This window comes from Arthrobacter sp. KNU-44, assembly GCF_051843155.1.
Lineage (GTDB): Bacteria > Actinomycetota > Actinomycetes > Actinomycetales > Micrococcaceae > Arthrobacter.
On record NZ_JBPXNG010000002.1, the window covers coordinates 2,888,688 to 2,998,480 of the forward strand.

Consider the following 109,793-nt stretch of genomic DNA (forward strand, 5'->3'; position numbering starts at 1 on the left):
CCCGGAAGGCATCGCCAACGTCCGCCGAGACTTCACCCGCGCCGACGAAGCCGACGAGGCCGAAGCCAAAGAAGCCGCCGAAGCCGACGGCCCGTCCGCAGATGCGACCGTAGAAGCACGCACCGACGAGCCCCGGGACTAATTGACTAACCGCGGGCACGAATCGGCAGTCGAACTTGCTTCACACGCTTCGAATCGGGGAATAATGGCAGAATGCGTCTTGGCGTCCTAGACATCGGTTCCAACACCGTCCATTTGCTTTTGGTGGACGCGCATCCAGGCGCACGCCCGGTCGCGTTTGCCTCCCATAAGCGACCACTTTCGCTGGTTCAGTTCCTGGACGCCGACGGTAACATCAACGACGCCGGACAACACGAGTTGATCGAATTCGTCCTCGAAGCATGGGAGTTCGCAGCCCGCCACAAGGCCGAGGACCTCCTGGCTTTTTGTACTTCGGCCATCCGCGAAGCCACCAACGGCGTCGAGGTCCTTGCCCGGGTGAAGCACGAGACCACCGTGACCCTGCAGGAACTGACCGGCAGCGAAGAAGCATCCATGACGTTCTTCGCGGTCCGGCGCTGGTACGGCTGGGGCGCCGGTCCGATCCTGGACCTGGATATCGGCGGCGGCTCTTTCGAAATGGCGTTTGGCCAGGACGAACTGCCCGAGCTCGCGGTGTCAGTGCCGCTTGGCGCCAGCCGTTTGACTAGGGACTGGCTCCACAATGACCCGCCCACGGCCAAGAGCGTCAAAGAGCTGCGAAAGTACATCCGCCAAACCCTCAAGCCGGTCGTGCGTGAGTTCAAGCAATTGGGCCGGGCCAACCTGGTGGCCGGAACGTCCAAGACCTTCCGATCGCTTGCCCGCATCGCGGGTGCGGCACCGAGCGGCGCCGGTCCGTACGTCAAACGCGAACTCCACGCCACGGACCTGGGACTCTGGGCGCAGCGGATCTCGGCCATGACCGTCGAGGACCGGCTGTACCTCCCGGGCGTCTCAGATGCGCGGGCGGCGCAGATCCTTGCGGGTGCGCTCGTCGCTGAGGCCGCATTGGAAATGTTCGAGTTTCCCAGCATGGAGATCTGCCCCTGGGCCCTGCGCGAGGGATTGATCCTGCGTCGGCTCGACCAGCTGATCTTCGACGGCCCGCTGGCCCCGGCCCCGCATGTCGGGCTCGGAGGCGCGGTCCCGGTACCACGCCTGGGCGCCAACACCGGAACGGCCGCGCCCGCGGCAGTATCTTTACCAATCCCCATCGCCGGGAGGCAGGCCAACTAACATGAGCACCGACGTCGAGCATTCCGAAGAAGACACGCCGAGGATCCCGGTGGCGCTATCCAGCGCTTCCGTCTATCCGCTCAGCGTCCATGACGCCTTTGCCGTGGCCCAGGACCTGGGGTACGACGGTGTCGAGGTGATGGTGACCAACAACGCCACCAGCCAGAACCCGGATGCCCTCATCCAGCTAAGCCATCGATACGACCAACAGATCGTCTCCATCCACGCCCCCACCCTGCTCCTGACCCAGCAGGTTTGGGGTCCGGCGTGGAACAAGATCGAGATGTCCTGCCAGATGGCGCGCGAAGTCGGCTGCAACACCGTAGTGGTCCATCCGCCGTTCCGCTGGCAGTCAAACTACGCGGAGAACTTCGCTGCCGGTGTGCGCGAGATCGCGGCGATGTACCAGGTGCACATCGCGGTAGAGAACATGTACCCGTGGCGTGTGCGCGGCAGGGAGGCGCTCGCTTACCTTCCGCACTGGGATCCGATGGGCCAGGATTACGACGACGTCACCTGGGACTTCTCGCACGCGGCCACGGCGGGTGCCAACAGCCTTGAGGCGATCCGGGCGCTCGGGAGCAAGCTGCGCCACGTCCACCTCACGGACGGTTCGGGCTCGGGCAAGGACGAACACTTGATCCCCGGCTACGGGACCCAACAGTGCGCCGAGGCGCTGCAGTATCTCGCATCCAACGGATTCGAGGGCACCGTGGTTGCCGAGATTTCAACGCGCAAGGCCAAAGCCGCCGGTGAACGCGAGGAATGGCTCGCCGAAACGCTGCGCTTTGCGCGCCAGCACCTGGGGGCGCCGCTCGTGGGAGCCTTCGAGATCTAGATTCCTTAAACGAGAAAGCACCGGCGGTCGATACGGGAAAATGGGGGGAAACCCGTTCGACCACCGGTGCTTGTGGCGGACATCCCCATGCCCGCCTCATCACTCGCACCCTCAATGAGGTAATTACTAAGTTACGGAGCGATATTGGGTGCAGCCTGCAATAATCTTGGGAACTAGCTGGGAATCGAGTGCGGCACTGGAAAGCCTTGCACTGTTCTGCGGCGGCGGGGCTGAACTGGCATCATGGAGCCATGAACAACCGAATCGCATTCCTTGGCTGTGGGTCCATGAACGAGGCCATCCTGGGTGGCCTGCTTGCCGCCGGAACGGATCCGTCGGACGTCGTCGCCACCGTACGTCGCGCGGAACGCGCCGCCGAACTGGCTGAGCGCCACCATGTCATGACCATCGCCGGAGCCGAGGAGCCAGACAACAACAAGCTGGCTACGAAGGGCGCTTCGGTTGTCATACTTGGTGTCAAGCCTGTCGGCATTGGCGATCTCGCACGTGAAATCTCGCCCTCGCTGGCTAAGAACACCATTGTGATCAGCGTTGCCGCAGCCGTGTCCATCGCCCAGCTGGAAGCAGCCCTTCCCGCAGGTCAGCCGGTCATCCGCACCATGCCCAACACTCCCGCCAGGCTCGGACGAGGCGTAGTCTCTGTTTCACCCGGGACCAACTGCACTCCCGAGCAGCTCCAGCTGGCCAAGGACATCCTCGCCGCCGCAGGCACCGTGGTGGAGATACCGGAGGAACAGGTGGATGCATTGTCCGCCATCAGCGGCTCGGGCCCTGCGTACGTGTTCTACCTTGCCGAGGCCATGGCGGCCGCCGGCGTCGAACTTGGCCTGGATCCCGAGCTCTCCCTCATGATTTCCCGCGAGACCGTGGCAGGTGCCGGTTTCATGCTCGCCGAGCCCGGAGCGGACCCCACCGCACTACGCATCGCCGTGACCAGCCCCAACGGCACCACGGAACGCGCCATCGCGGCATTCAACGACGGCGGCATACCCGCGATCATCGCCGACGGAGCCCGCGCAGCAGCGGCCCGGGCTGCGGAGATCACACAGCAGCTCGCCTAGTTCCAGGCGGCCGCACCGCGGCTACGGCCGCGCGGCGAACCGTTCCAGCAGGTCCACGTGACCGGACACAATCAGCATGTCGCGGCCGGAAACCTTCGTGTCCGGCCGGGCGTAGGTGAAGTCTTCGCCCGGGGACTTCACGCCGACAATGGTCACGCCGTACTTGGAACGGACCTTGGACTCATCCAGCGTGAAGCCCACGGTTTCCTTGGGCGGGTACATTTTCACGATGGCGAAATCGTCGTCGAACTCGATGAAGTCCAGCATGCGCCCGGAGACCAGGTGTGCCGCACGGACGCCGGCGTCGGCCTCGGGGTAGATGACGTGGTTGGCGCCGATGCGGGTGAGGATCTTGCCGTGCGAGGCCGTGATGGCTTTCACCCAGAGGTGTTCGATGCCCAGATCCACGAGGTTCACCGTGATGAGCACGGAGGACTCGATCGACGTTCCGACGCCCACCACGGCAGAGCTGAATTCCTGCGCGCCGAGCTGGCGGAGGGCATCGATGTTGGTGGCGTCCGCCTCGACGACGTGGGTCAGCACGGAAGCCCAGTTCTGGACGAGCGTGCGGTCCCGCTCGATCGCCAGGACTTCGCGTCCCTGTTTGACGAGCTGCTCGGCGGTGGCTGCACCGAATCGGCCCAAGCCGATCACCAGCACGGGCGCGTTGTGCGCCGGCCGGTTGGGGGCGCCTGTTGAATTAGCCAATGATCGGCCTCTCTTCCGGATAATGGAATAGCTGCCTGCGCTGGCGGAGGGCCAGGGCGGAGGCAAGGGTTATGGTGCCGATGCGGCCGGCGAACATGAGGGCGGCGAGGACGTAGACCCCCGACGGCGGCAGTTCCGCGCTGAGGTTCGTGCTGAGCCCCACGGTTGCAAAAGCTGAAATGGTTTCGAAGAGCACCCGGTCCAGGCTGGCGCCGCTGATGGCCAACAGCAGGAACGCTGATGCGCACACCAAGGTGGCACCGGCGACGATCACCGAGATGGCTACCCGCATGGTGCCTTCGGGGATCGTGCGGCCGTAGACCTTGACGTCGTCGTCGCCCCGGGCCTCAGCGACGATGGCGAGGAACATGACCGCGATGGTGGTCACCTTGATGCCGCCCGCCGTCGACGCCGAACCACCGCCGGCGAACATGAGCGCGTCCGACAGGAGCCTTGTGGTGGAATCCATATGACTCTGGTCAACCAGGTTGAAGCCGCCGGAGCGCGTCATCACCGAGGCGAAAATGGAATGCGTGATCTTGTCCCCAAAGCTCATGTTGGCGATGGTGTTGGTGTTGTCCCATTCCATCAAGGCCCAGAGGACTGCGCCGGCAACGAGGAGAATCAGGGAAACCTGGATGGTGAGCTTGGTGTGGAGGCTCCACTTCTTCCAATTGAGGCCGTGCCGTCGGAGCACCAACATGACCGGGAAGCCGAGGCTGCCAAGGAACACGCCAAGCATGAGCGGCACAAGAATCCACAGATCCGCCTCATACGGCACGATTCCGTCGGAATGGGGTGTGAAACCGGCATTGTTGAAGGAAGAGATCGAATAGAAGACCCCGTGCCAGACGGCCTGCCAGAAGTCCTCTCCGAGTGTCAGGAACCGGGGAATCATCGCGACGGCCAGTACGGCCTCGATGGTCACGGAGGTCGAGATGACGATCCGCAACAACGTACCCACTTCGCCGAGGCGTCCGGCGTTGTTCATGGCCTCCTGGGCAATGAGCTTGCCCCTCACGCCCAGCCGTTTGCTGACCATGAGGGCCAGGAGGGATGCGAGCGTCAGGGTTCCCAATCCACCCACGAAGATGCCTACGAGAATCACGAGCTGGCCGAAGAAGGTCCAGTGCGTCGCCGTCGACACAACCGTCAGGCCAGTCACGCACACGCTGGAAACAGCAGTGAACAAGGCTTGGTGGATCGGCGTGACCGAACCGTCGGCCGATGCCGCCGGCAGGGAAAGCAGCCCGGTGAACAAGAGAATCGCGAAGACGTACGCCGTGAGCGCCAATCGCGCCGGTGAGGAGTTGGCGATGTTGTCGATGAAGTCGCGGATACCCGTGAAAATCCACAGGCCTCCCCGCTCCGGCTGGACGGTTTGCCAGCTGGCCGGGTCTCGGGACCTCGACTGGCTCTGAGTCATGGCAGTACTGTTCGCTTCTGGTCGATTGATTCTGCTTTCCTGAGTAGTAAACCACTAATCGCCCGCCGTAACGGGGCAGGTGCGCTCCCACCGCTCGGGTAGCCTGTCATTGATGACTTCCTGGGCAGGCCTCCGTCCGTCCCCGCTGCCAACGACGGTGGCGTGGGATCCCGCCATGACCGCATACAACTTCGGTCCCTCGCATCCGATGGCCCCCGCCCGGCTGGAGCTGACTGCCAGGCTCGCAGCGGCGCTCGGACTCTTCGACCTGGAGCATGTGTCCGTCCAGGCGCCCGAGGTCGCGTCCGACGTCGAACTCCTGGCCGTGCACAGTGCCGAATATGTCGCCGCGGTGCGGCGTGCAAGCGAAGACCCGACGACGCCGGACCCGGAACGCGGACTCGGCACCGAAGATGATCCCGCTTTTGCCGGGATGCACGAAGCCAGCGCCCGGCTTGCCGGAGGGTCGTTGCTCGCGGCCGAAGCGATCCTCTCCGGGACCGCGGTCCGTGCCGTCAACTTCGGCGGCGGCATGCATCACGCCTCCCGCGAGCGCGCCAGCGGCTTCTGCATCTACAACGACGCCGCTCTCGCCGTGCAGAGGCTGCTCGACGGCGGTGTCCGGCGGGTCGCGTACATCGACGTCGATGCCCACCACGGCGACGGCACCCAAAGCATCTTCTGGAACGACCCCAGGGTCCTGACGATTTCCCTGCACGAAAGCGGCCTCTCGTTGTTCCCTGGAACGGGATTCGCCAACGAGATCGGCGGACAGGACGCCCTGGGCACGGCCGTCAACGTGGCATTGCCTGCGTGGACGGGCGACGCCGGGTGGCTGCGCGCGTTCCACGCCGTGGTGCCTCAACTCGTGCAGGCCTTCGATCCGGAAGTCATCGTGAGCCAGCATGGCTGCGACTCCCACAAACTCGATCCCCTCACGCACCTCAACCTCAGCGTGGACGGCCAACGCGAGGCGGCCACCGCCGTCGCCGGCCTCGCCGCCAGGTTCTGCGAAAACCGTTGGATCGCCACCGGGGGAGGCGGTTACGACATCACGGGGGTGGTACCACGCACGTGGAGCCACTTGATAGGCATCGTGGCCCAACATCCCGTCCAGCTGACAGCTCCGGTCCCGGAGGCTTTCCGGAGCTATGTCAGGGAAAAGTACGGGGAAACGGTTCCGGAACTCATGGGCGACGGCGTGGACACGTGGTGGCGGTCATGGGAGGTCGGGTATGACCCCGCCGACGCCGTGGACCGTACCATCATCGCCACCCGCAAGGAGATCTTCCCGCTCTACGGGCTGGATCCCTGGTTCGACTGATGGTTGTTCCGCTGGTAGGCGCAAAGCCGGGGGAACGGCACGCGCAGAGGCGAAATAGTTGATGCCTTTTGGCGTATATGTCGCTAGGGTGGGAGGCATGGTGACTGACGACGTATTTGCCGTCATTGCTGAGGCAACCCGGCGTGACATTCTGGTTTCCCTCCGCTCTGGGGATAAGGCTGTGGGGGAACTGGTGGAGGAGCTCGCAGCGAGCCAGCCCACCATTTCAAAGCATCTGAAGGTACTCCGCGAGGCGGATCTCGTCAGCATGCGCGCGCAGGGACAGAAACGCTATTACGCGTTGAACCCGAAGCCGCTCGCCGGGGTTGCCAGCTGGCTGGAGACGTTCGACGTCGGTCCCGCGAAGCCCGCGGCCGAGGCCGCCACGCCGGCCCGCAGCCCGCGCCCCCGTACGGTCGGGCATGGTGCAGCGGGCCAGTCGGGTGCCGCGCGGACCCAGCCAGACGGCGAGCCGCTTGCTTCTCCGGCGGGCACCGACGTCGAACAGTTGCCTGAAACCGTTCCCGCCACCGGAGCTGTTGCCCCCGTCGCGGGTATCGACGACACCAGGCCGCAGCAGATCGGCCGTACGGTTGGCCGTGCGGCCACCAAGGCTGCGGACCTCTTGGCGAACCTGCCGAACCTACCCAATCTGCCGAAGTTCGGGCGGAAGAAGTAGCGGCAACCCGGGGTGATCCCGGTCACGCTGCCAGTTGTCCCTGGCGGATGATTTCCTTGAAACTCCGCGCTTTTCGCGGGCCTGTGCCCTGAGTGCTGCTTGGTCGTAATCGGTTCGGATGGAGACTGCCGCGCGTCTGATGCGAGCATGGGCGGGATTGTACGCAGACCCCGCCGTTCGGCGCAGAAGTTGTAGGGAGTCACATGGATTCGAGGCTGGAAGCAGTCCGGGACACCGTCTTGGCGAGGAACCCGGGCGAGCTGGAATTTCACCAGGCCGTCACTGAGGTCTTCGAAAGCCTCGGCCCGGTACATGACAGGCACCCGGAATTCCTCGAAGGCGCCGTCCTTGAGCGCTTGTGCGAACCGGAGCGCCAAATCATCTTCCGCGTGCCGTGGACCGACGACGCCGGACGCGTTCACGTCAACCGCGGTTTCCGCGTCGAGTTCAATTCAGCCTTGGGTCCCTACAAGGGTGGACTGCGCTTCCACCCCTCGGTCTACCTGGGCATCGTCAAGTTCCTTGGTTTCGAACAGATCTTCAAGAATGCCCTGACGGGCATGCCCATCGGTGGCGGCAAGGGCGGCTCGGACTTCGATCCCCGTGGCCGGTCCGACGCCGAAATCATGCGCTTTTGCCAGTCCTTCATGACCGAGCTGTATCGCCACATCGGCGAATACACGGACGTTCCTGCCGGCGACATCGGCGTGGGAGGCCGCGAGATCGGCTACCTGTTCGGCCAATACAAGCGCATCACCAACCGTTATGAGTCGGGCGTGCTGACGGGTAAGGGAATGTCGTGGGGCGGCTCCCTCGTCCGTCCGGAAGCCACTGGTTTCGGCACAGTCATCTTTGCCCAAGAGATGCTCAAGACCCGGGGCCGGTCCTTCGATGGCCAACGTGTAGTGGTCTCCGGATCGGGCAATGTGGCCATCTACGCTATCGCCAAAGCCCAAGCCCTCGGCGCCACCGTGGTGGCCTGCTCCGATTCCGCGGGTTATGTGGTTGACGAGGCCGGCATCGACGTCGCGTTGCTCCGCCAGATCAAGGAGGTCGAACGGGGCCGCCTCACTGAATACGCGGAGCGCCGCCGGGGCACCAATTATGTGGCTGGCGGCTCGGTCTGGGACGTCAACGGCACCGTTGCCCTGCCGTGCGCGACGCAAAACGAGCTCGACGCCGACGCTGCGGCCAAGCTCGTCAGCAACGGCCTGCAGGCAGTCGCCGAAGGTGCCAACATGCCCTCCACCCGTGAAGCCATTGCCGTTTTCCAGGACGCAGGCATTCTGTTTGCCCCGGGCAAGGCAGCCAACGCTGGTGGTGTGGCGACGTCGGCGTTGGAGATGCAGCAGAACGCCAGCCGCGATTCCTGGTCCTTCGAGCACACGGAAGCTCGCCTCACGGAAATCATGGTGGGCATCCACGATCGTTGTGCCGAAACCGCGGAGGAATACGGTGCGCCCGGCAACTACGTCCTGGGTGCCAACATCGGCGGCTTCGTGAAGGTCGCCGACGCGATGCTGGCGCAGGGCCTCATCTAGGCCCAAGGCACGGGGGAGCCGCAGGTTACGCGCCCACCTGCCCATCCTGCCCGCCCCACCCCAACTAACTCGCATTTGTTGTCGTTTTGACGTCCCAAAACGACAACAAATGCGAGCTAGTTGGGCAGCCCGACCTAGTGCTGCAGCAGGCGCACGTGGTCCGGCTTGAGTTCCGAAATCTTCGTGACTCCGAGCAGGGCCATGGTGCGGGCCATATCCTTCTCCAGGATCTGGATGGTGCGGTCCACACCCGCGCGCCCGCCGGCCATGAGCCCGTAGAGGTACGCGCGGCCGATCAATGTGAAGTCGGCACCCAGGGCCAGGGCTGCCACGATGTCGGCGCCACTCATGATGCCGGTGTCCAGGATGATGGCGGCGTCGCTGTTGTCCGCCTTCAGCGCCGCGGAGACCTCCGGAACGAGGTGCAGCGGAATCGGTGCCCGGTCAAGTTGGCGCCCGCCGTGGTTGGAGATCACGACGCCGTCCGCGCCGTGGTCCACCACCTTGCGGGCATCTTCCACCGTCTGGATGCCCTTGACGACCAGCTTTCCCTTCCAGGTATCGCGCAGCCAGTCTAGGTCGTCGAAGGTCAGGGTGGGATCGAACATCGAGTTGATCAGGTCGGCCACGGTTCCCGTGTAGCGGGAGAGCGAGGCGAAAGTCAGCGGCTCGTGCGTGAGGAAGTTGAACCACCATGCGGGCCGGTACGAGGCATCCAGGACGGTCTTCACGGTGAGCGCCGGCGGAATGGTCATGCCGTTGCGGACATCCCGCAGCCGGGCACCCGCGACGGCGGTGTCCACCGTGACCATGAGGGTATCGTTTCCGGCCTTGGCAGCGCGCTCGATCAGTTCCAGGGAGCGGTCGCGATCCGTCCACAGGTACAGCTGGAACCAGTTGCGGCCGTTCGGAGCCGCCGCAGCCACGTCCTCGATGGAAGCCGTGCCCATCGTGGAGAGGGTGTACGGAATACCGGCCGCCTCGGCCGCCTGCGAGCCCGCGTACTCACCCTCCGACTGCATCATGCGCGTGAATCCCGTAGGCGCGATGCCGAACGGAAGCCGGGATTCCTTGCCCAGGATCCCGGTCCTGAGGTCGATACTGGAGACGTCGCGCAGGATCCCCGGGCGGAACTCGATGTCCTGGAAAGCCTGGCGGGCCCGGCGAAGCGTGATCTCCGCTTCCGCTGCACCGTCCGTGTAGTCGAACGGGGCCTGGGGAGTGCGCCGCTTGGCCATGTCCCGCAGTTCCCAAATGGTTGATGCGCGGCGCAGCTTCGCCGCGCTGCTGAACTCGGGCTTCTTGAACTTCATGAGGGGCGCAAGGTCCGAGTATTTGGGAACCCGGCGCTTCAGTGCTGCGGGGCGCCCGACGGCGGTGGGGACGTTCGCTGGCACCTCAAGGGAAGGGGCGTTGCCGGGCTGGACGGTATGCGTCATGATGCTGTCTCCAGTGAGTTCGTGTGGTTAGACCACACTCTATGCCATGTGGTCCAACCACATCAACTACTATTTATCCATGCGAACGCACGAGCTCGTCCTGAGTTGGATCGAAAAGCAATTGTCCGACGGGCATTTGGTGCTTGGTGGGCGGCTTCCCGCCGAGCGGGCGCTGGCCGAACAGCTGGAAGTCTCAAGGACCTCGGTCCGCGAAGCCATCCGGATCCTCGAAGCCATGGGCTTGGTGCGGGCAGGTGTCGGCTCCGGCAAGGACGCCGGGACGGTGGTCATCGCGGAACCGGCTACGGCCCTCGGCGCCGCGCTCCGCCTCCATGTGGCCACGCAGCATTTGCCCGTCGCCGACATCGTGGAAACGCGGGTCCTGCTCGAATCGTGGGCCGTGTCCCGTGCCAAGGCCGACGCCCCCGAATTCGGGGAGGCAGCGAGGCTGCTGGACGAAATGGACGCAAGCCCCGCCGTCGACGACTTCCTCGCGCTGGACGTCGCCTTCCACCTGGCGCTGGCGGAAGCCGCGGGAAATGCCGTGGTGAGCACCATCATGGGCTCGCTCCGCGAAGCGATTGAGGGGTACGCCGCGGCGCTCACGGCGAACCTGCCGGATTGGGAAAGCACCGCCGGTCGCCTGCGGTCCGAGCACCGCGCCATTTTGGCGGCAGTGAACGACGGCGACGGCGGCCGGGCAGCGACGCTGGTTGCCGCGCACATCGAGGGGTACTACCGGGAAGCCGGGCTGGGGCAAGCCCCCGCTGAGCCTAGGCCTTGACGGGTCCGGTGCTGCCCCTGAGCTCAATCCGGGGCGGAAAGTAGTTCGTGGGGGATGCGGCGTCGTTGGTCTGGATCTGCTCCCGCATGCGGCGCCACGCAAGGTCTCCGAGATCGGAGATCGGCACGGCGGCGGTGGTGAGTGGAGGCATGGTGTACCGAGCGAAGGGCATGTCGTCGAAGCCGGTGAGCGACAAGTCTTCCGGCACGCGGATTCCGCGCTGGCTTAGTCCACTCAGGAGGCCCATCGCGGCGACGTCGTTGAAGACGAGGATGCCGGTGGCCCCGCACGAGGCGACGGCATCGCTTGACTCAAATCCGGCGTCGAACGTGTTGCCTCCAGGAATGAACTGCAACTCGACGTTCGGAAATTCTGCGGTGAACTTCTCGAGCCCGCGGAGGCGCTGCACGTTGGACGCACTGCGGTCCGGTCCGGTCAGGTAGGCCAGTTTGCGGTGGCCGAGCTCAACCAGATGGGCGGCAAGTTCCTGGATGCCTTGGCCGTAATCCACCACGAGGCTGGGGGTCGGCACCGACTCGGTGGTCCGGTTGATGAGGACGAGCGGATAGAGCGAGGGGGCGAGTTCTTCCAGATCGGCGTCGCTCATGCGGGGCGCACAAAGAACGACGCCGTCGCATCGCCTCCGGGCTTCCCCGGCGAGGATTGCTTCTTCGCTGGAGACCTCGGACGAGTCGGCGATCAACACCCGGTAACCGTCGCGGGCGGCCGCGATGCTCAGCCCGCGAAGAATGGCCTGGAACGTGGGGTTGGACAAGTCCGGCACCACGATTCCGATGGTGTCCGTCTTTCCCAGGGCCAGGCTGCGGCCCACCGGGTTTGGCTTGTATTTGAGCTCGGAGGCGGCTGCGCGCACGCGAGCGGCAATGTCGGCGTCCACGGTGGTGTTTCCGTTCATGACGCGGGAAACCGTGGCATGCGAAACACCGGCCATGGATGCCACATCTGCGATGCCCACCCGCCGGGTGTTCCTTCTGCCTGGCATGGTTTCCTTCCTGGATCCGGGGCCGCTCTGTTCCAACGCGGCGGCGACATGTGTTCTGAGGTGAAGTTTATATTGCGTGGGGAAACGGTTTCCCTTGATGTCGTTGCATTTCAATTTGCGGGCATCCGGAGCCTGAGGTTATGGTTTGGCTATGACTAAGCGTTGGTATGCGTATTTTTCGTTGGCTCTGGAGGGGCCCGCGTCTAACTGACACGCATCCAACTTTCCTTCAGAGCCAACAGGGCAGAGATGATTCTCTGCCCTTCGCCATTTCCAGGCGGGCTCTGAGCAGGGTCCGCTCCTTTCCGGAACAGGACCCCTTTCATGACCAGCATCGCCGCAGAGCCCACCACACGTAACGTCGACGCCCAGAATTCGCGCGCGCAGTCGACGTCGAACCTGCGAGTCAGCCGCTTCGAGCCGCTCCCCACGCCGCAGGAAATCAGCGCGGAACTGCCGCTCGACGCCAAGTCCGCCGCCGTCGTCGAGCGTGGACGCGACGGAGTCCGCGCCATCATGGACGGCGTGGACGATCGCCTCCTGGTGATCGTGGGCCCGTGCTCCATCCACGATCCGAAGGCCGGCCTGGAATACGCACGCCGGCTGGTCAGCCAGGCGGAGAAGCACAAGGAAGACCTTTTGATCGTCATGCGGGCGTACTTCGAGAAGCCGCGGACCACGGTGGGCTGGAAGGGCCTCATCAACGATCCCCACCTGGACGGCAGCCACGACATCGCGGCCGGACTCCGTGCGGCGCGTGGATTCCTTCAGCAAGTGACGGCCCTCGGCTTGCCGACGGCCACCGAGTTCCTGGAACCCATCAGCCCGCAATACATGGCCGATCTCGTGGCGTGGGGCGCCATCGGTGCGCGGACCACCGAGAGCCAGATCCACCGTCAGCTCGCCTCCGGACTGTCCATGCCGATCGGCTTCAAGAACGGGACCGACGGCGACCTCCAGGTAGCGATCGATGCCTGCGGTGCTTCTGCAGCGCCCCAGGCATTCCTGGGGATCGACGGCGATGGCCGCGCCGCCCTGGTGGCGACTGCGGGCAACCCGGACACGCATGTGATCCTGCGCGGTGGCCGCAAGGGTCCGAACTACGCCGCCGAGCAAGTCGCTGTTGCGTCGGAGAAGCTCTCGGCGAAGGGGCTGAATCCGCGCCTGATCGTTGACGCGAGCCACGCCAACAGCGGCAAGAGCCACCATCGGCAGGCCGAAGTCGCCTTGGAAATCGGTGCGCAGTTGGAAGACGACGTGGCTTCGCCGATCGCCGGCGTCATGCTGGAGAGCTTCCTTGTCGGAGGGGCGCAGAACCTGGATGTGGAGCGGCAGTCTGCTGGCGAACAAGAGCTGGTATACGGCCAGAGCGTCACGGACGCCTGCATGGAATGGGACGTCACCGTGTCCGTCCTGGACCACTTGGCGGCCTCGGCCCGCAAGCGTCGGGTGGCTGCTTCCAACTAAGTGAAACCTAGTCTCCAGTTGGCCGAAAGACTTTCACTTTGGTACCAGCAGCCTCTAGAGTATCTAGCACATGGTTGTTTGATGGCTCAGCATCGGCACACCAGGTAATGAATGCTGGGGTTCGCCGCTAACCGCTGAGAGCAAAGGAATATGGAGAAATGTCCGCAGAGACTAACTTCTCGAACGCGCGTTTCATGACAGTGGCTGAAGTTGCCGAAGTCCTCCGGGTTTCCAAAATGACCGTGTACCGTCTGGTCCACTCGGGAGAATTGCCGGCCGTCCGTTTTGGACGATCATTCCGGGTCCCCGAAGAAGCCGTGAGCCAGTACCTCAAGGGCGCGGTCGTCGACGGACACTCGGAGACGGCTTGAGCCCTGCCTGGTTCCCGAAGGGGCCGGCGGTCATCGGGTGCCCCCGATAAGCGGTACCCTGTTAAGGAACGTTTTACGTCATTGTAAGAATCTGTCAGTTGTAAAGTCTGTTGCTCAGTTCAAGGACCTCACCCAGCAGACAGAATCTCAATCTAGTTTGGTAAGGAACTTACGTGGGTTCAGTTATTAAGAAGCGCCGCAAGCGTATGGCCAAGAAGAAGCACCGCAAACTGCTTCGTAAGACCCGCCACCAGCGTCGCAATAAGAAGTAGAGATACTTCCTACAGCGTGAATGCCCGTTGCCTCTCAAGGCGGCGGGCATTTTTGCGTCCATCCCCCGGAGACGCTCGCTCAGGTATGTGGGTCGTTTCGACGACGCTCGCTCAGGTATGTGGGTCGTTTCGACGACGCTCGCTCAGGTATGTGGGTCGTTTCGACGACGCTCGCTCAGGTGTGTGGCCACATGGCGATTCTTACCTCATATGTGAGCGAGGGTTGCTGGAGAGGCGGCTATATGTGAGCGAGGGTTGCTGGGTTAGGCCCTCGGGCTGCGGAACTTGGAGAAGCCCCGCCACAAACCGTAGACGGCGCCACCGACGGTCGCGGCTTTGAGGCCGAGCGTGGCTGCCCGGCGGCCGGAACGGAAGTCGTAAACGGGCCAGTTGTTCTCCCGCGCATGGCGGCGAAGCCCGGCGTCGGGATTGATGCACACCGGGTGGCCCACCAAAGTGAGCAGCGGGATGTCGTTATGTGAATCGCTGTACGCCCAACAGCGCTTCAAGTCGAGGCCTTCTTCGTCCGCTATGCGCTGCACAGCCACCGCTTTGGCCGGTCCGTGGAGGATCTCGCCCACGAGCCGGCCCGTGTACGCGCCATCTTCGACTTCGCCGACGGTACCCAGGGCCCCGGTCAGGCCGAGCCGCGTGGAAATGACAGTCGCAACTTCGATGGGCGTGGCGGTCACGAGCCAGACCTTCCGGCCAACACGCAGGTGCTGTTCTGCCAGGGCCTTGGTGCCGGGCCAGATCCGCGACTCGATCATCTCGTCGTAGACCTCTTCGCCCAGCTCCTTGATATCGGACACCTTGATACCGGCCGCGAGGATCAGCGCGGAATCCCGGACGGAATGGACGTCCTCCATTTTTTCGCCCCGCATCACGAACTTGAACTGCTTCCAGGCAAAACCCGCGGCTTGGGAGAGTGTGAAGGCCTTGCGTTCATACATCTTCCGGGCGACGTGGAAGAGGCTGGCACCCTTCATGAGGGTGTTGTCGACGTCGAAGAATGCGGCTTCGCCGTGTTGCTGCGTTGCAGCCGGCTCGGTGGCCACAACGGCGTTCTTCTCGACGGGCATGCCTCGAGTCTAGTCAATCGTCCGGCCCCCTGCCGTTCGCCACCGCCGTGCCGACGCTGAAGCGATACCGTTGAACCATGCCAAATCCCGACGTCGTACTCCTCACCAAAGCTGACTGCCACCTATGCGCCGCGGCGCGTGACGCCGTCGAACGCGTGACCTCAAGCCTTGGCCTCACGTGGACGGAAAGGTCGATCGACACTGACCCGGTACTGCGTGAGCGCTACGCGGAGGAGATCCCGGTGGTATTCGTGGACGGAATCCAGCGGGATTTCTGGAAAATCGACGAGGCACGATTGGCGCGGGTCCTGAAGAAGGCCATCGCCGCCTGAACATGCGTGCAGAGCTTTGTTGGCAATAGAGTGGGAAAACAAGCGACGCAATGGAGAAGAACGTGACTGCGCTGGAACCGTCCGCCGAAGCTGTACCCGGGGACAAGGACTCTGCCGCGAAGCAGATACCGCCCGCGGCTGTGGCCCGGATGACGCTTTACCTGCGCGCTCTGAACTCCCTCCTGGGAGAAGGCGTGGAACGGGTTTCCTCCGAGGCTTTGGCTGAGGCGTCGGGAGTCAGTTCGTCTACGTTGCGCAAAGACCTCTCCTACGTCGGCTCCTATGGAACGCGTGGCGTGGGATACGAGGTCCAGTACCTGAGCCGGCACATCGCGGCGGCGCTCGGCCTGACACACGACTGGAAAGTGGCCATTGTGGGCGCCGGAAACCTTGGCAAAGCCTTGGCCAGGTACGGCGGATTCGAGTCGCGTGGGTTCGACGTGGTGGCGATCCTCGATGCCGATCCCATGATCATCGGGAACGAAGTCGGCTGGCTGCGGGTCAGCGACGCCGCCAATCTTGAAACGGTCCTTCAGCGGACCGGCACCAACATGGTTGTCCTGGCCCTTCCCGCAGCGGTGGCGCAGGGTGTCTGCGACCGCGTCATCAGCGCCGGTATCCGCAGCATCCTCAGCTTTGCTCCAGTGCTGCTCCAGGTTCCGCCCTACGTGAATCTGCGGAAGGTGGACATGGCCACTGAGCTTCAGATCCTGGCGTATCACGCACAACGGGCGCAGACCCCGGGCCAAGCCATTTAGGCCGGACCGGGTCTGCGCCCGTTGTTGGTTTTGTTCTTGGCTATAGGCCCTGTGGCCGTTTGCCGTATGGCCTAGCGGCCGTAAGGCGCCTGACCGTAGGGGTTCGCGAACGGCTGGGCTTTCCGGAAGTACGGCGCCGAGGCCGGCAAGTACAGCAGCACGATCGCGGCGATGCCCAGAAGGATGGTGATGGTGCCCATGCCGATCTGGGTCAGGCCCAGCAGGGAAATTGCGGCAAAGACCGTGCCCAGGATGCGGGCCCAGTTCTTCCCCTTGCGGACATTGAATGCAACGAGCGCGTAGAGTCCGGCAAAGATCACCGAGAAAATAACCAGGACGGTGATCAGAATGTTGATAAAGCTGCTGGTGTCTATGCCTGAAGCGCTGGTTCCCTGGGCCGACAGGGCCTGATCCAACATGCTCTTGCCCGCCGGTGAGTTCAGCGTGGCGATTGTGAAAGGAATGCCGATCAAGGTCAGCAAACCTGCGGCAATCATGAGCCAGAAGGAGATGTTGACCAGTTGCGGGACTCCGGACGTCGCAGCGGGCTGCTGGCTCGGCCAGGCGACCGGTCCGCCCTGGCCGTACTGCGGGACGGAAGGCTGGCCGTACTGCGGCTGCTGTGGTGCCTGCTGGCCGTACTGCGGCTGCTGAGGAGCCTGCTGCCCGTACTGAGGCGCGGAAGGCTGGCCGTAAGAGGGCTGCTGACCCTGCTGCGGAGCCTGCTGCCCGTACTGCGGCACGGAAGGCTGGCCGTACTGGGGAGCTTGCTGGCCGTATTGCGGCTGCTGACCCTGCTGAGGTGACTGCTGGCCGTATTTCGGCTCCTCAGGGGTGGGATTCTCGCCGGGAGTGGACGGCGGGTACGGAGGGGTGCTCATGGCATTCCTTTGCGTGTCGACTGCGGATACGGCTGCCGGGTGCAACGTGCCCTGCCCCCAGCTCGGCTTAATTCCACCGTACCCCGACGGCACAGTGCTGTTGATGATTCAGGGGAAGAATTCTCGCCGAACAAGCTGCGGCCGATCCCCCGTGTATGGAGCGAGGACAAACGGAAGGCCGCGGGGTCCTCCCGGGACCGGCCGCGGCCTTCAGCTATGGGCGCTGCGTTGTTGTTATACGAAGTGCTTCCTGGACTCCGGAAGCCACATCAAGACTGCAGCCGCGACGGCTACCGCCGATCCGATGAAGTTGAGGTTAAGGGTAACCACCTGGACCAGAAGGGAAATTACCGCGAACGCTCCGAGGATGGTCAGGACAAGTCGCGCCCAGCGGGAGCCCTCTTTGAGCCGAACGGCAATGAAGATGTAGAGGGCTGCGAACACCAGGCTGAAAATCAGGCCCACAATGCCAGGGCCCACCATCATCTCGCCGAAGAGGCCGCGCATCGTGAAGATGTTCAGGAAGCTGGCAACAATACCCAAGGCGGCAGCCGCGACCCACAACCAGTAGGAGATGGTCAGCTGCTGCGGCACTCCGGTGGTGTCCCGAAAGCGCTGCGCGATGTTGTTGAAGTCGAGTCCAAAAGTGTTCCGCGCCGGGGCCGCGTAGCCGAGTCCTGCCGGCGGGGCGGTGTTCGGACCCGCTGGCATGCCGTAGGCGGGAGCGGGCTGCTGGTATCCGGGAGCGGGCTGCTGGTAGGAGGGGGGCGCTTGGTAAGAAGGAGGTGCTTGGTATCCCTGCGGAGGCTGGTAACCCGCAGGAGGGACATTGCCGGGCTGCGGTGGCTGGGCTCCGGGCTGCTGAGGCTGAGGAGCTTCGTTTGGGTTACTCATGGCATCACTTTAGACCTGAGGTTTAAGGATTCATAGGAAATTCTTGGCTAATTTGCCGCTAAGTATCGGCTTCTCCCCGAACAATAGGCGGGTGACACCGCAAGCAAAAAATGGCGCCTCCGGGGCTGCACACGTGATCGTGTGCGGCCCCGAAGGCGCCATTCAGTCCGAGAATCCGGAGGATCGGGAACCCGCTGGATTAGGCGGCAGGTGCGATGAAAGCCAGTTCGAGGTTGATGACAACCTTGTCGCTGACCAGCACGCCGCCGGCCTCGAGCACTGCGTTCCAGGTCAGGCCGAAGTCCTTGCGGCTGATGGTGGTCTCACCGGAGACGCCTGCGCGGGTGTTGCCGAACGGGTCAACAGCCACGCCGTTGAACTCGGTCTCGATGGTGACCTCTTTGGAGACGCCCTTGATGGTCAGGTCGCCCACGAGGTCGAAGCTGTCGCCGTTGGCCTTGACGTGGCGGGAGACAAAAGTGATTTCCGGGAACTTCTCCACATCGAAGAAGTCCTCACCCTTGACGTGGCCGTCGCGGTTGGCGTCGCCCGAGTCGAAGCTGGCGGTCTGGATGGTTGCTGCGACCTTGGAGTCGCTCAGGCCGCTGCCGAGTTCCAGGGTGGCCTCGGCCTCGGTGAATTGGCCGCGGACCTTGCTGATGCCTGCGTGGCGGACGGTGAAGCCGATCTCGCTGTGGGAGTTGTCGAGGGTCCAGACGCCGGTGGTGACGTTTGCGGGAAGAGTCATGGGGGTTCTCCTTGGGAAGGTGTGATCGTAGCTTCATCGGTCGTTCGGCCGTACTTAGTTGAAGTGTCAACCGAACCTTGTGTCAAGTATAAACATGCAAATGCATCTTTTATTCCACCTTCGGGGAACATTCTGAAGAAACTTTCAGTTCTACGAAACGTAGAAGATTTCAGATCGCCCGCCTTCTTTGAGAAACTGGTAAACATGCCCCAAGCAACTGTCCATCTGCTCCGCCATGGCGAGGTCTACAATCCCGACGGCATTCTGTACGGAAGGCTGCCCGAATTCCACCTCTCCGAACGCGGCCGCGAGATGGCCAAGATGCTCGCGGACCACTTCGCTGCCCGCGTCGCCCAGGGGGCGAACATCGTCTACCTTGTCTCCTCGCCGTTGACCCGCGCACAGGAAACCGCCCTCCCCACTTCCCAGGCGCTGGACCTCCAGATCCACACGGAACCGCGGATCATCGAGGCGGAGAACCATTTCGAAGGGCTCAAGGCCAACATCTCCGAATTCATCAAGCCCAAGCATTGGTTCGAGTACCGCAATCCGCTGCGGCCGTCCTGGGGCGAGTCTTACCAGGACCAGGTTGCCCGTATGCGTGCCGCCGTCGAGGACGCCCGGCTGAAAGCGATCGAACTCGGCGGCAATGGCGCTGAAGCCATCCTCGTCAGCCACCAGCTCCCCATCTACGCCACGCGCCTCAGCGCGGAAGGCCGGCGCCTGTGGCACGATCCGCGCAAGCGCGAGTGCACGCTGACGTCGCTGACTTCCCTGATGTTCGACGACGGGAAGGTCGCGCGGGTGGAGTACAGCGAACCCGCTGCCGTGCTGCTGCCCGGTGCCGCGAAGACGCCGGGAGCATGACAATGAACGGGAACACCACGAGCCGCAGGACCAGCGGCCAGAAGATCAATGCCGCCTTGACGTCACGCCGCAGCTTCCTCGCTGTCGGGGGAGTGGCACTCTCTGCACTGACTATGGGCCTGTCCGCCTGTGCCCAGGAAGACGCCCTGGCCCAGCAAGCGAAAGCCGGCGACAACAAGAACTACGTTGCCGGGGATGGCTCGGTGACTGAATTCGCCAAAGCGGACCGCAAGGCCGCCGTGGGGATCAAGGGCACTTTGTTCGACGGAACTGCCGTGACCCCACAGGACCTGCTTGGCAAGGTAACCGTCCTCAACTTCTGGTTCGCCGCGTGTGCGCCGTGCCGGGTTGAAGCGCCGATCCTTGAGGAACTGCACCAGGAGTTCAAGAGCAAAGGTGTCCAGTTCTACGGTGTGAACCTTCGGGACGAGAAGGCCACGGCCGATGCGTTCGACCAGACGTTCAAGCTCACGTACCCCAGCTTCGACGACAAAGACGGCGCCGTGCTGCTGTCTGTCTCCGGTATTGTGCCTCCCGGTGCGGTGCCCACCACGCTCGTGCTGGACAAAGAAGGCAAGGTTGCTGCCCGCGTCCTGGGCGAGATCGAGAAGAGCACTCTCAAGGCACTCATCACCACTGCGGTTGCCGAGTAGGTGGCCCGGACAGCGTGAACAGCCCTTTCGCCGAGACCATCCTGAGCGGTTCCTTGCTTCTGGCCATCCCCGTGGCTTTGCTGGCCGGACTCGTGTCCTTCCTGTCGCCGTGCGTCCTTCCCCTCGTTCCCGGCTACCTTGGCTACGTGACCGGGCTGACCGGCGTCGACCTCCAGAAGCAAAGGCGCGGGCGCATGCTCGCGGGAATCGGCTTGTTCGTCCTCGGATTCTCCTCGATTTTCGTCCTGCTCGGCGGCGCTTTCGGCCAATTGGGGACCCTCATCACAGGCCCGCAGAACGCGTGGATCACCCAATTGCTGGGCATTCTGGTGATCATCATGGGCGTCGTCTTCCTGGGCGGCTTCGGTTGGTTGCAGCGCGACGCCAAAATCCATGCCAAGCCGCCAGCTGGGCTGTGGGGTGCGCCGTTGCTGGGCATCACGTTCGGCCTCGGTTGGGCGCCCTGTATTGGTCCTACCTATTCCGCCGTCCAGTTGCTGAGCCTTTCCGGGGGGTCGTCCGCCGCGAAGGGGGCCCTCCTGGCGTTTGTCTATAGTCTTGGCCTGGGCATTCCCTTCCTTTTGATAGCACTCGCAGTCCGCCGGGGGATGGGTGTGATGTCCTTCTTCCGCCAGCATCGCCTCGCGATCCAGCGGATGGGCGGGGGCATCCTGATCCTGCTGGGAATCCTGATGGCCACGGGAGTGTGGGGTGCCTGGGTTACCGGGCTGCAGTACTGGTTCCAAACCGATGTGAAGTTGCCGATCTGATGAGCGAGCCCGTGCAAGGTAAAAAGAAGTCCAACAAGTCCGCCAGCAAGCCTGAGGCGGCAGACAAGGCGATCGACAAAGCCAAGGCCGAGGCCGCACTGCCGGTCCTGGGGATCGTAGGCATGCTGCGCTGGGCCTGGACCCAGCTGACCAGCATGCGTACTGCGCTTTTCCTGCTGCTGCTCCTGGCCGTCGCGGCGGTTCCCGGCTCGCTGTTCCCGCAGCGTCCGGCGAACCCTTCGATCGTGACGCAGTACATCAGCGACCACCCGGACTACGGCAAGCTCCTGGACTCCGTGCAGCTCTACGACGTGTATTCCTCTGCCTGGTTCTCGGCGATCTACATTCTTCTGTTCATCTCCCTGATCGGCTGTGTCACGCCACGGGCCATCGCCCACTACAAGGCGATGCGCTCCCAGCCGCCGCGGACCCCGAAGCGTCTCTCCCGCCTCCCCGAGTACGGCACGCTTGTGCTGCCTGCCGACGCCGGGATCCCGGCGTCGAAGGCTATCTCGGACGCCGCTGCGGTACTGAAGAAGCGCGGCTACCGCGTGGAGGTTCGCGACGTCGACGCCGCCATGCCTTCATTGGGTGCCGAGCGGGGATTCCTCAAGGAAGTGGGCAACCTTGTGTTCCACGCTTCGCTGATCGGAGTGTTGGTTTCGGTGGCGGTCGGCGGGCTGTTCGGCTATAGCGGCCAGCGCATCCTGGTGGAAGGCGATACCTTCGTGAACACCTTGGTGGGCTATGACCAATTCAGCCCCGGCACCAACTTCCAGAGCAGCTGGCTGCAGCCGTACTCAATCCAGCTGAACAAGTTCGACGTGCAGTTCGACCGGGAATCGCCGGCGCACTTCGGCCAGCCCATCGACTTCACGGCCGACGTCACCACCAAGGACACCCCGGACGCGCCCGCCAAGAAGCAGGTCCTCAAGGTCAACGATCCCGTGACGCTTGGCGATACCAGCATTTACCTGACAGGCAACGGCTATGCTCCTGTGGTCACGGTCCGGGACGGCGCCGGCAACATCGCCATGCAGGGACCTGTCGTGGCCAAGCTGCAAGGTGACAATTACTACTCCTCGGTGGTCATCAAGGTTCCCGATGCCAAGCCCGATCAGCTCGGCTTCGCAGGGTTCTTCCTTCCCACTGCGATGGTGACGGACAAGGGCCTCGCCTACAGCGGCGATCCCTCACTCATCAACCCGCAGTTGAACCTCAACTCGTACTACGGCGACCTCGGCCTGAACAAGGGCACCCCGCAGAACGTTTTCGAGCTCGACGTCGCCAAGCTGACTCCGCTCAACGGCCGCGGCATGGCGGACAAGGCCATCGCGATCGCCCCCGGAGGCACCTACAAGCTTCCTAACGGCAAGGGCAGCATCACCTTTGACGGCGTCAAGAAGTACGTCGGCGTCGACATCCACCACAATCCGGGCCAGGCCACCGCGCTCGTGTTCGCCCTGCTGGCGGTCGCCGGACTGATTCTCTCCCTCTACCTGAACCGCCGCCGCGTCTGGGTCCGCACCGGAACCCACGACGACGGGCGCACAATGGTGGAGTACGGTCTCCTTGCCCGCGGCGAGGACCACAGGCTGGCCGGCGAAGCTGCCGCGATCCGCGAACTGCTGCAACGAGAATGGCTGCTCCACACAGGGCAGTCCACCGACACCGTTTCTTCCTCAACCTCGAAGGACCAGTAATGTTCCCCATCAACGAAACCATGGGCCAGTACAGCGAGCTTTTCATGCTGCTCGCGGCCGGCACCTACACGGTGGCGTTCATCGCTTTCGCGTGGGACCTCGCCAAGAGCAGCAAAATGCTGAAGGCAGTTGACCTGAAGGCGGCCTCTTCGGGGGCAGCCGAGGTCAAGGTTCCGGTGGCTGCCGGCCGTGCCGGCGGAAACGACGTCGGGGGACCTGCCGGCCGGACTGAGCGCCCGACGTCGGCGATCACCTCCGTCAACGAGACCGCCGGCGGTGACATGAAGTACGCCGCCGAGCGCCGCATTCCCGCCCGCGTGGCAGTGGCGGTCGCGATCATCGGCGTCGCAATCCATGGCGCCGGGGTCATCACCCGTGCGATCGGCGCTGGCCGGGTGCCGTGGGGCAACATGTACGAGTTCCTGACCACCGGTGCTTTCCTGGTGGTTGCGGTCTTCCTGCTCTCGTTGATCCGCCGCGACCTGCGCTTCCTGGGCACCTTCGTGCTGGGCCTCGCCGTGATCATGATGGTGGCCGCGTCCGTGACGTACTGGACCCCGGTGGGCCACTTGGTCCCGGCACTGCAGAGCTACTGGCTGGTCATCCACGTCTCCATCGCAGTGATGTCCGCGTCCCTGTTCACCCTGACGTTCGCCATGTCAGCCCTGCAGTTGCTGCAATCGCACCGGCAGAAGACCCTGGCTGCCGGCGGCGTGGACAAACTGGGCTTCATGCGGCTCGTACCGAACGCGTTGAGCCTGGAAAACCTGTCCTACCGCATCAACACTGTGGGATTCGTGGGCTGGACCTTCACCCTCATGTTCGGCGCCATCTGGGCCGAGAAAGCGTGGGGCCGCTTCTGGGGCTGGGACACCAAGGAAGTCTGGACCTTCGTGATCTGGGTGGTCTATGCCGGCTACCTGCACGCGCGCGCCACCCGCGGCTGGACGGGAACCCGTGCGGCCTGGTTGTCGATTGCAGGCTACCTGTGCGTGATCTTCAACTTCACTGTGGTCAACGTGTTCTTCAATGGCCTGCACTCTTACTCGGGGCTTTCGCAGTAGGACTTCTCCGGCGGGGCGCCTTGGCGTCCTGACCCTTTTTGAATTAACGACGACGGCGACACTCCGCACTTGCGGGAGTGTCGCCGTCGTTCGCGTTTCAAAAGAGGTCAGGAAGGGTGGCCTCTCGGGTATCAGCTGGGCCGTCAGCTGTTGACGTCGCCGCTGTCGTCGGCCTTGGATTCGCCCTTGAGCTTGCGTTCCTTGGCTTCGAGGTCGGCCTTGAGCTTCTTCAGCCGTTCGGCTTCGGCCTGGTTGCGACGGCGGACCTCCAGGTTGCGGAGAAAGTCGGGGTCGTCGTCGGGGGCTGTGGGATGGCTCGCCGGCTGCGGGGTAGGCCGGATGTTGTAGGGACGGCCGATAAGGAACCAGAGAACCGCGCCGAGAACCGGCAGCAGGATCATCACCACAATCCATGCGGGTTTGGAAATTCCCCGGGTAGAGCGGCGGTCGGTGCGGATGACGTCCACCAGCCCATAGACGAACACGAGCAGGACGGCCACAACTGCAACAACGCGGAGCATACCGTCAAGTCTAGTCGCCGTCGGGTCCGGTGATAGCTGTGCGATCAGGGTGCAATCAGGCTGTGAGGCTAAACTTGATCCGTGGCTTTCCTCAAATACTCCCTGATCCGCCTTGCGATCTTCGTACCGCTCTTCGTCATCTTCGCCCTCCTGCAGACGGGTTTGTTCCTGGCGGCGATTTTCGCGGGCCTCATCGCGTTCGCCATCAGCTACCTGTTCTTCCAGAAGCAGCGCGACGCCGCCACTGCCGCCATGCGCGAACGTTTCTCCGGGCGGGCCAAGCCCATCCGCTCTGCCTTGGAGATTGAAGACGCCTCGATCGAGGACAGGCTGGTCGATGAAAACCCCGCGGTAAAGGTCGAGAACGACCGCCGCCCCAAGGAATCCTAGAAGCCCAAAGCCCAGATGTGAGCGGGGGTTTGGGAAAACCGGCGCATAAGTGAGCGAGGGTCTGGGGGTAAGGACGCTAGCTCACATATATGGGACTTCCGGCCGACGCCCGCTCACCTTTAGGGCACTTCCGGCCGACGCTCGCTCACATGATGTGAGCGGGGGTTTGGGGAAACCGGGCAATATGTGAGCGAGGGTTAGAAGCCGTGGCTCAGGATGAGGCCCAGTGAGAACAGCACGCTGTAGCCAAGGTTGATCAGTCCTGTCTGCTTGAGTACCGGGATGAGGCTCTTGCGCTTCCTACCGTTGACCATGAGCCAGGCCGGCATGAGGCACGCGGGGATCAGCAGCAGCACGATCAGCATCAAGGGCTTGGTGGGTGCCAGCACCACAACCAACAGGATCGCGACTGCCAGCATCAGGACGTAGCTCTCGCGGGCGTGGCGGTCGCCGAGTCGCACCGCCAGCGTCCGCTTGCCCGCCGCCGTATCCGTGGGGATATCCCGCACGTTGTTGGCCATCAGCAAGGCACACGCAATTAATCCCGTGCCGATGGCGCCGATGACGGCCGGAAGGCTCACTTGACCGGCCTGCGTGTAGGTGGTGCCGAGCGTTGCCACCAGGCCGAAGAAGACAAACACGAACAAGTCGCCAAAGCCCATGTAGCCGTACGGGTTCTTGCCGCCGGTGTACCCCCACGCAGCGAGGACGCAGCCGATTCCCACCAGGATCAGCCACCAGCTCTGCGTGATGAGCACCAGTACCAGGCCGAAAATCATGGCCAGGCCGAACGCGCCGAAGGCAGCCCACTTGACGTGTACCGGGCGTGCTGCACCGGAACCGACCAGCCGGAGCGGACCCACGCGGTCCTCATCGGTGCCACGGATACCGTCAGAGTAATCGTTGGCGTAGTTGACCCCGATCTGAAGGAGCAGCGCCACGAGTGCGGCGAGGATGGCATTCAAGAGCCGGAAAGATTGCAGCTCGTAGGCGGCCGCTGTGCCGATCAGCACCGGTGCGATCGCCGCCGGCAGGGTGCGCAGGCGGGCGCCTTGAATCCATTGTGCAGCTGTTGCCACGTTCAGTACCTCGTGTTGTTTCGCGTTGGGGAAAGGCAAATGACGGTCAGGGAGGACGTGTCTATTCTCCCTGATGCACGTCGGTGAGAAGCTCGATCATCGCCAGCCGGTCCGGCTTGCCATTGGGGAGCATGATGAGGCCATCCGTGGTCAGCACCGTTTTGGGAGCGAGGGTCCCTAGCGATTCCTGGCAGCGTGCCTTGTAGTCCGCGATGCTTTCCGGGGAGCTGTCCTCGACGGCAACGTAGGCTGCCACCGCCTGGCCCCACTCGCGGGAAGGCACCCCGGCCACGAAAGCCGCCGTGACGCCGTCGAACTTTTCAAGCTCCGCCTGGATGAACGCGGCGGAGGCTTTCACGCCGCCGGTGATGATGACGTCGTCGGCGCGCCCCAGCACCGTGAGGGTCCCGTCGTCGGCGAGCTCGCCGAGATCGTTGGTGCGGTACCAGCGGGTGCCGTCCTCCTCGAAGAACGCCTCGGCGTTCGCCTCGGGCGCGTCCAGGTAACCGGAAGCCACAGTGTCGCCGCCGAGGAGGACCCGGCCGTCGTCGTCGAGCATGACCTGGACGCCCTCAAGCGGCCTTCCGTCGTACACGCAACCGCCGCACGTCTCGGCGGAGCCATAGGTGGTCACGACCTTCAGTCCGGCCTCCCTGGCGGCGTCCAGCAGTGGGACGGGTGCAGGCGCGCCGCCTAGGAGGATGCCGTTGAAACGGCGAAGTACTGCGAGGGTCTGCGGCGATGGTGAGTCCAGGAGCCTCTGCAGCTGCGTCGGCACCAAGGAGGTGAAGCGGATCGTGTCGGTCAGCTCTTCGGCGGCGGCGGTGAAGGCCTCCGGAGTGAAGCCGTTCGAAAGGTCCATTACCCACGGACGCGTGCCTGCGAAGAGCGAGCGGACCAGCACCTGGACCCCGGCAACGTATTGCAGCGGCAGGGCCAGGAGCCATTGGCCCTCGCCCCGGAGCGCGATGGCGGTGGCCATGGAAGAAGCGGCGAGCTCATCGACCGTGAGCACCGTGGCCTTGGGTGTGCCGGTGGAACCGGAAGTGCGGACCACTACCGCGGCGTCCTCGAAACCGGGCGTCTCAACGGGGACCGCCACCGGGGTGCCGTCCTCCGGGACGACGATTTCGACGGCGGGGCCCTCATCGTGGAGGGCGGCGGCCAGGGCTTTGAGAACGGGATCGATGTTCACGGGCGAGTCCTAGAAGTAGTACGGAAAGTTGGACCAGTCCGGATCGCGCTTCTCAAGGAAGGCTTCTTTGCCCTCGACTGCTTCGTCCGTCATGTAGGCCAGGCGCGTGGCTTCCCCGGCGAAGACCTGTTGGCCGGCCAGGCCGTCGTCGGCCAGGTTGAAGGCGAACTTGAGCATGCGGATGGCCTGTGGGGATTGGCGCGCGATATCCGCTGCATACTCCAGGGCGACCTCCTCGAGGCGCTCATGGTCCACGGCTTCGTTGACGGCCCCCATGCGGACCATGTCCTCCGCGGAATACTCGCGGGCCAGGAAGAAGATCTCGCGGGCGGCTTTCTGCCCGATCTGGCGGGCGAGCAGCGCCGAGCCGTAACCGGCGTCGAAACTTCCCACGGTGGCGTCGGTCTGCTTGAACTTGCCGTGCTCGCGCGAGGCGATGGTGAGGTCCGAGACAACGTGCAGCGAATGCCCGCCGCCAGCGGCCCAGCCGTTCACGACGGCGATGACCACCTTGGGCATGGTCCGCATGAGCCGCTGGACTTCCAGGATGTGCAGGCGGCCAGCCCGGGCGGGGTCGATGCTCTCCTGCGTCTCGCCGTCGGCGTATCGGTAGCCATCGCGCCCGCGGATCCGCTGGTCCCCGCCGGAACAGAAGGAATGGCCGCCGTCCTTGGGGGAGGGGCCGTTTCCGGTGAGGAGCACTGTGGCGACATCCGGAGTCATCCGTGCGTGGTCCATGGCACGGTAGAGCTCGTCAACAGTGCCGGGCCGGAAGGCGTTGCGGACCTCCGGGCGGTTGAAGGCAATCCGGACCGTTGGAAGGTCCCTCGCCACTTTTCCGTCTGCGTCCCGCTCGACCTGCCTGTGGTACGTCATGTCCTGGAAATCGTCGAAACCGGACACGTTACGCCAGCGCGACGGGTCAAAGACGTCGGATACCTTGGCAGGGAAGTCGTTGCTCACCCTCAGAGTCTAGTAATCCCCTCAGCTGATGCAGAACTCGTTGCCTTCAGGATCCGCCATGGTGTGCCATTCGTGCGGCCCTTGCTTGGCCGTCCACAGGTATTTTGCGCCCCGGGCTTCGAGGGCGGCGCGGACCTCGTCCTTGTCCTGTCCGTTGAGGCGCACGTCCCAGTGAACCCGGTTCTTGACGGTTTTGTCCTCTGGAACGGTCTGGAACAGGAAGCGGCGGCGGGTGTCTTTGTCCTGGTCTTCTGCCGGGCCAATGGCCGCGCCTTCCTTCCACACGAGCTTGCCGTTGTGCGTGGTGGTTTCAGACTCCGTGGCGAAGCCTTGATCCACCATGGACCGGATGAACGCCTCGTCCTGGGGCTCCACGATCCATTCGAGCGTCTCGGCCCACCAATCGGCCAGGACGTGCGGATTCTTGCAGTCGACTACTACCTGAAAGTTCAGTGCCATGGACTGAACCTACGACGACGGCGCGTGGCCGGGGAAGTGCCTGGCGGTCAGTTCCGGTCCGGGTTTCCCAACTAACTCGCATTTGTTGTCGTTTTGAGGGCTCAAAACGACAACAAATGCGAGCTAGTTGGGTGGGGCGGGTTGGGGCGAGTTAGGTTGGTTAGCCGCCGAGGAGTTGCGGCGGGATCGCGTAGATCAGCACGACGGCCAACAGGTTCTTGGCGGCGTGAACGAAGTAGGAGAACATCACGTTCTTGCCCGTCCAGACGTAGACGGCCACCAGGACAACGCCCATTCCGAGGTACGGCGCCAGGGCGGGAAGCACCAGGCCCTCACGTCCCACCACGTGGATGGCAGCGAAACAAAGCACTGACAGCACGCAACAAAGCCAAATATTGACGCGACGGGACAGCTTGCCGATCAGGAGGTGCCGGAACAGGTACTCCTCCACGAAGGGACCCAACACCACCAGCAAAGGGACCACGAACCAGGCCGGCAGTTGCAGGACCAGGGACTGCAGGCCCAGTTGGTTCTGCGACTCCCTGGCCGAGCCGGTAACTGTCACCAGAATGGCGGTGATCACCAGCATTGCCACGATGGACAGCGGAATCATCGCAAGCGTGAACCACGGACGGGTCGCCAGGATCAGGAGGTCGCGGGCTACGACGCGCCACGCGGCCGCAACCGCGAACAGGCCCACCGAAGCGTAGAAAGCGAGGTTGATGGCGAAGACGGCGGTTGCGGGGTCGGGGAAGACCTGCTGCATGAAAGTCGTCACCGGGGCCGTGGCGAGGCTCAGAACAGCCGCTAATGACACGTAGAGTCCGAAAGCTGCAGCGTCCAAGCCCGTGAAACGGTATAGCCTGCCGGCTGGCGGAATGGTGCCCATATGTCCAGCGTAACGCCCCGGTTTGTTGCCCGCGTCACGCTCCGCCGAAATCACCGGGTAGGATGGTTTTGCCGGATTTACCTTCGATGCTTCCGCGTTTTCGCTACTGATTCGACTCGCCAACAGGTTGAAAGCTCGAATTGTTGGTGCCAATGCGCATGAAGCCAGGACCGGCATATCCTCAACCCACAAGGAACAGCTGTGCCTCAAAACACCACAACCGACCTTCAGCGTGAGCCGGGAACCCTGGCTGCGCCCAGTACCTCGACAACTTCCGAAAACCTCAGCGCCGAGGGCTACCAGAAGACCCTGAGCCGCCGCCACGTCACGATGATCGCGATGGGCGGCGCGATCGGCGTCGGCCTCTTCATGGGTGCGGGTGGACGCCTGGCCTCAACCGGCCCGGCCCTCATTTTCTCCTACGCCATTGCCGGCGTCATTGCCTACCTGCTGATGCGGGCCCTTGGCGAACTGATCATGTACCGCCAGACCTCCGGCTCCTTTGTCAGCTACGCCGGTGAAATGTTCGGCAAAAAGGGCGCCTTCCTCTCCGGTTGGATGTACTTCATCAACTGGGCCATGACGGGCATCGCCGAACTCATTGCCATCGGCCTGTACTTCCAGTTCTTCTTCCCGAACGTTCCCGTTGAGTTGTCCGCCATCGCCGCGCTGGTGCTGCTGGTGGCCGTGAACCTGTTCAGCGTCAAGGCCTTCGGCGAGTTCGAATTCTGGGCTTCCTGCCTTAAGGTCGCCGCAATCCTGATCTTCCTGGCCGTGGGCACCTTCATGGTGGTCACCAACGCACAGGTCGGCACCGGTCACGCTTCTGTGGGGAACCTCTTCGCAGCCGACGGCGGCATGTTCCCTAAGGGCGGCCTGGTGATGATCCTGGTCCTCAACGCCGTGATCTTCGCTTACAACGCCATCGAACTGGTCGGCATTACCGCTGGCGAGATGCAGAACCCGGAACGCGAAGTGCCCAAGGCGATCCGCGCCGTCGTGATCCGCATTGTTGTTTTCTACGTCGGTTCCGTCATGCTGCTGGCGATGCTGCTGCCTTCGGACCAGTATCACGCGGGAACCTCCCCGTTCGTCACGGTCTTCGGCCAGATGGGCTTGCCGTGGATGGGCGACGTCATGAACATGGTGGTCATCACCGCCGCACTGTCCTCATGCAATTCGGGCCTGTACTCGATCGGCCGCATCTTCCGCACCATGGCCAACAACGGACATGCCCCCAAGTGGCTGACCAAGATGTCCACCCGCCACGTGCCGTACGCGGCCATCCTGGCAATCGGCGCCGTCTACCTCGTGGGCATCCTGCTCAACATCTGGTTGGGCGGTTCGCACGCCTTCGACCTCGCGCTGAACACGGCCTCGATCGGCGTCATCTTCACGTGGGGTTCGATCTTCGCCAGCCAGATCGCGCTGCGCAAGAAGAAGGGCAACGTTTCCAGCCTGCCGATGCCCGGTTCCCCGTGGACCAGCTGGGTTGGCCTGGTCGCCCTCTTGGCCATCACCGTGCTGATCGGCATGGACACCATGACGGACAAGGCCACGGGCGAAGTGTTCCTCCTGGGCCTCTGGACCCTGGCCACCATTCCGTTCTTCGCCTTGGTGCTGTGGCTGGGATGGCAGAAGGTCAAGAACAACGAGCCGAAGAGCGAACTGTTTAGCTAGCCTTCAGTAGCCCGACGACGGCGGGCGTCTCCTCTCAAGGGGGCGCCCGCCGGCTCCCAACCGCCCGCCATCCGTTGCTCCGTAACTGCCGTTTTGAGCGCTCAGAACGGCAGTTGCGGAGCAATCGATTTAACCGGCTCAGTCCCTCAGATGCTTCGCGAAGTGGTCCTCGATCCGCCGCCAGGCTTCAGGGGCCGCAGCCGGATCGGGTTTGATGCCCATCACCCGCATCAACGGCCGCAGGGGCCGGGGCCCCACCGGAACGTCGTTCATGAAGGCGTGGCCCGCCGTCGGGAATTCCTTGACGTCGTGCTCGATCCCGAGGTTCGTCAGGGCGGCCTCCAACTTCGCGGCCGCTCCCGGCATCGTCCGGTCCTTGCCTCCGTAGTTGGCCACCACCGGGCATGCCCCCTCCAAAGCCTGCTCCAGATGCCGCGGCAACTGGCCGTAGTTCACGGAGGCGGCGTTGAAGTCGTCGTGGGCCGCTAACAGGGCGAATGCTCCGCCCATGCAGAAACCGATGACCCCCACTATTCCGGTGCACCGGGCATCATTGCGGAGCCAGGTCCGCGCAGTGGACACATCCGTGAATGCCCGGCCCGTGCCCGACATCAGGGAGCGCATGGTCGCCACGAGGCAGCGCCTCGCGCCGCCGTCGCTGTAGAGGTCGACGGCGAGCGTCAAGTAACCGGCCGAGGCGAGCCGGTCTGCGTGCCGCCGCATCACGTCGTCGAGCCCAAAGGCCTCATGGATGAGTACGACGCCGGGAAACGGCCCTTCGCCGTCGGGCTCGGCAAGGTACCCCTTCAGGCTCCGCGAGCCTCCTGCCGCCATGCTGTCCGCGCTCAAGTCGATGTGCACCATGGGTGCAATCCTGCCAGACCCCGCAAGTGTCTTGTCGGCTGTTTTTGTCAGCGGTCGCGGTTAGGCTCGATGCATGGACCACAGCACCACTCTCAGCCAGCACATCAACGCCTCCCGGGAGAAAGTCTGGGCCGTCATCAGCGATATTCCGGGCTCGGCCAAGACGCTCTCGGGCGTCAAAGCCATTCAGATGCTCAGCGAGGGACCCTACGGAGAGGGCACGCGGTGGAAGGAAACCCGCGCCATGATGGGCAGGGAGGAAACCGTCGAAATGAACGTTTCCCAGAGCGATCCGCCGCGCGCCACCACGGTCAAAGCGCGGCAGGGCGGTGCGGACTACACAACGCGCTTCACCCTCGAAGAGCGCGACGGCGGGACCGAACTGGTGTTGTTCTTCGGTGCCGAGGTCCTCAAGCCGACTTTCTTCAGCAAACTCATGATGGCTGCGTTCGGAAAGCTCGGGATGAGTGTCACGCGGAAAGCGCTCGCGAAGGATCTCGCCGAGATCGCGGCGAAAGCGGAGGCCCTCTGATGGCGGCGGTCGCCAAAGTGACGGCGCCCCGCATTTCCCCGATCAGGCTTGACGAACTCCGCGACGATCCCGCCCCTGACTTCCAGCGCGGGGAACGGTACGACGGCGTCCGCCTCACCCGTGCCGTTGCTGACGGAGCAGAGCTGAGCGGAGCGGACTTCATCGAGTGTGAATTCAACGGAGTCTCCTTCAACGAAGCACAGCTGCGCGGCGCGACCTTCCGGGATTGCATCCTGAATGAGCCCTACGCGCCGGTGTTTACCGCTGTGCGCAGCTCGTGGCGGGAAGTGGAGATCAGCAACCCGCGCTGGGGTTCAGCGGAGATGTACGAGGGCGCCTGGCACTCAGTAAAGATCGACGGCGGCAAGCTGGACTTCCTGAACCTGCGTGGATCCAAGCTCACGGACGTGGTGATCACGGGCTGCATCATCAACGAGCTCGACCTCGGGGCTTGTACCGCGACCCGGGTGGTGCTCAAGGATTGCACCATCGGGACACTGGACGTCAGCGGGGCCAAGCTCAAGGACGTGGACCTGCGTGGCTCGGACTTCCGGATGATCAACGGACTTGGTGGACTGTCCGGCGTGGTCATCGATGATTATCAGCTCAGCCTGCTGGCACCCCTTTTGGCGGGACACCTGGGTATCCGGGTGATCTGAGTGAAGGTTGACCGCGGCGCAGCGCCGTGTAATCTTTATAGAACGAACGGTCGGTAAATTATTCGCCGGCCCCGCTCCCTTCGCGAAGGATGTTCTCATGGTCGAGGCTTTTCTTGTTGGCGGTGCCCGCACCCCTGTAGGCCGTTATGGCGGCGCGCTTTCCGCGGTCCGGCCGGATGACCTGGCAGCCCTCGTGGTCCGCGAAGCGGTGGCCCGTGCCGGCGTCGACCCCGACGCGATCGACGAGGTCATCCTGGGCAACGCCAACGGCGCCGGCGAGGAAAACCGCAATGTCGCCCGCATGGCCACCCTTCTCGCGGGACTGCCCCTCCACATCCCGGGCATCACGGTCAACCGCCTGTGCGCCTCGGGGATGAGCGCCATCATCATGGCCAGCCACATGATCAAGGCCGGCGCGGCGGACATCGTGGTGGCCGGCGGCGTCGAATCGATGAGCCGGGCCCCCTGGGTGCAAGAGAAGCCCACCACGGCCTTCGCCAAGCCTGGCCAGATCTTCGACACGTCCATCGGCTGGCGCTTCGCCAACCCCCTCTTCAGCAAGGGCGAGCTGTCCCGCGGCGGGAAGATGACGTATTCCATGCCGGAAACTGCCGAGGAAGTGGCCCGGGTGGACGGCATCTCCCGCGAGGACGCCGATGCCTTCGCCGTCCGCTCGCACGAACGCGCGCTTGCCGCCATCGCCGGCGGTCGCTTCAAGGAAGAGATCGTGCCGGTCACTGTGAAGACCCGCAAGGGCGAAACCGTGGTGGACACCGACGAAGGCCCGCGCGAAGGAACCACCCTGGAGGTCCTCGCCCGGCTCCGTCCGGTGGTCGCCGGTGGCTCGGTTGTCACGGCGGGCAACTCTTCCTCGCTCAACGACGGCGCGTCCGCCATCATCGTTGCGTCCGAGGCTGCCATCGAAAAGTTCGGCCTCACCCCGCGGGCCCGGATTATCGACGGCGGCTCGGCCGGCTGTGAACCCGAAATCATGGGTATCGGCCCGGTTCCGGCCTCCCAGAAGATCCTGGCCCGTTCCGGACTCACGGTCGGCGACCTTGGCGCCGTCGAACTCAATGAGGCCTTCGCGACGCAATCGCTCGCGAGCATGCGGCGTCTGGGCCTGGATCCTGAGATCGTGAACCTCGACGGCGGTGCCATCTCCCTGGGGCACCCGCTCGGTTCCAGCGGCTCGCGTATCGCCATCACCTTGCTGGGTCGCATGGAACGCGAGCTGGGCAGCGCCGACCGTAAGATCGGCCTCGCGACGATGTGCATCGGCGTCGGGCAGGGCGCCGCCATTCTCCTGGAAGGTATGTAATGGCGTTGAACCCCGAGGAATTCGGAACCCTGCTCATCGAGGAACGTGAAGACCGCGTCACCGTGCTCCTGAATCGGCCCGAGGTCCGCAACGCGATCGACCAGCAGATGGTGGACGAACTCCATCAGGTGTGCGATTACCTTGAACGCGAGCCGAAGATCCTGATCATTGCCGGCGTCGAAGGCGTCTTTGCGTCAGGTGCTGATATCGGCCAGTTGAGGGAACGCCGCCGCGACGACGCCTTGCGCGGCATCAACTCCACCATTTTCGTGCGGATCGCAAAGCTGCCCATGCCCGTCATCGCGGCGCTGGACGGCTATTGCCTGGGCGGAGGGGCCGAACTCGCTTATGCAGCGGACTTCCGCATCGGCACGCCCAGCCTGCGCATCGGCAACCCGGAAACCGGACTGGGCATCATGGCCGCAGCCGGTGCCACGTGGCGCCTCAAGGAACTCGTGGGGGAGCCGATCGCCAAGGAAATCCTCCTTGCCGGGGCAGTCCTCCGCGCCGAGGAAGCCCTTCGCATCAATCTGATCACCCAGATCCACGAAGCTCCCGTGCTGATGGAAGCGGCCCACAACCTTGCTGACCGGATCGGCCGGCAGGATCCCCTGGCCGTGCGGATCACCAAGTCCGTGTTTCACGCTCCGGCCGAGGCACACCCCGTGATCGACACCCTGGCCCAAGGCATGCTTTTCGAATCGCAAGCCAAGTTCGACCGCATGAAGGCGTTCCTGGACAAGAAGAGCGCCAAGCAATCCAGCGACAACCCGGACAGGACCTGAAAATGACAGCAACGCCAGCCATCCCGCATGTTGTCGGTGTCCTCGGCGGTGGCCGTATGGGCGCCGGCATCGCCCACGCCTTTTTGATCAAGGGCGCCACCGTGATTGTCGTCGAGCGCGATCACGAGTCCGCCGCCGGCGCGCAGGGTCGCGTTGCTGAGGCTGTGGCCAAGTCCGCTGCCCGAGGCACACTGACGGAGACCGCCGAAGAGGCCTTGTCCCGGTTCAGCACCTCCACCGACTACGACTCTTTCGTCCATTGCGGACTCGTGGTCGAAGCCGTGCCCGAAGATTACGAACTCAAGATTGCGGCCCTCAAAGCGGTGGAGGAGCACCTTTCTGCTGACGCCTTCCTGGCCTCCAACACCTCGTCGCTCTCCGTGACTGGCCTCGCGTCGCAGCTTCGGAGGCCTGCCAATTTCGTGGGCCTGCACTTCTTCAACCCTGTCCCGGCTTCAACGCTCATCGAGGTGGTCCTGGCGAAGGAGACTTCGTCGGAGCTCGCCGCAACGGCGAAAAGCTGGACCGAGGCACTCGGCAAGACCGCCGTCGTCGTCAACGATGCGCCTGGCTTTGCCTCGTCGCGGCTGGGCGTTGCGATCGCACTTGAGGCGATGCGCATGGTGGAAGAAGGCGTAGCTTCCGCAGAGGACATCGACGCGGCCATGGTGCTCGGCTACAAGCACCCCACGGGACCGCTCAAGACCACGGACATTGTGGGCCTGGACGTGCGGCTGGGCATCGCCGAGTACCTGCACTCGACGCTGGGGGAGCGCTTCGCCCCGCCTCAGATCCTGCGCGACAAGGTCGCCCGCGGCGAACTGGGACGCAAGACCGGCAAGGGTTTCTTCGACTGGACTGACTAGCTTTTCCGGGCCACCCAACTAGCTCGCAGTTGTTGTCGTTTTCAGGCCTCATAACGACAACAACTGCGAGCTACTTGGGGGCCCAACTGTTACTTGGGCGTCCAACCTCGGTCCAAAAGCACGGCACGGACTTTCGCGACGGCGGACCGTGCATCGTTTGCCATGTGGCGTTTGGAGATCCTCACCAAGTGCCAGCCCGCACGGGAGAAATCCTCTTCGCGCGCGATGTCCCGGACTATCTGGGCCGGCTCGGAATGCGGCTCGCCGTCGTATTCGACCGCCACACGGTGTTCCGGATAGGCGAGATCCGGTTGACGTTCGACGCCGGAACCTAGCTCAGTGGCTACGTTCAGTTGGGGTTCCGGCAGTCCGCCGTTTTCAAGGGCCAGCCGGAGCCGCGTTTCGGGGGCCGAGTCCGAGCCGATCCGTGCCTGCTCGAGAGCCAAACGTGCCTTCCGGATCCCCGGAGTGCCTTTGTGCCGGTCCAGCATGTCGGCCAATTGTTCCAAAGTTGCGTACGGCTCTGTCCGGCCTTCAAACTCCGGCCGAGGGTTCCGCAACAGGTGGTCAACCACAACGGTCAGTTCATCTACGCTCATCTTCCTGGACACATCGAGCCAGGTCCGGGTGCGCGTGGTGACCAGAAGACCGTCAAGACTGGTGATTTCGTCGTCGAAGAACTGCCCCACGTGCCCTACCACTCCGGTTCGTCGAGGAATGGCCACGGTGTCCGGACGTGAGATGTGGATGCGCGGATCATCGCTACCGGGGAGGAAACCAGGGAATGACCACAGGGCGAAAGCCGTGGCGTGCGACGCAGCCGAGAACTCGGTCACCGCCGTGAAGGGCCGGACGAAACTGACCTCCTTTGTTTGTCCTTGGGCTAAGGCCTGGTCCGGAATCCGGATGCCCCGGCTCGGCGCGGGCAGCGATCGGTGCCGCAACCGCCGGAGGCTCACGCCGGCGTCGACCGCTTCTTGAAAGGTGAACGGGGCGCATGCCAGCAGCGCAGGCAAGGGTTGCGGGGTCTTCATCGCCCTATCGTTGCAAATCCTGGAACGCCATTTTGAGTTATCCACAGGCAGCCGTCCCGGAACCCCAACTAACTCGCAGTTGTTGTCGTTTTCAGCCGCCAAAACGACAACAAATGCGAGCTAGTTGGGTCGGTTAGGCTGGCTTGGTGACTCTCATTGCACCCGTGACCCTGGACGGTCGCTTCGTAACCTTGGAACCACTCAGCCCCGAACACCACGACGGCTTGGTGGATGCCGCTAAAGACGGCGAGTTATGGAAACTCTGGTACACCTCGGTCCCGACGCCGGAGGGCATGGCCGCTGAGATCGACCGCCGGCTCGGGCTGCAGGAGCAAGGATCCATGTTGCCGTTCGTGACCCGGTTGAAGGCGAACGGCAAGTTGATCGGCATGACCACCTACATGAACATCGACGCCGCCACCCCGCGCGTCGAGATCGGCTCTACGTGGAACGCCGCCTCGGCACACAGCAGCGGGAGCAACCCGGACTCCAAGCTGCTGCTCCTGCGCCATGCTTTCGAGACCCTTGGCTGCCCTGCCGTCGAATTCCGCACACACTGGCTCAACCACCAGTCCCGGGAGGCCATCGCCCGTCTGGGCGCCAAGCAGGACGGCGTGCTTCGGAACCACTCGCGGACTTCGGACGGAGTGCTCCGCGACACCGTGGTGTTCTCGATCCTCGAACACGAGTGGCCCGCTGTCCGCACCGGTCTCGAGTTCAGGCTCGCGAAGCGGCCCTGAGCGCGAGCGCCGAACGGGCACACGGCGCCGCGCGTTCGCGCCTGGGGCCAGCTACTTCTTGAGCGCGCTGTTGACAGCAGTGCGGTAGCCCTGGGAGTAGCCGGCGTCGTTGGGGTGGAAGTTGTCCAACGCGACCTCTGGCGGATCCAGGGGCGATGGCTGGGTGTAGTGGATCCACGGATTGTTGGAACCGATGCCGTGCCCGGTGAACCGTTCCGTCACACTTACGTAGCCCACACCTGCTGTGGAGGCGGCGCCGGCGATGGTCGCATTCAATTGGTCAGCCATTCCGTTCAGGGTGGTGGCCAACTGTTTCTGCGCGGGAGGCATTGTTGGGCCGACGGTGAACAAGCGCGGGTAGCCGGTCAGCACAATGTCGGCGTGGGGTGCCTTTTGCCGGATGGACTGGACCATGGCCACGATGTTTCCGGGCAGCGCCGGCAGGGCGTTCGCCACATTCTGCACGGCCGATGCGCAGGCCAGGGCATCGGCACTGGTGCACGCCACCGCCACGGCTCCCGTGCCGACGTCGTTGCCGCCAACAGTCACCGAGACTTCGGTAGCGGACCCCAGTGCGATCGCAACAGGGTCGGCGGGGGACAGATTGTCCAGGCCTGCCTTGACGGCAATCGACGTGGCGCCGAAGCAGCCCAGATTCAGCCCGCCCAAAAGGGCGGCGTAACTGTCCAAGCTCTGATGGCAGCCCGGCAACGAGCCCGGAGCCGGGCTGCTGCCGCCCGTGCCGGCGGCATAGGAATCGCCCAAGGCCACATAGACATCGGCCGGTTTCGCTGTGGTCGGATTCGCCTGGGCCGGTCCCGTTCCGAGTGCTGCCAGGAGTCCGACGACGGCGACGGCGCCCACCAGGCGGCCATACCGGCGTCGCGAATTAGCTGCTTGCATGATTGATATCCCCTCGTGTCGATCTGCAGTGCCGCTTGGCGGCGCGGGCTACCCCAGCCCGGCAGTCTTGCGGCCAGACTACGCGAGCTGCGTGCCCATGACTACGAAAAGAGGCCTGGTTTTTCCATTCGGTGTAGGTGTAGCAGCCCTGCCATGCGCGGCTACACTCTTGAAGGCAGCAAGTGCCGAAGATCCATTCCCCCGGAAGTAGTCCTGATGGTCGAACAACTGATGGCGTTTGCGCTGACCTGCGTCGTCGTGGTCCTCGTTCCCGGCCCTGATTTTGCGCTTGTGCTGAAAAACGCACCGCGCGGACCCGGATCAGCGGCTACGACAGCGATCGGAATCATGGTCGGCAACACGATCCTTGCCCTTCTCGCAGTGCTCGGCGTCACGGCGCTCCTAGGTGCGTCGGAAGTCCTTGGCAACGCCATCAGAATCGCCGGTGCGGTGTACTTTCTCTATCTGGGAGCCCGCGCCCTGCTGGAGGCTTTCGGCCGCCCCCGCACTCAAGCTACGGCAGCACCGGAACCCGGGTTTGGATTCCGAGGGAATTCGCCATTCCTGCAGGGAATGGTGAGCAATCTGCTCAACCCCAAGGTCGCAGTCTTCTATCTGTCCCTTTTCCCTCAATTCAATCTTGCACCGCTTCCCCCTCTGGGCCAGCACGCGTTGATGGCGGGCATCTTCCTCCTCACTGCGCTGGTTTGGTACGTCCTGCTGGTTCATGCGCTCAAGAGAATCTCCTCGGCTCTGGCCCGTCCCCGCGTGAAGCGGATCATCACCGGCGGATCCGGGACTGTCCTGATCGGCGTCGGCGGGACAATCCTGACGAAATCCATGGCCTCCAGCTAACGGGTTGCCTGGCCCCCAGCGCGGCACCCCCAACTGACTCGCATTTGTTGTCGTTATGAGGGCTCAAAACGACAACAAATGCGAGTCAGTTGGGTGGGCTACGGCGGGACTAGTTGGGTTGGTGGGCAGGAAGAGTAAGCGCTCCGCGGACCGAGGTCCAAGACTTGAGGACCTCGAGCACGTCCGGGTCGCGTTCAGTCAGGACGGCCTGTGCGTAGGATTCTTCAAGCAGCGCATCAACGGAAACGCGAGTGCCGGTGGAGGCGCTGAGCATGGCCGCTTCCACCATCGCCAGGCTCATGATGTTCTGGTGGACCTGGCCCATGGGAGTGCTCCCGGTGCGCAGGGCCACCACGAAGTCACGCAGCGAACCGGCGATCTCGTGGCCTGGGTCCTCGCCGCCTGAGCCCGAATCAGCGAGAAACGAGGACACAGGTTCGCTGTCGCCGTCCCACAGGATGGTGCCGCGTTCGCCGCTGATCCGCCATGCCGCGTTCCAGGAAGTCTCCTGGCCCGGGCTGCACCAGCTTCCAGTGAACACGAAGCGTTCCCCGCCGGCCATTTCGAAGATGGCGGTGGCCCCCGCATCGCCGCGATACCAGCTCCAGGACGGGTTGTATTCCTCGCAGAACACCGAGACAGGATCCGCGTCGAGCAGGAACCGGGCCATGTCGAACTGATGGATGGCCATGTCCAGCAGCAGCGGGTGGTCCATGGCATCCCGGAATCCGCCGAAATGCGGCGCCTTGAAGAACTCGGCCGAGACAATGCCCACGCTGCCGAGCTCCGAGGCGAGCCGTTTGGCCTCGAAAAGATGCCTGTTGTACCGGCGCGACTGGCTGACCATGAACAACTGGCCAGCAAGCTCCGACGCCGCGGCCAGCGACAGCCCTTGGACCACGGTGGAAGCCACGGGCTTCTCGCCGAGCACCGGGAGCCCCGCCGCCAGCGCCTCGGAGGTCACCGGATGGTGAGCTACCGGAACGGTGACGTTGATGACCGCTTGGGCGCCGACGTCGGCCGCCAACTGCGCGGTCCCGGTGCCCACCGGCAGATCGGGAATCCTGATAGCCGCCGCGCCGGCGCGGGCGGCGTCCAGGTCCAGGTCGACGATGCCAGCGAGCTCCACGAGCGGCGACTCCTGCACGGTCCTAAGCCACGCACGGCCCATGCCCCCGGCGCCGACGACGACGACGCGAAGGGGAGTGCCGTCGTCGGGAATGGTGGCGAAAGGGGTACTCATGCGTTGGCCCCCTGGTAGCTCTTGCCGTTGAAGAAGTCGTTGGTCTCATAGCGCAGCAGTTCGGGGTAGGCCCGCTCGGGCCGCTCGGTGACTGCCCATTCGACGGCGTTGGAGATGACTCGGCGGACATCCTTGTGGTGGTAGACCGGGTAGTCCTGGTCGCCTGGGCTGAAGAAGAAGATCTTGCCGTGGCCGCGGCGGAAGGTGCATCCGGAGCGGAAGACTTCGCCGCCGCTGAAGGAACTGATGAACACGAGCTCCTCGGGGGTTGGGATGTCGAAGAATTCGCCGTACATCTCCTGCTGATCGATCACGATGGGGTGAGGCACGCCCTTCGCGATGGGGTGGGTGGGGTCCACGGTCCAGACCAGTTCGCGGTCCTGCTCACTGCGCCAGCGCAACGTGCACGAGGTGCCCATGAGCTTGGTGAAGATCTTGGACCAGTGCCCGGAGTGCAGCACGATCAAGCCCATCCCGGACAGGACGTGGCGGTGCACGCGCTCGACGATCTCGTCGTCGACATCACCGTGGGACATGTGCCCCCACCACGTGAGTACGTCCGTGTTGGCAAGGACTTCCTCGGTGAGCCCGTGCTCGGGCTCGTCCAGGGTGGCGGTGCGGACGCTGGCCTTGGCGCCGAGGTTCTCCTCGATACCGGCCTTCACGGCTCCGTGCATGCCCTCGGGGTAGAGGCGGGCCACCAGTTCGTCGCGCTTTTCGTGCCGGTTTTCGCTCCAGACGGTGACGCGGATCGGTTCAGACATGGGTCTCTCCTAGGTGATGAATTTGCTTGAGCGGTTAGGGGTCCTGCTACTTGACCGCGCCGCCGGTCGTACCGGCTGCGATGTACTTCTGCGCCGCGACCAGCAGGATGATGGCGGGAATGGAGGCGAGCACCGCCGTGGCCATGACCGAGCTCCAGTCGTTCACGTAGGCGCCGATGTACTGGAAGATTCCCAGGGTCACGGGCCGCACAGCCTCGGTGGTGGTCAGGGTCAGGGCGAAAAGGAAGTCGCTCCAGGTGAACAGGAAGGTGAAGAGCCCCGCGGTGATGAGCGAGTTCCTGCTCAACGGCACCACGATGGACCAAAAGGCCCGCAAATGCCCGGCGCCGTCCACCCGTGCCGCCTCGATGACCGACGCCGGCATGCCGTTCATGAACGCCCTGATGATGAGGATCGCGAACGGAATGCCATGGGCGGAATCCGCCAGGATCAGGCCCGGGATCGAGTTGAGCAGGCCGAGATCGTTGTAGGCCGTGTACAGCGCGTTGGCCACCACGATCCCCGGGATCATCTGGCTGATCAGGATCGCGAAGAGGACCACGCCGGCGCCCTTGACCTTGAAATAGGCCAAGGCATAGGCCGCCGGCGCCGCGATGGCGAGGCTGAGTACCACGCTGCCGAGCGAGATCACCAGGCTGGTGGCCAGGTTCCCGCCCTGCTCACTGATGGCCGTGGCGTAGCCCGTGAAGTCCGGCTTGAGCGGCAGCCACGAGGTTTCCAACGTGGTGCCGTTGGGCTGCAGCGAAGCGTTGATCATCCAGTAGACGGGGAACAGCATGATCGCCAGGAAGAAGATGGCCAGGACGGTGTAGCCCCACTGTTTGCGCCCGGGGCCGTTAGCGGCGCGCACGGGTCCGGTGCCTTTGCGGACACCCGCTTTGCGGGCGCTCGCTTTGCGCGCGCTCGCCGGAGCCGAACGGCGGGTGGTGATTTTCGTCGTCGTCATGGTTTCCTCACTCATCGACGGACCGCCGGCTGGCACGCAAGTACAGGACCGCGAAGACCAGGGAAATGACCACCAAGACGTTGCCCAGCGCGGCTCCCTCGCCGAATTTGAACTCGTGGAAGGACAGATCGTAGGACTGGGTGGCGATGGTCTGGGTCGAATTCGCGGGGCCGCCGTTGGTCAGGCCCAGGATGATGTCCAGCACCTTGAGGGTGTAGACGACGCCGAGCACCAGGACCACGCTCACCACGGGACGCAGCATCGGCCACGTGATGTGCCGGAACGCCTTCCAACCGGTGGCGCCATCCAAGGAACCGGCCTCGTAGAGCTCATCCGGGATTTCCTGGAGGCCGCCATAGAGGATGGTCAGATTGAACGGGATGCCGATCCAGATGTTCACTCCCACCACGGCGATCAGCGCCAGCGAGGTGCTGGTGAGCCATGGAACGCCTGTGTTCACGATGTGCAATTCGCCGAGGAACCGGTTCAAGGCTCCGCTGTCTTTGTCCAGGATCCATCGCCATACGGCGCTGGACACGATGAGCGGCAGCAACCAAGGGAGCAGGAGCAGCGAACGCAGGATTCCGTTGAGCGGGAACTTGCGCTGGAAGAAGATCGCCAGCGCCAGGCCGATCACGAACTGGCCCAGGATGGATCCCAGGGTGAACAGGGCGGTGTTCACCAAAGACGTTGAAAACAACGACGACGACAGCACCTTCGCGTAGTTCGCCAACCCCACCCAGGGGGCCTCGCCCGTGAAGAACGTGGCTGTGGTGTAGTCCTGGAAGCTCATCACGATGTTTTTGACCACCGGGTAGCCGAAGAACATCGCCATGTAGGTCACGGCAGGAACCAGGAACAGCCATTGGAAGAGGCGCTCGCGGCGTTTGCGGCCGCGCCTGCGGGGTGACGGGCTTGCTTCCCGGGCCAGGGTGCTGTCCGATCCAGGTTTGGCGTGCGACTTGGCCTGCGACAAATCAGTTGTGAGGGACATGTCCAGCTGCTTACTGGCCTTGGGCTTGCTTGAGGGCGTCGGCCGGGGAGGCCTTCCCTGTCAGCGCGGTCTGGATGGCGGTGTAGATCTTGGTCGCTTGTGCAGGCCATCCTTCTCCCAGTTCGCCGGTGCGGGCCCGGGCGGTTTTGATGAGATCGGTGAAAGTGGCGAGCTTCGGGTTGTCGGTGGCGAACTTCGCGGCCAGCGAGGTCTTGGACGGGATGGTGTTGCGCACCTTGGCCATGGCCAGCTGGTTTTCGTCGCTGTTCATGCAGGCCACTACTTCCGCGGCCTTGGCCTGGTGGGCCTTGTTACCTGTCTGCGGAACGGTCCACACTTCGCCACCAAGTGGGGCAACGGCTGTCTGGCTGGCGTCACGGACCGGAATCTTCACGACGCCGTACTGCAGCGTGGTCTTCTTGTCGAGCGCCGGGATCTGCCAGGGGCCATTGACCATCATGGCTGCCTTGCCTGCCATGAACTGGTCCTTGACGTCTGCTTGCGTCCAGTTCAGCGCGGAGGACGACACGGATCCGTCCTTGACGAGGTCGGTCCAGAGCTGGAGGGCCTGGGCGGTCTCGGGGGTGTCGATGTTCTTCTCGTCGCCACCGTTGGACCACATGACAGGAAGGAACTGCCATGTGCCCTCATAGGTGGGGTTGGCATTGAAGGCCAGGCCATACTGCTCGCCCGAGGTGAGCTTGGTGGCCGCAGCCTTCAGCTCGTCCCAGGTGGTGGGCGGGGTGACTCCGGCCTTGGCCAGGATGTCCTTGTTGTAGAAGAGCGCGATCGTGTTCACGGTGGGGGCGAGCCCGTACACCTTGTCCTTGTACGTGCCTGCGCTGAGCACGCCGGGCGCGAAATCGGCGGTGCTGATGTTGAAATCGGACAAAGGAGCCAGCGCTCCGGTAGCCGCAATTTGCTGCAGGTCCGGATTGTCGAGCATGAGCACATCCGGCAGGGTCTTGGAAGAGGACTGCTGGAGCACCTTGGAGATCAACGACTTGCCCGGCACGGTTTCGCGTTTGATCGTTACGCCGGCCTTGGTGCCGCAGGCGGTCAGGGCGTCGCCGATGAAGGACTTGTCCGGCTCGTTGTTGTAGTAGTCCATCACGGAGATTTCCTTCACGGCATCCGTGGAGGAGGCGGACGCAGTGGTACCGCAGCCCGAGATGGCGAGCGGGAGGCCGACGAGAGCTGCCACGGCCAGGGCGAGCGGGCGGCGTGTCCTGATAACTGACTTCATTGTCTATTCCTTTGTTGGTGGGGAAGGGGATGGTGCGATTGTTTGCGGAATCGAATCATCGATGCGTATCGACGATGCTGAAACGACAGGATAAGGAGCTGGAACAAAAAGAGTTGGCGCGGCGAATCAGGGGTGGCGATTCACTGGGGACGGAGCGTGCTCGAACGGTGCGTGATGACCGTGGGCACCAACTCCAAGGATTCGTGTGGTCCGTGGGAGTCGGCTTCGAGGAGTTGGCACATGATTTTGACTGCGCGTCGGGATACTTCTGCGGGCTGCAGATCGATGGTGGAAAGCGGTATGGGTTGGAGCTCGGCAAGGAGGGGGGTGGCGCTTCCGATGACGGAAACGTCCAACCCCAGGGTCAGGCCACGGCTGCCTAAGATGCGGCGCAGAATGTCCTGGATGGTGCGGTCGGGGGCGATGAAGGCTGGCTTGCCGGTGGTGCTGGCGAGGGCCGAGTCCACCGATTTGGAGATGGTGGCGCGGTCGGTCCCGCCGGGAAGATGGAGCACGGTTACGCCGAGGGCTTTGGCCGCGACATCCGTGCCGTGCAGGAACCGGTCGACGTAGTTCACATGCCGGTCCATCACTGCGGGCTGCCAGTCAAGGACGGAAATTACGGAGTGGCCGGCGGCCGCGAGATCCCGGACGCAATGCTCACCGGCCATTTCGAAGTCGGCGTCGATGCAGACCAGGCCCGACGGATCTCGGGGGATGCCGATCAGCACCACAGGGACGTTCAGGCTGCGGGCCACGGGGAGGCGCTCGTCCTCGTCCTCAACCTGCATGAGGATCAGGCCGTCGCAGATCTGCTGACCGACCACGCGGCGCAGTCCGGCGGCGCCTTCATCGTCGGTGACCAAGAGAATGTCGTGGTCGTATTGCCGGGCCGTGCTGGCAATGACCGAGACGAATTCCATGATCGATCCCATTTCCAGCTCCGGGATGAACGGAATGACCAAGCCGATGACCCGGGTTTTGCGGCTTGCCAAAGCTCTGGCGCCCGCATTCGGCTGGTACGTCAACTGGTCAATGGCGGCCTCGACCTTTTTCCGGGTCTTCTCGGAAATGGGCCGCTTGCCGCTGAGCACATAGGAAACCGTGCTTTGTGCTACGCCGGCGGCCTGTGCGACATCCTTGCTCGTGGGCACTTCCAGGCCTCCTTGCCGGGGTCAGTGGTCTTGGGCTGATGCGTGGTTCTGTATTCGTCGATACGCATCGTCGATGCGTATCGAGAAAAAGTATGACATAAGTCACGTTGGACGCGCAAGACCCAACCGTCGCTCACCTATGACCGTCTTTCCGCGGACCCTCGCTCACCTATCTCGTCGTGTGGTTAGCTGTCCGGTATGGATGGGATCTCAACCGCAGCCAAGCAGCGGGGCGTCCATTGGGACGGCGCGGTGAACGCCTGGCATATCGCCGGAGGCGTGTATCGGATGGGCCGACGGGAATGGCTCACCGAGGCTGGTTGGCAGCAAATGTACGACGCCGGCATCCGCACCGTTATCGATCTGCGGACCCTTCGCGAGCAGCAGCCCAGGGAAGTCGATCCCGAGGTTTCAGCGGAGGCGACCGCACGATTCGACATCGTCCATTGCCCCACCGAAGACCCGGAGGACAAAGAGTTCACCGAGCGCTTTGGGCCATACCTGAAAGACCCTGCCCACTACGCCGACTATCTGCGGCTCTTCCCGGGCAGGCTTGCAGCGGTTTTCAAAGCCATCGCCGCGGCACCCGGCGGGGTGGTGGTGCACTGCGCGGCCGGGCGCGACCGCAGCGGGATCATCGCCGTGATGCTGCAGAACCTGGCAGGAGCGAGCGACGAGGAAATCGTGCGGGGTTACCAGCAGGGAATGCGTGGAATCAACGAGCGCCACCGTCACCACCGTGCCCCGCACGCCCATGATCCCTTTCTTGAGGAAGATGCCCTTGAAGCGATGCTGGCATCACGCAGCGTGAGCCTGTTGGAATTCGCGCATTCCTTGGACACGGTTGCCTTCCTGGGAGCGAACGGCGTCTCCGAGGCTGAAGTCGCCGCCGTTCGCGAGAAACTTAACGCGCCGGCGCGGTAGAAGCAGTGCCCAAGAAGCATCTAGTGTGCAGATCGGGGCTCTCATGTATTCTGGGGATATTACCGAACGGCCGGTCAGTAATTTTCGGCCGTTCAATCCATTTCGTGCCCGTGCCTTGGAAGGACCCGTCGACGATGACCAGTACCGCAGTCGCTCCGGAAGCCACAACCGTTGAAACCGTGCCCAGTTTCGTCAAGGGCGAGTGGTGGACCCCCAGCGCCGACGCCTCCGCGGGCGTGCCCGTCCGCGACGCCAGTACAGGCGAGATCCTTGCAACGGTCAACACCGACGGACTGGACCTTGCCGGCGTCGTGAACTACGGCCGCACGGTGGGCCAGCGCGAGCTCGGCAAGCTCACCTTCCACCAGCGCGCCCTCAAGCTCAAGGAACTGGCCCAGTACCTCAACGGCCGCCGGGAAGAGTTCTACACGTCTTCCTTCAAGACCGGCGCCACCAAGATCGACTCAATGGTGGACATCGACGGCGGCATCGGCGTGCTCTTCACCTTCGGTTCCAAGGGCCGCCGCGAACTGCCGAACTCGCAGGTTGTAGTGGACGGTCCCATGGAAATCCTGTCCAAGGACGGCTCCTTCGCCGGCGAGCACATCTACACCCGCATTCCGGGCGTCGCGGCGCAGATCAACGCCTTCAACTTCCCCGTGTGGGGCATGCTCGAGAAGTTCGCTCCTGCATTCCTCGCCGGCGTCCCCACCATCGTCAAGCCCGCCACCCCCACCGGTTACGTTGCCGCCGTCGTGGTCAAGGCGATCGTCGAGTCGGGCATCCTGCCGGAAGGCTCGCTGCAGCTCATCTCGGGATCCGCCCGCACCCTGCTGGACCACCTCGACTACCGCGACCTTCTCGCCTTCACCGGCTCTGCCTCCACCGCCAACTCGCTGAAGTCCCACGTCAACGTGGTCCAGGGCGGCGTCCGGTTCACGTCCGAAACCGACTCGCTCAACGCAGCCATCCTCGGCCCCGACGCGGTGCCCGGCACCCCCGAGTTCGACGCCTTCATCAAGTCGGTCGTCACCGAAATGACGGTCAAGGCCGGCCAGAAGTGCACCTCGATCCGCCGCACCATCGTGCCCCAGGCCCTGGTGTCCGACGTCGTCTCCGCCATCGGCGCGCGCGTGGACGAGCGCGTCGTGGTCGGCGACCCCCGCGCTGAGGGCGTCACGATGGGCGCCCTCGCGTCCCTCGAGCAGCTCGCCGACGTTCGCGCCGCAGTGCAGTCGATGCTCGACGCCGGCGGCGAGCTTGCGTACGGGACGCTCGATTCGCCGTCGGTCACCTCGCTCGACGGCACCGTGGGTGTCGTAGAAGGCGGCGCGTTCATGTCGCCGGTCGTCCTGAGCTGGGCTGACGTGGACTCGGAAGCAGTCCACTCGCTCGAGGCCTTCGGTCCGGTGTCGTCCGTGATCGGCTATGCGGACCTCGACGACGCCGTCCGCCTCGCCGCCCGCGGTGGCGGCTCCCTGGTGGCCTCCGTGTGCACCAACGATCCTGCTGTTGCCCGCGAATTGGTGACCGGAATCGCAGCGCACCATGGACGTGTCCTGATGCTCAACCGCGAGGACGCCCGCTCGTCAACCGGGCATGGTTCGCCAGTGCCGCACTTGGTCCACGGGGGACCGGGCCGCGCCGGCGGTGGCGAGGAACTCGGTGGTATCCGCTCAGTCATGCACCACATGCAGCGCACCGCCATCCAGGGCTCGCCCAACATGCTCACTGCCGTGACCGGCGTCTGGCATACAGGGGCGGACCGCAACTTCACGGTGGAGACGGAAGGAACCCACCCGTTCCGGAAGTCGCTGGCTACTCTGCGGATCGGCGACGCCGTGAGGTCCGAACTGCGGCAGGTCAACCTGGACGACATCACGGCCTTCGCCAATTCCACCGGCGACACCTTCTACGCCCACACCAACCAGGAAGCCGCCGAAGCCAACCCGTTCTTCCCCGGAATCGTGGCGCACGGGTACCTGCTGCTCAGCTGGGCCGCCGGACTGTTCGTGGAACCCGCACCGGGCCCCGTCCTCGCCAACTACGGCCTGGAGAACCTGCGCTTCATCACGCCCGTGGCCGCAGGGGATTCGATCCGGGTCACGCTCACCGCCAAAAAGATCACGCCCCGCGAGACCGACGAATACGGCGAAGTAGCCTGGGACGCCGTGCTGACCAACCAGAACGACGAAATCGTGGCCACCTACGATGTCCTGACCCTCGTGGAGAAGTAACGCCCGCTCACGTATGTGCTCGTTTGGCCGGACGCTCGCTCACGTATGTGGGTGTTTGGCCGGACGCTCGCTCACGTATGTGGGTGTTTGGCCGGACGCTCGCTCACGTATGTGGGTGTTTGGCCGGACGCTCGCTCACGTATGTGGGTGTTTCGAAAGTTGTCAAGCTGTGTGGAGTCACTGGGCTAGTTTTTGGGGTGTTTTGGTCTGGGGGAGGTTGATCCCGGCGTATGTGGCGGGGGCCGGTGTGGTGGGTCGGCGGCGGAATCTTCCCGGGTGTCGTTCGTAGTAGTCCTGGTGGACTTTGTCTCGCTTGGTCCAGAGTTCTTTCCACGACCCGTCGTGGACCTGTGATGGTGAGAACAGTGCGATGCCGGAGTGTTTGTGATCGGTGCTGTACCAGTGCACGTAGCAGGTGAGGTACTCCCTGGCGGCCTCGAGATCGTTAAAGATCCGGGGGTAGCCGGGCCGGTATTTCATCGTGCGAAAGCCTGACTCCGAGAAGGGATTGTCGTTGGAGACGTACGGGCGGTTATGGCTGAGTTCCACGCCGTGGGCGGTGAGGGTGTCACGGAGCAGGGTTGATCTCATGGCCGGGCCTGAATCGGCATGCACGATGCGCGGGGCGCCGTGCCGGGCGATGGCTGTCTTGAACATCTGCGCGGCGAGGTGGTCGGACTCGCGTTCCTCCACCCGCCAGCCGACGATTTCCCGGGAGAAGATGTCCATGATGGAGTACACCTTGAAAACCTTGCCCTGCCACTTGGCATAGATGTCGGTGATGTCCCAGGACCAGACCTGGCAGGGTCCGGTGGCCTTGACCACCGGCTTTTCAGAGGAACCACGCGTGCCCCAACGCTTGCGCGGGATGGTTGGGCGGGCCTGCTGGTCCTCGTAGTCTGCCGCGATCCGCCACCACGAGCGGTTGGAGGCGAGCAGCTCGCCGTTGTCCCAGGCTGTGGCGAAGGCATGGTCAACGGAGTTGCCCTTCTCCCAGCTGGCCAGGATGAGCCCCAGGATCCGGTCCTGATGCGCGGAGCTGATCCGGGATTCGTAGGCCCGGTCGCTCTGGTGGATCGGGTGCTGCACCGCCGGACGGGGATTGGACCGGTAATGCCAGGTCCCGCGCGAGAGGCCCGCCAGCTTGAGCGCTGTCCGCTGGGAGCCGATGATCACATGCAGTTCCAGGACCAGAGTGTTCTCGGCCGCTATGAATCGTTGTGAGCGCTCGTCGGGGTTGTATCGGGCTCTGGCACGCTCAACTCGTGCAAGAGCCCGATAGCTTTTCCCAGCGCGGAATTCGTGTCCTCCAGCTCCTGCACCCGCTTCTGGAGTTTTTCGACTTCGGCACGGTGGGCAGCCATTTCCTTCGCGCGTGCTTTTTCAAACGCGGAGAGTTCACGATTCGTCGGGACCATGCCTCCATGCTCCCGCGGAATCAGGCCACGGTCGATATCGCCCTGGACCATCATCTTGCGCCACCGGCGGAACGTCCATTCCGAAACGGACGTCGAGGCCATCCATTCCTTCCTCGACCCGTGCGGCTGCAAATAGTACTCATGCATGAACTCACGGATCTCTTCACGCGTAAAACCCTTGTTATCAACGGCCATCGCCGGCTCCTTCAATCAACAGGTAATGAATGACTCACAACCAGCTTGACGATGAGGGTTTGGCCGGACGCTCGCTCACGTATGTGCTGCGTACGCGGAACGCTCCCCAGCAATGGGGAGCGTTCGTTGTATGAGGAGTTCTACTGTCCGGGGGCGCGGTATGTCGGGGACTTCGTGGCAGCTTCGTCGAGATCCTCAACCGTCATGAGCGGCTTCAAATGCAGGCGCACTGCGCCTGTCGCATTGATCATGAGTGAGAGAGCGGCGGCGCTAGCCGCATCCGGGATTTCAAAGACCCCGACGACGTCGGTCTCGCCGAAAGCGTAGTAGAAACATTCGAGCGATCCGTCGACGGATTTGAGTGCATCGACCACAGCATCGCGGCGCTTGGTGCCGCCCTCGCGCAACAGCCCCTTGATTCCGTCGCCTACGTAGTTTGCTTCGAACAGATATTTGGTCATTGTCTTCCCGTCCCGTGATGTCCAGGACTCGGGCCTCCTCAGGTGCTCCCATCACCCGTTGAGGGAAGGTCCCGGAGTTGTTCCCCTGCGAGGGGCTGTGCTGCACATGGTAGGCCGAGGTCGTCGCCCTGACAACGGTTTAGGCTAACGCACGCTCACAAGGTCTTTCCGATCCCGCCCGGCGTAAGATTTTTTGCGTAGGAGGTGGCGAAATGAACCTAGCACTCAGAACAGCCACAACCGTCTTGCCCGTCGACGACGTGGACCGAGCCCGCAGCTTCTACGCAGAGAAACTCGGCCTCCCTCATCGCGGCATGACTTGGGATGGTAATGATTTGTTCGGCATCGACGGCGGTCCCATGCTGCAGCTGATGCCCATCAAGGACGGCATGCACTCTTCGCACACTGCCCTTTCCTTTGAAGTCAGCGACATCGAGCGGGCAGTCGACGAAATGGAGGCGAACGGCGTCGAATTCCGGGATTACGACCTCCCGGATCTTAAAACAGAACACCACATTTGTACCACCGACGCCGATCGTTGCGCCTGGTTCATGGACACGGAAAACAACATCCTCTGCGTCCATGAAAGCTTGGGGATCCAAGCCGAATACCAGCTCTGACCGGCTGAAAAACACTCACGAACACTGCGCAGAACGCTCGCTCACTTCTTTAGTGAGCGAGCGTTCTGTCAATGGGCCATATATGTGAGCGGGCGTCGGGGGAAGGTGCCATATATGTGAGCGGGGTCGGGGGAAGGTGCCATATATGTGAGCGGGCGTCGGGGGAAGCGGGCGGCCCTATGCCGAGGCGTGAAGGCCGTCGAACGCCATGGTGATGACGTCGTCGGCCAGGCGCTGCGGGGAGAGTGAGCCGCCCGGCTTGTACCACTCCACGATCGAGTTGATGGTCCCGAACAGGAGCCGGGTCACGGTGCGGGGATCGATGTCCTGGCGCAGCGTGCCCTCTTCGCGGGCAGCTGAGATCAGTGCGGCCACCTTGTGGTCGAAGGCACGACGCCGTTCCAGGGCATCGCGCTCGATGTCCGTGTTGCCGCGAAGCCGTAGGAGCAGCGTGACGAACGGCAGCCGGTCCACCAGCACGGCGATGGTCTGCCGCAGCACGAATTCCAAACGCGCATCCGCCGCGCCGGACATGGCCTCGGGTTGATCCAGGATGGCCTCAAGCCCGCCCAGCGCGTGTTCAAGGGCGAGCTTCAGGAGGTCGCCCTTGGACGGCACGTGGTGGTAAATAGCCGACTTTGAGATCCCGAGGTTTTCGGCCAGAATGCCCATGGACGTGGCGTCGTAACCGTGGCGGTTGAAGACGTCGACGGCGATGAGCAGCACTGATTGCTGGTCGTATCCGGGGCGTCCCCGCTTGGTTGCTGTTTCACTAGGCATGCTGGCCATTTTCTCATGAACGGTCGGTTGATTCGTGCACCCGCCCGGCTAAGTTACCTCTTGGGTCGCATGTCATACACGCGGCGCAGTTTGCCGTTGGAACGCTCGAGCGAACCCGGATCCACGACGTCCACCACGCACGAAGAACCCACGTGGATCTTGATCTGTTCGCGCAAGGCGTGTGCCGCCGTCGTACCCGCCTCGACGGAAACGTTCTCGCGGCGCTCAATCTTGACCGTCAGCGAATCCATGCGCTTGCCCTCGGGGCGGGTGAGTTCGAGCTGGAAGTGGGGGCTGAGCTCGGGAATGCGCAGGGCGATTTCCTCGATCTGCGAGGGGAAGAGGTTCACGCCGCGCAGGATGATCATGTCGTCGCTGCGTCCGGTGATGCGCCCCATGCGGCGGTGCGCGGGGCGTGCGGTGCCCGGCAGGAGACGCGTGAGGTCCTTGGTGCGGTACCGGATGATCGGCAGGGCTTCCTTGGTGAGCGAGGTGAACACGAGTTCGCCCGGTTCGCCGTCGGCCAGCACGGCGCTTACTCCGCGGGACGGGTCGAACGGGTCGATGATCTCGGGGCGGAAGTGGTCCTCCCAGATGTGGCAGCCGTCCTGGGTCTCTACGGCTTCCCCGGCGACACCCGGACCCATGACCTCGGACAGCCCGTAGATGTCGCAGGCTTTGATGTTCATGGTGGTTTCGAGCTCGTGCCGCATTTCCTCGGTCCACGGTTCGGCTCCGAGCACCGCGTACTTCAGCGAGGTCGACGCCGGATCGACACCCATGTGGGCCATGGCGTCGGCGATCGTGAGCAGGTAAGTCGGCGTTGCCAAGATGGCGTCCGGCTTGAAGTCCTGGATCAGCTGGATCTGGCGTTCAGTCTGGCCGCCCGACATCGGGATGACTGTGCAGCCGAGCGCTTCGGCACCCGCGTGGGCGCCAAGGCCGCCGGTGAACAGGCCGTAGCCGTAGGCGTTGTGGACCTTCATGCCGGGGCGGACCCCGGAAGCACGGAGCGAGCGGGCCACCAAGGTTGCCCAGTTGGCGAGGTCGTTTTTGGTGTACCCGACGACGGTCGGCCGGCCTGTGGTGCCGGAGCTCGCGTGGATGCGGGCTATTTCGTCCTGCGGGACGGCGAACATGCCGAAGGGGTATTCCTGGCGGAGGTCTTCCTTGGTGGTGTACGGGAACTTGCCGAGATCGGACAGTTCGCGGAGATCGGAAGGGTGGACGCCGGCGTCGTCGAACTTGCGCTTGTACAGCGGGACGCGATCGTAGGCGTAGGCCACGGTGCGCTGGAGGCGGCTGAGCTGCAGGGCCTCGAGCTCGTCGCGGGAGATGGTTTCTTCGCGATCTAACTGTGCGGTGTTAAGCGGTGCGTCGGGAGCGGCGACGGTGTTCTGTGTCATGGTCTTCCTACTTCTTGGAGATGGTGCGGCTGCGGCCACGGAACTCGGCGATGAGCTCGCCGTAGCTACCCGGTTCCTCGGGCGACCCGACGGCGGAAGGTTCGCTTGCGTCGGCCGCGAAGATTTGGATGTCGTACAGGCCGCTGCGGCCGTTGTTGGCGCGACGGTTCGCGACGGCGGTGATCACCTGGCCTTGATAGGCCGGCTTGAGGAAGTTGATGTCGACGCCGGCGGCGACAGTTATGGTGTCCGCTTCCGACGGCGAGGGGTTGGCAGGGTTGCAGGCAAGGGCAAACGCTGAATCAGCGAAGGCGAAGATCATTCCGCCGTGGGCCATTCCGAAGCCGTTGAGCATTTCCTGCCGAAGCTTCATGCGGACGGTAGCGTGGCCGTCGTCGACCTTGAGCACCTCAAGGCCCATCCACTCAGAGGCGTAGTCGTTCTTGAGGATCTGGTGCTGCGCTGCGCCAGAAAGGGTGGTCTCAACCATGCGTCGTTGCCTCCAGCTTTATTTACCGAATGTTCATTAGGTAATCCCAGTTTGCTTGAACTGTCAAGAGGCGACCGCTCGGCGGGACGGATCCGGACCCCGAAAAACCCCGACGTAGTAGCCTCGTGGCATGCCGCTCATCGAACTCCCCATCAGGACTCCGAGGCTTGTGCTTCGCAGATTCGAGGCCACCGACCTGGAGCGGTTCCACGCCTACCAGTCATTGCCCGAGACTGCGCGATTCCTGCTCAGGCAGGAATTGACCCTCACACAGTCCATGGAAGCGCTGGGCCGCTACGCCAACTTCACCTTCGAGCAAGAGGGCGACTGGGTGTGCCTCGCCATAGAGCGCGCGGACTCGCCGGGGCTGCTTGGCGAAGTAGTACTCAAATGGCTGCCGGGCACGGGACAGGCCGAAATCGGCTGGATCCTGGCTCCGGAAAGCCGAGGCCAGGGCTACGCCGCGGAGGCAGCCGAGGCCGTGCTCCGTCTGGGTTTTGAGACGCTCATGTTCCACCGGATCGACGCCAAGCTGGATGCCCTCAACACGTCGTCGTCGGGATTGTGCGAGCGGCTTGGGATGCGCCGCGAAGCCGAGCTCGTGGACAACTGGCACTACAAGGGCCAATGGTCCACTGAAGTCATCTACGCCATGCTCGACTCCGAGTGGCGCGCCCGGAAAGCGGACTTACGATGACATGCGCGAGAATAGCGGGTACCGCTGGTGTTAAGGTGGGCTGAGCATAAGAGAGATGGGGATCTTGACGTGGGCGCATCGGGCGTAGCGGTAGTAATCGAGGATGACGATGACATCCGTGAGGTGGTCCATGCCGTCCTCGAGGCATCGGGCCTGGAGGTTTACGCTGCCGGGAACGGCGTCGACGGCGTGGATGCGGTCCGCCTTCACAACCCGGACGTGATCACCTTGGACCTCGGCCTGCCCGACATCGACGGGATCGAGGTTACCCGCCGGGTCCGCGAGTTCAGTGACGCCTACATCATCATGCTCACCGCCCGCGCGCGTGAAGTGGACACACTGCAAGGGCTGGCCATCGGCGCTGACGACTTTGTCACCAAGCCCTTCCGTCCCCGCGAACTTCTGGCCCGGGTTGAGACGCTCCTTCGCCGGCCTCGCGGCAGCAAGCTTTTGAACAGTTCAGGAGGGGGCCCGACGGCGGAGCTGCCGCCGGCGCCGACGTCGAACTCGCCAACCGGCCCCACACCCGTGCTTCCGGCGGCCGAGGGACCAGGGCTGGAACACAATGGCCTTTTCCTGGACGTAGCCACGCGGACAACCCGGGTGGGAACCGAAGAGGTGCAATTGACCCGCACCGAGTTCGACCTTCTCCAGGCCCTCATGGAGGCCGGACGCGTTGTCCGAAGCACCACGGGGCTTGCCCGCTGGCTCCATGCCAGGGAGTACGAAACCGGAGGCTATGTCAGCGAATCCGAAGAGCGCGCCATCCAGGTACACATCGCCAATCTGCGGCGGAAGCTCGGCGATTCAGCGCAGTCGCCGCGTTGGGTTGAAACCGTTCGCGGTGTCGGTTACCGCCTCGCTGCAAAGACGTCGGAAAACTGACCCAATCTTAAGGGAACCTTTAACAAGGCTCTTTACGCTGAGAAAGTCAACTTCGGATTTTCACGGCTCAAAGGAGCACTGCATGAAAAAATTCGCCGCAACACTGCTCATGACGGGCCTGCTCGCTCTTGGCGGGTTTGTTACTCCTGCCAATGCCGCCCCGAAGACCACGCACGACACCACGAGCACCATAGTAACGACGGTCAAAACCGTCCCTGTTGTGAACTACGCCTCGATCGGTTGGTGGCCCAACTAGCTCGCATTAGATGCCGTTTAGCCACCTCAAAACGGCATTTACTGCCAGCTACTTGGGTAGACGGGCAAGAAAAAGTTCCAAGCACCGCCCGGGGCCACCGCCCAGGGGCGGTGTTTCTTTTGGGCGGACGCCTTAGCTCTCCGTGTCCAGCGGAAGACGGACTGACACCGTGGTCCCCACGCCGAGGGCGGACTCGACATCGAGCCGGCCGGAATGGCGTTCCACAATGTCGTGGGCTATCGCCAGGCCAAGCCCGCTCCCGGGGATGGCGGCAGTGGAGGCGTTTGATGCGCGGAAGAACCGCGTAAACACTTGCTCGATTTCGGTTTCGGGGATCCCGACGCCGGTGTCCTCCACTCGCACCACAACGCTGGGAACTGCGCCCGGGTCCGAGGTGATCCCGCTGCTCACGGCAACGTGGCCGCCGTCGGGCGTGAACTTGATCGCGTTGCTGATGATGTTGGCGAAGACTTGCTCGAGCTTGGCCTCGTCGGCCTGGACAGTCATGGTTCCGGGCGCATGCATCACGGTAAGGGACAGCGAACGGGAGTCGGCGAGCGGCTGCAACGTTGAGACAACAAGCCTGAGCAAGGTGCCGACATTCACGCGGCTCAATTGGAGGTCGCCGGACGTGTCCTGGTGCGAAACGGTGAGCATGTCTTCGATCAGCCGTCGGAGCCGCTCGGCATTTCGTGAAATGACGTCGACCATCCTCCCGACACCCGCGGGAAGTGGTCCACCGGCGCCTGTGCGGATCATGTCGAGATAGGCAGTGATGGAGGTCAGGGGAGTTCGAAGTTCGTGGTTCACCGTAGTGAGGAAGTCGGTCTTGGCCTGGTCGAGTTCCTGGAGCTTGTACATGACTTGCTGTTGCGCGCCGATCAGGTGGCTCTGCATCAAGCCGTACGCCAAGTTTCCCGAGACGTGCTGAATCAGGCCTATTTCGGCCCGGGTCCACTCCTGTGCCGTGTCCGGGCGGGCGATCCAGATGACCCCGAGTACGAGATCTCCCTCGCCCACCGGCACCACAACTGAGGCCGACGGCGCGCCCGAACCGCCCGGCGCGCCCGAACCGCCGGAGTCACCCGCGGGAGCCCGTTTCGGCAGCGGTTGCACCTCGGCTTCCGCCCACAACTGCTCCGCCAGTTCGAACGTGGCGATCTCGTCGGTGAGTTTGCCTGGCAGGACGCCCGGGACAAGTCCGGGAGCGTTCCACTCGGCACTCACCTGCGGCACCCGCCTGTCCGGGAACGTGGTGAACCAGACGTGTTCGGCGCCCAAGGCCTCGCCGATTCCATCCACCAGATGCCGGGCAATCAGCCCCGGATCAATGGTGGACCGGATCGCCGCGGACACTTTTCGCAGGCTCTCCCTCAGTGACTCGGCCTCCGAACGGCGGCGCGTCCGTTCGGCGGCACGGGCTATCAGTACCAGGGCCCGGTGCACCCGAAATCCGGGAGGCTGGCCCCGGTAGGTGAAATCAGCAATCGTCCACCCTTCCAGGGCAGCAACATCCAGCTCGTCCTCAGGATCCAGCAGGAGCAAAACCGGAACGCTGTTGCGGGGAAGGAACTCCCGGAGGTCGTTGTCCACCACCAGCACGTCGCTTGGTTCGCTTTCCAGCGCGGCCGCAAGGGAACCGGCGTCGTGCGCTGAACGAACCATGAACCCTGCCGCGGCGAGCGCCGCAACCGTCTCTGCGTGACGAACCGGGTCAGGGTCGGCCACCAAAGCCCGGTTTGGCACCGATGCATCGTTAGTCAAGCTGCGCTCCTACTGTTTCGGTTCGGCCCCCTGGGGAGAGCCTACTATCGAGAACGCTACTTGAGCCCTGCACCGGGCAGCAGATCGACGGCGCCGAGCGAGTCCGCAACGAAGGCATAGTCCCAAGCGCGCTCGCGCCATTGCACGTATCGTCCGGATGCTCCGCCGTGTCCGCCCTCCATCTCGATCTTCATCACGATGGGCGCAGTGCCGGTGGTCTCGGAACGCAGCACCTGGACCCACTTGGCTGGCTCGACGTAGAACACGCGGGTGTCGTTGAAAGAGGTCACTGCGGCGATCCGCGGGTACGAAACGGCCCGGATGTTCTCGTAGGGAGTGTAGGACTTCATGTACTCGTAAACCTCGGGATCCGTGATGGGGTTGCCCCATTCTTCCCATTCGAGCGCGGAGAGCGGCAGTTCCGGGTCCAGGATGGTGTTCAGTGCGTCCACGAATGGCACGGCTGCCACAATCGCAGCGTACTTTTCCGGGGCAAGGTTGGCCACAGCACCCATGAGCAGACCGCCCGCGGAGCCACCCATGGCGGCGATCCGCCCAGGCGCCACCCAACCGGAGGACGCGAGCCAGTCCGTTGCGGCGATGAAGTCCGTGAAGGTGTTTTTCTTGTTGAGCTTCTTGCCGTCGTCGTACCAGCGCCGGCCGAGCTCGCCACCGCCGCGGATATGGGCGATCACCATGACGATTCCGCGGTCGAGGAGGGATAGCCGTGCCACGCCGAAGCCGGGATCCATGCTGACTTCGTACGAGCCATAGCCGTAGACCAGGCCCGCGGCGCTTGAGTCCTGCTTAAGGGAGGCATGCCGTAGCACGGACAGCGGCACACGCGTGCCGTCCGCAGCCATCGTCCATTCCCGGGTGGCCACGTAGTCGGACGCGGCGTACCCGCCCAGCACGGGGCTTTCCTTCCGCAGCAACAGTTCGCCTTGCGGCAGCGCGGCGGTGGGCAGCACGAAGTCGTACACCCTCGACGGCGTGAAGAAAGACGTGTATCCGATGCGGATCACCGGGGCTTCGTAGTCCGAACCTGCCACCCCGGCCGTGTACAGCTCCTCGTCGAAGGCGGGCTCCACAGCGGCGCCCTGCGCCTCGGTCCCCAGCCCGGCGAGCGGCAGCGCCTGCACGCGTTCGATCGTGTCCTGCCGTACCGCCACCACCAGATGCGTCGAAGTGACGCCCGCGCCGTTGACGCGGACGGCGTCGGAATGCTCGACGACGGTGCGCCAGTGCTGCTCGGCCAGCGGCTTGGCGAACTCGGCCGGGTCCGCGATGGACACCATCGAGTTGATGGCGTCCTTGTTGTGGGTCAGGAGTATGGTCTCAACTCCATCGAGCAGGAACGGCTCGGCCTCGTAAAGGATGTGTTCGTCGCGGGAAATCACGGTGGAAAGGCCGGCGTCGAAGTCGTCAAAGCGCAGCAGGCGCGTCTCGCTGAATTCCGAGCAGCCGATGCCCAGCACGAGGTATCGCCGGTCGGAGGAGAGCTCGAATCCGAGCCACATGGCGACGTCGTCCTCCTGGTAGATGACCTCGTCCTCGCTGACCGGCGTGCCAAGGACGTGCGACTTCACCTGGTACGGGCGCCAGGAATCGTCCACGACGGTGTAGAAGATCCGGGTGCCGTCGGGGGAGAAAGCCACGCCATAGAAGATGTTCTCGATGACATCGGGCAGCAGCTCGCCCGTGCGCAGGTCTTTGATGCAGAGCGTGAAGCGTTCCTCGCCCGAGTTGTCCACGGCATAGGCGTAAAGGTTGCCGTCCAACGTCACGGCAGTGCCGCCAACGGAGAAGAACGGCTTGCCTTCAGCCTCGGCGTTGCCGTCCAGCAGGATTTCTTCGCCTTGGAGTTCGACGCCGGGTTCCACCGCCGGCGGGGTCCAGTCAGCCACGGGATCGCCGGAGTTCGCGGCCCGGACGCGGCAATGAATGCCATACTCCTTGCCCTCAACGGAGCGGGTGTAGTACCACCAATCGTCCTTGCGGCTGGGGACCGAGAGATCGGTTTCCTGGGTACGGCCCTTGATTTCCTGGAAGATGGCCTCACGCAGCGGTTCCTGGTGTGCGGTAACAGCTTCCTGATAGGCATTTTCAGCCTTCAAATGCTCGACGACCTCGGAGGACTCCTTGTCCCGCAGCCATTCGTAGTTGTCCACGAAAACATCGCCATGGTGCTCGCGGGTGGTGGGCACCTTCTTGGCGACAGGGGGAACTGGAGGGGTGACAGGCTGGCTCATGGGCTAACTCTATAGACGGCCACTGATAAGCGACCACAGATTTCGCTCAGGGCGGCCGCCCGGTCAGCAGCCGATGGTCTTTGTGTAGGGTGAACCCGTCCAGATATTGCTGGTTGAGGGCACATGGTATTGGCCGCGGATTTCGAAGGTGAAGTTTCCGTTTTGCCCGTTGTAGGTGTTGTTTAGTGTGTATTTCCAGTTGTTTGCGGCGTTGAGATCGCCTGTGTATACAACCCGCGAAGTGTTGTCCTTGACGATCAGCTGATGGTAGTTGGCGCCCGGCACGGGCGTCTTGAGGGTAATGACGAGCGTGTTGTTATCACAGGTGGAGGTGACCTGCGAAGCGGTCGGCGTCGTGAGCTTCAGCGTTGACAGGCTGGTTGAACCGCTAGCGGACCCATTGAACGCGGCTTGCGCGATACCGGGAGCGAACACCAGTACCGCAGCCGCAGCCAGGACCGCGGCGACGCGCCCCAACGCAGGGGTCCGCGCGGCGTCGGCGGTGCTCCGGCTTCTACGCAAGGTCAGCGGCTTTCTGTCAGGCCCGGTGGTCCATTCCATTCTTGCCGCTTTCATGCGGTAAAGGCAGCGGACCCGGTTCGGTTCTTTGAAGAGGATTTCATGCAGCGCGCCGGGTGGTGTGACCGCCCAGGGCTTTCTCCAGCTGTGGTTGGTGCTGGCGGACGAGTTCCCCGGCTTGGATCGCCGCAGTGTGATCGGTGGTGACCAAGGCGTGTTCGAGGCGGACGCAGTGCTGTTCCATCCGGAGCGCCCCTACCATCGAGGAGCTGGTTTTCAGGCTGAGCACCGCATCCATCGCGAGGTCACTGTCGCCCGTACTCAGTGCGCGGCTGATCTTGTCCACCCGCTGGGGCAGCATCCTCGCGTAGGCGGCGGCGAACTTCTCGGCGGCCTCCTTGCTCTTCATGTCCCTGGCCAGGCGCTTGAGGGGGCGGCGGTCAAAGGCCGGCACGGCAGCGGCGGACTCCACGGCGTCGTCGTCTTCGGGCTTTTTCCGCCAGATGGAGACGAGCACCATGACCACCAGGGCGGCCGGAGCGCCGTACATCAGGACCTTCAGGACAACGGGATCACGAAGGCCGCGGATCGCGTTGCCGAGGTAGGGGACGGTGAACACCTGGCGGTCAACCTGGCCCGCTGCCAGGGTCGCTGTCCAGGGGTCGGCGCCGTTGTTGGCATCGCCCTTGGTTCGGACAGTGGCCGTGCCTTGGTTGTTCACGGTCAGGTCGATGATCCGGTGGGTCTCCACCCGCTGGTCCTCCACCGGAATGTGGTAGGTGATGATGTCCCCGACCTTCAGGTTCTGGACCGCCACGGGAACGGTGACAACCACGTCTCCCGGGTTGATCAGCGGCGACATCGAGCCGGTGAGCATAGTGCTGGTCTGGTAGCCGAGGACGCGGGGCCCGACGGCGAGGAACAGGAACGCAGCGACCGCGGCGACCATCACCGTGGTCGTGATGACGCTGACCATGGCGCGGGCAAGCTTCGACGCAACGTCCGAGTGCTTATTTGAGCTGGGCTTATCGGAGCCGGGTGTCGCCGTCGTGGTGGCTGTCCGTGAGACCCGCCGGTGGCGGACCAGTGATGCGGTCATGGCTGGGTCTCCGTTCTGGGGGGAGGCCCTCCGCCGTCGTTTTCAGGGGGGCTCGACGGCGGAGGGCTGGCTGGGGTTGGGGGTGTTACTGGGCGGTGGCGGTGCGCTGGGTGCCGGTGAAGGTGAAGGCGATGGTGCTGCTCTGGTTTTGCAGGGAGTTGTCCGCGGTGGAGGGCAGGGTCAGGGTGACGCGGAGGTTGTCGGTGTGTCCGGGTGCGACGGTGGTCAGGTTTGCCAGAGTGAGGTTGGCGCCGATGACGGGGCGGGAGGCCAGGACGGAGGTGGTGGTGCCGCCGCAGGTGTAGGTGTAGGCGGGGGCGGTGCCGGCTTCGGTCCAGGCGACGGAGCAGTCATCGACGGTCATCTGCAGGCCCATGGTGGTGCTGGTGTCCAGCAGGGAGGTCGGGGAGGCCGTGGTGGTCAGGGTGATCGCGGAGAGGTTCTGGTTTCCGGTGGCGTTGCTCAGGGTGGCTACGCGCTGGACGGTATCGCCGGGGACCAGGCCGGAGGCGGCGACGCTGAGGCGGTTCGTGGTGCCGGAGGCGCCGAGGGCGATGTTCACGATGCCGGAGGCGACGGTGTTGCTGGCGGAAGTGCTAGAGGTGAAGGCACCGTAGGTTCCCAGTCCTGCCACACCGGCAGCAGTGCCGACCAGGGCCAGGGATGCGATGACTTTGCCGGTGGTGGTTTTCAGGTTGAGACCCATGATGATTTCCGTTTCTTGAAGCCCGTGAGACCGGGTCTTTGCTGTCCGATGTCCTCTACTTTCCGGCAGGTTTTTTAGGAAGCCGCAAGGATCCCGCAAGCTTTTCTCGAAGATTAGTTAAATATTGGATCAAGTAGTTTTCGAGTGGTGGGAGGCAGGCGTTTGCTGCCTCCCAGTAGTGGAAACGAGTAGCCCGTGGCGGCTCAGTAACCGTGGGCGGCCACATATTCAGGCAGGGTGTCGTCCCGCAGCGCCGCGGCCACTTCTCCGATTCCCGCGTAATCCGGCAGCACGATCGATTGTCCGTCCGGGGAGGTACCCGTGCCCGCGGTGGGCAGGGTGAAGAACACGGAGGCTTTGGGGTCCACGGTGCGGAGTCCGTAGGCCAGGATGGCGACGGCTGCGGGGTCGTATCCCTGGTCCACAGTGAGGTAGTTGGCTGCAAATTGGACGAGTCCCAACACACCGGCAGGAGTCTGGACGCCCCCGGAAAGCTTGGCCAAGAGGGCGCGGAGGAACGTCTGCTGATCGCGGACGCGCTGGTAGTCTCCGTCCACGAACGAGTAGCGCTCGCGGACGAACTCCAGGGCCGCTTCTCCGTCCAAGTGGTTAATGCCGGCAACAAAGGTGTGATGGGTGTCAAAGCTGGCGGTGAAGGGCAGTGTGACATTGACGTCGATCCCGCCGAGGCCGTCGGTCAGGACTTTGAAGCCCTCGAAGTCCAGCATGGCGGTGTGGTCTATGTGCGTGCCCAACAGTGTCTCGATGGTCCGGACCACCAGGGGGATGCCTCCCACTTCAAGGCTGGCGTTGATTTTGGATGCGCCATAGCCCGGGATGTCCACCCAGTTGTCCCGCATGATCGAAATACCGTAGACCTTGTGCCGGTCTGCTGGGACGTGGATCAGCATCAGGCAATCCGAGCGTTGGTCAGATGATTGCCCCGTTGTGACGGTCTGGTTGTTCTGGTCCCTGGCGTTGGCACGGCTGTCGCTGCCAATCACCAGGATGTTCATGGGGGTCGCGGGAAGCTCCGGGATTGTCGGCGGGGCCGGTGCGGGGGCCGGTGCGGCAGCGGTTGGCGCAGGGGACTTGGTGGGGGATGGAGTATGGGTAGCCGTTGCGCCCGCGGAGGCGCTCGAGGGCGACGATCCGGACGAGGTCCTGTTGGATCCGGCGATGACCGCGGCCAGAACCACCACGAAGGCCAGCAGAACTGCCAGTCCCGCAGCAAGCCACAGTCGCCGTCGTCCGTTCATGTCCGGAACGTATCACCCAGGTGAGTTAAAAACGCGCCAGGGAAGGCCTCATTTCGGCCACAATAATCGCCCGTATGCAGTCCCGGAGTCTCGACAAAATAACGTCCAGGTAGCACGATGAGAGATAAATCTCTCGCCTTCACATGGACCGGCTTTGTCGTGTCCTTTCGGTTCCGCAATGGGGGGCTCTTAGCCCACGGAGCTGGACGTTATCCCTGCGAGCAAGGGAGGATCCTGCATGGCCCAACGTCGTGGCACCGCACCGTATGCGGGGGACGGGCGGCAGTTGCGAGCTGAAGTTCATAGGGAATTTAGAAGAAACCGAGTCACCGTCAAACGACGCCATGGTCTCCGGCGCCTCAAAATTTCCAGGCTAATAACAGCCGGTCAGCAAAGATTTTCCTAAGGAATGAGTCTTATGACTGCTCATCCAAAACCCGTTATATTGCCGCGCCTTCGAGCCCTCATGGTTTTGCTCCTTGCCCTCGTGTTGCCCGTGGCCCTGAGCGGCACAGCGGCAGCGGACAGTGGCAAATCCGCAAGGACGTGGACTGTCCAGGTCGGCTCCGAATCATCGGACCAGGCCATCCAGGGAATGTCCTTCCTGCCGAAGAACATTTACATCAATGCCGGTGACAAAGTCACGTGGGAGGCCAACGCGGCCGAAATCCATACGGTCACGTTCCTGGCCGCGGGGCAAACCATCGAGTCCACGCAACCTTTTGATCCTTTCAGCCCCCTGTATATATCCGCGCAGGGAGGCACGTCCTATGACGGGCACTCCTATTACAACTCCGGCGTGATGTCGAACGTCTCGAACAGTGGGTTCGCCGAAGTCAGTTCCTACACCTTGACGTTCCCGGATACAGGCGATTTCACGTATTACTGCCTGGTGCATGGCGCGGCCATGAAGGGCACCGTCCACGTGCGGGCCAAGGGTACGGATTACCCGTACACCCAGGAGCAATACAACAACCGGGTGGAGCGGGCCGAACGGGCCATCCTCCGTGACGGCTACCAGCTATGGAGCGACGCCCGCGACCAGGCGGACGATCACACCGTGATTGCCGGAGCCGACGACGGCGTGGCCAGCGTCATGCGGTTCATCGAACCCAAAGTGGTCATTCACGTTGGTGAGAAAGTGAGCTTCGTCAACAACGGCATGGGCGAGCCGCACACGGTGACCTTCGGTGCCGAGCCGGCCAACCCGTTCCCGCCGCTAGGCGATCCGACGAATTACACGGGCGGACAGCTCAATTCGGGCATTTTGCCGCCGGGCGTGACATTCACGGTGACCTTCAACAAGGCAGGAGTGTACGACTACATCTGCGCACTTCACGATTACTTTGGAATGGTCGGCAAGGTGGTGGTGAAGGACTAGGCCGCTAAATTGAACGCGTACTGGAGCTTGTTTCCCGTACGGTGGTAGTTTCTTGCATATCCGGGGCTGGTTTCCTGCATGGGCGCTTCAAAGACCTGGCTGGGAACCAAGCCCCGGGGTGCGGATGGGGGCGGACGCGACGGCGCGTGCCGCCGTCGTACGCGTTGTATTCTGTACGCTTAGCCGAATTAATAAGCACCCTTAGGAAATGAGTCTTTGCGCCATGTTGGACAGCCCTCATACGTACTCGAGTGCACTGGGCGCCCCCGGCTTTCTGGCCGGAACCTTCCTCTTTGACCCGCTCACAGGGAAAGCGGAATGGTCCGACGGGCTCTTCAATCTCCACGGCTACCAGCGAGGGGAAGTTGTGCCCACGCTCGAGCTACTCATGTCGCACAAGCACCCGGATGACAGGCCGCGGGCCATGGAGATCCTGGCTCAAGTATTCCGCGACGGCGGACACTTCTGCATCTACCACCGGATCATCGACGCGCAGGGACATGTCCGTCGGGTGCTGACCGCGGGTAATGCGAAACTGGACCCATCGGGGACCGCCGCGCTCGAGGGGACCACGGTAGACCTGACGTCCACACTGCGGCGGGAAACCGAGCAGGCGGCGCGCGACGCCGTCGCGGGCGCCAATGCGACCCGGGGCGTCATCAATCAGGCACGCGGCATCCTGATGGGGCGGCTGCTCCTTAGCTCCGACGCAGCCTTCAAACTGCTTGTGAGTTGCAGCAGCATGACGAACGTCAAGGTCGCTGTCCTTGCCTCACACCTTGTTCGCGTGGCTGACACCGACGAGGGGCCGGAAGCAATGGACGGGTTCATCCGAGTTCTCCAGGCTTGCGACCAAGCGGCGGTGAATCGCGCGTTGGACCCGCAGTAAGAAGCCGGCCGGCGCAGCCATCGCCTCTCGCTGGACGGCGTGGCAGTATGTTGTGAGTCAGGCTCGATGAGGGCGTCTCCGCGATAAGGAGCGACGGTCATGACCTACATCTACAACTTCGCCGATGTGCAAGCCGGCGACGTCGCCGTGGCTGGCGGCAAGGGCGTCGGGCTGGGCAACCTGGTTCGCGCCGGGCTTCCGGTCCCGCCCGGGTTCGTGCTGACCACCGCGGCGTATGAGGCCTTCGTGGATGCCAACGGGATTCAGGCGCGCATCCAGGAACTGGCGACGCTCCCGTCGGAGGCCGCGCCCCAGGATTACGAGGATGCCTCGGCCGCAATCCGGGACCTTTTCACCGGCGGCACCATGCCCGCGGCCATCGCCTACGAGCTCGCCGCCGCTTATGAAGGACTCCGCGACGTCGACGGCGGCTCTCGCGAGGGCGGCGGCGGCCGCGACGACGGCGCGCCCGTGGCGGTGCGCTCGTCCGCCACTGCCGAGGACCTCGCCTCGGCCAGCTTCGCCGGGCAACAGGAAACCTACCTCAACGTCCGCGGCGCCGAAGCGTTGGATGCCGCCGTCGTCGATTGCTGGTCTTCCTTATGGACGGCGCGGGCCATGGCCTACCGGAACCGGGAAGGCATCGCACCGGGCGATGTACGCCTCGCGGTAGTGGTCCAGCGGATGGTCGAGGCCGAGTCGGCCGGGGTCATGTTCACGGCCAATCCGGCCAACGGGCGCCGCGACCAGATCGTCATCAGTGCCGCGTGGGGACTGGGGGAGTCCGTGGTCAGCGGAACAGTCACCACGGATGACCTTGTTGTCGAGGCGGGAACCGGCCGCGTGCTTTCGCGCCGGACGGCCGACAAGGAAGTCATGACTGTGTACGAGGACCGCGGCGCGGACGGCGAAACTGCGGACGGCGGGGCCGAGGACCACCCGCCGGACCGCGGCATCCGGGACCAAGGAAGGACTACGGAGCAGCCGGTCCCTGCGGCGCTTCGCAACCAGGCCGTGCTCGACGACGAAGCTGCCGCCACGCTGGCCCGCTATGGAACACGGATTTCGGACTACTTCGGAACTCCGCAGGACATCGAATGGGCGCGGGCCGACGGCACTTTCTTCATGCTGCAGTCCAGGCCCATCACGGCCCTGCCTGAACCCGTAGCTGACACCCCGGACACCTGGCCGTTGCCCTACCCGAAGGGGCTCTACTTCCGGGCGAGCATCGTGGAACAGCTGCCGGACCCGCTCTCGCCGCTGTTCGCCGACCTCATTGACGGCTCGGTGACCCGTTCGCTCAAGGCTCTGATGAACGAAGCCGTCGGGAGTGACGTGGTCAGGGATGGCGACGTCGGACTGCCCACCATCAACGGGTACGCCTATTACTACTACCGCTCCTCGGCAATGTGGCGGGTGATGGGCAAAGCGCCGGGGGCCATGCTCGCCTTGGCTCAGGGCAAGGCGCACATGGGCATGACCGGTTGGCGTGAATTCTCGCATCCGCGCTACAAGGAAGTGCTCAAAGACTGGTCGGCGAAGTCCGCGGCGGAGCTTTCGGGGGAGGAGCTGCTTGAGGGTGTCCGGACGTTGCTCGATGCCGGAACCGTGTACTACACCGCCGTGGAGTCAGTCATTCCGATCGCCGCGACGAGCGAAATCTCCTTCCGGGCGTTCTACGACAAACTCATCCGGCGCGCTGGAGATCCCCCGGCCGAGACATTCCTCCTCGGTTACGACAGCGAACCCATCCGCGCAGAGAAATCGTTGTACGAACTCGCGTCTTGGGCCCGGGAAGTTGAGGGGCTGGCTCCGGCGATCCTCGATCAAGCGACGGCGGCACTGGCCGAGTCGCAGCGAAGCTGGCTCCCGCCGGCCGGCATGGACCCGGCCCTTTGGCAGCAGTGGCATCCACGGTTCCAGGCCCATCTCGATCGCTTCGGTCATGCGGTCTACAACCTGGACTTCCTCAGCCCGGTGCCGGCGGACGATCCTTCGGCGCTGTTGGATACGGTGAAGTTTTACCTCCGGGGCCAAGGCAACGACCCGCATGAGCGCCAGCGGCTCTCGGCCGCCCGGCGGGAGGAGCAAACCGAGCGGGTGCTCGCCCGGCTCGGACAGACCCGTCTCGGGCGGGGTCGCAAGGCGCCGTTCATCCGTCTGCTCCGGTGGGCGCAGAAGTCCGCACCGATGCGCGAAGATGCCCTGGCCGACGTCGGGCTTGCCTGGCCGCTGATCCGGCGGATGCTGCTCGAACTCGGACAACGGCTGGTGTACTCCGGCGTCATCGCCCGCCCCGCCGATGTTTTCTGGCTGCGCCAGCAGGAGCTGCAAAGCGCCGTCGAGTTCGGCCTCGCCGCGCCCCAGCCGCCGGGCACGGCGGAACCGCTTGCACCGGTGGCGGTGGCAATTACGGGGGCTGCGCGCCCCGTCCGTGCCGACGTCGTCGAGGAACGCAAGATGCTTTGGCGGGGCCAGGCCAAGGCGGCCGCGCCGCAACTGCTGCCGGAGACCCGTTGGATGAAGCGCACTTTCGAATCAATGATGCCGGCACGCTCCCAGGACCAGCCGGGCGACGTCATCAAAGGGGTCGGCGCGAGTGCGGGCCGGGTTAGTGCTCCTGCGCGCGTCCTGGGCGGGCCGCAGGATTTCGGCCAGATGGCGCCCGGTGAGGTCCTGGTTGCCCGTATCACCACTCCCGCGTGGACCTCGCTGTTCGCGATGGCGTCCGCCGTGGTCACCGACGTCGGCGGGCCGTTGAGCCACAGTTCGATTGTGGCCCGTGAGTACGGCATCCCCGCTGTGCTCGGCACCGGAGTCGCCACCCAGCGGCTCACGAGCGGCCAACAAATCACCGTCGACGGCGACGCCGGCACCGTGACAGTCGAGCACCCACCCGCCTAGCGTTGCGCCCCCCTCCGACGCTCGCTCACATATGTGGGGTTTTCGGTGCGGTCGTCAAGTTTTTGAGACATTTTCGTTGTTTGTTTTGGTTAGGCGGCCAGGGGTTCCTGGACGCTGGTGTGGTGGTTTGCGTGGGCGGTGGCTGGCGGGATGCCGCCGGCCCGTCGGTTGGGTCGGCGGCGGTTGTACCAGCCCTCGATGTAGTCCATCACGGCGGTCCGTGCGGTGAGCCTGGAACCGAAGCGGTGGTGGTGGTAGAACTCGGTCTTGAGGTGTGAGAAGAAGTTCTCGGCGACCGCGTTGTCCCAGCACACCCCCACCTTGCCCATGGACTGGGTGACCTCGTTCTGGGCGCACCATCGTTGGAATTCCTCCGAGGTGTACTGGGTGCTCCGGTCGGAGTGGAAGACGACTGGGCCGCCGATGAGGTGGCCGTGGTTCCGGGCCATCCGCAGGGCCGCGGTGCACAGGCTGGCGCGCATGTGTTCGGCCATGGCCCAGCCGATGACCATCCCGGAGAACAGGTCGATGACCGTGGCCAGGTAGAGCCAGCCCTCGCCGGTGCGCAGGTAGGTGATGTCCCCGACCAGCCGGGTCCCGGGCACCGCGGAGGTGAAGTCGCGCCTGCCCTGGTCATCGAGCATGTGGTTCTGGATGTGGGCGGTCTTGGCCTGCGGGTCCTGGAGCGTGGTCTTTTTCCAGGCCTGGGTGCGGATGGCCCGCAGGCCGTGCTCGCGCATGATGGCCCCCACGGTCGGGGCGGAGACCTTGGTCCCGGCCGCGTTCAGGAGCCGGGTCAGCTGGTCCCGCCCGGCACGCCCGGACTCCTTCGTGTAGAGCTTGGTGACCGCGGTGACCAGCTCCCCGTGCCGCACGGTGCGCGGTGAAGGGCCGGCAGGTTTGCGCCACCGGTAATAGGAGGCCCGGGAGACGTTCAATTTCCGGCATAGCCACACCACGGGATGGTTGGCCTTCTCCGCTTCGATGAACTCGTAGAAATCCTCTACTTTTGCTTCGCGGCAAAGAAGGCGCTGACTTTTCCCAGGAACTCGACCTCGGCCTTCAACCTGGCGTTTTCGGCCAGCGCTTTCTGGTGTTCATCCCACGCCACCGGCCCCCGGTCCTCGGGCTGGGCAGGGGTGTCCGGTTGCTTGTCCCGGGACTTGTGTACCCAGTTTCCCAGCGTGCTTTCCTTCACCCCGATCTCCTGCGCGATCTGCTTCACCGGCCGGTCCGAAGACAAAACCAGTCGAACCGATTCCTCCCGGAACGCGGCGTCGTATGTCTTTCTGCGGGTGGTCATCTGAAACTGAGGCTCCCATCAAGCTGTCTCACAAAACCATACGGCCGCACGGCGGACGCTCGCTCACATATGTGGGGTTTTCGGCGGACGCTCGCTCATCTGATCTGAGCGTGCGTTACGCCCAAAGTGCGGTCGTCAAGTTTTTGAGACATTTTCGTTGTTTGTTTTGGTTAGGCGGCCAGGGGTTCCTGGACGCTGGTGTGGTGGTTTGCGTGGGCGGTGGCTGGCGGGATGCCGCCGGCCCGTCGGTTGGGTCGGCGGCGGTTGTACCAGCCCTCGATGTAGTCCATCACGGCGGTCCGTGCGGTGAGCCTGGAACCGAAGCGGTGGTGGTGGTAGAACTCGGTCTTGAGGTGTGAGAAGAAGTTCTCGGCGACCGCGTTGTCCCAGCACACCCCCACCTTGCCCATGGACTGGGTGACCTCGTTCTGGGCGCACCATCGTTGGAATTCCTCCGAGGTGTACTGGGTGCCCCGGTCGGAGTGGAAGACGACTGGGCCGCCGATGAGGTGGCCGTGGTTCCGGGCCATCCGCAGGGCCGCGGTGCACAGGCTGGCGCGCATGTGTTCGGCCATGGCCCAGCCGATGACCATCCCGGAGAACAGGTCGATGACCGTGGCCAGGTAGAGCCAGCCCTCGCCGGTGCGCAGGTAGGTGATGTCCCCGACCAGCCGGGTCCCGGGCACCGCGGAGGTGAAGTCGCGCCTGCCCTGGTCATCGAGCATGTGGTTCTGGATGTGGGCGGTCTTGGCCTGCGGGTCCTGGAGCGTGGTCTTTTTCCAGGCCTGGGTGCGGATGGCCCGCAGGCCGTGCTCGCGCATGATGGCCCCCACGGTCGGGGCGGAGACCTTGGTCCCGGCCGCGTTCAGGAGCCGGGTCAGCTGGTCCCGCCCGGCACGCCCGGACTCCTTCGTGTAGAGCTTGGTGACCGCGGTGACCAGCTCCCCGTGCCGCACGGTGCGCGGTGAAGGGCCGGCAGGTTTGCGCCACCGGTAATAGGAGGCCCGGGAGACGTTCAATTTCCGGCATAGCCACACCACGGGATGGTTGGCCTTCTCCGCTTCGATGAACTCGTAGAAATCCTCTACTTTTGCTTCGCGGCAAAGAAGGCGCTGACTTTTCCCAGGAACTCGACCTCGGCCTTCAACCTGGCGTTTTCGGCCAGCGCTTTCTGGTGTTCATCCCACGCCACCGGCCCCCGGTCCTCGGGCTGGGCAGGGGTGTCCGGTTGCTTGTCCCGGGACTTGTGTACCCAGTTTCCCAGCGTGCTTTCCTTCACCCCGATCTCCTGCGCGATCTGCTTCACCGGCCGGTCCGAAGACAAAACCAGTCGAACCGATTCCTCCCGGAACGCGGCGTCATATGTCTTTCTGCGGGTGGTCATCTGAAACTGAGGCTCCCATCAAGCTGTCTCACAAAACCATACGGCCGCAAAGGCAATATATGTGAGCCGGCGTCCTGGGGCGATGTGCCGCGGGCCGGTTCGTTGGGGCCCGACGGCGGCAGTCCCGTTGCACTGTTTTCTGACCTTTTCGAGGGTGCTCACCCCGAACGCTCGCTCACGTGATCTGAGCGAGGGTCTCCGTTATTGGGCATATATGTGAGCCGGCGTCCTGGGATTTGGCCCGATATGTGAGCCGGCGTCCTGGGAGGGCCCGACGGCGGCGGGGGCAGTTGCGCTGTTTTCCCACCTTTGGTCGCTCGCTCGCCAGGATCGCGGAATTTCCTAGGTTTAACCCAAGAAATGCGCAGGATCGCGAGTCTTGGCACAGGTTGTCCCAAGGACTGCTCTCCGGGGTATTTGGCGTTGCTAAGTTGCTAGAGAGCTGGTGCTGGACCAGCCCGTATCTCCCAACTCGCTCAGGAGTTTCACATGTTTGCTTTCTTCTCCAATGCCGCTTCGCGCATCCGTCGCGACGAAAAGGGCGCCACCGCCGTCGAATACGGCATCATGGTCGCCCTCATCGCGGTTGTCATCATCGCCGCCGTCACTCTGCTCGGTGGGACGGTCAAGGACACCTTCTCCCAGGTCCAGTGCTCAGTAGCCGGCAAGACGTGGACTGCCACCACGACCACAACTCCGGGCAAGTGCTCCTAGTACGTTCGCCTTCTCCTCGACCGTTCGTACCAGACAGTAGGGAGTCTCAATGCTTTCCGCTTTCCTAAAGTCCGTGTCGCACGTGCGGCGCGACGAAACGGGTGCCACCGCCGTCGAATACGGCATCATGGTTGCCCTCATTGCAGTTGTCATCATCGTCGCCGTCACCGCGCTGGGCGGCACGGTCAGGGAGACGTTCTCCCAGGTCCAGTGTTCAGTGAGCGGCAAAAGCTGGGCAGCCGCCACCACACAGGGCGGTGCCGGCGTCTGCTCTTAGTAGGCGAGCTGCACCAGTGCTCGGAAGGCAATACCAGCACACCAAGCAAATCCCGAGTGGCGGCGGCATTCAGGCGGCCGCCACTCTGCTTGATTCGAACTACCCGTTCTCTGGGAGGGCAACATCATGCCGAGGCCTTCAGAGCGCGGTGCCGTGGCAGTCGAGTTCGCCATCCTGGCACCGCTCCTGATCATGTTGCTCCTGGGCATCATGGAATTCGGCAGGGCTTACAACGTTCAGGTGTCGCTCTCGAACGCAGCACGCGAAGGTGTCCGGGTCATGGCGATTTCGAATGATCAGACGGCCGCCAAGACAGCAGCGAAGAACGCTGCCGTGGCGTTGAACCCGCAGCTGGCAGACACGAACTTCACGTTCAGCCCGGCCAGCTGCACGTCCGGCGCCCAGATGTCCGTGACCATCAAGTACACCCTCAGCACACTCACGGGAATCGCGGGGCCTTTCCCCATGCAAGGAGTAGGAGTCATGGTATGCGGCGGCTGATGGTCCCCAAAAACGACGACGGCGAACGCGGTGCGATTGCCGTTCTCGTCGCTCTCTTGTTGGTGGTGCTGCTCGGGTTCGCCGCCCTCGCCGTGGATGCAGGAATGCTGTATTCAGAACGGGCGCAAGTGCAGAACGGATCCGACGCCGCCGCCCTCGCGGTGGCGCAGAAATGCGCCGCGAGTACGAGCGATCCGAATTGCTCCACCACGTCCCCAATCGCCAGCGACATCGCAAACAAGAACGCAAACGATGGCCTGAACAACATCAAGTCGATCAATCTGGATCTGACAAACCGGAAGGTCACCGTGACCGCCGGAGCCCAGCAGGCTGGCGGCGCGCCGAATGCCGTTTCACTCCTTTTAGCCCGCGTTCTGGGCATGAACAGCACGAATGTCTTGACCACGTCCAGTGTTCAGTGGGGGAGCGTCGTCGCGGGCACGACCGCGTTTCCGGTCGCATATTCCATTTGCCAGGTGCAAGGATACATCGGCGGTGCCCTCCAGCTTCTTCAGAATCACGGCTCGGGTGCCAATCCCAGCTGCAATTACGGCCCTTCCGGGGCTGTGGTGCCTGGGGGGTTCGGCTGGCTTGCCCAGGATCCCGGGGTGTGTGGCAGCACGATCAACCTGGCGACCAGTGAAACCGGCAGCTCCCAGGGGAACAGTGCGCCAGGTAACTGTTCAGCCACGCTTCAAAAATGGGGCGACGCACTTACCGCCGGACGGGACGTCATCGTTCTGCTCCCTGTCTTCGACGTTGCAACAGGTACAGGAGCCGGGGCTGTTTACCATCTGGTGTCCTTCGCCGCATTCAAAGTGACGGGGTGGAAGTTTAGCGGCCCCAACAACACTCTTCCGGACAGTTTTCGCAATTCGAGTCCCTACGTGTCTTCAGTGCTTTCCTGCACCGGAAATTGCCGCGGAATCATCGGGAGTTTCGTCAAATATGTCTCGCTGGCGGACGGCTACTCGCTGGGGCCCGTTGACGCCTACGGGGCCACCATTGTCCGCCTCACCAACTAGTTTTCATCCGTTCTTTGAACACAGGAGTTGTCAGTGAAGTCACGCTTGTTGGCCGGGTCGGCAGCGGCAGTGTTGGCCCTCGTCGGGGTGATTCTTGTCTTCTCCTACGCTCAAGGCGCGGATCAACGGGCAGTCCAGAATCTGGCGCCTGTTGACGTGTTGGTGGTCAAGACGGCCATCCCGGCCGGCACTTCAGTGGACGCCATGAAGGATTCCCTCGATACCCAGCAGCTGCCGGGATCGGCCGTCCCCAAGACCGCTCTACACACGCTGGGGGACGCGCAAGGCAAGGTCGCCGCCGTCGACCTCGTCCCTGGCGAGACCCTGGTGGCAGAGCGTTTGGTGGCCCCTGATGCACTCAAGACTCCTGGGGACGTCAAGGTGCCGGCAGGGCTCCAGGAAGTCTCCTTTCAACTGGAACCCCAGCGGGTAGTCGGGGGACTGCTGGTTCCTGGTGACCACATTGGAATATTCATCTCCATGACGACGGGCGGAATCGAGGCGAAGCCGGACAAGCAAACTACCGAATTGGCGATACACAAGGTTCTTGTGACAATGGTCCAACGCGCCCCCCAAGCAGCGGCGAGTGCGCAGGCGACGCCGAATCCCACTTCTGGTGCGGCCGGCTCCAAGGACAGCGCACTTCCTACCGGTTCGCTCTTGCTGACCGTCGCCGTGAGCGATGTGGATGCCTCCAAGATTGTCTTCGCCGCAGAGTTCGAAAAAATCTGGCTCAGCAAAGAGCCGTTGGATGCCAAAGACAGTGGCCCCACCGTCGTGCAGCCGAGCGGGGTATACAAGTGAGCCGTTTTGTCCTGATAACTCCCAACACCGACTTTGACCAACGGTTGCGCCAAGCTGTTGCGGGTGGCCTGCCCGGAAGCGTGCAAACCTTCTTCACGAGCATTTTGCCGGCTGATCCGGCAGAACTGTTCGGCGCGCTCAACCAGGAACAACTCGAAGTGCTGATTCTGGGACCCGGCGTGCCCGTGGAAGATGCCCTGCGACTGGCCACCGTCTTCGATGTGCAGTTGCCGGAACTGAGCGTCATCCTTGTCAGTGAACTGGATCCCGCGTTTGTCCTCCAAGCCATGCGGTCAGGTATCCGCGACATCATGAGCCCGGACGCGGACCTGGCCCAGATACGGGTCATGCTTGAGCGCGCGTGCCAGTCTTTCGCTAGCCGGCAGCGCACGGGGGAACCCAAGCAATCCGGCTCCCCGAAGGGCCTGGTGATCGGCGTCTTTTCCCCCAAAGGCGGTGTGGGAAAGACGACCATCGCCACGAACATCGCAGTAGGGTTGGGCAAGATCGCGCCGATGAGCGTGGTGATCGTGGATCTGGACCTGCAATTCGGTGACGTCGCCTCCGGGCTCTACCTCAATCCGGAGCACACCGTAACCGACGCCGTCACGCCGTCGGCCAGTCAGGATTCGCTGGTACTCAAAGCCTTTCTCACCGTCCACCCGGCAAGCATCTACGCTTTGTGCGCGCCGAAGGACCCCGTCGAAGCAGACGAGATCTCGCCGCAACAGGTGGGTCGGCTCCTCGAACAGCTGGCCCAAGAGTTCCAGTACGTGGTGGTGGACACCGCACCCGGACTGCCCGAAATCGGGCTCGCTGCCCTCGAACAATGCTCCGATGCTGTCTGGGTGACGGGCATGGATGTTCCAAGCGTCCGAGGCCTACGTTCCGGCCTGGACATTCTCCGCAGGCTGAACCTCCTGCCGGAAACCCGGCATGTGGTGCTAAACATGGCTGATTCCAAGTCGGGGCTGTCGGTGCAGGACGTCGAGTCCACCGTAGGCGCCCCGGTTGACGTGAGCATCCCTCGATCGAAGGCAGTAGCGTTCTCCACCAACCGCGGCATTCCCGTGCTCCAGGACTCGGTGAAGGATCCGGCCGTCAAGGGACTCAAACAACTTGTCGAGCGCTTCAATCCCGCGTGGCGTGCCACAGCACAGCGCAAACTGCACAGAAGAGTGGTGGTCTAATGAAGCTGTCTGAACGCCTGCATGCAGTCGAGGACAGGGACGAAAGGTCCTCCGGCCGAGGGGTGGATCTTGGTCCGAGCCCTCTCTCTACGCCTAAACCGACATTCGCCGAGTCCGCGCAGCAAGTCATGCCGCATCCCACCGCGAAGTCCGGCAGTCCTGTAAACCCCCACATTTCAGTCAAGCTGAGTGACGTACCGGAGTCGCCGAAGCTGAGGGCCCAGCAGCCGGTGGACGCCTTTGCCGCCCTCAAGCAGCGCGCCGCCACGGCGTTGTTTGAGCGACTGGGGGCGAGGTTCAACGATTCCAGCGTCAGCGAACGTGAGTTGCGGTCGACTGCCCGCGAAGAACTCATCCGGATCATCGACGCCGAACAGGTCCCGCTGTCCGCTGACGAGCGCAGCAGGCTCGTGGCGGACGTAGCGGATGACGTCCTTGGCTATGGGCCGCTCCAACGCTTGCTGGACGATCCAGAGGTCACTGAAATCATGGTCAACCGAATGGACCAGATCTACGTCGAACGAAAAGGCAAGCTGACCCTCACGGACTCCGGATTCAGCTCCGAGGACCATCTCCGGAGGGTCATTGAACGCATCGTTTCAAAGGTGGGGCGCAGGATCGATGAGTCGTCCCCGCTCGTTGACGCGCGACTTGAGGACGGCTCCCGAGTCAATGCGGTGATCCCCCCGCTTGCGGTGGGCGGCTCGTCGCTGACCATCCGAAAATTCAGCAAGATACCGTTGACCATCAGGAACCTGATTGATTTCGGAACGCTCACGCCCGAGATGGCTGAGCTCCTCAATGCTTGCGTCAAGGCGAAGCTGAACATCATTGTTTCCGGGGGTACTGGAACCGGCAAGACGACACTGTTGAATGTCCTCTCGTCGTTCATCCCGGAAGACAACCGCATTGTCACCATTGAGGATGCCGTAGAACTCCAGATCCAGCAGCAACACGTCGTAAGGCTTGAGAGCCGGCCACCGAATACCGAGGGAAAGGGGGCCGTGACCATCAGGGAGTTGCTCAGGAACTCGCTTCGTATGCGCCCGGACAGGATCGTCGTCGGCGAGGTCCGCGGTGGAGAGTCCCTCGACATGCTGCAGGCCATGAACACCGGTCACGACGGCTCCCTTTCCACGGTGCACTCAAATTCTCCTCGCGACGCCGTTGCACGCCTCGAAACCCTGGTGCTCATGGCAGGCATGGACCTGCCATTGCGGGCAATCCGCGAGCAAATAGCGTCCGCCGTGAACCTCATCATCCAGATCTCCCGGTTGCGGGACGGAACTCGCCGCATCACGCACGTGACTGAGGTCCAAGGCATGGAAGGCGACATTGTCACCCTCCAGGATGCATTCGTTTTCGATTATTCGGCAGGCGTCGACGCCCACGGGAGATTTCTTGGAAAGCCCGTCCCAACGGGAATCCGTCCGCGCTTCATCGACCGCTTCGATGACTTGGGTATTCATGTATCTCCTGGGGTCTTTGCCTCTCCCCTGGCAACCGCAGCAGCAAGGACGTGAACGGAACATGATCCTTTTGACCGGAACGGCCTTGATGCTTTCAGCCATCCTGCTCTTCGGGGTCGCAGTGATCTTGCCGAAAACCCCCGAAGTTCCATTCGATCGAAGGCGGCCCTACCACGTAGGCGCGGGCTCGCAGCTGACCCGTTTTGCAGGTTCTGCCGCCGACGTCGTCCATGGGGTCCTGACCAGGCGCAACGTCCGGCTCTTCAACCGGGAACAACTGGAGAATGCCGGGCTGCGAATGAGCCAGGCGGATTTCTTCATCCTCGTGATTGCCGGTGCATTCGTGGGCGCCTTGATCGGGCTGGTCATCGGCGGCCCGTTGGTGGCTTTTCTGTTCTTTATCCCGGCGCCCTTCGTGGCACGGCTCTTTTTGAATTCCCTGGCCGGTAAAAGGCGCGCGAAGTTCGATGGCCAGCTTGGGGACACCCTCCAACTACTGTCTGGCGGCTTGCGGGCCGGACACAGCATACTTCGTGCCATCGATGCTGCGGCCAATGAATCGGCCAGCCCCACGTCGGAGGAAATGCGCCGGGTCATTACCGAGACGAGCCTTGGCCGCGATCTTGAGGAATCGCTTACCGATACGGCGGAGCGAATGCGGAGCGAGGACTTTGTGTGGATAGCGCAGGCCATCCAAATCAACCGCGAGGTGGGCGGAAACCTTGCGGAGGTCTTGGACCAGGTCAACGAGACCATACGCGAACGCAGCGAGATCAAGGGACAAATCAAGTCCTTGGCCGCAGAGGGAAAATTCTCGGGATACATACTGATGGCGCTTCCCTTTGGCATCGTGGCCATGCTCTTGGTCGTCAACCCCGGCTACATGAACGTGATGTTCACTCATCCGCTCGGTTGGGGAATGATTGGGTTGTCGTTCATTCTCATGACCATCGGCGGTCTGTGGATGCGCAAGATCATCGACCTGAAGTTTTGAGGTGACGCGTGAATCCCTCTCTCCTTTTCGCCCTGCTGCTGGTTCCCCTGCCTATCGCCTACCTCGTTTGGTCATTCCTGTCGGTTGACCGGCAAGCCCAACGTGCCGTCCGGGTGCTCTTGACTCGGGGTCAAGACATTGCCGAGACCGGTGCACAAAACCGTGGTGGTGCGCTCGAGCTCATTGGGTACCGCCTGACCCCCGTCAGCTACGTCCAGAAGCTCGATCGGTTGCTCTCGTTGGCCGGCCGTCCGCCGTCGCTCCCTTTGGGGCGCGTCCTCGCAGCCAAACCCCTGCTCGGATTGTTCGGCGCACTTTTCGGATTTTTGATCAGTGCTAACAGCTCGAGCGGATTACTTAAGCTCGTCGGGATATTTGTCGTACTGCTTGGATACTTTATCCCGGATTTAATGCTTTACAGCAAAGGACAAGAGCGTCAAAAGGCTTTGCAATTGGAACTCGCAAATACCATGGACCAAATGCTGATATCGGTCGAGGCGGGGCTCGGTTTTGAAGGAGCCATGGCCCGAGCAGGCGAAAATGGGAAGGGGCCCCTGGCCGAGGAGCTGGTGCGGACTTTGCAAGACATGCAGGTTGGACGGAGCCGTCGCGAGTCCTATCTGGCGTTGGCCGAACGTACGAACGTTCCGGAGCTTCGAAGCTTCGTTCAGGCCGTGATTCAGGCAGACACCTACGGCATTGCCATCAGTCGGGTCCTGAGGGTCCAGGCGAAGGTGATGCGGGTCAAGCGCCGCCAACGCGCGGAAGAGAAGGCGATGAAGCTTCCGGTGATGGTTCTCTTCCCGCTTCTCTTCTTTATCTTCCCCGTGCTGTTCATCGCCATCCTGGGGCCGGCTGTCATCAACGCCATAGCTACCTTCAGCGGAGGCTAAGCGCAATATCGCATTCTCTGAATTGGGTGCGGGCGACGAAACCGGGTAAGTCAAGAAAGGCCTAAGATTTCCTTAAGATAGCCATAAGTTCGGTTTTTCCGGAATTCAGAAAGTAGCATTGGGCTATGTTCAGTTCAGGTTCCAGCGACGTCAACGAGGATTCAGATCCGAGCCATCCGGGCTCGGTCGACGACTCCAATGGGCTGCCCGTCGTCCCGCTTGCCGAACATCCCATACTGGACCTCGCGGAGTTCCAACTCTTGGAAGATCAAGTGGACAATCCGCTTGTCGCACGCACGTTTGCCGGCGACTTCGCAAAACTCTGGGCCAAGCGATACGAAATCCTCGCGACCGCCGTCGAGCGCGGCGACGTGGCCGCCGCCCTGAACGCGGTCCTAAGCCTCAGGACCTCTTCCATTATGGTTGGCGGTGTTCGCCTCGCAGTACTTGCAGCGCAACTGGAGGAACGCATTCGAAAAAGTGAATTGCGTGAGGCCCGGCCCCTGCTCAAGGAACTTGCTGAATGCGGGCACGTGACGGTCCAGGAACTAAAGGACAGTTACGTCCTCCGGAACGATTGACGCCGGCGCGCTTAATCCGATCTTTTCGGCGTCAGCCGATACCCGACGCCCCGGACAGTCTGCAGAAAGCGTGGCGATTGTGGATCCTCGCGGAGCTTTCGGCGTAGGTTGCCGATGTGCGTCTCAACGGCGCGTTCGTCGGCGTCGCTGATGTACGCGTCGTCGTCGTAGTAGTCACCGCGCGCAGCCCGCACGAGATCGGCGCGCGTCCGCACCTCGCCTTTGGCCCGAAGCAGGTCAAAGAGGAGATCGAATTCGCTTCTCGTCAACGTCAGGGCCGAACCTTGAAGCGTCACCGTGCGTGATTTGTAGTTCAGGGCCAAGCCATTGTGCTTGATCACCGCTTGGTCGGCTTCGGCTGAGCGGGCCGCGGCGTAAGCACCCCCGTCAAAACGGCTCTTCGTGGTTGGTGGGGAATTGAGTTCGTGTCGTTGAAGACAAAGGGGCCCGTGGCCCTGCTGGGATGAGTGTGTCTAAGCATTCAACCTGGAACAGGACCACGAGCCTTGAACGAGCCTACCGGGGCAGCAGCCGACGCTGCCACCAGCATCTTCAACCTGCCCGACTACCGTGTCATCTCCACCGGCCTGAGTCCCGACGGCGGCCGCCGGGTCATTGTCGAAACCGACCAGCCACCGGGCTGCCCCACCTGCGGGGTGGTAGCGTCACGGCGGAAGGAACGCCGCTTCCAGCGGATCCGGGACATTCCTGTCGCCGGCCCCGTGGAGGTCCTCTGGTCCAAGTACCGCTGGTACTGCGAAGAACCGGCGTGCGAGAGGCTCTCGTTCTTTGAGTCCACCGCCCAGGTCCCGCGGCGTGCCCGCTCGACCGGCCGGCTCCGTGACCAGCTCGTGGATGCTGTCATCCGTTCGGGCCGGGCCGTCTCCGAGACTGCTGCCGCGTTCGCGGTGTCCTGGTGGATGGTCCGGGCCGCGCTCAACGAAGCGTGCTTCCTCACCCTTCCGGATGTGGACCGGCTGAGCCCGAGAATGCTGGGCATCGATGAGCACCGGTTCCGGTCCGTGCGCTACTTCCAGGACCCCGAATCAAAGGTCTGGACGCGGTTCGAGCCGTGGATGACCACCATTGTCGATCTGGACACCGGTCAGGTGCTGGGCGTCGTGGATGGACGGGACCACAAGGGCGTCGGGGAGTGGCTCTTCGCCCGGCCCCTGGCATGGCGTCTGGCCGTGCAGGTCGTGGCGATCGACCCTTCGGCGGCGTTCCGAAAGGCGTTGCGGATGTGGCTTCCCCGGACCGCTGTCGCCGTCGATCACTTCCACCTGATCTCCCTGGCCAACCAGGCCGTGACCGAGACACGGCAGAACCTCTCCCAACAGGTCAAGGGCCGCCGCGGAAGGACCGTCGACAAGGCCTGGGCGCACCGGATGCTTCTCCTGCGCGCTGGCGATACCCTCACGGAGAAGGCAGCCCACCGGCTAGCAGAAGTGTTCGCCGCCGACGATCCGACCGGCACGCTCCAGGCTGTCTGGAAGGTCAAGGAACAGCTCAGGGTATTGCTGCGCACCGGCTCCCTTCAGGACGCCGCGACGGCGAAGAACGCACTCGAGGAACTGGTCAAGGCAGCCGCACGACCGGAAACGAACAGGCTCTACCGCACCGTCTGCCGGTGGTGGAAAGAGATCGAGGTGCTGATCATTACCGGGGCCACGACAGGCAAGGTCGAAGCCAACAACACCGCCATAAAGAACATCAAACGCACCGCCCGCGGTTACCGCAACCCGGCCAACTACAAATCGGTTATTCTCTTGAGAAGTGCCGTCCGGACGGCGGCATGACACTCATCCCGGGAATCCCTTTCCCCACCAACCACCAAGAGCCGTCAAAACGGGCTGAACCGCCGTCGGGACTCCCGTAACCCCTGGGATCTTCCTCCGGCAACGCAAGCCTGCCTTCCGCGCGTGGCCGCCGCATCATGGCAGTCACCCGGGCCCTCAACTCGCGCGGTAGAAACGGCTTCTTGACGTAGTCGTCCGCGCCGGTGAGGAAAGCCGTCAACGTGTCCGGCTCATCGCGCCTGGCCGTCAGCATCACGACATATGCGTCGCTGAATTGCCGAATCCGACGCAGGACCTCGTGGCCATCCATATCCGGAAGCCCGACGTCGAGCGTCACCACGGACGCATGGTGATCCCGCACCACTTCCACGCCTTCGCGTCCGGTGGCGGCAGAATGCACCACAAATCCAGCTTCTTTGAGGATGGCGTCAACCAGATTTCGTACGTCTTCGTCATCCTCAATGACTACAGCTACCCCAGGCTCGCTCATTGGACATCCTTGAGGGCGCACATCGCCGCACAGCCCAGCGCAATGCGGTAAATGCCACCCAAATACTCACGATACAAGCATTAAAGCCATCTGGCATCTAATATGTGGATTAAGCGTGGCTCCGAACTTCCAGTTTGATCGTCCGGGTCGTCGTATTGTGGTTCCTTGGGGGAATAGTGGACTCCGGGCGGTTCCTTCGGGAATCGCGTGGAGCAGTAAATGCTCGCGAATCTCCAAGGAAGGGTCTCGACTTTGAGTGAGCAGCCATTTTTCCGCGCGGCCGCCCGTTTCTTTAGAAAACTCACGCCTCGCGCCCGGCTGGCTGTCTGTGAATTGCCCCTAACGCTCATCATCGCGGGCTTGGCAATCGCGGCACCTACTGTTTGGCCGGGGTTAACCCAAAATTGGTTGTTCGTTACCGGAGTCCTTCTCCACGGCCTCCTGTTCCTGGGATGCCTGCTGGTCCCTTGGGAGAGATTGGCACCGAACGCAAGCCTTGCGATCCCCATTTTGGATTTTGTTGCCCTCTGGTTCACGCGAAACGGTGCTTTCAGCGCGATACCGGGCCTCATCACATTGGCTATCTTTCCCGTGATCTGGTTGTCTGCCTCGGGCATGCTTTCCAAGACAAGCCTGATCCTCAGCTTTGTTGGTCCTTTCGTCATTGCGTTTCCACCGGTGGTTTCGCACTTGCCCCGTCCCACTGCGTCGGACATTTCTTCGGTGCTGCTTTTGCCCCTCATGATGTTCGCAATGGCAGTCTCCATTCGTCTGGCCGGCTCAAATGCACGTCTCCAGCAGCGGAGGGTAAGCCAGAGGGATCAGGCCCTGCGGCAATTGTTGGCCGCCAGCAGGGAGCGGGAAACACTGCTCAAGACAATCCTGGACACGATCGACGTCGGAATTGTCGCCGTCGATTCGCAGGGCGAGACCCTCCTGATCAACAACCAACAAAAGGCATTCCTAAAGATGGCAATGACCGCGGAAGGCTCGCGGGGACCCGGGGAAGGCTCGCGGGGGCCCGCGGAACATGACTGGCTGGTTTTCGGCCAGGACAGGCGGACGCCGATTCAGCTTGAAAAGGGCCCTGTTCGGAGGGCCGTTCAAGGGGAAACATATTCCGACTATTTGCTTTGGTTCGGCGCCGGTACCGGCCAACGGGCCATCTCAACCGCCGCGCGGGGTATGAAAAGCGAGCTCGACGACGGGTTCGGTGGTGCGGTGATCGTTTTCAAGGATGTGACGGATGTTGTCGATGCGCTTGCCGCCAAGGACGAACTGGTTGCCAACGTTTCGCACGAATTTGGTTCGCCCCTGACATCGATCCTGGGCAACATCGATCTTGTGCTCCGCGGCGACCAGGAACTCCAACCAGCAACAAGGCTTGGTTTGGAAGTTGCGGAGCGGAATGCCGAACGGCTCCGGGCCTTGGTGGAGGACCTGCTCTCGTCGGCCGCGGCGGTGGAGAGCGTGCATCTGCGGCGCACTGATTTGGCGGGGTTGGTCGAAAACAGCCTGGTTTCTGCGCGGGCGCAGGCCGACGCCGCGCACGTGGGCCTCGTCGCCGACGTTCCGGCACCCCTGTGGGCGAACGCCGACCCCTTGAGGCTAGGACAGGCCTTGGACAATCTGGTATCCAACGCGATCAAGTATTCACCCGGTGGCGGACTGGTGACCATAAGGGCCGAGCGGAACGACGGTTGGGTCCAGCTCGAAGTGAAGGACACGGGAATGGGCATGACCACCGACGAGTCGGCCAGGATTTTCACCCGGTTCTTCAGGACAAACGCTGCCCGTCAAGCCGCGATACCCGGCGTCGGCCTCGGGCTGTCCATAACCAAGTCCATCGTGGAACGCCATGGAGGCAGCATCTCCTGCAGCAGCGAGCCCGGCAGTGGAAGCACCTTCACAGTGGCGCTGCCGGCTGGCCAGCCCCAGGAACCGTCGCAGACGGAAGCCCCGGCAGTGTATTAGGCCGGCAGTGTTTTAGACCGGTCGCCGGACCGGGTACCTTGCCGCCGTGCAAGTAGCCGGGCGGGCAAAGTAGAGTACCCACTACTCGTGACCGGCCCTGGAGCCAACGGATTGAATGGAACGCAGTTGGTCTCAATGCAGTTCCTGGTCTCTGGGGGTCATCCGTATGTGTGTTTCCTGCAATCCTGTTGTTTCCTTTCCGCGTCCGATGGCGACGGGGGCAGTCCGTTGAGCGCGGGGATGGAATCCGCTTCCATGTTCGCCGGGTCCCTGCCCGGGCTCATTCTGATGGACTTGGGCCAGGCAATGGTGGTGGTATGCGTGTGTTTCGACATGGTCCGCGCAGTGTCCGTGCCGCGGTCCCATCGGCGTTATGTCGCCAACACCATCTTCAAGACCCTGGCGGTGCCGTCGATTCTTGTCATGGGCGTCAGTGTGCTCGCCAAGGCAATCCAATGGAATTGGGCGGACGTGGCCATGGGCGTTTTCGTGATTGTGATGATCATCTTCCGCTGGCACCAAGACAAGGACGAGGACAGCTGGTGGAAGGGCAAAGGCAAGAAGCTTGCCCGCTGGGCGCGGAAGCAACTGACGCCGCGACCCGCCTTGGTCCCGGTGTCGGCGTCGGCCTGAGTGCCACGCCCCTCCCGACGCTCGCTCACAAACAAGCCCTTCCGGCCCGACGCTCGCTCACATGATCTGAGCGAGCGTTCCGGCATGCGGCCGTATGGTTTTGTGAGACAGCTTGATGGGAGCCTCAGTTTCAGATGACCACCCGCAGAAAGACATACGACGCCGCGTTCCGGGAGGAATCGGTTCGACTGGTTTTGTCTTCGGACCGGCCGGTGAAGCAGATCGCGCAGGAGATCGGGGTGAAGGAAAGCACGCTGGGAAACTGGGTACACAAGTCCCGGGACAAGCAACCGGACACCCCTGCCCAGCCCGAGGACCGGGGGCCGGTGGCGTGGGATGAACACCAGAAAGCGCTGGCCGAAAACGCCAGGTTGAAGGCCGAGGTCGAGTTCCTGGGAAAAGTCAGCGCCTTCTTTGCCGCGAAGCAAAAGTAGAGGATTTCTACGAGTTCATCGAAGCGGAGAAGGCCAACCATCCCGTGGTGTGGCTATGCCGGAAATTGAACGTCTCCCGGGCCTCCTATTACCGGTGGCGCAAACCTGCCGGCCCTTCACCGCGCACCGTGCGGCACGGGGAGCTGGTCACCGCGGTCACCAAGCTCTACACGAAGGAGTCCGGGCGTGCCGGGCGGGACCAGCTGACCCGGCTCCTGAACGCGGCCGGGACCAAGGTCTCCGCCCCGACCGTGGGGGCCATCATGCGCGAGCACGGCCTGCGGGCCATCCGCACCCAGGCCTGGAAAAAGACCACGCTCCAGGACCCGCAGGCCAAGACCGCCCACATCCAGAACCACATGCTCGATGACCAGGGCAGGCGCGACTTCACCTCCGCGGTGCCCGGGACCCGGCTGGTCGGGGACATCACCTACCTGCGCACCGGCGAGGGCTGGCTCTACCTGGCCACGGTCATCGACCTGTTCTCCGGGATGGTCATCGGCTGGGCCATGGCCGAACACATGCGCGCCAGCCTGTGCACCGCGGCCCTGCGGATGGCCCGGAACCACGGCCACCTCATCGGCGGCCCAGTCGTCTTCCACTCCGACCGGGGCACCCAGTACACCTCGGAGGAATTCCAACGATGGTGCGCCCAGAACGAGGTCACCCAGTCCATGGGCAAGGTGGGGGTGTGCTGGGACAACGCGGTCGCCGAGAACTTCTTCTCACACCTCAAGACCGAGTTCTACCACCACCACCGCTTCGGTTCCAGGCTCACCGCACGGACCGCCGTGATGGACTACATCGAGGGCTGGTACAACCGCCGCCGACCCAACCGACGGGCCGGCGGCATCCCGCCAGCCACCGCCCACGCAAACCACCACACCAGCGTCCAGGAACCCCTGGCCGCCTAACCAAAACAAACAACGAAAATGTCTCAAAAACTTGACGACCGCAGCATTTGGCCATATAGGTGAGCGAGCGTTTCGCCGTTAGGCCATATATGTGAGCGCGCGTCGGGGGAGAGCGCCATATATGTGAGCGCGCGTCGGGGGAGAGCGCCTTATATCTGAGCGGGCGTTGTGTAGACCCAGCCTCGCCGACCCGAACGCTTGACGCATCTCGCGCCTTCCGCATATTCTGAACGAACGGTCGGTAAATATTTAGGAGCAACCATGGCATCGCAGAATCTGCAGTCTGTGCCCGCTGAGCTGTCCCCCGAAGAGCTTGAACGGGAACAGGCCGGTCAGGCGTACTTTGACCGCATCATCTCCGAGGATTCGCGCATCGAACCCCGCGACTGGATGCCGGAGGCTTACCGCAAGACCCTGCTCCGCCAGATCTCGCAGCACGCGCATTCGGAGATCATCGGCATGCAGCCGGAAGCCAACTGGATCAGCAGGGCTCCGAGCCTCAAGCGCAAAGCCATCCTCATGGCGAAGGTCCAGGACGAGGCGGGCCACGGCCTGTATCTCTATTCGGCCGCGGAAACGCTCGGCCAAAGCAGGGACAAGATGACCAGTGACTTGATCGCCGGCAAGGCCCGGTACTCGTCCATCTTCAACTACCCCGCGATTTCCTGGGCGGACATGGGCGCGATCGGCTGGCTCGTCGACGGTGCCGCGATCTGCAACCAGGTCCCCCTGTGCCGTGCTTCCTACGGCCCCTACGGACGCGCAATGGTGCGCATCTGCAAGGAAGAGTCGTTCCACCAGCGCCAGGGTTTCGAGATCCTCCTTGAACTGTCCAACGGCACGCCTGCCCAAAAGCAAATGGCCCAGGACGCAGTCAACCGTTGGTACGCGCCGGCGCTGATGATGTTCGGGCCGCCCGACGACGATTCACCCAACTCCAAGCAGTCCATGGCCTGGAACATCAAGCGGTTCAGCAACGATGAGCTCCGCAGCCGCTTCGTCGGCATGATGGTGGAGCAGGTCAAGGTCCTGGGCCTCACGCTCCCGGACAAGGACGTCCGTTTCAACGAAGAAACCAAGAAATGGGAGCACGGCCCCTTGGACTGGAACGAGTTCAAAAACGTCCTCGCCGGAAAGGGTCCCTGCAACGCGCAGCGGCTTGAGCGCCGCCGAGAAGCGCACGACGACGGCGCCTGGGTCCGCGAAGCGGCCGCCGAGTACGCCCGCAAGCAAGCAGAGAAGGAACACGCAGCATGAGCACCCAACCCAACGAACCCCACGAAACTCCCTGGAGCCTCTGGGAAGTCTTCGTCCGCTCCAGCCGCGGCCTATCCCACGTCCACGCAGGATCCTTGCACGCACCCGACGCGGCGATGGCGCTGCGTAACGCCCGTGACCTGTACACCCGCCGCAACGAAGGCGTGTCCATCTGGGTGGTCCCGGCCGATGCGATTTCCTCGAGCGACCCGGATTCCAAGGGTTCCTTCTTCGAATCCCCGCAGGGCAAGGACTACCGCCACGCGACGTATTACACCAAGAGCGAAGGCGTGAAGCACCTGTGACCGCCCCCGAAAACCCCGCAAACGAAAACGAAAACAAGGACTTCGCCATCGAAGGCCACGGCGATATCTCCGTCGGTGTCAAGGGTGCAGGTGCCTCCGGAGACGGTTCGGCAAGCGCCACGCGCATCACCCCCGGGAACGCCCTGCGCCCCGAGGACATCGCGCTCGAAATCCGCAAGGGACAAGTCAAGCCAAGCGAAGACGTCGCGGAATACGCCCTGCGCATCGGCGACGACGGCTTGATCCTCGCCCAGCGCCTGGGCCACTGGATCTCCCGCGCCCCGGAGCTCGAGGAAGACGTCGCCCTCGGCAACATCGCGCTCGACCAGCTCGGCCACGCCCGTTCCTTCCTCACCTACGCCGGCGCGGCGTGGGACAAGTCCGAGGACGATCTGGCGTACTTCCGCCGGGAGCACGAGTTCCGTTCCGCACACTTGTTCGAGCAGCCCAACGGGGACTTCGCCGTCACCATCGCCCGGCAGTTCATCGTGAGCTACTACCAGTTCGAGCTCTACAAGCGGCTGACCGGATCCGCGGATGCCACCATCGCAGCCATCGCGGCGAAGGCCCTCAAAGAGGTCGACTACCACCGCGACCACAGCGCACAGTGGGTCCTCAGGCTTGCCGGCGGCACGGAAGAGTCCCGCCGTCGTATTGTCCAGGCTTTCAAGCTCGTCTGGCCGTACGTCGAAGAACTCTTCGAAGACGACGAGCTCACGGCCCGCCTCGCCGAAAGCGGAGCAGGCGTACAACCCTCCAGCCTCCGCGCGGACTTCGACCAGCTCACGGGCGAAATCCTGAGTGAAGCCGGCCTCGATGAGGATCTGAACCTCGAACGCATCCCGCAATCCTTGGGTGGCGGCCGCCAGGGCAAGCATTCCGAGCACTTGGGTTACCTGCTCGCCGAGATGCAGGTGCTGGCCCGCGAACATCCCGGCGCAAGCTGGTGACCGTGGACATGTTCCTTCAAGAAACACCAACACAGACCAAGCAAACCGCCGAGCAGAAGGCCTGGGGGATTGCGGCCACGGTCTGCGATCCGGAGATTCCCGTCCTTACCATTGAGGATCTGGGGATCCTCAGGAACGTCCTACTGTTCGACGACGGCGGGCTGGTCCCCGCGGTCCAGGTCACCATTACGCCGACCTACTCGGGCTGCCCCGCGATGGACGCCATCCGTGACGACCTCAAGACCGCGTTCCACAAAGAGGGATACCCGAGCGTCTACGTCGAGCTTGTCCTGGCTCCGGCCTGGACCACGGACTGGATGACCGAGCACGGCAAGGCCAAGCTGCAGGAATACGGCATCGCACCTCCAAGTGGCAGGGCAGCCGCCGGCGGCCACGCCGGCAAAGTACGGCTCAACCTCGCCGTGAAATGCCCGCAGTGTTCATCGCTGAACACCAAGGAACTCACCCGCTTTGGTTCCACGTCCTGCAAGGCGCTGTTCGTCTGCCAGGACTGCAAGGAACCGTTCGACTACTTCAAAGTCCTGTAAGGAATCCGACATGCCCGTTGTCCGCCAGACCGCAGCCGAACAAGCGCAGGCCACCGGCCGCCGTCGTACGTCTTTTCATTCCCTCAGTGTTTCGGAAGTCCGCCGCCTGACTGAAGACGCCATCGAGGTCACGTTCGATGTTCCGGCGGAACTCGCCGGCCAGTACGACTACCTTCCCGGCCAGTACGTGGCTCTGCGGACCACGCTTCCTGACGAGAGCGGTGAGCCGCACGAGGTCCGCCGCAGCTACTCCATCTGCGCAGAGCCGCGCAGCTTCGCGGACGGCAGCAGCGAGATCCGCGTGGCCATCAAGAAGGACCTGGGCGGCATCTTCTCGACGTGGGCGAACGCGGAACTCAAGGCCGGCGACACGCTGGACGTCATGAGCCCCATGGGCGCGTTCATTTCCAAGCATGGCAAGGACGGCAAGACCGTCCAGCAGAACGTCATGAACTCCATGAACAATCCGGAGAACATGGCAGGGGAGTTCGGCGACGCCGGTTCCTTCGTGGCCATCGCCGCCGGCTCGGGAATCACCCCGGTGATCGCGATCGCCCGTACGCTGCTGGCCGCGAACCCGGAGACCCGCTTCGACCTGATCTACGCCAACAAGGCAGCCATGGACGTCATGTTCCTCGAGGAGCTGGCGGACCTGAAGGACAAGTACCCCTCGCGCCTGGCGCTGCACCATGTGTTGTCGCGCGAGCAGCGCATTGCGCCGCTCATGACGGGACGTATCGACGCCGAGAAGCTGCAACAGCTGCTGGGCACCGCCATTCACGCGCAGGATGTGGACGAATGGTTCCTGTGCGGGCCGTTCGAGCTTGTCCAGCTGTGCAGGGACACCCTTGCTGCCCGCGGCGTGGAGCCTGAGCACGTCCGCTTTGAGCTCTTCACCACCGGCCGCCCGGACCGCCCCGAAGGCAACGCGGGCCGGCCCGTTGTGGAGGACGAGTCGAAGGACACGTTCAAGATCACCTTCAAGCTCGATGGTTTGACCGGCGACGTCGCCAGCCCCACCCACGCGCGGGAATCGATTCTGAATGCTGCCTTGCGGGTCCGCCCGGACGTTCCGTTCGCGTGCGCCGGTGGTGTGTGCGGCACGTGCCGCGCCAAACTGGTCTCGGGCACGGTCAGCATGGACGAGAACTACGCCTTGGAGCAGGATGAGTTGGACAAGGGATACGTGCTGACGTGCCAGTCCCACCCCACAAGTGAATCCGTCACGGTCGATTTCGACGTCTAAGGAATATACGAATGATCGAGCTCTCCATCTCCAACGGCATCGCCGAAATTGTCCTCAATGCCCCGGAAAAGCTGAACTCGCTCGACGAGGCGGCGCTTGCGGAACTGGATAGAGCGTACGACGACGCCGCTGCCGCCGCCTCCCGCGGAATGGTGCGGGCGCTGCTCATCCGCGGAGAGGGCCGCGCCTTTTGCGCGGGACGCGACATTGCCGGTGTGACCCCGGAGAGCGACGATGCGAAGGCGTACTTGAACGGGCTCGTGGAGCCGCTGCTCAAGAAGATGGCAGCCTTCCCGGCCCCGACTTTCGCGGCAGCGCACGGCGCGTGCCTCGGCGTCGGGCTCGGCCTGTTGCTCGCCACGGACGTGGTGTACGTGGCGGAGAATGCCAAGTTCGGTTCGCCCTTCGCCAAGCTGGGCGCCACCTTGGACTCGGGCGGGCACTGGTACTTCACGGAGCGCCTCGGCATGCACCGGACCCTGGACCTCATCTACACCGCGGACCTGATCAGCGGAGCCGAGGCCGTGGCGCAGGGCATGTTCAGCCGGGTCATGCCTGACGACGCCTTGCTCGAGGCCACGCGGATCATCGTTGAGCGGGTCGCGGCGGGTGCCACCGGTGCGTTCACGGCCAGCAAGGAACTCGTGGCCCATATCCGCGATCAGCGCCTTGGCTTGTGGGCCGCGATGTCCGAAGAGAACGACGAGCAGGCCCGGCTGTGCAAGACCGAGGACTACGCCGAGGGTTTCCGGGCGTTCCAAGAGAAGCGGGCACCGGTCTTCAAGGGGTAGCTGGCTCCGGCTGCAAGCCCGCATTCCAGCCGCGGATAATCCGGGCGTTTGATCTTGTCAGTGCACTTCGTCGTACCTAGACTCTCTAGGTATGGGACGAAGTTCAGTGAACGGACAGCTTGACCTTCTGCTGCTTGGCTCGCTCGGTGCGGGCGAGGCACATGGCTACGCACTCATCGCGCGCGTTCACGAGCGCAGCGGAGCGCGGCTCGAGCTTCAGGAGGGCTCGGTCTACCCCGCGTTGCACAAGCTCGAGGCGGCGGGATGCGTCTCGAGCCGCTGGGCGGACGACGCCGGTGGCCGCCGGCGCGTCTATGCGCTCACCGGGGCCGGGCACGCCGAGCTTGCCCGCATGGTGGAGGAATGGAAAGGCTTCTCGGCGGCGGTTCAGGGCGTTCTTGGGGCGGCGTCGTGAACGCGGGGAGTGGCGCCGGGGCCGAAGAGATGCCCATCGACGCATACCTCGACGAGCTGTTCGTGGCCGCGCGTGACGGCGATCCCGCTGCGGCACGCAGGCTCCTCGCGGAGACCGAGGCGCATCTGCGCGAATGCGCCGCCCGGCTCCGCGGTCAGGGCCTGGACCCGGAGGACGCCGAGCGCGAGGCTGTCCGCCGCTTCGGGCCGGTGGGCACCGTGACGCCGGTCCTGCGTCCGGCCCTTCGCGACGTCGCCCGCCTGCCATTGCGCGTGTTCGTGCGCCCCTTGGTAGGCCTCGCGGCTGTTGGCGCGATCGCCGTCGGCGTGAGCGGGGCCATATCGGAGCTGTTCGGCCGGATCTGGGGCGCGGGCTTCGTGGCCGGTGATCTCCCCGGCGTCGCGTATACGGCCGCCAGGTGCGCGGTCCTGCAGGCCCCCTACGCTGGCCTCGATTGTTCCCGGGCCGCCGCCGAGCACCACTGGGGCGAGGTGGTCGAATACCGTGTGGCCCTCGGGGTGCTGGGCCTTGTTCTCCTGCTCGTATGGCGCCTCCTGCCCCGAGAAGCCGCGCTCCCGGCAGGCCTCGCGCCGTCGCTCGCGGCAGCGGCTTTCCTGCTCGCCGCAGCGGCGACCGGCGTCCAGGCCCTCAACGCTGCCGTCCAAGGCTGGCAAGGCACGGGGGCGTGGCTGAGCGCCCTCGTCGTCGCCTTGCCGCTAGCCGTCGTGTTCGCGGTAGCCGCGCTGCGCAGGATGCGAATGAAGCCCGTGGGTTCATAGGCCGCTCGGCGGCAGTGGGCCCCATCATTCTTGCTTTTAATGATTCAAACGGTCTGGAGTTCCGTGAGATGGGCGTATTTCAGCGCCTTGGCTTGGTGGCGTAGTCGCGACGGATGGTGTCTCGGCCGACGCCGTTACCGTGGTCGGCGTCTTGCTGGTGACCCTTGTCATGCTCGCCGCCGCCACGGCGGTCACCGTCGTCCAAAGGATGGCGGCCGTCCGCGAACAGGCGATGGCAGACGTCGACGGCGGGACGCCCGCTTAAGCGGTGGGATCATCCTGTCGTGTTCAGGCACGTTTCCTGTCGGGCAGGCTTATGTCCGGGTGGGTCGGAAGTGGTGGTTGCGTCGGGGTGTTTGGCGGGGGTCGAGGTGGGGTGGTGGGTTGAACCATGCCGTGCCGGTGTCCAGGGTGATGGTCCAGTGTTCTTTGTGGATGACGTGGTGGTGGTGGCTGCATAGCAGGGTGCCGTTGTCGGTTCCCGTGGTGCCGCCGTTGGACCAGTAGGTGATGTGGTGGGCTTCGCACCAGGGGGCGGGGATGGTGCAGTCGGGGAAGGCGCAGCCTTGGTCGCGGGCGATGATGGCTTTGCGGATGTGGGGCGGGAAGATGCGGGTGGTGCGGCCGATGTCCAGGACGCGGCTATCGCTGCCGAGCAGGACGGGGATGATGTCCGCGTCGCAGGCGATCTTGCGGATGACCGCGGGGTGGACCGGGCCCTGGAACGTGGACGCACCGCTGCTCGGGCGGGGGCTTGGAGCGGCGGGGGATTCGTGTTCGAGGCGTTCGAGCAGGTCGCGGTAGTCGATGGTCACCATCACCTGCGGCCGGAGACCACCGTTGGCAGGCAGCTCGCCGGTGGTCAGGGCCACCCCGCAGGCGCCGACGAGCCCGTCGAGCAGCTTCTGCGGACGCGAGCGTCGATCCAGCGTCGGGCGGGCGACGCCGTCGTGCCCGGAAAGCCCTGCGGGGCCGCCGGTGGTGCCGGTTGGATCCGGATCCGGTGAGTCGTCGGGGTCGTGCTGCAGGCGGGGGTTGGCGGCGGTGTTCATGGCGGTGGCGAGGGTTTCAAATTGTTCCGCGGTGGCGAAGATTTCCAGGTGGTGCAGTCCGCGGCGGGGTTTGCGGATGAACGCTCCTTGGCGGTGGCGGAGTTCTTCCTCGCCGGGTTCGGATCCGTCCTGGTCGATCGCGTCGACCCAGCGTTTGGCCATCCGGGACACGAAATCGGGGTCGCTCTCAACTGCGGTGCGGGTGAGGGAGTGTTCCATCTGGTGGGCGGTGTCCGCGTCGGCGATGTGTCGCACCTGGTCCAGGGCCATGCTGATGATCGTGGCCGATCGGGACGGCACGGCTGCCGTGGAAAGGGCTTCGGCGAGGAGTTCGTGGCGTGCGGGGACGTCCTGTCCGGCGATCCCTGTTTGCGGGAGCACGCCGGAGGCCAGGACAAGCCGGCGCCTGGCCTCGCCGATGCTGATCCGCAGCCTGGCCCGCAGGAATTCGGCCGCGTTCCGGTACCCGTCGTCGACCGCGTCGGCTGCGTCCGTAAGGCTGGCGGCAGAAGCCGGGACCGGGACGTCAGGGACCTCCCGGATTTCCGTGCCGGCCGCGGCCACCAGGACAGGCGCCGTTTCCGCGGGCTCGGTCCAGCCGGTCCGCCATCCCGGCGCCGGGGATGGCCGCCGTGCCGCTTGCGCTTCGCTGCGCGTCCGTTCCACAGCCTGGGCCGCGACGAGCTGCAGAAACTCCACCGTCCGGGAGATCTCTTCGATCTTGCCGGCGAAATCAGCGGCGTGGGGGAAACCGAACGAGCGGGCGTCGGAGACGGCGGCTGAACGCAGCGCATCCATCGCCGCCACCGCCAGATCAAGGCCACCCGCGGGGGACGGCGCGGCGGCGGCCCGGCTTTGCAGCTCGGCATGCCGGGCAGCGACGGGCTTCAGGCGGCGGGAAAGACGTCCCAGCGGCGTGACCCCGCCATCGGGCGGGGCTGCCCGACGTGCCACGAGTTGACCGATGCCTTCCATGACTAAACCCTGTCACGGGGGTCTGACAGTAATGGGCTCAAGAAGCCCCTCCCGTCGAAAATTAGTAAAAACTTTCGGGACAGCTGATGTACGCGTTATGCATCGAACTCCCTCAGCGGGGATCAGCGGTCGATCCTGGGCACCTTGACGGGCCACAGCCTCGCCGGTCTCCAAGGAGCCGCCGTCTCGAATGGTTACCCTGAAGGGGTGACTCGTACTCGTCGGCTGAGCGTCGTCCTGATCTTGAACCTGATGCTGGTGGCCGGGCTGCTTGTTGTGGGAGTCTCGGCGAATTCGTTGGGCGTGCTCGCGGAGGGCGCGGACTACCTGGCCGATGCTGCAGCGGCTGCGGCCGGAGTCGCCGTGGCCGGTATCTACGTGACGAAGGGCCTGTACTGGCTTGATCCTGTCGTCGCGGCGATCATTGCCGTGGTGGTGGGATACCATGCGGTCCACGTGCTCATCGAAATCTTCCAGGCCCTGCGCGCTCATCGGCGCAGTGTGTCGCGACCGTGAGCGTCCCCGGGTCCGGCTCTGCAAGACCGAGGACTACGTCGAAGGGTTTCCGGGCGTTCCGGGAGAAGCGGGCGCCGGTTTTCAACAGGTCGTGCCCTCAGCCTCCCCGCGGAGCCGTAGCGGAAGCCCGTTGATTCCGGGCCTTGTGCAGCCGGTACTCACGCGCGGTGATCCAGACAATGAAGATGTCGAAGGCCGTCAAAAGGACAAGACCCCAGGAGAAGGCGACGACGATCCGGTAGCCCTGGTAAACGATGAAGACCAGCAGGAAGGCGATCATCCACGGGTAGGCCCAGAGCTTGTCCTTCAGGACGGCCCAGACCAAGACGATTTTGACCAGCCCGTGGAGGAGTAGGTAGATCGCGCCGAACAGCGTCGCCGAACCTGAGAGGTTGGAGCTCAGGTGCACCAGGCTGTTCGCCAGGAAATCGTGCGGATCCTGGGCGAGTTCGTGCTGGGTGAGGAACCGGACCAGATCTCCGATTTGTTTCGGCGTGACCACCAAAAGCAGGATGCCGCCGATCAGTTCCAGGACGCCGTCCAGGCCCTTCAAGATGAGGCTCACGCGAAATGTCCGGTCGAGCAGGGTTGTTTCAGCTGGTTTCGTTTCCATCACGCTTCCCTCCGCTACCTCAAGATACATTCTTACTTATGTCCGCCTCCTCTGATCCCGCAGGAGCTTTCGCCATTGAAACACATGGCCTGAGCAAGCACTTTGGCAGGCATTCCGCCGTCGATGGCTTGACAATGCGCGTGCCTGCGGGAGCCATCGCGGGCTTTATCGGTCCCAATGGGGCAGGCAAGACCACCACCCTTCGCCTGCTCCTGGGGCTGGTGCGGCCGGATGCGGGCAGCGCTACGGTACTGGGCCACCCTCTCACTGAATTCGAGCGCTACCTGCCGCGCGTCGGGGCACTCGTGGAAGCGCCGGCGTTCTATCCGGGCCTCTCCGGCCGGACCAATCTGGAGGTGCTCGCCCGCCTCGGAGGCCACCCCGATTCCCGCGTGAACGAATTGCTGGAGGTGGTGGGACTCTCCGATCGGGCGCGTGACCGGGCGGGAACGTATTCGCTGGGCATGAAGCAGCGCCTTGGGGTGGCGATGGCCCTGCTGCCCGATCCGGAGCTGCTCATTCTCGACGAGCCAGCCAATGGCCTTGATCCGCTGGGCATCATCGAGATGCGCGAGATGCTCCGCCGTTTGGCCGGCCAGGGGAAAACCATCCTGCTCAGCAGCCATTTGCTCGGCGAGTTGGAACACCTCACGGACTGGCTGATCATGCTCAATCAGGGGAAGGCCCTGTTCTGCGGGCCGGCCCGGGAGCTGTTGGCTCAACGCGTCGAAGTAGTGGTCGAAGCCCGGAACGCTGTCCAGTTGGATCTGGTGGCCCGGATCGCGGGCGAGGCCAGCTACACGGTTACGAGGGAGGACCAGGTCTTGCGCATCGCCTGTCCTGCCGGTTTTGCCGACACGTTGAACCGGATGGCCAGGGAAGCCGGCGCGCCGGACCTGGCCATCCGAGTAAGGGAGGCCAGCCTCGAGCAGCTCTTCCTGGCACTGCTGAAAGGAGACCCGTCATGATTTCCGTGATCCGTGCGTTTCGCAGCGAACTGCTCAAGTTCCGCCGCTGGAGTGTTCTGGCGGTCGCGGGGGCGATGCTGGTGGTGAGCACCTTTATTGCTTATCTGACGTTCCACCAGATCGCATCCGGAGCCACCGGCCGTGAGATGACCAGCCTCATTGCCGCGTTTCCCACACCTCAGGGATTGGTCTCCATCATTGGCCAGGCCCGTTCCGTGATCATTGCCATCGCGCTGGTGATGGTGACCGCCAATCTCGCCGCGGAATGGTCCCAAGGGACGCTGCGCAACCTGTTGGTCTGTGAGCCGCGCCGCCTGAGGTGGCTGGCGGGCAAAATGCTCGCGCTGATGCTTTTTGTGGTGCTCTCGATGCTGCTGACCCTGCTCATCAGCGGCACATTCATCCTTGTGGTTGCTCAAGGACAGGGGATTCAGACGGATGCCTGGACGTCGCCTGACGGGCTGCAGGTCTTCCTGGCGTTCCTGGGCAATGAGGTGCTGTGCCTCATCGGGGTGGGCGCCCTGGGCATGGTCATCGCCGTGCTCACCCGTTCGGTCGCGGCCGCCGTCGGGATTGCCCTGGCCTACGTCTTGGTGGTTGAAGGCATCATCGCGGTGGTTTTGCCGCAGGTCAGCCAGTGGTTCCCGGGCCGGGTGTTCAACACCATTGTGGGGACCACCGTGCCGTTGGTGGGGCCGACGCCTCTCCAAGGTTATCCGGCGGCCCTGGGAGCAGCACTGCTTTGGATGGTCGGCTTCGTTGTGGTGACCGCCGTCGTATTCCCCCGCCAGGACATCAAGGCGTGACAGAAAGAGCACGCAATGTCCGCTCCGGCGTCGTCGGCAACGAGCGCCTGACCGCATTGACAGGGGCCGTGGTGCTGGCCCCGTCGTGGCCAAGACGGCCAGCACCGGCTGGCGATTCATCCGCTACTACACGCGGGATCCCGCCTACTGCCGCAAGGGTCCGCCCCGGCTGCTTCTGGGCGTGATGGCACCGATACTTGTCGCCTCGACGCTCGCGCTCATCGGCAGCGGCATCGCCTTGGCCGTCACCGGCCCGGCCCCGGAGTTCCTGGTCCGGGTGCACGTTGTCAGCTTCTTGTTCTGGCTCGCCACCATCGCAGTGCACGTCTTCGCGTACGTGAGGCGGGTACCGCAGCTAATCGCCGAGGACTGGCGGCGCCGCACCGACCGGCAGAAGCGCGGGAAACCGGAGCCATTGGGACGTCGGATGCGCGTTGCGGTCAACATTGCGGTCCTCGTGCTGGCCGCGTTCGCTGCGGTGCTGCTTTTGCCGACTGCCGCACCATGGGAGGGGTGGCGTGGTCAGGCCGTGACCGGCCCTGGGGTCCTCGCCGTCGCAGTGTGCATCGGGACCGCGATCGCGGTGCTGCTCATGCGCCGCTAGGGGAAACCACGACGGCGGTGCGGCTCGCCATTGCGGGCGTCCGGCTCGAGTTAGTCAGTGATGTCGGCGTGGTGGTGGCGCGGGGTTCCCTCTAGGGAGTGTTCGGCCTGGAAGATCGCATCGGTAACGAGCTGGCGGACGTGCTCGTTCGCGAGGCGGTAGTACACGCGGGTTCCGGCTTGCCTCGTGGTGACAACGCGCCCGAGGCGCAATTTGGCCAGATGCTGGGATACTGCTGCCTGGGATTTGTGGACCAGTTCCGCCAGCTGGTTGACGGGCATTTCGCCGTCGCGCAGTGCAAGAATGATGCGGACCCGGGTGGCGTCGGCGAGCATCGCAAAGACCTCTACGGCCAGCTCGACGTACTGACTGTCAGGCTCCCGGCCGCACACAGCGTTATCTGCATCCATGCTTATATTGTTTCATACGGATAAAATGAGGTATATATATTGAGCAAGGTGCCGTTCGTTAGCTGAGGCTCCTTCGCGGAAACATGCCAGCGACCCCCAACGTCGAGAGACGCCCCGGGTCAGGACAGGCCGCCCCGGCATTAAGGGGTGGTCCCGATTGGCTCCTGGATACAGTCCGGGTTCACGCCGCGAAGTGCCAAAGGTCTTACGAGGAGGGGCATGCGCAGGCATCTATACCTGCCCTCCCCGCGGCGCATCCAACAGCAGCAGGAGGTGACGGTTCCATCATGAACGATGGTCATAAACCCAGTCTCCCGTCCCGTTTTCCGGACACCGCTTCAGCCTCCTGAAACCTTGCGCTGATTCAGTCCGGCACGCCGGAGCCTGATCCACTCGGCACCTAAGGTGCCCCCTTTAGGCAACAACACTCACGCAAAAACGCCCGCCCATGCCACGTGCCCCGGCGAGGCTTATCCATGACTTTTTTGTGCCCGTTTCCGGGCAGAAGGCCGGTACATCATGACCGAAACCAAGACCCTGCTAGCGCCCTCCGCAGCCCTCGACACAGCCCACATCGGCGACATCAAAGGTGCGTTCGGCACCATCCGCGTCGATGACGAAAAGCCGCGCTCGGGCATCAAAGCACGCCTCAAGACCCTGCTGGCGATCATCGGACCCGGGCTGATCGTCATGGTCGGCGACAACGACGCCGGCGCTTTCGGCACCTACACCGAGGCCGGACAGAACTATGGCACGTCGCTCCTCTGGACTCTGCTGCTGCTGGTCCCGGTGCTGTACGTGAACCAGGAAATGGTGCTGCGCCTGGGCGTCGTCTCCGGCGTGGGACATGCCCGCCTGATCCTTGAGCGCTTCGGCAAATTCTGGGGCGCGTTCAGCGTCATCGACCTGTTCATCCTCAATGCGCTGACGATCGTCACCGAGTTCATCGGCATCAGCCTGGGCCTGGATTACCTGGGCATCCCCAAGATCCCGGGAATTCTCCTGGCCACGGCGGTGATCGTGGGCGCCGCGAGCACCGGCTCCTTCAAGCGCTTCGAGCGCGTCTGCCTGACCCTGGTAGCCGGGTCCCTGCTGCTGGTGCCGATCATCTTCATGGTCCATCCCGACGTCGGACAAGTCGCCCACGACTTTGTCGTGCCCGGGATGCCCAAAGGCGCGGACCTGTCCACGGTGACGTTGCTGATCATCGGCATCGTCGGAACCACCGTGGCGCCATGGCAGCTCTTCTTCCAGCAGTCGTACATCATTGACAAGCGCATCACTCCCCGCTTCCTGAAGTACGAGAAGGCCGATCTCTGGCTGGGAATCACCATCGTCATCGTGGGTGCAGCGGCGATCATTTCCTTTACCGCGGCGACATTTGCCGGCACCCCGCAGTTCGGCAACTTCACCGACGCAGGCGGTGTCGCCGTCGGCCTGGAACAGCACGTCGGAAAGGTTGCTGGGGTCTTGTTTGCGCTGGCACTGATCGATGCCTCGATTATCGGGGCCGCCGCCGTCGGGCTGTCCACCTCCTACGCCCTCGGTGACGTTTTGGGGCTCAAGCACTCCCTGCACCGGAAAGTGTCCGACGCCAAAGGCTTCTATGCAGTGTTCGCTGGAGTCCTGCTCCTCTCGGCCATTGTTGTCCTGATCCCGGGCAGCCCTTTGGGTTTGCTGACGGTCGGGGTCCAGGTGCTGGCCGGGGTCCTGCTTCCCTCGGCCACGGTGTTCCTGCTGCTGCTCTGCAATGACAAGCAAGTGCTGGGACCCTGGGTGAACGGTCGGTTCATGAACTTCTTCACCTCGGCTGTGATCGCGGTCCTGGTCATCCTTTCCTTGGTGCTTACCGCCGGGGTGTTGTTTCCTGACATGGGCTCGGAGGCCATCCTGGGCATCCTCATCGGGGGTGCAGGTCTCTCCGCCGTCGCGGGGGTTGTGTTCCTGGTCTACCGCGGAATCCATCCCGCAGCGCCTAGCCCCGATGCAGTCGACCGGTCACAGCGGTCGACCTGGCGCATGCCCCCGATTGCCCTGCTCACCGCACCCAAACTGTCCACCGGGTACCGGATCGGGCTGACGGTTCTGCGAACGTACCTCCTGATCGCGATGATCCTGGTCATCGTCCGGGTGGTCCAGCTAGCCTTTGGCGCCTGATGGTTTCCGCGTCATCGAGGCCATTACGCGGATGGCCGATTACAATCTGCTTACCCGCTGGTCGCGCCGCGGACCCAGCCACCACGCCAACCGCGGCGGGGACAGGAGAATTTCATGAATGATGGGCACCGCACAAGCTCTCAAGGTCCTCGCCATATGCGCCCCAAGTCCCGGCGCAAGTCCGTCATCCTGATCTCGGCGACGGCGGTCGCCGCAACTTTGGCGCTGGCGGTCGCCGTCGCGCTCACCTATGTGGGCGCGACGGCGGTGGCAGTCAACAACAACGTCCACCGCTCGGATGTCCTCAAGGATCTGAAAACACTTCCCCAAGCTGTGCCGAAGCTGAGCCAGGACACGAACATCCTGATCATGGGCCTGGACACAAGAGTTGATGAGAAGGGCAAGCCTCTTCCTCCGGAGATGTATGACGCCTTGCACGCGGGGGATGAGAATATCGGCGGCTACAACTCAAATGTCCTGATGCTCATCCATATCCCGGCGGACGGTTCCAAAGCCGTGGGGATCTCGATTCCCCGGGATGACTACGTCCAAGTGGACGGCATACCCGGTAGCGGCCCCTTCAAAGCGAAGATCAAGGAGGCGTACGGCTACGGTTTCGCGGCGGAGAAGACCTCCCTGATCAATGCGGGAAGGCCCGACGACGACACGACCTACCAGGCGGCGCGCGACGCCGGGCGCAAAGCCGAAATAGCTACCGTGACCAAGTTCCTGGGCAGCGTCCACATTGACCACTTCCTCGAAGTCACCATGGCCGCGTTCTATCAGACGGCCCAGGCCATCGCGCCCATCACGGTGTGCGTGAACCGGGCCACCCAGGACACCTTCTCGGGGGCCGACTTCAAAGCGGGCATGCAGCAGATCGACGCCAAGCAAGCAATGGCCTTCGTGCGGCAGCGCCGGGACACCACCGATCCGACGTACCTTTTCTCGGACCTGGACCGCGAACGCCGGCAGCAGGCCTTCATCGCCTCGGTCTCCCACCAGCTCAAAGACGCCGGCACCTTCACTGATATCGGGAAAATGCAGGGTGTCCTGGATGCGGTGAGCAAGAACATCGTGGTGGATTCTGAATTGAACCTGATCCAGCTCGCCCAGCAGGCCACGTCGCTGACCGGGGGCAACATCTCCTTTTCCACACTGCCGATCACAGGCTTCGGCTGGTCCCCGGATGGCGCGTCCATCAACACCGTGGACATCAACCAGGTGCAGGCAACCGTGAAGGAACTCCTCACCCCGGTCCCGCCCGCTCCCGCACCGACGACGACGGCGACCCCGACGACGGCGGCCACCTCGCCTGCGGCACCCGCACCCGAAGCGCCACGCGCCTCAGGTGCTGCAGCACCAGCCACTCCGTCGGCACCCGCAAGCAACGTCTACGAGGATTCCACCGGGGCCCTCCAGGGCGGTGCGATCGCCTGCGTGAAATAGCGGGGCGAAATGGCCCAGCGGTCTCCAGGGAGCAGGAAGGTTCCTCCGATAGGCTCGGCGAATGAGCGAAAATACACCGAAACTCGCTGGCTACCTGGACAAGCAACAGCCTGGGCTTTATCAGGCCCTGTCCGACTATGCGGGTCAGGTCACTGCGGAAGCGGACAGGACCGGGATCCCGCGTCGCACCCTAGAGTTGTTGAACTACAGGGCTTCTCAGATCAATGGCTGCGCCTTCTGCTTGGATCTGCATCACCGTAGGGCCGTCGGCTACGGAGAGACTGAGCAGCGGCTTTCCCTGGTGTCCGTGCATGGCGAGGTGGGGCTCTTCGACGAGGCCGAACAGGTGGCGCTTGAACTGGCCGAACAGATCACGCGGATGAGCACCGCCCGTCCGACCCCCGAGCTGTTTTCCCGGGCGCGGAAGGTCTACACCGAAGAGCAGATCAGCGTACTCTGCATGGCATGCATCGGCATCAACGCCTTCAACCGCCTGTCCATCCTGAGCGAGCACCCGGTGCGCAAGGCCCGTTCGTCGTCGTGAAGAGGGTCGCAGGATTCCCCTCAGCCTCGTGGAGGCTCGGTGCCTGAATTCTTCCGCCTAGTGCGCCACCACAGGTAAAGGCCCCAGCATCCGAGGCACAAGAACAGAACTGATGCGACAGGCCGCCACCAGACAAAGGGCTGCCATGAGGCGAACAGGATTGCATAGGCAAAGAACGAAGCGCTTATCCAAGGATTCGGAATCTTGTTGGCCATCGGGCCACCTTTCGGATGTGAGTTCTTGGAAGGAAGCACACTACCAGCCGGCACAACCGGCGAGGGTGAGCCCGATGCTCGACAGCGTACCGGCCAAGGCCCAGCCAACCACCGCCCCACCTGGGGCCAATACAAGGACCATGTTCAGGCCCACACCCGCAGCGCAGGTCCAGGTGAAGCTCGCAGTGCTTGCGCCGATGTTCAGGTTTGCGACCTGCTTGCCTCCGATGTAGACATGAAGGTACCTGGGACAAGTGCTCGGGCGGTTGTTGGTCCAATTGTGGGATACCCCCATACTGATGCAGAAGGAGTAGTACTTTCCTGCCGGTTCTCGCAGCTCCGGTCTGGCGGCTCCTGCTGGTGACTCTGAGATAGATGGTGATGTGACCGGGGGTTCCGCGGCGCTGGCAGGGGCTAGCCCGGCGAACACCAAACCTGCGCTGACTGCCAGGATTAGTGCAATCTTTTTGATTTTTTCAGGGCGCGGAGGGCTTGCCACGCTTCTCGGTGGGGGCGGCCACTAAAAACTTGAGAGCTACCCGCGATCTTCATTTGAGTCATCCTGTTCTTCCGATTTCCACTCACGGGTTCGTAGGAACATAGCCGCCACCAGCATCAGTAGTCCGCCGATCCAGCCGACTATCGCGAACCTTCCTCCGACTGCTGCGAATGCGAAGCACGCAGGAGCCGCCAACATCGGTAACATGAAGGTTCTGTTTGCCGCCATGAATTGACCCCTACTTTCACTCGGCGATTGACCAATGCGCGCGAACACGACCCGCCGAGGGCCATCGATGCTTTGCCTGCCGTAGGATCCAAATGTTCTGGAATAACTGCGACGCGATGAGTTGCACTGTTCCTCTTTGAATTAGGATCGGCGCCGGTCCTGTGCTGATCCTAACCAGCCGTTTCCACCTTTGGTCTGGATTCCGCAGAATTGAGTACCAAATCTGAATAATTGAGTACCAAAGCTGAGCAAATTGAGTGGTTCGCAGACTGCTCTCTGTGAGTCGGCGTGCTTCGCCTGGGAGCATGGGTAAGCAGCTGGCCGACGAGGAACAGATCGGCGTGCTGTGCATGGCGTGCATCGGCATCAACGCCTTCAATCGCCTGTCTATCCTGAGCGAGCACCCGGTGCGCAAGGCCCGTTCATCGTCGTGAAGCATGCGAAATGAAGGCGTGCGAACACGGCTGTCCGCTGTTCCCTTTCAGTTCAGAAAGGTCGCGTCGAAGGAGTCCAGGTCGACCACGACCCCGTTGAGGCTTTGGTTGAATTTCTGCTGGACGCCGATGCGCATCGTGGTTGGCGTATTCCAGCCTCCGTATTGGACCGGGGGCGGGGAGAGGTAGTTGGCCGTCCACCTGTTGTAGTTGATGTTGTGGGTGTTTGTGTCCCAGAGCGGGACGTCCGAGAACGCCGTGGTGTTGTTCATCAGCTGCGGCCACATCCCGGACCCTGAGTAGATCACGGGCCGAACACCCATGCCCTTAACCCCGTCGACCATAGCGCGCGTAATTTGAGGTCCGCCCGTTTCGGCGTCAAGAGCAAAGAACTGGAGCTGGGACGCGTAGGGTCCGGCCGCGTTGATCCCGCCTTGCCAGCAGTTGGGGTCCCGCGTGTATACAGCGATTTTCAGACCAGCGTCGAGGGCCATTTTCAGCTGGGTCTGGGTCCGGGACCAAGTGTTGCAGGTTCCCCATGCGGTGGAGTGCATGACATACAGCCGGAATCCGGCCTGATAGGCCTTCACGAACCAGTTGGGGTCCGTGATGGTGTTTGCAGTATCGAGGACTTTGACCGAGGGGTCCGCCGCATTTGCGGCGGGGGCAAAAGCAAGACTGAGGAGGATCAATAGGGCTGTTACGGCGGCGATGGCGTTTCTGGCAATGGTCCTGATGTTCACGGGGTGCTCCTAGCGCAGGCACGGATGAGTCCGACGCGATGATGTTGCGCAGGTTCCGGCCCCAGCCCCGGGTAGACGACAATGCGTCCTGCATCTGATGTGATGCGAACACCTAGGCTATGCCCGGGTTCCCACGGGCGGCAAGCATCCACGCAGATATTTCGCGCACCGCTTGCGGTCACCCTGGGCTTGTCACCGGCGTCCGAAGGCCATAACAAGGGCTACCAGTGCAGCACTCATTAGCACCGCTGCAACCCAGATCCACTGCTGTCCGTCCAAGTTCCCCCCGATCTCAGGTCTTGGCTCAGTCTCGGGCCGTCCGGCCTTCTGCGTCTCGGCTGGACACTTGTGCGCAAGACTACTCCGGGCGTCCAGCAACTGTCACCGGATTTCCGTAATCGGCTTCGGAATCCGTCGCGAAGGACGTAGGAGCATGACCCAGTGCGCAAGGCCCGCTGCTGACGACTTCCTGACCGGACACGCCGAAATCTTGCATCAGGGATTAGCGTTTTTGAAAATCCATTCGTAGGATTTGCCCTATGTCTATGGGGAAACTAGTTCGAAAAGCAGTTATTCCGGCAGCCGGCTTGGGCACGCGCTTCTTGCCTGCCACCAAGGCGATGCCGAAGGAAATGTTGCCGGTGGTGGATCAACCGGCCATCCAATACGTGGTTGAGGAGGCCGTAAGGGCCGGCCTCACCGACGTGCTGATGATCACCGGCCGCAACAAGCGCGCTCTTGAAGACCACTTCGACCGTGCACCTGATCTCGAACGCACTTTGAAGCTGAAAGGCGACGAAGCTCGCCTGGACGCCGTGCAGCATGCCTCCGGGCTTGGGCCTATCCACTATGTGCGGCAGGGCGAACCGAAGGGCTTGGGCCATGCCGTGCTCTGCGCCAAACAACATGTGGGTGACGAACCTTTCGCAGTCCTGTTGGGCGACGACCTGATCGACGAGAGCGAGGAGCTCCTGTCAACCATGATCGACGTTCAAGCGAAGACCGGCGGCTCGGTGATTGCCCTCATCGAAGTGGAGCCGTCGCAGATCAGCGCGTACGGCTGCGCCGACATTACATCCATCGCGGGGGAGGAATACGTCCGGGTCAACAGCCTTGTGGAGAAGCCTTCTGTTGAGGAGGCGCCGTCAAACTTGGCTGTCATTGGGCGCTACGTCCTGCACCCGGCCGTGTTCGATGTCCTCGAAGAGACGGGGCCTGGGCGCGGCGGCGAGATCCAGCTGACCGACGCCCTCCAGACCCTCGCAAAAGGCGAAGGCGAAGGTTCGGGTGTTTACGGGGTCGTCTTCCGCGGACGTCGCTACGACACCGGAGACAAGCTCAGCTACTTGAAGGCCGTCATCACGCTGGCGTCGGAGCGGGCCGAGTTCGGCGAAGACCTCAAAACCTGGATGAAGGAATTCCTCGGCTAGGAGTGCTGCATGCTTAGCCGGGCATAGCGCAGAATCCTGAGGATGGCCGGAGCCAGCTCGTCTTCCATCCGTAAATATGCCTCTGCACCCTGTTTGTAGGGGTCGGCGACGTCGTTGTCCGAGGAATTTGCCGCCAGGACGAGGTGACGCACGGAGGATGCCCGTGCCGGCAGTTCTCGCCAGAGTTGGGTGTAGTCAGAGCCCGACGGCGATGCGTCGCCTCGTTCTTCAAGGGCCGTCACCATCCGCGCGAACTCGCGGATGGTGAACGTCCGTTTGAGCAGGGAGGCGTCCAGCTGCAGAACTTCCCCGCGGTGGTGGGCCGCCATGGTGAGTACCAGGTCCGATTCCCTCAGGATTTTTGAGGTGAGCTGGCGCGCGGCAAAGTCGTCGGGTGTTCCGCCGTAGGTGCGGATGATGTCCGCTGACAGCGGCTGGATGGGGCTACCCACCATGGCGCGGGTGCCGGCACTGCGGACTGCGAAGCCGCCGGGGAGGACCTGGTCCAGGCCTGCCTGAAGCAATCGTTCGGCTACGGGAGAGCGGCAGATGTTGCCGGTGCAAACGGTCAGTAACCGAATGGGTTGGGGCGATTCCAAAGGTATTGCTCTTTCACTAGCAGGCAGGCGCGCGTGACACCTGTGTTTTACAAGTTAACACGAGAGTCATAATCATGTGTGCCGCATGAGTGCAAAAGCAGCCACACCGAAGGAAACCGCGGTCAGCAGGATCAGAAAAATGATCGGCCAGGCCTGACTCGGAATCGCTGGAATTCGTGGAATCACTGGCAACTCCACCCTGAAGCTCAGCCGCTTGCGGCGTCGCCAATGTCTCCCCATGTTCATAAATTACCGTATGCGCAAACAAGGAGGGGTTGTTTCCGGATCACCGGAAACAACCCCTCCTATTGATTAGCGTTTAGGCTGTTGCTGCGGTTTCGTTCTTTGCGCGGCGGCGGGCCACCACGACGGAGACGGTGCCGGCTGCGAGCGCGCCAGCGCCAACCAAGCCCCACAGAACCAGGCTGGAGTCGACGCCGGTGTTAGCCAGGCCGGTACCACCGGTGTTGGACAGGCCCGCGCCCGAAGCCGCGGCAGCCTTGACTGTCACCACTGCAGTGACCTTGTGCCCGGAGGTAACGCCGGTCGCTGTAAGGGTGAAGGTTCCGGTTGCGTTGAGAGTCAGCGGCAGCGAGAACCTGCCGCTGCTGTTGGCTTTCGTTGCGAATGTCTGCACTGCCAAGGTGATCTTGGCAGGTACTGCTGCGCCGACTCGGCCGGAGACGCCTCCACCGCTTGCCTGAGGTCCGCCCGTCTGCTCAACTTGGACGTTGATGCCTTCATTCGGCTGGAATCCGCCGCCGGAAAAGTTGAACTGTTGGCCGTTTTCAACGTTGCCATTGTCAACCTGTCCCTGCTCGCCCGAGCCCGGTGCCGGGTAATCCACGGCCATGGCTGGTGCCGAAGCGCCAAGAGCGATGGTGCTGGCAAGCGCGAGCACTGCAAGTGATTTCTTCAATTTGTCCCCCTGAGACCTTGATTCGTGCTTGAGAGTTGATACGCAATTCATTGTGATGACGTGATTCCATTCACCACGAGCACGTGAACTGAAATCTGTGACCCACCCCAGACAGAAAGCTACCATCATAAGGCTGCTTACCGCAAAGTAAATCCAAAGCTGTTACAAAGGGTTAACCTGCTGTCTATCCGGCAGCGCCGCAGTTTTCTGACTCCGTGGGAAGAACCACTTTGTCTACGGATTGAATGGTTGGCGTCGCCACTAGTTCCGGCTGGCTGTGCTGCACGATCTTTCCGAATGTGAATTCCACCGTGCTGCTCTGGCCTGGTGCCAGACGCACGGTGAAGCTGCCAACAGGCCTATCGTCGTGCTGCTGCGCGCCGAAGGGGACGATCTTCCCGTCCAAGGTGGCGGTTTCAATACGCGACTGGGAAGGTCCGTAGGCGATCACGTTGCTTTGGGCAGTGCCGGCCGGCACCCCAAAACCTCCGCCGCCGGTGACGTAGGCGGGCAACGAGATGGCTGCATCGGCCGGAGCGGTGTTCGTGCTGGTGATTCGAACCTTGACGGTTCCGTACCCGTCGGCAGCCGTGCACTGCTTGATGAGCTGTACGGTGCGTGTCACGTAGTAGTCCATTTTAGCGCCGGTGCCGTCGTTGAAGTAAGCGCCGAACTGCGCTGCGGGCACGCTCGGGCCCGAAATGGAACCACTCAGCGGGTATTTGCCAAGGACGGACTGCTCGCCAGTGTCCGCCGACCACAGGAGAACTCTGTGCTCGTCCACGCCTTTCGCAACGCCTGCCAGGAGGCTTTTCGCATCGCCCTTGCCGGAGGAAAGGGCGCCGAAGATTTCTTTAGCCACCATTCCAAAGTAGACGTCTTGCGCTGATGGCTGCTGGATTTGGGCGTAGACATCTGAGAGTAGAGTTTTCACCACGTTCTTGCCCGTGAGCTGGTTCGGCAGTTTGCCTGCGGTCAGCGCCAGCACCTGCGGGTCTTGCAGGCTGACCGGTCCTGTTGCGTCCAGGATGTAACCAAGTGCCACGGGGTCGATCGAGATGGCCCCATCTAGCCGTTCGCCTTTTTTCCGCTCCCACATCTTCAACGCGGTGGTGGCGGCGGTGGGGAAGTCCGGAGTGAAGTTGACATCCTGCATGAACATCCCAAGACGTGAACTGTAAATGCGTTGTTGCTCGTCGTCTACGGAAACCGGCGGGTCGAACAAGCCGAGTTCGTTGGCACTTGACTCAGCGGAAAGACTGAGTTTGCCCCTGTCCGCGGTAAGGACCACTAGGGCGCCAGGTATGCCTCCGCTAGCGCGGGCCTCAGCATTGTTCTGGACAAGGAGCAAATAATGCCGTGGCTTGTCGGAACCCAACATGGCTGGGGCCAGTCCCGCGGCATCGGAGGCGGTGTTCAGCTCATCTACGACAGAGCCGAGTTGTTGTTTGGCCTGCGTCAGCGGTCCGGCAACCTGAGGGAGCAGACCGCTAGCGTCGATCCCGTTCAGACGTTCGGCCGAAGCGCGCACAGCGTGCGCAGCGGACGCTATCGCGGGGGCCGACTTGCGGATCGGCTCCAGATCCGTGCCGCTACTGCTTGGCACTAGCTTGTCCCAGTTGAGGGAGCCATAGACCTTCACCAAAGGGGCGACTCCAAGTGTGGCTAGGTCGTCTGCCGAGCGAGCAATTTCGGCGGTCGCGGAGAAGTTCGCCCCCAGCCAGGGAGCCGCTGCGGCCACCGACCACAGAGG

The 109,793-nt window shown here is 63.3% G+C and carries 114 protein-coding genes, 1 pseudogene and 1 riboswitch (2 of these 116 cut by a window edge); of the genes and pseudogenes, 68 read left to right on the forward strand and 47 right to left on the reverse strand.

The annotated features are described in order from the left end of the window. The 4 genes from ACSVHC_RS14505 to proC form a co-directional block, all read left to right on the forward strand. Positions 1 to 142, forward strand: partial view of an SseB family protein gene (locus ACSVHC_RS14505; RefSeq protein ID WP_437771335.1) — the 3' end only. The gene continues 365 nt to the left of window position 1, outside the view; the window shows 142 of its 507 coding nt (coding positions 366–507); the start codon falls outside the window, past its left edge; its stop codon occupies positions 140 to 142. A gap of 71 nt (positions 143 to 213) precedes the next feature. Beyond that, the gene (locus tag ACSVHC_RS14510; protein ID WP_439181045.1) at positions 214 to 1,278 is read left to right on the forward strand and encodes a Ppx/GppA phosphatase family protein; all 1,065 of its coding nucleotides are present in this window, start codon (positions 214 to 216) and stop codon (positions 1,276 to 1,278) included. Between the two features lies 1 nt (position 1,279). Continuing rightward, a complete protein-coding gene (locus ACSVHC_RS14515) occupies positions 1,280 to 2,116 on the forward strand; it encodes a sugar phosphate isomerase/epimerase family protein (protein ID WP_059389509.1) in 837 nt (278 codons plus the stop codon). A gap of 251 nt (positions 2,117 to 2,367) precedes the next feature. Further along, positions 2,368 to 3,198, forward strand: a complete 831-nt coding sequence (gene proC / locus ACSVHC_RS14520; protein WP_439181046.1) for a pyrroline-5-carboxylate reductase — start codon at positions 2,368 to 2,370, stop codon at positions 3,196 to 3,198. A 21-nt stretch (positions 3,199 to 3,219) separates the two neighbouring features. Here proC and ACSVHC_RS14525 read toward each other — a convergent pair whose 3' ends face one another. Continuing rightward, positions 3,220 to 3,858, reverse strand: a complete 639-nt coding sequence (locus ACSVHC_RS14525; protein WP_171983496.1) for a potassium channel family protein — start codon at positions 3,856 to 3,858, stop codon at positions 3,220 to 3,222. Positions 3,859 to 3,898: 40 nt separating this feature from the next. Continuing rightward, complete coding sequence (locus ACSVHC_RS14530) at positions 3,899 to 5,332, reverse strand: TrkH family potassium uptake protein (protein WP_236812705.1); 1,434 nt, start codon at positions 5,330 to 5,332, stop codon at positions 3,899 to 3,901. 112 nt (positions 5,333 to 5,444) lie between these two features. Between ACSVHC_RS14530 and ACSVHC_RS14535 the strand changes: the two genes are divergently transcribed. The 3 genes from ACSVHC_RS14535 to gdhA all read left to right on the forward strand — a co-directional run bounded on the left by ACSVHC_RS14535 (position 5,445) and on the right by gdhA (position 8,876). Further along, positions 5,445 to 6,656 (forward strand): acetoin utilization protein AcuC, encoded by a 1,212-nt coding sequence (locus ACSVHC_RS14535; RefSeq protein ID WP_437771332.1) that lies wholly within the window; start codon positions 5,445 to 5,447, stop codon positions 6,654 to 6,656. 97 nt (positions 6,657 to 6,753) lie between these two features. Further along, entirely contained in the window at positions 6,754 to 7,335 is a 582-nt protein-coding gene (locus tag ACSVHC_RS14540) for an ArsR/SmtB family transcription factor (RefSeq protein WP_437771331.1), read from the forward strand. Between the two features lie 203 nt (positions 7,336 to 7,538). Then, positions 7,539 to 8,876: an NADP-specific glutamate dehydrogenase gene (gene gdhA, locus ACSVHC_RS14545; protein ID WP_437771330.1), complete on the forward strand. Its 1,338-nt coding sequence runs from the start codon at positions 7,539 to 7,541 to the stop codon at positions 8,874 to 8,876. Between the two features lie 134 nt (positions 8,877 to 9,010). Here the strand turns inward: gdhA and ACSVHC_RS14550 are convergent, their stop codons facing one another. Then, the gene (locus ACSVHC_RS14550; RefSeq protein WP_437771329.1) at positions 9,011 to 10,315 is read right to left on the reverse strand and encodes an alpha-hydroxy acid oxidase; all 1,305 of its coding nucleotides are present in this window, start codon (positions 10,313 to 10,315) and stop codon (positions 9,011 to 9,013) included. Positions 10,316 to 10,394: 79 nt separating this feature from the next. On the opposite strand from ACSVHC_RS14550, the gene ACSVHC_RS14555 reads away from it, so the two are divergent. After that, a complete protein-coding gene (locus ACSVHC_RS14555) occupies positions 10,395 to 11,099 on the forward strand; it encodes a FadR/GntR family transcriptional regulator (protein WP_437771328.1) in 705 nt (234 codons plus the stop codon). Here the strand turns inward: ACSVHC_RS14555 and ACSVHC_RS14560 are convergent. Then, entirely contained in the window at positions 11,089 to 12,102 is a 1,014-nt protein-coding gene (locus ACSVHC_RS14560; protein ID WP_437771327.1) for a LacI family DNA-binding transcriptional regulator, read from the reverse strand. The two genes, ACSVHC_RS14555 and ACSVHC_RS14560, sit on opposite strands and share 11 nt — an antisense overlap. 324 nt (positions 12,103 to 12,426) lie before the next feature. On the opposite strand from ACSVHC_RS14560, the gene ACSVHC_RS14565 reads away from it, so the two are divergent. From ACSVHC_RS14565 to ACSVHC_RS14575, 3 genes are all read left to right on the forward strand, one after another. Next, positions 12,427 to 13,569, forward strand: coding sequence for a 3-deoxy-7-phosphoheptulonate synthase (locus ACSVHC_RS14565; RefSeq protein ID WP_439181047.1), 1,143 nt, complete (start codon positions 12,427 to 12,429; stop codon positions 13,567 to 13,569). 158 nt (positions 13,570 to 13,727) lie between these two features. Continuing rightward, positions 13,728 to 13,940, forward strand: a complete 213-nt coding sequence (locus ACSVHC_RS14570; RefSeq protein WP_078107672.1) for a helix-turn-helix domain-containing protein — start codon at positions 13,728 to 13,730, stop codon at positions 13,938 to 13,940. Positions 13,941 to 14,113: 173 nt separating this feature from the next. Next, positions 14,114 to 14,212, forward strand: a complete 99-nt coding sequence (locus ACSVHC_RS14575; protein WP_003792170.1) for a 30S ribosomal protein bS22 — start codon at positions 14,114 to 14,116, stop codon at positions 14,210 to 14,212. 263 nt (positions 14,213 to 14,475) lie between these two features. Here ACSVHC_RS14575 and ACSVHC_RS14580 read toward each other — a convergent pair whose 3' ends face one another. Then, positions 14,476 to 15,294: an HAD family hydrolase gene (locus ACSVHC_RS14580; RefSeq protein ID WP_437771325.1), complete on the reverse strand. Its 819-nt coding sequence runs from the start codon at positions 15,292 to 15,294 to the stop codon at positions 14,476 to 14,478. Positions 15,295 to 15,371: 77 nt separating this feature from the next. Between ACSVHC_RS14580 and ACSVHC_RS14585 the strand changes: the two genes are divergently transcribed. Next, a complete protein-coding gene (locus ACSVHC_RS14585; RefSeq protein WP_439181048.1) occupies positions 15,372 to 15,626 on the forward strand; it encodes a glutaredoxin family protein in 255 nt (84 codons plus the stop codon). Positions 15,627 to 15,676: 50 nt separating this feature from the next. Next, positions 15,677 to 16,384: a redox-sensing transcriptional repressor Rex gene (locus ACSVHC_RS14590; RefSeq protein WP_437771323.1), complete on the forward strand. Its 708-nt coding sequence runs from the start codon at positions 15,677 to 15,679 to the stop codon at positions 16,382 to 16,384. A gap of 71 nt (positions 16,385 to 16,455) precedes the next feature. On the opposite strand, the gene ACSVHC_RS14595 is transcribed toward ACSVHC_RS14590, so the two are convergent. The 3 genes from ACSVHC_RS14595 to ACSVHC_RS14605 all read right to left on the reverse strand — a co-directional run bounded on the left by ACSVHC_RS14595 (position 16,456) and on the right by ACSVHC_RS14605 (position 18,907). After that, the gene (locus tag ACSVHC_RS14595; protein WP_439181049.1) at positions 16,456 to 17,265 is read right to left on the reverse strand and encodes a hypothetical protein; all 810 of its coding nucleotides are present in this window, start codon (positions 17,263 to 17,265) and stop codon (positions 16,456 to 16,458) included. Between the two features lie 234 nt (positions 17,266 to 17,499). Further along, entirely contained in the window at positions 17,500 to 18,159 is a 660-nt protein-coding gene (locus ACSVHC_RS14600; protein ID WP_439181050.1) for a hypothetical protein, read from the reverse strand. A gap of 199 nt (positions 18,160 to 18,358) precedes the next feature. Then, on the reverse strand, positions 18,359 to 18,907 hold the full coding sequence (locus ACSVHC_RS14605) for a YceI family protein (protein WP_284983374.1): 549 nt from the start codon (positions 18,905 to 18,907) through the stop codon (positions 18,359 to 18,361). A 204-nt stretch (positions 18,908 to 19,111) separates the two neighbouring features. On the opposite strand from ACSVHC_RS14605, the gene ACSVHC_RS14610 reads away from it, so the two are divergent. Genes ACSVHC_RS14610 through ccsB form a run of 5 tightly spaced genes read left to right on the forward strand, consistent with a single transcriptional unit; the run spans position 19,112 to position 23,964 of the window. Beyond that, positions 19,112 to 19,774 (forward strand): histidine phosphatase family protein, encoded by a 663-nt coding sequence (locus ACSVHC_RS14610; protein WP_437771320.1) that lies wholly within the window; start codon positions 19,112 to 19,114, stop codon positions 19,772 to 19,774. 2 nt (positions 19,775 to 19,776) lie between these two features. Then, positions 19,777 to 20,427, forward strand: coding sequence for a TlpA family protein disulfide reductase (locus ACSVHC_RS14615; RefSeq protein ID WP_439181051.1), 651 nt, complete (start codon positions 19,777 to 19,779; stop codon positions 20,425 to 20,427). A gap of 14 nt (positions 20,428 to 20,441) precedes the next feature. Then, positions 20,442 to 21,197: a cytochrome c biogenesis CcdA family protein gene (locus ACSVHC_RS14620; RefSeq protein ID WP_345448993.1), complete on the forward strand. Its 756-nt coding sequence runs from the start codon at positions 20,442 to 20,444 to the stop codon at positions 21,195 to 21,197. Further along, positions 21,197 to 22,900, forward strand: coding sequence for a cytochrome c biogenesis protein ResB (gene resB / locus ACSVHC_RS14625; RefSeq protein WP_437771318.1), 1,704 nt, complete (start codon positions 21,197 to 21,199; stop codon positions 22,898 to 22,900). The genes ACSVHC_RS14620 and resB overlap by 1 nt, the downstream gene beginning before the upstream one ends. Then, entirely contained in the window at positions 22,900 to 23,964 is a 1,065-nt protein-coding gene (gene ccsB, locus ACSVHC_RS14630) for a c-type cytochrome biogenesis protein CcsB (RefSeq protein WP_437771317.1), read from the forward strand. Before resB ends, ccsB begins: the two co-directional genes overlap by 1 nt. Positions 23,965 to 24,107: 143 nt before the next feature. Here the strand turns inward: ccsB and ACSVHC_RS14635 are convergent, their stop codons facing one another. Then, positions 24,108 to 24,485, reverse strand: a complete 378-nt coding sequence (locus ACSVHC_RS14635) for a PLD nuclease N-terminal domain-containing protein (RefSeq protein WP_437771316.1) — start codon at positions 24,483 to 24,485, stop codon at positions 24,108 to 24,110. Positions 24,486 to 24,566: 81 nt separating this feature from the next. Here ACSVHC_RS14635 and ACSVHC_RS14640 point away from each other — a divergent pair, with 81 nt between their 5' ends. Continuing rightward, positions 24,567 to 24,875, forward strand: coding sequence for a DUF4229 domain-containing protein (locus ACSVHC_RS14640; RefSeq protein ID WP_437771315.1), 309 nt, complete (start codon positions 24,567 to 24,569; stop codon positions 24,873 to 24,875). 197 nt (positions 24,876 to 25,072) lie between these two features. On the opposite strand, the gene ACSVHC_RS14645 is transcribed toward ACSVHC_RS14640, so the two are convergent. From ACSVHC_RS14645 to ACSVHC_RS14665, 5 genes are all read right to left on the reverse strand, one after another. Then, on the reverse strand, positions 25,073 to 25,954 hold the full coding sequence (locus tag ACSVHC_RS14645; protein WP_437771314.1) for a 1,4-dihydroxy-2-naphthoate polyprenyltransferase: 882 nt from the start codon (positions 25,952 to 25,954) through the stop codon (positions 25,073 to 25,075). A gap of 61 nt (positions 25,955 to 26,015) precedes the next feature. After that, complete coding sequence (locus ACSVHC_RS14650; protein ID WP_437771313.1) at positions 26,016 to 27,149, reverse strand: AMP-binding protein; 1,134 nt, start codon at positions 27,147 to 27,149, stop codon at positions 26,016 to 26,018. Positions 27,150 to 27,158: 9 nt separating this feature from the next. After that, on the reverse strand, positions 27,159 to 28,112 hold the full coding sequence (locus ACSVHC_RS14655) for a 1,4-dihydroxy-2-naphthoyl-CoA synthase (RefSeq protein ID WP_437771312.1): 954 nt from the start codon (positions 28,110 to 28,112) through the stop codon (positions 27,159 to 27,161). 21 nt (positions 28,113 to 28,133) lie between these two features. Beyond that, a complete protein-coding gene (locus tag ACSVHC_RS14660; protein ID WP_437771311.1) occupies positions 28,134 to 28,571 on the reverse strand; it encodes a VOC family protein in 438 nt (145 codons plus the stop codon). Positions 28,572 to 28,731: 160 nt separating this feature from the next. Next, the gene (locus tag ACSVHC_RS14665; protein ID WP_437771310.1) at positions 28,732 to 29,460 is read right to left on the reverse strand and encodes a CPBP family intramembrane glutamic endopeptidase; all 729 of its coding nucleotides are present in this window, start codon (positions 29,458 to 29,460) and stop codon (positions 28,732 to 28,734) included. Positions 29,461 to 29,661: 201 nt separating this feature from the next. Here ACSVHC_RS14665 and ACSVHC_RS14670 point away from each other — a divergent pair, with 201 nt between their 5' ends. Further along, entirely contained in the window at positions 29,662 to 31,140 is a 1,479-nt protein-coding gene (locus ACSVHC_RS14670) for an amino acid permease (RefSeq protein ID WP_345448984.1), read from the forward strand. 138 nt (positions 31,141 to 31,278) lie between these two features. Here ACSVHC_RS14670 and ACSVHC_RS14675 read toward each other — a convergent pair whose 3' ends face one another. Beyond that, positions 31,279 to 32,004, reverse strand: coding sequence for a dienelactone hydrolase family protein (locus tag ACSVHC_RS14675; protein ID WP_437771309.1), 726 nt, complete (start codon positions 32,002 to 32,004; stop codon positions 31,279 to 31,281). A gap of 73 nt (positions 32,005 to 32,077) precedes the next feature. Between ACSVHC_RS14675 and ACSVHC_RS14680 the strand changes: the two genes are divergently transcribed. The 5 genes from ACSVHC_RS14680 (at position 32,078) to ACSVHC_RS14700 (ending at position 36,167) form a co-directional block, all read left to right on the forward strand. Continuing rightward, on the forward strand, positions 32,078 to 32,536 hold the full coding sequence (locus ACSVHC_RS14680) for an SRPBCC family protein (RefSeq protein WP_437771308.1): 459 nt from the start codon (positions 32,078 to 32,080) through the stop codon (positions 32,534 to 32,536). Next, positions 32,536 to 33,195 (forward strand): pentapeptide repeat-containing protein, encoded by a 660-nt coding sequence (locus tag ACSVHC_RS14685; protein WP_437771307.1) that lies wholly within the window; start codon positions 32,536 to 32,538, stop codon positions 33,193 to 33,195. The genes ACSVHC_RS14680 and ACSVHC_RS14685 overlap by 1 nt, the downstream gene beginning before the upstream one ends. Positions 33,196 to 33,292: 97 nt before the next feature. Further along, complete coding sequence (locus tag ACSVHC_RS14690; protein ID WP_437771306.1) at positions 33,293 to 34,516, forward strand: thiolase family protein; 1,224 nt, start codon at positions 33,293 to 33,295, stop codon at positions 34,514 to 34,516. Further along, positions 34,516 to 35,301, forward strand: coding sequence for an enoyl-CoA hydratase/isomerase family protein (locus ACSVHC_RS14695; protein WP_437771305.1), 786 nt, complete (start codon positions 34,516 to 34,518; stop codon positions 35,299 to 35,301). The genes ACSVHC_RS14690 and ACSVHC_RS14695 overlap by 1 nt, the downstream gene beginning before the upstream one ends. Positions 35,302 to 35,303: 2 nt before the next feature. Then, the gene (locus ACSVHC_RS14700) at positions 35,304 to 36,167 is read left to right on the forward strand and encodes a 3-hydroxyacyl-CoA dehydrogenase family protein (protein WP_437771304.1); all 864 of its coding nucleotides are present in this window, start codon (positions 35,304 to 35,306) and stop codon (positions 36,165 to 36,167) included. Between the two features lie 89 nt (positions 36,168 to 36,256). On the opposite strand, the gene ACSVHC_RS14705 is transcribed toward ACSVHC_RS14700, so the two are convergent. Further along, the gene (locus ACSVHC_RS14705) at positions 36,257 to 37,201 is read right to left on the reverse strand and encodes an endonuclease domain-containing protein (RefSeq protein ID WP_437771303.1); all 945 of its coding nucleotides are present in this window, start codon (positions 37,199 to 37,201) and stop codon (positions 36,257 to 36,259) included. 146 nt (positions 37,202 to 37,347) lie between these two features. Here ACSVHC_RS14705 and ACSVHC_RS14710 point away from each other — a divergent pair, with 146 nt between their 5' ends. Further along, positions 37,348 to 37,941: a GNAT family N-acetyltransferase gene (locus ACSVHC_RS14710; RefSeq protein ID WP_437771302.1), complete on the forward strand. Its 594-nt coding sequence runs from the start codon at positions 37,348 to 37,350 to the stop codon at positions 37,939 to 37,941. Between the two features lie 51 nt (positions 37,942 to 37,992). Here the strand turns inward: ACSVHC_RS14710 and ACSVHC_RS14715 are convergent, their stop codons facing one another. Next, entirely contained in the window at positions 37,993 to 38,844 is an 852-nt protein-coding gene (locus ACSVHC_RS14715) for an SGNH/GDSL hydrolase family protein (RefSeq protein WP_437771301.1), read from the reverse strand. 216 nt (positions 38,845 to 39,060) lie between these two features. Here ACSVHC_RS14715 and ACSVHC_RS14720 point away from each other — a divergent pair, with 216 nt between their 5' ends. Further along, a complete protein-coding gene (locus ACSVHC_RS14720) occupies positions 39,061 to 39,699 on the forward strand; it encodes a LysE family translocator (RefSeq protein ID WP_439181053.1) in 639 nt (212 codons plus the stop codon). A 109-nt stretch (positions 39,700 to 39,808) separates the two neighbouring features. Here ACSVHC_RS14720 and ACSVHC_RS14725 read toward each other — a convergent pair whose 3' ends face one another. From ACSVHC_RS14725 to ACSVHC_RS14750, 6 genes are all read right to left on the reverse strand, one after another. Continuing rightward, entirely contained in the window at positions 39,809 to 40,942 is a 1,134-nt protein-coding gene (locus ACSVHC_RS14725; protein ID WP_437771299.1) for a Gfo/Idh/MocA family protein, read from the reverse strand. Then, on the reverse strand, positions 40,939 to 41,706 hold the full coding sequence (locus ACSVHC_RS14730; protein WP_437771298.1) for a ThuA domain-containing protein: 768 nt from the start codon (positions 41,704 to 41,706) through the stop codon (positions 40,939 to 40,941). Before ACSVHC_RS14730 ends, ACSVHC_RS14725 begins: the two co-directional genes overlap by 4 nt. Before the next feature lie 46 nt (positions 41,707 to 41,752). Continuing rightward, positions 41,753 to 42,673, reverse strand: coding sequence for a carbohydrate ABC transporter permease (locus tag ACSVHC_RS14735; RefSeq protein WP_437771297.1), 921 nt, complete (start codon positions 42,671 to 42,673; stop codon positions 41,753 to 41,755). 7 nt (positions 42,674 to 42,680) lie between these two features. Continuing rightward, on the reverse strand, positions 42,681 to 43,667 hold the full coding sequence (locus ACSVHC_RS14740) for a carbohydrate ABC transporter permease (RefSeq protein ID WP_437771296.1): 987 nt from the start codon (positions 43,665 to 43,667) through the stop codon (positions 42,681 to 42,683). Positions 43,668 to 43,677: 10 nt separating this feature from the next. Next, positions 43,678 to 44,913 carry a sugar ABC transporter substrate-binding protein gene (locus ACSVHC_RS14745; protein WP_437771295.1) on the reverse strand — a complete coding sequence of 412 codons (1,236 nt, stop codon included), beginning with the start codon at positions 44,911 to 44,913 and terminating at the stop codon, positions 43,678 to 43,680. A 140-nt stretch (positions 44,914 to 45,053) separates the two neighbouring features. Beyond that, a complete protein-coding gene (locus tag ACSVHC_RS14750) occupies positions 45,054 to 46,067 on the reverse strand; it encodes a LacI family DNA-binding transcriptional regulator (RefSeq protein WP_439181054.1) in 1,014 nt (337 codons plus the stop codon). Positions 46,068 to 46,265: 198 nt separating this feature from the next. Here ACSVHC_RS14750 and ACSVHC_RS14755 point away from each other — a divergent pair, with 198 nt between their 5' ends. Together ACSVHC_RS14755 and paaZ are read left to right on the forward strand one after the other, a co-directional pair. Beyond that, positions 46,266 to 46,991 carry a tyrosine-protein phosphatase gene (locus ACSVHC_RS14755; protein ID WP_437771293.1) on the forward strand — a complete coding sequence of 242 codons (726 nt, stop codon included), beginning with the start codon at positions 46,266 to 46,268 and terminating at the stop codon, positions 46,989 to 46,991. Positions 46,992 to 47,125: 134 nt separating this feature from the next. Next, entirely contained in the window at positions 47,126 to 49,228 is a 2,103-nt protein-coding gene (gene paaZ, locus ACSVHC_RS14760) for a phenylacetic acid degradation bifunctional protein PaaZ (protein WP_437771292.1), read from the forward strand. A gap of 177 nt (positions 49,229 to 49,405) precedes the next feature. Here the strand turns inward: paaZ and ACSVHC_RS14765 are convergent, their stop codons facing one another. The 3 genes from ACSVHC_RS14765 to ACSVHC_RS14775 all read right to left on the reverse strand — a co-directional run bounded on the left by ACSVHC_RS14765 (position 49,406) and on the right by ACSVHC_RS14775 (position 51,302). After that, positions 49,406 to 50,404 carry a transposase gene (locus tag ACSVHC_RS14765; RefSeq protein WP_437771022.1) on the reverse strand — a complete coding sequence of 333 codons (999 nt, stop codon included), beginning with the start codon at positions 50,402 to 50,404 and terminating at the stop codon, positions 49,406 to 49,408. Between the two features lie 32 nt (positions 50,405 to 50,436). Further along, positions 50,437 to 50,841 (reverse strand): hypothetical protein, encoded by a 405-nt coding sequence (locus ACSVHC_RS14770; RefSeq protein WP_437771023.1) that lies wholly within the window; start codon positions 50,839 to 50,841, stop codon positions 50,437 to 50,439. Positions 50,842 to 50,981: 140 nt separating this feature from the next. Further along, positions 50,982 to 51,302, reverse strand: a complete 321-nt coding sequence (locus ACSVHC_RS14775; RefSeq protein WP_437771291.1) for a GYD domain-containing protein — start codon at positions 51,300 to 51,302, stop codon at positions 50,982 to 50,984. Between the two features lie 212 nt (positions 51,303 to 51,514). Here ACSVHC_RS14775 and ACSVHC_RS14780 point away from each other — a divergent pair, with 212 nt between their 5' ends. Further along, the gene (locus tag ACSVHC_RS14780) at positions 51,515 to 51,922 is read left to right on the forward strand and encodes a VOC family protein (protein ID WP_345448956.1); all 408 of its coding nucleotides are present in this window, start codon (positions 51,515 to 51,517) and stop codon (positions 51,920 to 51,922) included. A 177-nt stretch (positions 51,923 to 52,099) separates the two neighbouring features. Here ACSVHC_RS14780 and ACSVHC_RS14785 read toward each other — a convergent pair whose 3' ends face one another. The 3 genes from ACSVHC_RS14785 to ACSVHC_RS14795 are packed head-to-tail and all read right to left on the reverse strand — an operon-like array spanning position 52,100 to position 54,598. Further along, a complete protein-coding gene (locus ACSVHC_RS14785; protein WP_437771290.1) occupies positions 52,100 to 52,702 on the reverse strand; it encodes a TetR/AcrR family transcriptional regulator in 603 nt (200 codons plus the stop codon). A gap of 53 nt (positions 52,703 to 52,755) precedes the next feature. Beyond that, positions 52,756 to 54,108, reverse strand: coding sequence for a phenylacetate--CoA ligase PaaK (gene paaK, locus ACSVHC_RS14790; protein ID WP_439181055.1), 1,353 nt, complete (start codon positions 54,106 to 54,108; stop codon positions 52,756 to 52,758). 7 nt (positions 54,109 to 54,115) lie between these two features. Continuing rightward, entirely contained in the window at positions 54,116 to 54,598 is a 483-nt protein-coding gene (locus ACSVHC_RS14795) for a hotdog fold thioesterase (protein ID WP_059389548.1), read from the reverse strand. Positions 54,599 to 54,728: 130 nt separating this feature from the next. Between ACSVHC_RS14795 and ACSVHC_RS14800 the strand changes: the two genes are divergently transcribed. The 3 genes from ACSVHC_RS14800 to ACSVHC_RS14810 all read left to right on the forward strand — a co-directional run bounded on the left by ACSVHC_RS14800 (position 54,729) and on the right by ACSVHC_RS14810 (position 56,436). Further along, positions 54,729 to 55,295, forward strand: coding sequence for a GNAT family N-acetyltransferase (locus tag ACSVHC_RS14800; RefSeq protein WP_437771288.1), 567 nt, complete (start codon positions 54,729 to 54,731; stop codon positions 55,293 to 55,295). 69 nt (positions 55,296 to 55,364) lie between these two features. Then, positions 55,365 to 56,180, forward strand: coding sequence for a response regulator transcription factor (locus ACSVHC_RS14805; protein WP_437771287.1), 816 nt, complete (start codon positions 55,365 to 55,367; stop codon positions 56,178 to 56,180). 82 nt (positions 56,181 to 56,262) lie between these two features. Continuing rightward, entirely contained in the window at positions 56,263 to 56,436 is a 174-nt protein-coding gene (locus ACSVHC_RS14810) for a hypothetical protein (protein ID WP_437771286.1), read from the forward strand. Positions 56,437 to 56,568: 132 nt separating this feature from the next. On the opposite strand, the gene ACSVHC_RS14815 is transcribed toward ACSVHC_RS14810, so the two are convergent. The 6 genes from ACSVHC_RS14815 to ACSVHC_RS14840 form a co-directional block, all read right to left on the reverse strand. After that, a complete protein-coding gene (locus ACSVHC_RS14815) occupies positions 56,569 to 58,200 on the reverse strand; it encodes a sensor histidine kinase (RefSeq protein ID WP_439181056.1) in 1,632 nt (543 codons plus the stop codon). 56 nt (positions 58,201 to 58,256) lie between these two features. Further along, complete coding sequence (locus ACSVHC_RS14820; RefSeq protein ID WP_437771284.1) at positions 58,257 to 60,452, reverse strand: S9 family peptidase; 2,196 nt, start codon at positions 60,450 to 60,452, stop codon at positions 58,257 to 58,259. Between the two features lie 63 nt (positions 60,453 to 60,515). After that, positions 60,516 to 61,013: a hypothetical protein gene (locus ACSVHC_RS14825; protein ID WP_439181057.1), complete on the reverse strand. Its 498-nt coding sequence runs from the start codon at positions 61,011 to 61,013 to the stop codon at positions 60,516 to 60,518. A 58-nt stretch (positions 61,014 to 61,071) separates the two neighbouring features. Then, entirely contained in the window at positions 61,072 to 62,070 is a 999-nt protein-coding gene (locus ACSVHC_RS14830) for a signal peptidase I (protein ID WP_437771282.1), read from the reverse strand. 85 nt (positions 62,071 to 62,155) lie between these two features. Continuing rightward, positions 62,156 to 62,776 (reverse strand): TasA family protein, encoded by a 621-nt coding sequence (locus ACSVHC_RS14835; RefSeq protein ID WP_437771281.1) that lies wholly within the window; start codon positions 62,774 to 62,776, stop codon positions 62,156 to 62,158. A 203-nt stretch (positions 62,777 to 62,979) separates the two neighbouring features. Beyond that, positions 62,980 to 64,035, reverse strand: coding sequence for an LCP family protein (locus tag ACSVHC_RS14840; protein ID WP_437771280.1), 1,056 nt, complete (start codon positions 64,033 to 64,035; stop codon positions 62,980 to 62,982). Between the two features lie 418 nt (positions 64,036 to 64,453). Here ACSVHC_RS14840 and ACSVHC_RS14845 point away from each other — a divergent pair, with 418 nt between their 5' ends. The 3 genes from ACSVHC_RS14845 to ACSVHC_RS14855 all read left to right on the forward strand — a co-directional run bounded on the left by ACSVHC_RS14845 (position 64,454) and on the right by ACSVHC_RS14855 (position 69,209). Then, a complete protein-coding gene (locus ACSVHC_RS14845) occupies positions 64,454 to 65,416 on the forward strand; it encodes a plastocyanin/azurin family copper-binding protein (RefSeq protein ID WP_437771279.1) in 963 nt (320 codons plus the stop codon). 208 nt (positions 65,417 to 65,624) lie between these two features. Further along, entirely contained in the window at positions 65,625 to 66,305 is a 681-nt protein-coding gene (locus ACSVHC_RS14850; RefSeq protein WP_437771278.1) for a PAS and ANTAR domain-containing protein, read from the forward strand. A 99-nt stretch (positions 66,306 to 66,404) separates the two neighbouring features. Further along, the gene (locus ACSVHC_RS14855; protein ID WP_437771277.1) at positions 66,405 to 69,209 is read left to right on the forward strand and encodes a PEP/pyruvate-binding domain-containing protein; all 2,805 of its coding nucleotides are present in this window, start codon (positions 66,405 to 66,407) and stop codon (positions 69,207 to 69,209) included. A gap of 89 nt (positions 69,210 to 69,298) precedes the next feature. Here the strand turns inward: ACSVHC_RS14855 and ACSVHC_RS14860 are convergent. After that, a protein-coding gene (locus tag ACSVHC_RS14860; RefSeq protein WP_439181058.1) for an IS3 family transposase occupies positions 69,299 to 70,512 on the reverse strand; the annotation gives its coding sequence in 2 pieces (ribosomal slippage) (positions 69,299 to 70,251 and positions 70,251 to 70,512; 1,215 coding nt in all). A gap of 170 nt (positions 70,513 to 70,682) precedes the next feature. Further along, positions 70,683 to 71,896 (reverse strand): IS3 family transposase gene (locus ACSVHC_RS14865; RefSeq protein ID WP_437771182.1). Its coding sequence is split into 2 segments (ribosomal slippage): positions 70,683 to 71,635 and positions 71,635 to 71,896, totalling 1,215 coding nucleotides; the frame shifts between segments, so codons are not numbered across the junction. Between the two features lie 489 nt (positions 71,897 to 72,385). On the opposite strand from ACSVHC_RS14865, the gene ACSVHC_RS14870 reads away from it, so the two are divergent. The 10 genes from ACSVHC_RS14870 to ACSVHC_RS14915 all read left to right on the forward strand — a co-directional run bounded on the left by ACSVHC_RS14870 (position 72,386) and on the right by ACSVHC_RS14915 (position 80,344). Then, positions 72,386 to 72,610: a Flp family type IVb pilin gene (locus tag ACSVHC_RS14870; RefSeq protein ID WP_437771276.1), complete on the forward strand. Its 225-nt coding sequence runs from the start codon at positions 72,386 to 72,388 to the stop codon at positions 72,608 to 72,610. A gap of 49 nt (positions 72,611 to 72,659) precedes the next feature. Beyond that, positions 72,660 to 72,887 (forward strand): Flp family type IVb pilin, encoded by a 228-nt coding sequence (locus tag ACSVHC_RS14875; RefSeq protein WP_437771275.1) that lies wholly within the window; start codon positions 72,660 to 72,662, stop codon positions 72,885 to 72,887. A 126-nt stretch (positions 72,888 to 73,013) separates the two neighbouring features. Further along, on the forward strand, positions 73,014 to 73,388 hold the full coding sequence (locus ACSVHC_RS14880; RefSeq protein WP_437771274.1) for a TadE/TadG family type IV pilus assembly protein: 375 nt from the start codon (positions 73,014 to 73,016) through the stop codon (positions 73,386 to 73,388). Next, positions 73,376 to 74,413 (forward strand): Tad domain-containing protein, encoded by a 1,038-nt coding sequence (locus tag ACSVHC_RS14885; protein WP_439181059.1) that lies wholly within the window; start codon positions 73,376 to 73,378, stop codon positions 74,411 to 74,413. Before ACSVHC_RS14880 ends, ACSVHC_RS14885 begins: the two co-directional genes overlap by 13 nt. Before the next feature lie 33 nt (positions 74,414 to 74,446). Then, positions 74,447 to 75,217, forward strand: a complete 771-nt coding sequence (cpaB, locus tag ACSVHC_RS14890) for a Flp pilus assembly protein CpaB (RefSeq protein ID WP_437771272.1) — start codon at positions 74,447 to 74,449, stop codon at positions 75,215 to 75,217. Continuing rightward, on the forward strand, positions 75,214 to 76,407 hold the full coding sequence (locus ACSVHC_RS14895; protein WP_437771271.1) for an AAA family ATPase: 1,194 nt from the start codon (positions 75,214 to 75,216) through the stop codon (positions 76,405 to 76,407). The genes cpaB and ACSVHC_RS14895 overlap by 4 nt, the downstream gene beginning before the upstream one ends. Next, positions 76,407 to 77,930: a CpaF family protein gene (locus ACSVHC_RS14900; RefSeq protein WP_437771270.1), complete on the forward strand. Its 1,524-nt coding sequence runs from the start codon at positions 76,407 to 76,409 to the stop codon at positions 77,928 to 77,930. The genes ACSVHC_RS14895 and ACSVHC_RS14900 overlap by 1 nt, the downstream gene beginning before the upstream one ends. A 7-nt stretch (positions 77,931 to 77,937) precedes the next feature. After that, complete coding sequence (locus ACSVHC_RS14905; protein ID WP_437771269.1) at positions 77,938 to 78,870, forward strand: type II secretion system F family protein; 933 nt, start codon at positions 77,938 to 77,940, stop codon at positions 78,868 to 78,870. Between the two features lie 8 nt (positions 78,871 to 78,878). Then, positions 78,879 to 79,763, forward strand: coding sequence for a type II secretion system F family protein (locus ACSVHC_RS14910; protein WP_437771268.1), 885 nt, complete (start codon positions 78,879 to 78,881; stop codon positions 79,761 to 79,763). Between the two features lie 125 nt (positions 79,764 to 79,888). Then, the gene (locus ACSVHC_RS14915) at positions 79,889 to 80,344 is read left to right on the forward strand and encodes an Hpt domain-containing protein (RefSeq protein WP_437771267.1); all 456 of its coding nucleotides are present in this window, start codon (positions 79,889 to 79,891) and stop codon (positions 80,342 to 80,344) included. Positions 80,345 to 80,355: 11 nt separating this feature from the next. On the opposite strand, the gene ACSVHC_RS14920 is transcribed toward ACSVHC_RS14915, so the two are convergent. Beyond that, the gene (locus ACSVHC_RS14920) at positions 80,356 to 80,685 is read right to left on the reverse strand and encodes a winged helix-turn-helix domain-containing protein (protein ID WP_439181060.1); all 330 of its coding nucleotides are present in this window, start codon (positions 80,683 to 80,685) and stop codon (positions 80,356 to 80,358) included. 165 nt (positions 80,686 to 80,850) lie between these two features. On the opposite strand from ACSVHC_RS14920, the gene ACSVHC_RS14925 reads away from it, so the two are divergent. Then, positions 80,851 to 82,143, forward strand: coding sequence for an ISL3 family transposase (locus ACSVHC_RS14925; protein WP_439180982.1), 1,293 nt, complete (start codon positions 80,851 to 80,853; stop codon positions 82,141 to 82,143). Between the two features lie 88 nt (positions 82,144 to 82,231). Here the strand turns inward: ACSVHC_RS14925 and ACSVHC_RS14930 are convergent. Beyond that, positions 82,232 to 82,633, reverse strand: a pseudogene (locus ACSVHC_RS14930) (response regulator transcription factor); the annotation flags it as partial. Positions 82,634 to 83,110: 477 nt separating this feature from the next. Here ACSVHC_RS14930 and ACSVHC_RS14935 point away from each other — a divergent pair. From ACSVHC_RS14935 to ACSVHC_RS14990, 12 genes are all read left to right on the forward strand, one after another. Beyond that, positions 83,111 to 84,607: a sensor histidine kinase gene (locus ACSVHC_RS14935; protein WP_439181061.1), complete on the forward strand. Its 1,497-nt coding sequence runs from the start codon at positions 83,111 to 83,113 to the stop codon at positions 84,605 to 84,607. A gap of 240 nt (positions 84,608 to 84,847) precedes the next feature. Beyond that, positions 84,848 to 85,240 (forward strand): hypothetical protein, encoded by a 393-nt coding sequence (locus ACSVHC_RS14940; protein ID WP_437771264.1) that lies wholly within the window; start codon positions 84,848 to 84,850, stop codon positions 85,238 to 85,240. A gap of 134 nt (positions 85,241 to 85,374) precedes the next feature. Continuing rightward, a protein-coding gene (locus ACSVHC_RS14945; RefSeq protein WP_437771182.1) for an IS3 family transposase occupies positions 85,375 to 86,588 on the forward strand; the annotation gives its coding sequence in 2 pieces (ribosomal slippage) (positions 85,375 to 85,636 and positions 85,636 to 86,588; 1,215 coding nt in all). A gap of 261 nt (positions 86,589 to 86,849) precedes the next feature. Next, positions 86,850 to 87,845, forward strand: coding sequence for a 1,2-phenylacetyl-CoA epoxidase subunit PaaA (gene paaA / locus ACSVHC_RS14950; protein WP_437771262.1), 996 nt, complete (start codon positions 86,850 to 86,852; stop codon positions 87,843 to 87,845). Continuing rightward, positions 87,842 to 88,150, forward strand: a complete 309-nt coding sequence (gene paaB, locus ACSVHC_RS14955) for a 1,2-phenylacetyl-CoA epoxidase subunit PaaB (RefSeq protein WP_437771261.1) — start codon at positions 87,842 to 87,844, stop codon at positions 88,148 to 88,150. Before paaA ends, paaB begins: the two co-directional genes overlap by 4 nt. Continuing rightward, positions 88,147 to 89,100 (forward strand): 1,2-phenylacetyl-CoA epoxidase subunit PaaC, encoded by a 954-nt coding sequence (paaC, locus tag ACSVHC_RS14960; RefSeq protein ID WP_437771260.1) that lies wholly within the window; start codon positions 88,147 to 88,149, stop codon positions 89,098 to 89,100. The genes paaB and paaC overlap by 4 nt, the downstream gene beginning before the upstream one ends. A gap of 8 nt (positions 89,101 to 89,108) precedes the next feature. Continuing rightward, on the forward strand, positions 89,109 to 89,648 hold the full coding sequence (gene paaD, locus ACSVHC_RS14965; RefSeq protein WP_437774085.1) for a 1,2-phenylacetyl-CoA epoxidase subunit PaaD: 540 nt from the start codon (positions 89,109 to 89,111) through the stop codon (positions 89,646 to 89,648). 10 nt (positions 89,649 to 89,658) lie between these two features. Continuing rightward, complete coding sequence (paaE, locus tag ACSVHC_RS14970) at positions 89,659 to 90,894, forward strand: 1,2-phenylacetyl-CoA epoxidase subunit PaaE (RefSeq protein WP_439181063.1); 1,236 nt, start codon at positions 89,659 to 89,661, stop codon at positions 90,892 to 90,894. An 11-nt stretch (positions 90,895 to 90,905) separates the two neighbouring features. Continuing rightward, positions 90,906 to 91,685 carry an enoyl-CoA hydratase/isomerase family protein gene (locus ACSVHC_RS14975; protein ID WP_437771258.1) on the forward strand — a complete coding sequence of 260 codons (780 nt, stop codon included), beginning with the start codon at positions 90,906 to 90,908 and terminating at the stop codon, positions 91,683 to 91,685. A 91-nt stretch (positions 91,686 to 91,776) separates the two neighbouring features. Continuing rightward, positions 91,777 to 92,100 (forward strand): PadR family transcriptional regulator, encoded by a 324-nt coding sequence (locus ACSVHC_RS14980; RefSeq protein WP_437771257.1) that lies wholly within the window; start codon positions 91,777 to 91,779, stop codon positions 92,098 to 92,100. Then, positions 92,097 to 92,879: a permease prefix domain 1-containing protein gene (locus tag ACSVHC_RS14985; protein WP_437771256.1), complete on the forward strand. Its 783-nt coding sequence runs from the start codon at positions 92,097 to 92,099 to the stop codon at positions 92,877 to 92,879. Before ACSVHC_RS14980 ends, ACSVHC_RS14985 begins: the two co-directional genes overlap by 4 nt. A 139-nt stretch (positions 92,880 to 93,018) precedes the next feature. Continuing rightward, on the forward strand, positions 93,019 to 93,144 hold the full coding sequence (locus ACSVHC_RS14990; RefSeq protein WP_437771255.1) for a hypothetical protein: 126 nt from the start codon (positions 93,019 to 93,021) through the stop codon (positions 93,142 to 93,144). 49 nt (positions 93,145 to 93,193) lie between these two features. Here ACSVHC_RS14990 and ACSVHC_RS14995 read toward each other — a convergent pair whose 3' ends face one another. Further along, positions 93,194 to 94,906 carry a DUF222 domain-containing protein gene (locus ACSVHC_RS14995; RefSeq protein ID WP_437771254.1) on the reverse strand — a complete coding sequence of 571 codons (1,713 nt, stop codon included), beginning with the start codon at positions 94,904 to 94,906 and terminating at the stop codon, positions 93,194 to 93,196. Positions 94,907 to 95,113: 207 nt separating this feature from the next. Between ACSVHC_RS14995 and ACSVHC_RS15000 the strand changes: the two genes are divergently transcribed. Continuing rightward, positions 95,114 to 95,422 carry a hypothetical protein gene (locus ACSVHC_RS15000; protein ID WP_437771253.1) on the forward strand — a complete coding sequence of 103 codons (309 nt, stop codon included), beginning with the start codon at positions 95,114 to 95,116 and terminating at the stop codon, positions 95,420 to 95,422. 97 nt (positions 95,423 to 95,519) lie between these two features. On the opposite strand, the gene ACSVHC_RS15005 is transcribed toward ACSVHC_RS15000, so the two are convergent. After that, on the reverse strand, positions 95,520 to 96,035 hold the full coding sequence (locus tag ACSVHC_RS15005) for a DUF2127 domain-containing protein (RefSeq protein ID WP_437771252.1): 516 nt from the start codon (positions 96,033 to 96,035) through the stop codon (positions 95,520 to 95,522). A 38-nt stretch (positions 96,036 to 96,073) separates the two neighbouring features. Between ACSVHC_RS15005 and ACSVHC_RS15010 the strand changes: the two genes are divergently transcribed. The 3 genes from ACSVHC_RS15010 to ACSVHC_RS15020 all read left to right on the forward strand — a co-directional run bounded on the left by ACSVHC_RS15010 (position 96,074) and on the right by ACSVHC_RS15020 (position 98,413). Further along, a complete protein-coding gene (locus ACSVHC_RS15010; protein WP_439181064.1) occupies positions 96,074 to 97,003 on the forward strand; it encodes an ABC transporter ATP-binding protein in 930 nt (309 codons plus the stop codon). Further along, on the forward strand, positions 97,000 to 97,809 hold the full coding sequence (locus tag ACSVHC_RS15015) for an ABC transporter permease (protein ID WP_437771250.1): 810 nt from the start codon (positions 97,000 to 97,002) through the stop codon (positions 97,807 to 97,809). The genes ACSVHC_RS15010 and ACSVHC_RS15015 overlap by 4 nt, the downstream gene beginning before the upstream one ends. An 85-nt stretch (positions 97,810 to 97,894) precedes the next feature. After that, complete coding sequence (locus ACSVHC_RS15020; RefSeq protein ID WP_439181065.1) at positions 97,895 to 98,413, forward strand: hypothetical protein; 519 nt, start codon at positions 97,895 to 97,897, stop codon at positions 98,411 to 98,413. Between the two features lie 50 nt (positions 98,414 to 98,463). On the opposite strand, the gene ACSVHC_RS15025 is transcribed toward ACSVHC_RS15020, so the two are convergent. Further along, positions 98,464 to 98,823, reverse strand: coding sequence for an ArsR/SmtB family transcription factor (locus tag ACSVHC_RS15025; RefSeq protein WP_437771248.1), 360 nt, complete (start codon positions 98,821 to 98,823; stop codon positions 98,464 to 98,466). Between the two features lie 47 nt (positions 98,824 to 98,870). Further along, positions 98,871 to 99,045: riboswitch (M-box (ykoK) riboswitch) on the forward strand. Between the two features lie 297 nt (positions 99,046 to 99,342). Here ACSVHC_RS15025 and ACSVHC_RS15030 point away from each other — a divergent pair. The 3 genes from ACSVHC_RS15030 to ACSVHC_RS15040 all read left to right on the forward strand — a co-directional run bounded on the left by ACSVHC_RS15030 (position 99,343) and on the right by ACSVHC_RS15040 (position 102,973). After that, complete coding sequence (locus ACSVHC_RS15030) at positions 99,343 to 100,980, forward strand: NRAMP family divalent metal transporter (protein WP_439181066.1); 1,638 nt, start codon at positions 99,343 to 99,345, stop codon at positions 100,978 to 100,980. A 156-nt stretch (positions 100,981 to 101,136) separates the two neighbouring features. After that, entirely contained in the window at positions 101,137 to 102,429 is a 1,293-nt protein-coding gene (locus ACSVHC_RS15035; protein WP_437771246.1) for an LCP family protein, read from the forward strand. 61 nt (positions 102,430 to 102,490) lie between these two features. Then, positions 102,491 to 102,973 carry a carboxymuconolactone decarboxylase family protein gene (locus ACSVHC_RS15040; RefSeq protein ID WP_437771245.1) on the forward strand — a complete coding sequence of 161 codons (483 nt, stop codon included), beginning with the start codon at positions 102,491 to 102,493 and terminating at the stop codon, positions 102,971 to 102,973. Positions 102,974 to 103,228: 255 nt separating this feature from the next. Here ACSVHC_RS15040 and ACSVHC_RS15045 read toward each other — a convergent pair whose 3' ends face one another. Next, positions 103,229 to 103,483 (reverse strand): hypothetical protein, encoded by a 255-nt coding sequence (locus tag ACSVHC_RS15045; RefSeq protein WP_439181067.1) that lies wholly within the window; start codon positions 103,481 to 103,483, stop codon positions 103,229 to 103,231. Positions 103,484 to 104,220: 737 nt separating this feature from the next. Between ACSVHC_RS15045 and ACSVHC_RS15050 the strand changes: the two genes are divergently transcribed. Further along, positions 104,221 to 104,349, forward strand: coding sequence for a hypothetical protein (locus tag ACSVHC_RS15050; protein ID WP_437771244.1), 129 nt, complete (start codon positions 104,221 to 104,223; stop codon positions 104,347 to 104,349). A gap of 47 nt (positions 104,350 to 104,396) precedes the next feature. On the opposite strand, the gene ACSVHC_RS15055 is transcribed toward ACSVHC_RS15050, so the two are convergent. Beyond that, complete coding sequence (locus tag ACSVHC_RS15055) at positions 104,397 to 105,092, reverse strand: glycoside hydrolase family 25 domain-containing protein (protein WP_437771243.1); 696 nt, start codon at positions 105,090 to 105,092, stop codon at positions 104,397 to 104,399. Positions 105,093 to 105,631: 539 nt separating this feature from the next. Here ACSVHC_RS15055 and galU point away from each other — a divergent pair. Beyond that, positions 105,632 to 106,522 (forward strand): UTP--glucose-1-phosphate uridylyltransferase GalU, encoded by an 891-nt coding sequence (gene galU, locus ACSVHC_RS15060; protein WP_437771242.1) that lies wholly within the window; start codon positions 105,632 to 105,634, stop codon positions 106,520 to 106,522. Here the strand turns inward: galU and ACSVHC_RS15065 are convergent. The 3 genes from ACSVHC_RS15065 to ACSVHC_RS15075 all read right to left on the reverse strand — a co-directional run. Then, a complete protein-coding gene (locus ACSVHC_RS15065) occupies positions 106,519 to 107,121 on the reverse strand; it encodes an arsenate reductase/protein-tyrosine-phosphatase family protein (RefSeq protein WP_437771241.1) in 603 nt (200 codons plus the stop codon). The two genes, galU and ACSVHC_RS15065, sit on opposite strands and share 4 nt — an antisense overlap. A 319-nt stretch (positions 107,122 to 107,440) precedes the next feature. Continuing rightward, positions 107,441 to 108,040, reverse strand: coding sequence for an LPXTG cell wall anchor domain-containing protein (locus tag ACSVHC_RS15070; RefSeq protein ID WP_437771240.1), 600 nt, complete (start codon positions 108,038 to 108,040; stop codon positions 107,441 to 107,443). Positions 108,041 to 108,224: 184 nt separating this feature from the next. Further along, positions 108,225 to 109,793 carry the 3' portion of a DUF4012 domain-containing protein gene (locus ACSVHC_RS15075; RefSeq protein WP_437771239.1) on the reverse strand. The gene runs 318 nt beyond the window's last position, so only the last 1,569 of its 1,887 coding nucleotides appear in the window; its start codon lies beyond the right edge, outside the window — the gene reads right to left on this strand; the stop codon is at positions 108,225 to 108,227.

Excerpts from the sequence above, each read along its gene's own strand:
- ACSVHC_RS14510 (WP_439181045.1), top strand. The coding sequence starts at position 214 with ATGCGTCTTGGCGTCCTAGACATCGGTTCCAACACCGTCCATTTGCTT.
- ACSVHC_RS14515 (WP_059389509.1), top strand. The coding sequence starts at position 1,280 with ATGAGCACCGACGTCGAGCATTCCGAAGAAGACACGCCGAGGATCCCG.
- proC (WP_439181046.1), top strand. The coding sequence starts at position 2,368 with ATGAACAACCGAATCGCATTCCTTGGCTGTGGGTCCATGAACGAGGCC.
- ACSVHC_RS14530 (WP_236812705.1), bottom strand. The coding sequence starts at position 5,332 with ATGACTCAGAGCCAGTCGAGGTCCCGAGACCCGGCCAGCTGGCAAACC.
- ACSVHC_RS14535 (WP_437771332.1), top strand. The coding sequence starts at position 5,445 with ATGACTTCCTGGGCAGGCCTCCGTCCGTCCCCGCTGCCAACGACGGTG.
- ACSVHC_RS14540 (WP_437771331.1), top strand. The coding sequence starts at position 6,754 with ATGGTGACTGACGACGTATTTGCCGTCATTGCTGAGGCAACCCGGCGT.
- gdhA (WP_437771330.1), top strand. The coding sequence starts at position 7,539 with ATGGATTCGAGGCTGGAAGCAGTCCGGGACACCGTCTTGGCGAGGAAC.
- ACSVHC_RS14550 (WP_437771329.1), bottom strand. The coding sequence starts at position 10,315 with ATGACGCATACCGTCCAGCCCGGCAACGCCCCTTCCCTTGAGGTGCCA.
- ACSVHC_RS14555 (WP_437771328.1), top strand. The coding sequence starts at position 10,395 with ATGCGAACGCACGAGCTCGTCCTGAGTTGGATCGAAAAGCAATTGTCC.
- ACSVHC_RS14560 (WP_437771327.1), bottom strand. The coding sequence starts at position 12,102 with ATGCCAGGCAGAAGGAACACCCGGCGGGTGGGCATCGCAGATGTGGCA.
- ACSVHC_RS14565 (WP_439181047.1), top strand. The coding sequence starts at position 12,427 with ATGACCAGCATCGCCGCAGAGCCCACCACACGTAACGTCGACGCCCAG.
- ACSVHC_RS14570 (WP_078107672.1), top strand. The coding sequence starts at position 13,728 with ATGTCCGCAGAGACTAACTTCTCGAACGCGCGTTTCATGACAGTGGCT.
- ACSVHC_RS14580 (WP_437771325.1), bottom strand. The coding sequence starts at position 15,294 with ATGCCCGTCGAGAAGAACGCCGTTGTGGCCACCGAGCCGGCTGCAACG.
- ACSVHC_RS14585 (WP_439181048.1), top strand. The coding sequence starts at position 15,372 with ATGCCAAATCCCGACGTCGTACTCCTCACCAAAGCTGACTGCCACCTA.
- ACSVHC_RS14590 (WP_437771323.1), top strand. The coding sequence starts at position 15,677 with ATGGAGAAGAACGTGACTGCGCTGGAACCGTCCGCCGAAGCTGTACCC.
- ACSVHC_RS14595 (WP_439181049.1), bottom strand. The coding sequence starts at position 17,265 with ATGAGCACCCCTCCGTACCCGCCGTCCACTCCCGGCGAGAATCCCACC.
- ACSVHC_RS14600 (WP_439181050.1), bottom strand. The coding sequence starts at position 18,159 with ATGAGTAACCCAAACGAAGCTCCTCAGCCTCAGCAGCCCGGAGCCCAG.
- ACSVHC_RS14605 (WP_284983374.1), bottom strand. The coding sequence starts at position 18,907 with ATGACTCTTCCCGCAAACGTCACCACCGGCGTCTGGACCCTCGACAAC.
- ACSVHC_RS14610 (WP_437771320.1), top strand. The coding sequence starts at position 19,112 with ATGCCCCAAGCAACTGTCCATCTGCTCCGCCATGGCGAGGTCTACAAT.
- ACSVHC_RS14615 (WP_439181051.1), top strand. The coding sequence starts at position 19,777 with ATGAACGGGAACACCACGAGCCGCAGGACCAGCGGCCAGAAGATCAAT.
- resB (WP_437771318.1), top strand. The coding sequence starts at position 21,197 with ATGAGCGAGCCCGTGCAAGGTAAAAAGAAGTCCAACAAGTCCGCCAGC.
- ccsB (WP_437771317.1), top strand. The coding sequence starts at position 22,900 with ATGTTCCCCATCAACGAAACCATGGGCCAGTACAGCGAGCTTTTCATG.
- ACSVHC_RS14635 (WP_437771316.1), bottom strand. The coding sequence starts at position 24,485 with ATGCTCCGCGTTGTTGCAGTTGTGGCCGTCCTGCTCGTGTTCGTCTAT.
- ACSVHC_RS14660 (WP_437771311.1), bottom strand. The coding sequence starts at position 28,571 with ATGGCACTGAACTTTCAGGTAGTAGTCGACTGCAAGAATCCGCACGTC.
- ACSVHC_RS14665 (WP_437771310.1), bottom strand. The coding sequence starts at position 29,460 with ATGGGCACCATTCCGCCAGCCGGCAGGCTATACCGTTTCACGGGCTTG.
- ACSVHC_RS14675 (WP_437771309.1), bottom strand. The coding sequence starts at position 32,004 with ATGGTGCACATCGACTTGAGCGCGGACAGCATGGCGGCAGGAGGCTCG.
- ACSVHC_RS14680 (WP_437771308.1), top strand. The coding sequence starts at position 32,078 with ATGGACCACAGCACCACTCTCAGCCAGCACATCAACGCCTCCCGGGAG.
- ACSVHC_RS14685 (WP_437771307.1), top strand. The coding sequence starts at position 32,536 with ATGGCGGCGGTCGCCAAAGTGACGGCGCCCCGCATTTCCCCGATCAGG.
- ACSVHC_RS14690 (WP_437771306.1), top strand. The coding sequence starts at position 33,293 with ATGGTCGAGGCTTTTCTTGTTGGCGGTGCCCGCACCCCTGTAGGCCGT.
- ACSVHC_RS14695 (WP_437771305.1), top strand. The coding sequence starts at position 34,516 with ATGGCGTTGAACCCCGAGGAATTCGGAACCCTGCTCATCGAGGAACGT.
- ACSVHC_RS14700 (WP_437771304.1), top strand. The coding sequence starts at position 35,304 with ATGACAGCAACGCCAGCCATCCCGCATGTTGTCGGTGTCCTCGGCGGT.
- ACSVHC_RS14705 (WP_437771303.1), bottom strand. The coding sequence starts at position 37,201 with ATGAAGACCCCGCAACCCTTGCCTGCGCTGCTGGCATGCGCCCCGTTC.
- ACSVHC_RS14715 (WP_437771301.1), bottom strand. The coding sequence starts at position 38,844 with ATGCAAGCAGCTAATTCGCGACGCCGGTATGGCCGCCTGGTGGGCGCC.
- ACSVHC_RS14720 (WP_439181053.1), top strand. The coding sequence starts at position 39,061 with ATGGTCGAACAACTGATGGCGTTTGCGCTGACCTGCGTCGTCGTGGTC.
- ACSVHC_RS14725 (WP_437771299.1), bottom strand. The coding sequence starts at position 40,942 with ATGAGTACCCCTTTCGCCACCATTCCCGACGACGGCACTCCCCTTCGC.
- ACSVHC_RS14730 (WP_437771298.1), bottom strand. The coding sequence starts at position 41,706 with ATGTCTGAACCGATCCGCGTCACCGTCTGGAGCGAAAACCGGCACGAA.
- ACSVHC_RS14735 (WP_437771297.1), bottom strand. The coding sequence starts at position 42,673 with ATGACGACGACGAAAATCACCACCCGCCGTTCGGCTCCGGCGAGCGCG.
- ACSVHC_RS14740 (WP_437771296.1), bottom strand. The coding sequence starts at position 43,667 with ATGTCCCTCACAACTGATTTGTCGCAGGCCAAGTCGCACGCCAAACCT.
- ACSVHC_RS14745 (WP_437771295.1), bottom strand. The coding sequence starts at position 44,913 with ATGAAGTCAGTTATCAGGACACGCCGCCCGCTCGCCCTGGCCGTGGCA.
- ACSVHC_RS14755 (WP_437771293.1), top strand. The coding sequence starts at position 46,266 with ATGGATGGGATCTCAACCGCAGCCAAGCAGCGGGGCGTCCATTGGGAC.
- paaZ (WP_437771292.1), top strand. The coding sequence starts at position 47,126 with ATGACCAGTACCGCAGTCGCTCCGGAAGCCACAACCGTTGAAACCGTG.
- ACSVHC_RS14770 (WP_437771023.1), bottom strand. The coding sequence starts at position 50,841 with ATGGCCGTTGATAACAAGGGTTTTACGCGTGAAGAGATCCGTGAGTTC.
- ACSVHC_RS14775 (WP_437771291.1), bottom strand. The coding sequence starts at position 51,302 with ATGACCAAATATCTGTTCGAAGCAAACTACGTAGGCGACGGAATCAAG.
- ACSVHC_RS14780 (WP_345448956.1), top strand. The coding sequence starts at position 51,515 with ATGAACCTAGCACTCAGAACAGCCACAACCGTCTTGCCCGTCGACGAC.
- ACSVHC_RS14785 (WP_437771290.1), bottom strand. The coding sequence starts at position 52,702 with ATGCCTAGTGAAACAGCAACCAAGCGGGGACGCCCCGGATACGACCAG.
- paaK (WP_439181055.1), bottom strand. The coding sequence starts at position 54,108 with ATGACACAGAACACCGTCGCCGCTCCCGACGCACCGCTTAACACCGCA.
- ACSVHC_RS14795 (WP_059389548.1), bottom strand. The coding sequence starts at position 54,598 with ATGGTTGAGACCACCCTTTCTGGCGCAGCGCAGCACCAGATCCTCAAG.
- ACSVHC_RS14800 (WP_437771288.1), top strand. The coding sequence starts at position 54,729 with ATGCCGCTCATCGAACTCCCCATCAGGACTCCGAGGCTTGTGCTTCGC.
- ACSVHC_RS14810 (WP_437771286.1), top strand. The coding sequence starts at position 56,263 with ATGAAAAAATTCGCCGCAACACTGCTCATGACGGGCCTGCTCGCTCTT.
- ACSVHC_RS14820 (WP_437771284.1), bottom strand. The coding sequence starts at position 60,452 with ATGAGCCAGCCTGTCACCCCTCCAGTTCCCCCTGTCGCCAAGAAGGTG.
- ACSVHC_RS14825 (WP_439181057.1), bottom strand. The coding sequence starts at position 61,013 with ATGGAATGGACCACCGGGCCTGACAGAAAGCCGCTGACCTTGCGTAGA.
- ACSVHC_RS14830 (WP_437771282.1), bottom strand. The coding sequence starts at position 62,070 with ATGACCGCATCACTGGTCCGCCACCGGCGGGTCTCACGGACAGCCACC.
- ACSVHC_RS14835 (WP_437771281.1), bottom strand. The coding sequence starts at position 62,776 with ATGGGTCTCAACCTGAAAACCACCACCGGCAAAGTCATCGCATCCCTG.
- ACSVHC_RS14840 (WP_437771280.1), bottom strand. The coding sequence starts at position 64,035 with ATGAACGGACGACGGCGACTGTGGCTTGCTGCGGGACTGGCAGTTCTG.
- ACSVHC_RS14845 (WP_437771279.1), top strand. The coding sequence starts at position 64,454 with ATGACTGCTCATCCAAAACCCGTTATATTGCCGCGCCTTCGAGCCCTC.
- ACSVHC_RS14850 (WP_437771278.1), top strand. The coding sequence starts at position 65,625 with ATGAGTCTTTGCGCCATGTTGGACAGCCCTCATACGTACTCGAGTGCA.
- ACSVHC_RS14855 (WP_437771277.1), top strand. The coding sequence starts at position 66,405 with ATGACCTACATCTACAACTTCGCCGATGTGCAAGCCGGCGACGTCGCC.
- ACSVHC_RS14870 (WP_437771276.1), top strand. The coding sequence starts at position 72,386 with ATGTTTGCTTTCTTCTCCAATGCCGCTTCGCGCATCCGTCGCGACGAA.
- ACSVHC_RS14875 (WP_437771275.1), top strand. The coding sequence starts at position 72,660 with ATGCTTTCCGCTTTCCTAAAGTCCGTGTCGCACGTGCGGCGCGACGAA.
- ACSVHC_RS14880 (WP_437771274.1), top strand. The coding sequence starts at position 73,014 with ATGCCGAGGCCTTCAGAGCGCGGTGCCGTGGCAGTCGAGTTCGCCATC.
- ACSVHC_RS14885 (WP_439181059.1), top strand. The coding sequence starts at position 73,376 with ATGCGGCGGCTGATGGTCCCCAAAAACGACGACGGCGAACGCGGTGCG.
- ACSVHC_RS14900 (WP_437771270.1), top strand. The coding sequence starts at position 76,407 with ATGAAGCTGTCTGAACGCCTGCATGCAGTCGAGGACAGGGACGAAAGG.
- ACSVHC_RS14905 (WP_437771269.1), top strand. The coding sequence starts at position 77,938 with ATGATCCTTTTGACCGGAACGGCCTTGATGCTTTCAGCCATCCTGCTC.
- ACSVHC_RS14915 (WP_437771267.1), top strand. The coding sequence starts at position 79,889 with ATGTTCAGTTCAGGTTCCAGCGACGTCAACGAGGATTCAGATCCGAGC.
- ACSVHC_RS14940 (WP_437771264.1), top strand. The coding sequence starts at position 84,848 with ATGGAATCCGCTTCCATGTTCGCCGGGTCCCTGCCCGGGCTCATTCTG.
- paaA (WP_437771262.1), top strand. The coding sequence starts at position 86,850 with ATGGCATCGCAGAATCTGCAGTCTGTGCCCGCTGAGCTGTCCCCCGAA.
- paaB (WP_437771261.1), top strand. The coding sequence starts at position 87,842 with ATGAGCACCCAACCCAACGAACCCCACGAAACTCCCTGGAGCCTCTGG.
- paaD (WP_437774085.1), top strand. The coding sequence starts at position 89,109 with ATGTTCCTTCAAGAAACACCAACACAGACCAAGCAAACCGCCGAGCAG.
- paaE (WP_439181063.1), top strand. The coding sequence starts at position 89,659 with ATGCCCGTTGTCCGCCAGACCGCAGCCGAACAAGCGCAGGCCACCGGC.
- ACSVHC_RS14975 (WP_437771258.1), top strand. The coding sequence starts at position 90,906 with ATGATCGAGCTCTCCATCTCCAACGGCATCGCCGAAATTGTCCTCAAT.
- ACSVHC_RS14980 (WP_437771257.1), top strand. The coding sequence starts at position 91,777 with ATGGGACGAAGTTCAGTGAACGGACAGCTTGACCTTCTGCTGCTTGGC.
- ACSVHC_RS14995 (WP_437771254.1), bottom strand. The coding sequence starts at position 94,906 with ATGGAAGGCATCGGTCAACTCGTGGCACGTCGGGCAGCCCCGCCCGAT.
- ACSVHC_RS15005 (WP_437771252.1), bottom strand. The coding sequence starts at position 96,035 with ATGGAAACGAAACCAGCTGAAACAACCCTGCTCGACCGGACATTTCGC.
- ACSVHC_RS15010 (WP_439181064.1), top strand. The coding sequence starts at position 96,074 with ATGTCCGCCTCCTCTGATCCCGCAGGAGCTTTCGCCATTGAAACACAT.
- ACSVHC_RS15015 (WP_437771250.1), top strand. The coding sequence starts at position 97,000 with ATGATTTCCGTGATCCGTGCGTTTCGCAGCGAACTGCTCAAGTTCCGC.
- ACSVHC_RS15025 (WP_437771248.1), bottom strand. The coding sequence starts at position 98,823 with ATGGATGCAGATAACGCTGTGTGCGGCCGGGAGCCTGACAGTCAGTAC.
- ACSVHC_RS15030 (WP_439181066.1), top strand. The coding sequence starts at position 99,343 with ATGACCGAAACCAAGACCCTGCTAGCGCCCTCCGCAGCCCTCGACACA.
- ACSVHC_RS15035 (WP_437771246.1), top strand. The coding sequence starts at position 101,137 with ATGCGCCCCAAGTCCCGGCGCAAGTCCGTCATCCTGATCTCGGCGACG.
- ACSVHC_RS15040 (WP_437771245.1), top strand. The coding sequence starts at position 102,491 with ATGAGCGAAAATACACCGAAACTCGCTGGCTACCTGGACAAGCAACAG.
- ACSVHC_RS15045 (WP_439181067.1), bottom strand. The coding sequence starts at position 103,483 with ATGGGGGTATCCCACAATTGGACCAACAACCGCCCGAGCACTTGTCCC.
- ACSVHC_RS15050 (WP_437771244.1), top strand. The coding sequence starts at position 104,221 with ATGGGTAAGCAGCTGGCCGACGAGGAACAGATCGGCGTGCTGTGCATG.
- galU (WP_437771242.1), top strand. The coding sequence starts at position 105,632 with ATGTCTATGGGGAAACTAGTTCGAAAAGCAGTTATTCCGGCAGCCGGC.